This is a genomic window from Cupriavidus sp. HE11, assembly GCF_056097175.1.
In genome coordinates this window covers 2,612,110-2,726,823 of record NZ_CP184464.1, presented here as the reverse complement: position 1 = coordinate 2,726,823, position 114,714 = coordinate 2,612,110, and the positions used below count along the sequence as shown (strand labels likewise).

Here is a 114,714-nt window from a genome sequence, read left to right as displayed (position 1 = left end):
TCTTGGACGAGATGCAAAATTTCTGGCCACATGGTTCCGCTCGCAGCATGGGGCCGGATCAGATCAAGGCGATTGCGGAGCATGGTCATAGGGGCTTGGATATCGTGGGCATGGGGCAGCTGTTGCAGGGTGCTGGCGGTGTGCATCCAAACTGGGTGAACCGCTGCGATCAAAAGATCGTTTTCGAGAAACAGAATGGGCGCGGCAAGGACGATAGCTATCGTTGGACTGCGTACAAGGGCAAGCACGACGGAAAGAAGATTGTCTTTCTGAAGACGAACAGCGGGCTGGAAAAATACGACCGGAAGTACTTTGGCACCTATGCCACGCGGGTCGAAGGGTCGGACAACGCGGAGACGTATCAGGACAGTCGTACGAACATTATGAGCAACCCGGTGTTTCGCAAGTGGTTGCCGCTGTTCGCTGTGGTGTTGATTGGTGCGGTGTCATTTCTTGTGTATCTGTTCAAAGGCGGCGGCCTTGAGAAGGGTCTGACCAAGGGCGTGAAGACTGAACAGCCTGCCCACGTGGTGACGACTACAACGGTGACGCATGCCCCTGCTCAGTCGGTGGCGTCGGTACCGCAGTCGGGTGTTCCGGGTACGGCGGTCGGCGATGGCAAGCCGCAACCTGAGGCGATGGCTGCGGATTATGTGGCGGCGATCTCCGGGAAATGGCGGCCGCGGCTAAGTGGGCTGATCTATGACAAGCGGCGGGCTCGTCTGTACGTCGAGTGGTACGACGATGCGTATCGGCTGAAAGAACGGTTGTCGGCCGCGCAGTTGGAAGAAATGGGATGGGGCGTGCGGCAGTCGGCGTATGGGGAACACGTGATTTTGAGTAAGTCGGGGACGGTGATTGCGGTTACGTCGTGGCCCCTTGAGGCGTTCGGCAAGGTCAGCGAAGAAACGAACAAGGGCTTGGCTGAGGCCGGACGCAGCAGGTCGGACGGCTAGTGCTGCGATCGCGAATGGGGTGCGCAATTTTCTGTCGTCTCGAGATCTAAAAACGGTGCGCCAGGTTGAAGGTTTCGAGATCTCGCGCAGCAGGAAATTGCGTCTAGCGTTAGGAGTGTCTGCGCTAACGTCAAGAACCAAAGAACCAAGATCGTATTTCCCTCGTGGCGGTTGTCGAGCGACTCAGCGAGGCTGGCGGGACCGAGTAGCGGGCTGCGCGATATCGGGTGACGAAGGCAACGCTGCCGCAAGCTGCCCTAGCCTCTACAAGCCGCTTTTGAAGGGCGGTTGATGTCCGGGGTAGTCCGAACTGGAATGCGGGCCGTGTAGGGGCGTTACGCGCGGTTGTAGGGGCGTCGATGGTGAGCCCCCGCCTCGCCCGGAGCGAAGCGAGGACGGACGGGGGCGAGCGGAGCGAGCCCCTAGACTTGAAGTAATAACACTTAACGGAAACGCAGTACTGGCGCGGCTTGCAGGGCGATAACACCTGCAGGCAGCAAAGAAAAAGCCCGGCATCTGTTACCAGCAGATCCGGGCCTACATCGCGACAAGTTTCAGGACACTCGCAATGCGTGATCACATTATAGATAAACACTATCACCTCGTTCAAGGCAATTACAGCGAAGCGGATACTAAGGCTGTTGCCCATCAGGAGCGGGAGCGCTTGAACGAGGCTGAGCGCGGCTTTACTGAAGGGCCGTGGAAAGACACTATCGTCGGCCGCATGCGGTATTTCGAGGATGGCGCGGTCAACTTCTACGCGTTTCCTGTCTCGGTCCGGACTCGCCTGGGCGAACTGCGTGAACGGTGGCTGGCCAAACGCACCAAGCGCGGCGAATCCGAAAATGCCGAACAGTCTCAAGAGTCATCGGCAAGGCGTGCCAAGAAAAACGTTCGCCTGCGCTGCCAAACCATTGCAGCGGATCGTTTGCTGACCCTCACATACCGTGGTGCCATGACTGACATGGATCGGCTCAAAAGCGATTTTGATGCGTTCCGCAGGGCCATGCGCAAGGCTGGCGAGTGGCATTACGTCGCGGTCCCTGAACCGCACAAGAGCGGCGGCTGGCATATCCATGTCGCGGTGCATGGTCGTATGGCCTATAACCTCGTGCGCGGCATTTGGCGTCGCATCGTCGGCAAGGATGAGCAAGGGCGGCCGGGCGGCAACATCGATGTGCGCAATCCGAAAGACGGCGTGAAGTACGGCAAGTGGAAACGGCACATGCTGGCTGCTTACATCGCGAAGTACATCGCCAAGGGTGGCGGCGATCACGACCTAAACAAAAAGCGTTACTGGTCTTCCAAGGGCATCCCAGTGCCTGAGCCTGTGACGTACATGTCGGTCGATGGCACCGATATGCATAGCGTGATCGTGGACGCAATGCACGCTGCAATGCAGGTGTGCCCTGCTGACGAGATTCAGGCGTACGTATCCGATGGTGGGCGTTACTTCTTTGTCGGGGCGTCACCATCAGCGTGATAGTGCTTGCAATTATCGTAACGTGTGACGATAATTAATCCACACACTATGGGGTCAAACATGTCCGCTTTCATTTCTGCTGTGGGGCTCGGGGTCGCGATTTTCGTTGTGATCTATTTCGCGGTCTTCCTTACTGACGTTCTCGAATTCTTCTTCGGTCGATCTCCTGTTCGCAAGCCAAAGAAGGTTCGCTACAAACGACTTTCTACCCTCCTGGACAAAGATGGCAATCGAATCGTGGTCGAGGATGAGAAGTGGCGATGAAAGACTCACACGACAACAAAACGGGCGAACTGGTGCCCGTTAAGCGCAAGCGGGGTCGCCCGGCATCGGGCAATGCGATGACGGCTGCTGAACGGCAGGCTGCGTACCGAGCGCGTAACGGGCTTACCTCGGTCACTGTCGAGTTACCGACTGAGTTGGTGGACGCGCTGAGTGACTATCTGCGGTTCAAGGACACGACACGGAATGCGGTTTTCGAAAAGCTGTTGCGTTCGCAATTGTTGAGAAAGCGGTGACGTAGCGGTGTGGTATCGTCGTGGCGACTAAAGAACTAAAAAATGGTGGTCGCTATGCTTCGGTACCTCACTTGCATTCTGTTTGCGGCGCCGCTCGTTGCTGGCGCGCAGTCGTACACCGTGACGACGACAACGACTACCACGACGACACGTCAGTCCGACGGCACTGTGAAAGTTGAGACAACGCAAACGCGGAGTGTTCCGTACTCGGAAGCGCGCTGTCAGCGTTTGCGTGTCGATGAAAGTATGTTGATAGATCAGATTCGGCGCACGGGCTGGCGACTGGAGCAAGCAGGTGCTAGCGCGGAACTAGCGCGCGTGCAAGAGGAGATCAACAATCGAGGCTGCTAGGCTGCGTCTAGCAGGCTGAGTTGCGTTCTTTCGTGGTGGCGCTTAATTGCGCGTTTGATGCTTGATATATGGGTGCCGTACTGGCGGGCAAGTTCGGACTTGGTATGGTTGCCTGTGAACCATAGCCGCAATGCTTCTGCTTCGTCCTCGGCGCTCATGGCGGTAGGCCGTCCCATCTTCACGCCGCGTCTTGCTGCGGCCGCCATGCCTACTCTTGTTCTTTCGCGTATGAGCTCTCGCTCAAATTCGGCGAATGCTCCAACGATTTGAAAGATCATCCGACCTGCTGGTGAGCGTGTGTCGATGTGTTCAGTCAAGCTGCGGAATTGCGCGCCTGCTGCTTCGATCCGTTCGATGATGATTAGCAGGTCTTTTAGTGATCGTGCGATGCGGTCTAGCTTGTAGACGACTACCGTGTCACCCTGGCCGATGGTGGCTAGCATTTGCTCTAGCACTGGTCTTTTCGATGCGCTTCCGCCCGAGCGTTTCTCGGAAAAAACAAAACCGACGCCTGCTTCTCGCAATGCGTCGGTTTGAGCGTGAGTCTCTTGTTCTTGCGTGCTAACTCTTGCGTACCCTACTAGCATGACCCTTCAGCGAAGTTGTTTCGCGTCAGTGTAGCTGTTCGAGTGCTGAGTTAAGCAGTCTCTTATAAATGGCGGAGAGGGTGGGATTCGAACCCACGGTACCGTTGCCGGTACGCCTGATTTCGAGTCAGGTACATTCGACCACTCTGCCACCTCTCCGGTAACTTGGTCGTTGCGTTAGCAGCGAAACCAAGATTATAGGGACATTGCCATCTGCTGCGCAAGCCCCTTTTGCAGAATTTTTTATGCTTCCGGTTCCAGGCGCTCGATGCCGCCCATGTAGGGCTGCAGTGCCTTGGGCACGGTGACCGAGCCGTCGGCGTTCTGGTAGTTCTCCAGAATGGCCACCAGCGTGCGGCCCACGGCCAGGCCGGAGCCGTTCAGCGTATGCACCAGTTCCGGCTTGCCCTGGCCGGCGCGCGCACGCGCCTGCATGCGGCGGGCCTGGAAATCGCCCATGCTGGAGCACGAGCTGATCTCGCGGTAGGTGTTTTGCGCGGGGATCCACACCTCGATGTCATAGGTCTTGGTGCTGCCAAAGCCCATGTCGCCGGTGCACAGCACCACGGTGCGGAACGGCAGTTCCAGCTTCTTCAGGATCGTTTCGGCGTGGCCGGTCATCTGCTCGAGCGCGTCCATCGACTGCTCGGCCGGCACCACCTGCACCATCTCGACCTTGTCGAACTGGTGCTGGCGGATCATGCCGCGCGTGTCCTTGCCGTACGAACCGGCTTCCGAGCGGAAGCACGGCGTATGGGCCACGAAGCGCATCGGCAGCTTCTCGGCGGCGACGATCGCATCGCGCACGATGTTGGTCAGCGGCACTTCGGCGGTCGGGATCAGGTAGAAGTTCTCGATCGTGTCCTGGCCGTCCTCGCCGCCAACCTTGCGCGGCACCTTGAACAGGTCGTCCTCGAACTTCGGCAGCTGGCCGGTGCCACGCATCGACGCGGCATTGACGATGTACGGCACGTACATCTCGGTGTAGCCGTGTTCCAGCGTGTGGGTATCCACCATCAGCTGCACCAGCGCACGATGCATGCGCGCCACGCCGCCGCGCAGGAACGAGAAGCGGGATCCGGTCACCTTCGAGGCGGTCTCGAAGTCCAGGCCCAGGCGGGCGCCCACGTCGACGTGGTCCTTCACCTCGAAGTCGAACGTGCGCGGCGTGCCGACGCGGCGCACTTCCACGTTCTGGGTCTCGTCCTTGCCCAGCGGCACGCTGTCGTGCGGCAGGTTCGGGATCGACATCATCGCGTCGTTGAGCTGGCTCTGGATCTGGGCCAGGCGCTCGGCCGACGCCTTCAGCGTGTCGCCAATGCCCGCCACTTCGGCCATCGGGGCCGAGGCGTCCTCGCCCTTGCCCTTGAGCATGCCGATCTGCTTGGACAGCGTGTTGCGGCGGGCCTGCAGGTCCTCGGTCTGGGTCTGCAGTTGCTTGCGTTCGGCCTCCAGGGCCTGGAACGTGGCCACGTCAAGTTGGTAGCCGCGCGTGGCCAGGCGCTGGGCCACGGCGTCAATGTCTTTGCGGAAAAGCTGGATGTCGAGCATGTTGCAATCGGTGTGCAGTGCCGGCGACATGCCGGCGAACGCGACATTTTACTGCACCGGCAAGACCGCACAGCAGCGAATCTGGCCCGATTTCCCATGCTTTTCGGGCATTCGGCGCCGCATCCTGCCCGTGGCGGCGTGCGCGGCTACGCTGCCGCCGGGCTTCCGGGCCTACTTTCCGTCCTTGCCGCCGACTTCCGGCCCGCCCCGGCTGTCCCGATGCCAGGCGGCGTCCAGGTCGCGCAGATGGCGCAGCTTGTCGCCAATCTTGCCCTCCAGGCCGCGCGGCGTGGGCTGGTACCAGTCCTGGCGCCGCAGGTCGTCGGGCAGGTAGTGCTCGCCGGCCGCATAGGCTTCCGGCTCATCGTGCGCATAGCGGTAGGCGTGGCCGTAGCCCAGTTCCTTCATCAGCCTGGTCGGCGCGTTGCGCAGATGGACCGGCACCGGGCGCGACTTGTCCTTCGAAACAAAGGCACGGGCCGCGTTGTAGGCGTTGTAGCCCGCATTCGACTTGGGCGCCACGGCCAGATAGATCAACGCCTGGGCCAGCGCCAGCTCGCCCTCCGGCGAGCCCAGCCGCTCGTAGGTTTCCGAGGCGTCCAGCGTGATGCGGGCCGCGCGCGGATCGGCCAGGCCAATGTCTTCCCACGCCATCCGCACGATGCGGCGCGCCAGGTAGCGCGCATCGGCGCCGCCATCGATCATGCGGCAAAACCAGTACAGCGCGCCATCCGGGTCGGAGCCGCGCACCGACTTGTGCAACGCGCTGATCTGGTCGTAGAACGCGTCCCCGCCTTTGTCGAAGCGGCGCAGGTTGTCGGACAGCGCGCTGCCCAGCAGGGCAGTGTCGATGATCTGGACGCCGGCATTGCGCGCGGCGCGCACCACGATTTCCACGTTATTGAGCAGCTTGCGCCCGTCGCCATCGGCCGACCCGACGATCAGGCCCATGGCCTCGTCGTCCCACTGCACGCCGCCCAGCTCGCCGCTGGCGCGCATCACCAGCTGCTTCAAATCTGCCTCGTCCAGGCTCTTGAGCACATAGACCGCCGCCCGCGACAGCAACGCGCCATTGACCTCGAACGACGGGTTCTCGGTGGTGGCGCCGATGAACACGAACAGCCCGCTTTCCACATGCGGCAGGAAGGCGTCCTGCTGGCTCTTGTTGAAGCGATGCACCTCGTCCACGAACACCAGTGTGCGGCGCCCATGGGCGCGGTACTGCTCGGCGCGCTCCACCGCCTCGCGGATGTCCTTGACGCCCGACAGCACGGCCGATAGCGCGATGAATTCCGCGTCGAACGCGTCGGCCATCAGCCGTGCCAGCGTGGTCTTGCCAACGCCGGGCGGCCCCCACAGGATCATCGAATGCGGTTCGCCCGATGCAAAGGCCACGCGCAATGGGCGGCCGGCACCCAGCAGGTGCTGCTGGCCGATGACCTCGTCGATATTGCGCGGGCGCAGCCGCTCGGCCAGCGGTTGTCGGGAACGTTCAGGAGGGTCGGAGAACAGCGAATCCGCCACGGTACTGGAGCCTTTGTCGTGTGGTAGCGCCGCCACAGGCGGCACGGAACGCCACAGTGTAGACGATCGGGGCCAGCCGGATATTTTTGCGTCGCCCCCTAAAGTCGGCTCCGATTCCGCCGATAACGTCCAATGGCCCGCGTTTCATGCACGCGGGAAGGTCGACGCCGGCACAACGACCGGCGGCTCACTTCAGAACCACTCACTGTTGGCGAATTTCGGGGATTTGTATGCTGCGATACCGCATGCTGATGTTCAAGCTGAACCGGCTGGCGAGCAAGAACAAGCTCAATGGCGTGGAAGAAATCTCGCTGGCCGGGCAGTTTGCCGAACTGATTGAATCGCAGGAAGAGGCCGACCAGGTCATCACCGACCTGTTCGAGCATGAAAATCCGCACGTGCGCCGCATCGGCCTTGCCGCCATCCGCCGCACCCGCCGCTACGGCGGCCGCCTGCTGCAGCCGGCGCTGTTGCGCCGCATGATCGACACGGAAGGCTGGATCCGCCACGACGCAGTCTGGATCGTCCAGGAAGCCGATATGGACGGCGCCGAAGTACGCGCCTCGCTGCGCCGCATCGCCGCCAATGTGAAGCTGCCGCAGGACGCCGTGCGCGCCAAGCAGGCCCCCACCGACGGCATGCTGCACGCTGCCGTGCGCGCCCGTCAGTATCTGGACGTGCTGATTGCGCGGTCAGCGGCCGCTCACAACGAGGCGCTGGCCGCCGGCGGCGGCCTGGCCGGTGCCACCGACGGCAAGCCGTATGCCCAGGACTCGGTCGGCCATATCCGCGCCGTTCACCGCCAGTTGCAGCGCAAGCTCGCCGGCCGCAAGCTCAAGAGCAGTACCAAGCTCAAATTCCGGAAGGTGGAGCCGCGCTACGACGAAAACGACAACCGGCGCTTCTTGCTCTGAATCTTGTTCCGATGGCTCGGCGGCGTCGCCATTGCGCGGCGCAGCAATGAGCATGCTCGGGGGGCGATCTGAATTCTTTTGAATTCCGGCATGACCAGGGCGGCCCGGCCGTACCATGGCTGGCAACCGGCGCGACCGCGCTGGCTCGTCAGGACGCCAGGATCAGGAGGACACCACTGCCATGGCCATCACCACCCGCATGCGCAAGAAGAAGCAGTACAAGAAGGCAGTGCTGAAGCTGCGCGCCGCCATCAAGCGTGGCAATTCGGAAGCGATCCGCATCCGGCGCGAGCAATTGCAGGCGCTGCCCAAGCCGCGCCAGCGCTACGCCCGCGAGTCACTGGCGGCATAGGCAGTCGCCAGTCCCCTCGCACGCCGTGCCGCAGGGCCGGCGCTGCGGGGCGCGACTCAGCCCTTGGCCCGCTCGGTCAGGGTCTTCATGGCGTCCGCGGGCAACGGGCCGTGGCAGCTGCGCTCGCCATTGGCCTGCCCGACAATCAGCCAGACCTTGTCAGTGGTACCGGCAGGATGCAGCAGCCATGCCGGCCCGCGCGTGGTGTTGCTGGCGGGCAGGTCTTCCAGCACGCCGTTGTGCGGCGACTGCAGCAGCGCGGCGCACTCGTTCTGCGCGATGCGCGTGGCTTTCAGGAAATCGGTATTGCCCAGCACCTCGGGCAGCGCCGTGTCCGAGCCGCGCAGGAAGGCATCGACATCGAACTTGCTGGCCTGGCTGTGCGCGCAGGCGGACAGGACCAGCGCGGCGGCCAGCGCGCCGCCAGGGGCGGCCAGGCGGGATACCGCGCGCAGGCTCGGCAGTCGGGGGAAGGCGGGGGCGTCTTTCATGTCTGTCCTATGGCGTCTGTCTGGCTCTGTCTGGCGGTCTGGCTTCTCGGGCTCGCGCCTTATTGCTTCATCACGTCGGCACCCTTCGGCACCGTGAAGCGGAAGGTATCCGCCGGCAGCGACGGGTTCTTCTGCATGCCCGTGAACGTCAGCATCGTGGTATTGCCAAACGCGTCGCGCAGCTCCATCGCTTCGAGATTGCCGCTCTTGAAGCCGATACCGATGCGCTCGAACTGCGTGTCCTTCGACTTCGGCGTCAACTCCAGCCACTCCACGCCATCGCGCGTGGCGCCGTTCTTCACGTCGAAGTTCTTCGACAGGTCATTGCTGCCGAACAGGATGGCGGCCGGGCTGGAACCCAACGCGTTGTCGAGCTTGCGCTCGGTGACCTGGTTCAGGTCCTTGTCGTAGATATAGAGCGTCTGGCCGTCGGCCTGCAGCAGCTGGTCATAGGGCTTGGTATAGCGCCAGGTGAACTTGCCGGGACGCGAGAACGCGAAGGTCCCGCTCGACGTGCCGGCCACCTTGGCATCGGCGCCCTGCCCCTTGATCTGCTTCTGCGTGAATTCGCCCCGGGCGGTCTTCACGCTGGTCACGAAAGTCTGCAGCTGGTCGGTGGCGGCGGCATGTGCGGCGGGCACGGCGGCCAGCAGCGCCAGCGTCGCGCACAGCGGCGCGAGAATGCGATGTCGCATGGAATCGTTCCTTACGATTTGGCTGATGTCCGATTAGAGCACGCCGCGTATCGCCAATTCCGCGACAGGCTGTGACGGGCGTAACGGTATATTACCCGTCACTTCAGCCTGTGCGGAGACGCGCGACGTCAGTCTTCGGCAGTGGCGCTGCTGCCGGCCGGGACCAGGATGTCCCGATTGCCGTTGCCGGACATGGCCGAGACCAGGCCGGCCTTTTCCATGTCTTCCAGCAGCCGCGCCGCGCGGTTGTAGCCGATGCGCAGGTGCCGCTGCACCAGCGAAATCGACGCCCGGCGGTTCTTGATCACCACTTCCACGGCCTGGTCGTAGAGCGGATCGGCCTCGCCGCCGCCGCTGCCAATGCCGGCGCCGCCGCCAAGGCTGTCGCCGGCGCCATCGCCATCGACCAGCCCGCCTTCGAGGATGCCCTCGATATAGTTGGCCTCGCCGCCCTCCTTGAGCTTGTCGACCACGCGGTGGACTTCATCATCGGACACGAACGCGCCGTGAACCCGGATCGGCATACCGGTGCCCGGCGCCAGGTAGAGCATGTCGCCCATGCCCAGCAGCGCTTCGGCGCCCTGCTGGTCAAGAATGGTGCGCGAATCGATCTTGCTGCTGACCTGGAACGCGATACGCGTCGGCACGTTGGCCTTGATCAGACCGGTGATCACGTCCACCGACGGCCGCTGCGTCGCCAGCACCAGGTGCAGGCCCGCGGCACGGGCCTTCTGCGCGATGCGGGCAATCAGCTCCTCGACCTTCTTGCCCACCACCATCATCAGGTCGGCCAGTTCGTCGATGACGATGACGATCGTCGGCAGCTTGTCCAGCGGTTCCGGGGCGTCCGGCGTCAGGCTGAACGGATTCGGGATCTTTTCTTCCTTCGCCGCGGCCTCGTCGATCTTCTTGTTGTAGCCGGCCAGGTTGCGCACGCCCAGCTTGCTCATGAGCTTGTAGCGGCGTTCCATCTCGCCCACCGCCCAGTTCAGCGCATTGCCGGCCTGGCGCATGTCGGTCACCACCGGGCACAGCAGGTGCGGAATGCCTTCGTAGACGCTCATTTCGAGCATCTTCGGGTCGATCAGGATCAGGCGCACCTGGTCGGCGCGGGCCTTGTAGAGCAGCGACAGGATCATCGCGTTGATGCCCACCGACTTGCCCGAGCCCGTGGTACCGGCCACCATGCAATGCGGCATCTTGGCCAGGTCGGCCACCATCGGCTTGCCGGCGATGTCCTTGCCCAGCGCCATGGTCAGGCTGGACGCGCTCTCGTTGTAGACCTGCGAGCCCAGGATCTCGCCCAGCCGTACGGTCTGGCGCTTCGGATTCGGCAGTTCCAGGCCCATGTAGTTCTTGCCCGGGATCGTCTCGACCACGCGGATCGACACCAGCGACAGGCTGCGCGCCAGGTCACGCGCCAGGTTCACCACCTGGCTGCCCTTCACGCCCGTGGCAGGCTCGATCTCGTAGCGGGTGATCACCGGGCCCGGATAGGCGGCCACCACCTTGACCTCGACACCAAAGTCCTTGAGCTTCTTCTCGATCAGGCGGGACGTGTACTCCAGCGTCTCGGCGCTGACTGTCTCCTGGTGGGCCGGCACGGCGTCCAGCAGCGACAGCGGCGGCAGGTCCGTATCCTGGATATCGGCAAACAGCGGCTGCTGCTTCTCGCGCTCCACGCGCTCGTGCTTGGGCACGGCCTGCGGACGCACGATCTGCACCGGGGCGGCCTCTTCCTGCTTCACGCGCTGCACTTCCACGGTTTCGGTGCGTTCCACCTTGGCAGCCGCGCCGATGATGCGGTCCTGCTTCTTCTCGCGGCGGGCCTTGAAGCCCATGAACAGCGTCTCGACAAAGCCGCCCACGTGCTCGGCCACCGACAGCCACGAGAAATGGAAGAACAGCGACAGGCCGATGGCAAACATCAGCAGCAGCAGCAGCGTGGCGCCCGAGAAACCCAGCGCCAGTTGCAGCCAGCCGCCGAGCAGGTCGCCCAGCACGCCGCCCGGCGCGCGCGGCAGGGCCGAACGCAGCGGGTACATGCGGATGGCCTCCAGGCCCATGCTGGACACCAGCGTCAGCGCAAAGCCGATCCAGCTGATGGCCGTGCTGTGCTGCGGATCGGGCACGCGCTCGGGCAGTTCGGCGGTCAGCACGCGCCAGCCGCGCCAGCAGCGGCGGATCAGCAGCACGCTCCACCAGTAGGCCGAGAAGCCGAAGATGAAAAAGAGGATGTCGGCCACCCAGGCGCCCACACGGCCGCCGAGGTTGCGGATATCGGCCACTTGGCTGGCATGCGACCAGCCGGGATCGGCCTTGCTGTAGCTGGCCAGCACGCACAGGAAGCCAAGCGTCACGGCAAGCAGCAGGAACCAGCGCACCTCGCCAAGCAGCTTGCCGATGCGCGATGGAAGTGCCGACGGGTCGGTCCGGGTAGTCGTGGTAGCGCGAGCCATGCGTCAGGGTCTGTTCGATCGTGCGAAGTGGACGATGGCGGCCATTTTAACCTCGCCTGACCCTATCGCCTTCATTGGAATTTGCAACAGTCGGCAAACGCCGCGCCACATATAATGGCGGTTTCGAGTGACACCGGGGCGAATGCCGCACCGGCTCACTTGCTGTCTACAGGAACGCATCATGTCCGCAAAACACGCAAAAGTGCTGATTCTCGGGTCCGGACCGGCTGGCTACACCGCCGCCGTCTACGCAGCCCGCGCCAACCTGAACCCCGTGCTGATCACCGGTCTGGCCCAGGGCGGCCAGCTGATGACCACCACCGACGTGGAAAACTGGCCCGCTGACGCTAACGGCGTCCAGGGCCCGGACTTGATGCAGCGTTTCCTGGCGCATGCCGAGCGTTTCAACACCGAAATCATTTTCGATCACATCCACACGGCCAACCTGACCGAAAAGCCGATCCGCCTGATCGGCGACGCTGGCGAGTACACCTGCGACGCGCTGATCATCGCCACGGGCGCCTCGGCACAGTACCTGGGCCTGCCGTCGGAAGAAAGCTTCATGGGCCGCGGCGTGTCCGCCTGCGCCACCTGCGACGGCTTCTTCTACAAGAACCAGGAAGTGGCCGTGATCGGCGGCGGCAATACGGCCGTGGAAGAAGCGCTCTACCTGTCGCATATCGCCAGCAAGGTTACCGTGATCCACCGCCGCGACAAGTTCCGCGCCGAGCCGATCCTGGTGGACCGCCTGCTCCAGCGCGTCAAGGAAGGCCGTGTCGAACTGCGCTACGACCATACGCTGGACGAAGTGCTGGGCGACCAGTCCGGCGTGACCGGCCTGCGCATCCGCGGCACGAAGGACACGACGAAGACCGAGGATCTCAAGCTTTCGGGCCTGTTCGTGGCAATCGGCCACAAGCCGAACACCGACCTGTTCGTCGGCCAGCTGGAGATGAACAACGGCTATATCGTCACCAAGAGCGGCCTGTCGGGCGACGCCACGGCAACCAGCATCCCGGGCGTGTTCGCGGCCGGTGACGTGCAGGATCACGTCTACCGCCAGGCCATCACCAGCGCCGGCACGGGCTGCATGGCCGCGCTGGATGCCCAGCGCTACGTCGAAGCCCTGAAGTAATTTCCCGCCGGGCGGCCGCCGGCCGGCCCTGGCGCGAACCCCACGGGGACGCCCGCCTTGCAGCGGCCGTCCCCGTTTTCCTTATAATCGGTGCCGAGCTTTCAGAAATTTCTGCTATGTCGCAAGGCGCCAAAACCCCTCCCAAGCGATTCGGCCTGCACGATCTGGCCGCGGTACGTGACGATCTCAAGGCCGATGCCGAGCGCCGCGAAGCCGAGCGCAAGGCTGCCGAAGCCGCTGCCAGGCGTGCCGAGGAAGAGGCCAATGTCTTCCGGTCCAGTATCGGCTCGGTCAGTTCCCTGCGCGACCGCAATCGCGTGCAGCACGCCGCCAAGGCTCCCGCCCCCATTCCGGTACAGACCCAGCTCAACGACAAGGCGGTGCTTGAAGCGTCGCTGTCCGATGAATTCGATGTCGAGAACCTGCTCGATATCGACGAGACCATGTCGTTCCGCCGCCCCGGCATTGGCGAGGATGTGATCAAGAAACTGCGCCGCGGCGAGTGGGTGCCGCAGGACAAGGTGGACCTGCACGGCCTGCGCAGCGACGAAGCCCGCGAGGCGCTGGCCAATTTCCTGCGCCGTTCGGTGCGCAATGGCGTGCGCTGCGTGCGGGTGATCCACGGCAAGGGCATCGGCTCGCCGGACAAGCTGCCCGTGCTCAAGGGCAAGGTCCGCAGCTGGCTGGTGCAGAAGGAAGAAGTGATCGCTTTCGTCCAGGCCCGCGAGTCGCAAGGCGGTGCGGGCGCCCTGATGGTCCTGCTGCGCCAGCCCAAACCCTGACGCCACCTATGCACCTGCACCTGCCGTTCGATCTGCTGATGGGGCGGCTGCCCCTGATCCTCCATGTCATGGAGATCACCGGGGTACTGGCATTCGCCGTATCGGGCGTGGTGGATGCCCGCAAGCAACGGCTGGACGCCGTGGGCACGTTCATCGTCGCCTTTGCCACGGCCTTCGGCGGCGGCACCGTGCGCGACGTGCTGCTGGACCGCCGGCCGTTCTACTGGGTCGAGCACGAATACTACGTGCTGCTGATCTTTGCGATGTCGATCGGCGCGGCGATGGTGTTCCGGATGGTCAGCACCGTGGCGTCGGACCGCGCGATGCTGGTGGCCGATGCCATCGGCCTTGGGTTGTTCTCGGTCACGGGCACGTCGCTGGCGCTGGTGGCGCAGATGACCCCGACCGTGGCAGTCATGATGGGCATCATCTCCGCCGTCTTTGGCGGCGTGCTGCGCGACGTGCTGTGCAACGAAGTGCCGATGATCCTGCGCGACCGCTCGCCCTATGCCACCTGTTCGTTCGTGGGCTGCTGGGTCTACGTGGGGCTCACGTGGTTGCGCGCGGACCAGGAAGTGGCCCTGCTGTCCGGCGCGCTGGTGACGATCGGCATGCGGCTGCTGTCCGTCCGGTTCGCGTGGAAGCTGCCAAGTTGAAGACTCCCCCCTCTCCCGCGCTCTCCCCCTGAGGGGAGAGCGGGCCAAGACCCTGCAGCGTGGCCTCGCCCGGGCGCGGTTCGCGGCGTTGGCCGCCAGACAATCCCCGGCATCTTCAACGTTTTCAACGCAGCGAACAGCCAAAACGGAAAGGCCGGCGTCGCCGCCGGCCTTTCCGTTCAATACAAGCGCTTGCTCAGACCGCCGCTTCGTCCTGCTCGCCGGTACGAATGCGGATCACGCGCTCGATTTCGGTCACGAAGATCTTGCCGTCGCCGATCTTGCCCGTGTGGGCGGCCTTGACGATGGCGTCGAGCACGGTGTCCAGCTGGTTCTCGGCCACCACCACCTCGATCTTGATCTTCGGCAGGAAGTCGACCACATACTCGGCGCCGCGGTACAGCTCGGTATGACCTTTCTGGCGGCCAAACCCCTTTACCTCGGTCACCGTCAGACCGGTCACGCCCACGTCGGCCAGTGCTTCACGCACTTCGTCGAGCTTGAACGGTTTGATGATGGCGGTAATCTGCTTCATGGCTGGCCTCTGTCTCTAAAGGTGTCGGAAGATGTCAGATTCTAGCCCGAAACACCACACGCCGATTGCGGGCGTACCCACATTGCCCGCAATCGGCATGCCAGACGGCATGACAATCAGCCCGCCTGGTCCGGAATCCGGGCCAGATCGCGCACCCAGACGGCCGATTCACCGTCGCTCGGCGCCCGCCAGTCGCCACGCGGCGACAGCGACCCGCCCGAGCCCACCTTGGGCGCGTTCGGGATGCACGACCGCTTGAACTGGCTGGTCCGGAAGAATCGGTCGACAAAAATCCCGAGGATGCGCTTGATTTCCGGCAGTTGATAGCTGTTGCGGGCTACATGCGGGCCGTTTGGCCAGTTGCCGCGCGCCACGTCGCCCCAGGCATGCAGCGCCAGGAACGCGACCTTGGACGGCGAATACCCATAGCGTAGCGTGTAGTACAGGTTGAAATCCTGAAGCTCGTAGGGCCCGATGATCTGCTCGGTCTTCTGGCCGGGCGCCTCGTCCTGCCCGTTGGCGGCGGGAACGCTCGGCACCAGTTCGGGGCTGATATCGGTATCCAGCACCGCCAGCAGCACGTCTTCGCCGCCCTTGCCGATCTGGCTGGTTTCTGCCACCCAGCGCACCAGGTGGCTGATCAGCGTCTTGGGCACGCTGGCGTTGACGTTGTAGTGGGACATATGGTCGCCCACGCCGTAGGTACACCACCCCAGCGCCAGTTCGCTGAGATCGCCGGTGCCGATCACGATGGCGCCGTTGTGATTTGCCAGCCGGAACAGGTGGTTGGTGCGCTCGCCGGCCTGCACGTTCTCGAACGTGACGTCATAGACCGGCTCGCCACGCGAATACGGATGATCCAGGTCCTTCAGCATGGCCAGGCAGCTCGGCCGGATATCGATCTCGCGCGCCGTGCAGCCCACGGCCTGCATCAGTTCGCGCGCCTGCTTCAGCGTGCGGTCGCTGGTGGCGAAGCCCGGCATCGTATAGGCCAGGATATTGGCGCGCGGCAGGCCCAGGCGGTCCATGGCCTTGGCGCAGACCAGCAGCGCATGGGTGGAATCGAGCCCGCCCGACACCCCGATCACCACCTTCTGGATCCGGCTCGACGACAGCCGCTGCACCAGCGCCTGCACCTGGATGTTGTAGACCTCCATGCAGCGCTCGTCGCGGCGGCGCGGATCGGCCGGCACGTACGGGAAGCGCTCGACCTTGCGCTCCAGCGGCAGCGCCTGCGCGGTGGGCAAATCCATCTGGAAGGCCACCACATCGAACTTCTCGACCTCGTCCTTGTGCCGGCGCACCGATTGCCCGAACGACGTCTGGTGCATGCGCTCGCGCGACAGGCGCTCCAGGTCGATATCGGCGAAGAGCAGGTGCGACGTATCGGCAAAACGCTCCGATTCGCCCAGCAGTTCGCCGTTCTCGTAGATCAGCGCCTGACCGTCCCAGGCCAGGTCGGTGGTCGACTCGCCCTTGCCGGCCGACGTGTAGAGGTAGGCCGCCAGGCAGCGCGCCGACTGCTGCGACACCAGCTGATGGCGATAGCCCGACTTGCCGACCACGATATTCGACGCCGACAGGTTCACCAGCACGGTGGCGCCAGCCAGCGCCGCGAACGACGACGGCGGGATCGGCACCCAGACGTCTTCGCAGATTTCGGCGTGGAAACGGAAGAACGGGATGTTCTCGATCTCGAACAGCAGGTTCGCCCCGAACGGCACTTCGGCGCCCAGCAGCGACACCGTGTCGACGGCGGCGCAATCGGCGCTGCTGAACTGGCGGGCCTCGTAGAACTCCCAGTAGTTCGGCAGGTAGGTCTTGGGCACCACGCCCTGCACCACGCCGTTGGCCACCACCACGGCGCAATTGAACAGCTGGTGCTCCACCAGCACCGGCATGCCGACGATCATGGCGGCACGAATGCCGGCCGAGGCCTCGACGATCGACTGCAGCGCCAGTTCGCATTCGCGCAGCAGCGCGCGCTGATGGAACAGGTCGTCGCAGGTGTAGGCCGGCAGGCCAAGCTCGGGAAATGCCACCAGCACCGCGCCGCCGTCGGCGGCCTGGCGGGCCAGGGCGATGGTCTGTTCGGCGTTGTACGCGGGATCGGCCACGCGGCACTCGGGCACGCCAACGGCCACGCGCGCAAAGCCGTGGGAATAGAGGTTGTAGAAAGGGTGCGTCATGTCTGGACCCGTACCGGGAAGGAATGTCGGGGGAGTGGACATCGGAAAACGGATATGCGCATTCTACGACGCCCTGCGGCGGGCCGGCGTTTGCATCACGCTGACGGCGCCTGCAGCACAATTTCAATTCCGGTAGACTCGCCCGGCACCAACGCCAACCCGTCCATGAGTGATTCGCGCCCCAACTACCGCACGGAAATCGTGCCGGACCTTGCCGAGATCGACGCCGCCGACTGGGACGCGCTGCTGGCCGCACAGGCCGAACCCACGCCGTTCCTGCGCCACGCCTTCCTGCACGCCATGCACGCCAGCGGCAGCGCCACCGACGACACCGGCTGGTCGCCGCGCTTCCTGACGCTCTGGGTACCAGACGGCAAGGGCCCGGGCCGCGACCGGCTGGCGGCGGCCATGCCGCTCTATGCCAAGTCGCACTCGTATGGCGAATACGTGTTCGACTGGGCCTGGGCCGACGCCTATCGGCAGCACGGCCTCGACTACTACCCCAAGTGGCTGGCGGCAGTGCCGTTCACGCCGGTGCGCGGCGCGCGGCTGCTGGCCGAGGACGATCTTGCGCGCATGGTGCTGCTGCGGTTCGCGCTGGCGCTGGCCGAGGAAAGCCAGCTGTCGTCGCTGCATGTCCTGTTTCCGTCGGACCATGAGGCCGACCTGATGCAGGAGGCCGGCATGATGATGCGCCACGGCGTGCAGTTCCACTGGACCAATCCCGGCTACGCCGACTTCGACGCCTTCCTGGCAACGTTGTCGCAAAAGAAGCGCAAGAACATCCGCGCCGAACGCCGCCGGGTGGCCGAGGCCGGCATCACGTTCCGCCAGTTGCGTGGCGCGGACATCGACGACGCGGCGTGGAAGTTCTTCAACCGCTGCTACCGCCAGACCTACCGCGAGCATCATTCCACGCCCTACCTGAACCTGGACTTCTTCCGGCGCATCGGCGACGCGATGCCGGAAAACCTGCTGCTCGTGATTGCCACGCGCGACGGCACCGACATCGCCAGTTCGCTGCTGGTCTACGATGCCGACCCGGCGGTAAGCACGCTGTACGGGCGCTACTGGGGTGCGCTGGAGCACCACCCGTGCCTGCATTTCGAAACGGCCTATTACCAGCCGCTGGAGTTCTGCATCGCCGAGGGCATCGGCACGTTCGAAGGTGGCGCGCAGGGCGAGCACAAGATGGCGCGCGGCTTCCTGCCCGTGGCAACCCGTTCGGCGCACTGGCTGGCCCATCCGTCCTTTGCCGATGCCGTGGAGCGCTTCCTGGAGCGCGAACGCCAGGGCATGGACGCCTATCTGGACGAGCTGAACGACCGCAACCCGTTCGCACGGCCGGCTGGCGGCGGCGACTGAAGCGCAGCCGCGTACGCCCTGCCCGCCTGGCGGGCTACCGGGCTACCGGGCTACCGGGCTACCGGGCTACCGGGCTACCGGCGCGGCAGCATCCGCCGCAGCGTGTTGTCGCTCAGCATGTAGTGGTGGAACAGTGCGGCCATCGCGTGCAGGCCGATCACCAGGTAAAAGGCATTGCCGAGCGTCTCGTGAATCTCGCCCAGCACGTCCTTGAGCGCCGCATCGGGCGCGATCAGCGGCGGCAGGCCGATGCCGAGGCCCGGCGCCGTCAGTTCCCGGCCGCCGGCATTCAGCATCAGGATGCCAAGAATGGGCTGCGCCAGCAGGAACAGGTACAGCAGGACATGCATGGCCGCGCTGGCCAGCCGGGCCAGCCGCGGATAAGGCTCGGACGCCGGCGCTCCGCGCACCGCCCGCCAGAGCAGGCGCGGCACGGTCAGCGCCAGGACCAGCGCGCCCGACCACTTGTGCACTTCCATGGCAACCATGCGTGCGGTGGTGCCCTTGTCGGTAAAGCCGCGCAACTCGATCGCGGCGTACGCCACGGCCACCAGCACGAACATCAGCCAGTGGAACGCGATAGCCACCGCGTCATAGCGGGCGAATGCGGCCGCGTCAGGCGCGGTCGCCATGCCTTGCTGAACAGGCATCGGTACTCCATTTGCTTGTGGGGAATGGCCGAAAGCTTAGCGCCAGCGCCCGCCCCCCGGCCTTGCCGCCGATCACACCGCCAACAAAAAACCCCGCCGGCCGGCGGGGTTTTCGTTGCCCAAGGCAGCGGTGCGATTACTTCTTGAAGTTCGCCACGCCGTCGGTGATTTCCTTGTGGGCTTCCTCGATGCCAGCCCAGCCTTCGACCTTGACCCACTTGCCTGCTTCGAGTGCCTTGTAGTTCTCAAAGAAGTGCTTGATCTGGTCGAGCGTATTTTGCGCCACGTCCGACAGGCCCTTGATGTGGGCGGTGGCGGGGCTCAGCTTGTCCACCGGCACGGCCACGAGCTTGGCGTCCACGCCCGACTCGTCGGTCATCTTCAGCATGCCCAGGGCGCGGCAGCGCACGACGGCGCCGGCCAGGATCGGGAACGGCGTCAGCACCAGCACGTCCACCGGGTCGCCGTCGCCCGACAGCGTTTGCGGGATGAAGCCGTAGTTGGCCGGGTAGCGCATGCCCGTGCCGATGAAACGGTCCACGAACAGCAGGCCGGTTTCCTTGTCGGCCTCGTACTTCACCGGATCGCTCTGCGCGGAGATCTCGATGATGACGTTGAAATCGTTGGGAAGGTCCTTGCCCGGGGAGACGAGGTTGAAGCTCATGCGAGTTCTCCGAATACCTGTGGAATGGGATGGGCGGCATTATAGCGGGTCGGCCCTGACCGCAGCCTGACAACCACCGCCGCGTCATGTGGCGGTTAGTGCCTTGCGCGCCCGGCGCGGTGCGCGATAATGCGGCATTCCCGATTTCAGCATTTGCTCCATAACCGGAGCCGTGGAGACCTGCATGCATGCCCAGCATTTCGTCGCCAATCGCCTGATCGCCCCCGATTCCGGCCTGCGCATCAAGGTGTTCGACCCGTCCAATGGCGAGCCGTTCGCCGAGATCGCGCGCGGCAATGCCACCGATATCAGCGTGGCCGTCCGCGCCGCCCGCCAGGCGTTCGAAGGCGAATGGGGCGCGATGAACCCGGCCGATCGCGTGCGCCTGCTGAACCGCCTGGCGCTCAAGCTGATCGAGCACGAAGACGAACTGGCCGCGCTGGAAGCGCGCGACACCGGCAAGCCGCTGCGCCAGGCCCGCGCCGACGCCCGCGCCGTGGCCCGCTATTTCGAGTTCTATGCCGGCGCGGCCGACAAGCTGCACGGCGAAACCATCCCCTATACCACCGGGTACACGGTACTCACCGTGCGTGAACCGCATGGCGTGACCGGCCATATCATCCCGTGGAACTACCCGCTGCAGATCTTCGGGCGCAGCGTGGGTGCGGCGCTTGCCACCGGCAACGCCTGCGTGGTCAAGCCCGCGGAGGACGCCTGCCTGTCGATCCTGCGCGTGGCCGAACTGGCCGCCGAAGCGGGGCTGCCCGAAGGCGCGCTGAATATCATCACCGGCTACGGCCATGAAGCCGGTGCGGCGCTGGCCCGCCATCCGGGCATCAACCACATCTCGTTCACGGGGTCGCCGCAGACCGGCAAGCTCGTGTCGCAGTTGGCGTCCGAGAATCACGTGCCTGTAACACTGGAACTGGGCGGCAAGTCGCCGCAGGTGGTGTTTGCCGATGCCGATCTCGATGCGCTGCTGCCCGTGGTGGTCAACGGCATCGTGCAGAATGCGGGCCAGACTTGCTCGGCCGGCAGCCGCCTGCTGGTGGAGCGGCCCGTCTACGAAGCCCTGCTCGACCGCCTGTCAGGCGTGTTCGAGGCGCTGCGCGTGGGCCCGTCGGAACTCGATCTGGAATGCGGCCCGCTGATCAGCCGCAAGCAGCAGCAGCGCGTGTGGGACTTTGTGTCCGACGCGCAGCACGCCGGCATCGCCGTGATGGCCCAGGGCCAGATCGTGGGCGAGGCGCCGGAGTCCGGCTACTACCAGGTGCCGATGCTGTTCCGCGACGTGCCCGCCACGCACCGGCTGGCCCAGGAGGAAGTATTCGGGCCGCTGCTGGCCGCCATGCCGTTCGACACCGAGGACGAGGCCATCCGCCTTGCCAACGGTACCGCGTACGGCCTGGTGGCCGGTGTCTGGACGCGCGACGGCGGGCGCCAGATGCGGCTGGCGCGCAAGCTGCGGGCCGGTCAGGTCTTTATCAACAACTATGGCGCCGGCGGCGGCGTCGAGCTGCCGTTCGGCGGCACCGGCCAGTCGGGCTATGGCCGCGAGAAGGGCTTCGAAGCCCTGTACGGATTCACCACTCTGAAAACCATCGCCATTCAACATGGGTAGCATCAACTTTCTTTCGGTCGCCTTCGCCATCTTCTTTTTCTGGATGTCCTGGCACGTGCGGCACAAGCGCGCCACCAATCCGTCCGGCATGCCCCGCCTGCAGGTGTTCAAGCGCAAATGGGGCGACACCGTGGGCGACCGCGTCCACTGGTGCATGTACGTGGCCCTGCCTTTCCTGCTGGGCATCATGATGGTGGCGAATGCCTTGCAGAACAAAGGCCCCTTCCACTGATTCAGACGATTCCGATGTTCCGCCCGTAGCGCGGCAACAGACCGCGCCGGGCTTCACCAATGGAGACAGGCAATGACCAGACTGGCTGGCAAGGTAGCGGTAGTGACGGGCGGCGGCTCGGGCTTTGGCGAAGGCATCGCGCATACGTTCGCGCGGGAAGGCGCCAGCGTAATGGTGGCCGACCTGAACCTCGATGCCGCCAATCGCGTGGCCGCGGCCATTCGTGATGCGGGCGGCAAGGCGGACGCGGTACGCGCCGACGTCTCGCAGGGCCACGACGTGGCCGCAATGCGCGATGCCACGCTGGCTGCCTTCGGCGACGTCCACTGCGTGGTCAACAACGCCGGCACCACCCATCGCAACAAGCCGATCCTCGAAGTCACCGAGGAAGAGTTCGACCGCGTCTATGCGGTCAACGTGAAGAGCATCTACTGGTCGGCGCACCACTTCATCCCGCACTTCCGCCAGCGTGGCGGCGGCAACTTCGTCAACGTGGCCTCGACGGCCGGCATCCGGCCACGCCCCGGGCTGGTCTGGTACAACGGCAGCAAGGGCGCGGTCATCGTCGCCAGCAAGGCCATGGCCGCCGAACTGGGCCCCGACAATATCCGCGTGAACTGCGTGAACCCGGTGATCGGCGCCACGGGCCTGCTGGAGCAGTTCATGGGCGTGCCCGATACCCCCGAGAACCGCGCCCGGTTCCTGGCGACCATCCCCATGGGGCGCATGTCCACGCCGCAGGACGTGGCCAACGCCTGCCTGTACCTGGCATCGGACGAGGCCAACTTCATCACCGGCACCTGCATCGAGGTGGATGGCGGCCGCTGCGTCTGAGCCGTCCGGATACCCACCGATCCGTTTTTCCAACCCCGCGGTAACGTCGTACGACTACAAGACCCAATGAGGAGACACCGATGACAACCACCGCAGTCAACGCCGGCGCGCGCGACGCCGGCTTCGAAGACGCCACCTACCGCAAGGTCACGTGGCGCCTGGTGCCGTTCCTGCTGCTCTGCTACGTCGTGGCCTACCTGGACCGCGTCAATGTGGGCTTTGCCAAGCTGCAGATGCTCAACGACCTGCAGTTCAGCGAGACCATCTACGGGCTGGGCGCCGGCATCTTCTTCATCGGCTATTTCCTGTTCGAGGTGCCGAGCAACGTGATCCTGCACAAGGTGGGCGCGCGGATCTGGATCGCCCGGATCATGATCACGTGGGGCCTGATCTCGGCGGCCATGATGTTCGTCACCACCCCGACGATGTTCTACGTGCTGCGCTTCCTGCTGGGTATTGCCGAAGCGGGCTTCTTCCCGGGCATCATCCTGTACCTGACCTACTGGTATCCGGCCAGCCGGCGCGGGCGCACCACCACGTTCTTCATGACCGCCATCGCGCTGTCAGGGGTGATCGGCGGCCCGCTGTCGGGCTGGATCATGCAGTCGTTCGACGGCCACAACGGCTGGGCCGGCTGGCAGTGGATGTTCCTGGTCGAAGGCATCCCGTCAATCCTGGTAGGTATCTGGGTGCTGCTGTACCTGGACGACCGCATCGTCCACGCCAAGTGGCTCAGCGCCGACGAAAAGGCGCTGCTTGAACGCAATATCGCGGCCGAGGACCAGCACAAGGAAGATCCGCCGGTCAGCCAGGTGCTGTCCAGCCCGCGCGTCTGGCTGATGAGCGCGATCTACTTCAGCTTCGTGATGGGCCTGTACGGCGTGAGCTTCTGGCTGCCGACGATCATCAAGCAGACCGGTGTGAAGGGCGCGCTCGACGTGGGCCTGCTCACCGCCATTCCGTATGGCTGCGCCGTGATCGGCATGATCCTGTTCGCCCATAGCGCCGACCGCCGGGGCGAGCGCCGCTGGCATATCGCCATACCGGCGCTGCTCGGCGCGCTGGGCCTGGTGCTGTCGGTGCAATGGCATGGCGATACCACGATGGCAATGGTGGCGCTGACGCTGGCCACCATCGGCATCCTGACCACGCTGCCGCTGTTCTGGAGCCTGCCGACGGCCTTCCTGGCCGGCACGGGCGCCGCCGCCGGCATTGCGCTGATCAATTCGCTGGGCAACCTGGCGGGCTTTATCAGCCCCTATGCGGTGGGCTGGCTAAAGGACATGACCCAGAGTACGGACTCGGGCATGTACCTGCTGGCTGCCTGCATGGTGGCGGGCGCGGCACTGACGCTGTCGGTGCCGGCAAGGATGATCGGCCGGAAGGCGGATTGATTGAAGGTTTGCTGGCCTGCGCGTGTTTGCTCCCCTCTCCCGCCGTGCGGGGGAGGGGCACAACCAGAGACCAACCGGCTTACGCCTCGCCCAGCATCTGCGCCACTGACGATGCCGTGGCGGCGGCCTTCTCGCCAATCAGCTGCTGCAGCGTGCGCAGCAGTTCGTCCTCGTTGAACGGCTTGCCCAGGTACACGTTCACACCGATTTCCGCCGCGTAGCGGCGATGCTTCTCGGCCGTACGCGACGTGATCATGACCAGCGGCATGTGGTTGGTGCGGGCATCTGCACGCACGTTGCGCGTCAGGTCGAAGCCGTCCATGTTCGGCATCTCGATGTCGACGAGCATCGCGTCGGGCATCACTTCCTGCAACTGACGCAGCGCGTCCACGCCGTCACGGGCCAGCACCACCTGGTAGCCGGCACGCGTCAGCAGGCGCTGGCTGGCCTTGCGCACGGTCAGCGAATCGTCCACCACCATCACGGTCGGCTGCGTCATCAGCCCCGGCACTGGCACTGCCGCGCCCGCGTCGACGAACTCGGCCACCGCACCGGTCTGCGCGGCATGCAGCGGCGCGGCCAGCATCGGCGTGGCCGGCATCCTGGCGCCACGCTCGCGCTCCCAGCGCTGGGCCAGCACCACCGGGTTATAGATCAGCACGATCTCGCCATCGCCCAGCGTGGTGGCGCCGGCAATGCCTTCCAGGCGGGCCAGGTGCGGGCCAATGTGCTTCACCACCACTTCGCGGTTGCCCAGCACATCGTCCACATGCACGGCCACGCGCTCGGCGCCGGAGCGCACCACCACCACCGGCGAATACTTGCGGCCCGACGCCATCGCGGCGGTTTCCTCAAGCAGCGCGCCGAAGTAGAAGAATGGCACCTCGATGCCGGCAGCCGTGAAGCGGCCGGCATTGTAGGCCTCCAGCAGCGGCTTCTCGCGCAACTGGTGAACCTGGTCGATCATGCCGCTCGGCATGGCGAACAGGCGCCCGCCCAGCGAGACCAGCAGCACCTGCGTGATGGCCGTGGTCAGCGGCAGGTGCACCGTGAAGCTGGTGCCACGGCCGGCCTCGGTCGACAGCGTGATACGGCCGCCCAGCGCCACCGTTTCGGCACGCACCACGTCCATGCCCACGCCACGCCCTGCCAGTTCGGACACCGCATCGGCGGTCGAGAACCCCGGCGCGAAGATCATTTCGGTCAGTCGGGCTTCGTTGGCATCCTCGTCGGGAGCCATCAGCTGGCGCGCCACGGCACGCTCGCGAATGCGCTGCAGGTTCAGGCCGCCGCCGTCGTCGAAGAACGTCAGCACCACCTCGTTGCCTTCCTGCTGCACTTCCAGCGTCAGCGCGCCGGTGGCCGACTTGCCCGCCGCACGGCGCGCGTCGGCCGGTTCGATGCCATGCACCACGGCATTGCGGATCAAATGCTCGATCGGGCCGGCCATGCGGTCCAGCACCGATCGATCGATTTCCACGGTACCGCCCTTGATCAGCAGGCGCACTTCCTTGCCGGTCTCGGTGGCCGACTGGCGTGCCACGCGATACAGACGTTCGGCCAGCGCATCGAACTGCACCATGCGCGCCTGCATCAGGCCGCGCTGCAGGCCCCGCGTCAGCCGCGCCTGCTGCGCCAGGTCACCCGACGCGCGGTCGAAGCCGCGCTGCAGGTTCTGCTCCACGGTAGCCACGTCGTTCACCGACTCGGCCATCATGCGCGTCAGTTCCTGGAAGCGCGTGAAGCGGTCGAATTCCAGCGGATCGAATTCCTGGTTGTGCTGCTGGTCGGCGATCCGCGACGCCATCTGCGTTTCGGCCTGGATTTCGATCTCGCGCAACTGCATGCGCAGACGCGCGACGTTGTCGTTCAGTTCGCCAAGGTAGCTGCGCAGCGCCTCCAGCTCGCTGTCCAGGCGGGCGCGCGTGGCGCTGACTTCGCCGGCGTCGTTGATCAGCGTGTCCAGCGCACGGGCCTGCACGCGCACCAGCGCGCGCTGCCGCTCGGCGTCGGTCGGCAAGGCGGCCGGCGCGGCCGGCATCAGCGGCGCCGCCGGCACGATAGCGTGCTGCGGTGCGCTTTGCGCAGTTGCCTGGGCGGATGCATCCAGCACCGTCACCGAAGCGGCGGGGCCAGCAGGCGCTGCCACCAGGCCGTTGACCACATCGGCATCGTCCACCGGCAGCAGGCGGCCGTTCTGCAGCGCGTCCACGTGCGCCAGGATGCGGTCGTACCACGCATACAGCTTGCCGAACAGGTCCGGCGTCACGCGCTGGCCGCGCACGCTGGCTTCCAGCAGCGTTTCCATTTCATGGGCCGCCTGCCCCAGCGCCATGGCGCCGGCCATGCGCGCACTGCCTTTAAGCGTATGCAGGCCGCGCAGGATCAGGCCGCCGTGCTGCGCATCGTCCGGCGCGGCTTCCCACGTGCGCACCAGCTTGCCGAGATCGGGCAGCGCGCCATGGGCTTCTTCCAGGAAAATCTCGACCAGCGCCGGGTCCAGCGCCGACGCATCGGTCGAGGTGTCCTCGGGCGGCATATCGGGCGACGCCGGCGTGACGTGCGCCACGGCTATGGAGTCATGGCGCGGCGCCGTCGGCATCGAGATCACCACGGCGTCCTGCACCGGGGTCACCGGCGTCAGCGCCGGGCCAGCCGGCGCCGAAACCGGCGGCAGCGACGTGATCGGCGTCAGCTTCACGGGCGGCAGTTCCGCCTGCGGGGCCTGCGCGTCAGCGTCGATCTCGGGCAGCGGTTGCGACACGGCCTGGTTCTGGCCGAACAGTTGCGACACCGATCCTTCCTGCCCGGTGGACTGGGCGGCCGGCAGCGCCGCGCGCGGACGCACCAGCGCGCGTTCGCCAAAATCGTTCAGGTCGCGGCACAGCGAGGCATCGGCATCGGGCCAGATGCCGGCGGCAAACTGGTGCAGCATCGCGCGCAGCCGGTCGACGGCCAAATCCAGCAGGCGGAAATCGGCCGGATGCATGACCACCGGATGGCGGCCCAGCAGCAACAGCAGATGCTCAAGCGCCTCGGCAATCTCGCGCACCGGCTCCAGGCCCACCGTCGACGCGCTGCCCTGCAGCGTGTGCGCCACGCGCAGTGCCAGTTCGCTCGGGCACGGATGATTCTCGTGCCGCCATTCGGACAGATCCGTCGCGAACTGCCGCAGCAGATCGTCGGCTTCCTGCAGATAGACGTTGTAGAGCGCCAGGCCGATGCGAACCGGGCCGATGACCTTGTAGCTCTCGTCCACGTCCGCCAGCCCGCCCGACAGGCGGAACGGCAGCACGTTGTGTTCGACCGGCGCAGGGTCTGCCAGGTCGGTCTGACCGGCGCCGTCAGCCGTTCCCGCCGGCTCGGTGATATCGATGCCACCCGGCACGTCCACAGGCTCGGCGGACGACAACCGCATGTCCACCGATGCCAGCGGCGCGGATGCCTGGGCCAGCAGCGCGTCCAGCGAATCGAACGGCGCGGCCCGGGCCGCGCCCGTCGCCATGCCGCCCGGCTCGCGCAGCGCGTGCGCGGCGTCCACCAGCGGCGCGATCTCGCGCAGCGTCGACGGGTCTTCCAGCAGGGCCAGCGCCCATTCGCGCAGCAGGTCATGCGCCTGTTGCAGCAGCGCCGGCAGTTCGGGCACCGGCTCGCGCGCCTCGGCAATCCACAGGTTCATCACCTGCTCGACGGCCCAGGCGGCTTCGCCGTAACGGTTCAGGCCGACCATCCGGCTCGACCCCTTGAGCGTGTGGAACGCGCGGCGCATGCGGCTCAGCACGTCGGTATCGCCCAGGGCTTGCAGGCCGCCGGCCAGGTCCGTGGCGATATTGCCCAGCACCTCTTCGGCCTCGGCCAGGAAAATCTCCAGCAGTTCGGCGTCGATTGCGGCGGCATCGGCCGGCATCGGCGCCGCAGTGGGCGCTGCCGCCACCGGCGCCACGGCTGCCGGCAACGGGTCAGCCAGCGCTACCACCATGCGTTCGGCCGCCGATTCGCTACCGGCCAGCCAGGCGTGGAGCTGCGTGGTGGCCTCGGCGGCCTGCCGGCGCAGCGCGGCGTCGTCGTCGATGGCGGCATGGTCGGCCACCGCCTGCAGCGCGGCCCGCAGCCGCTGGATCTCGGGGGAATCGGCAGTGGCGGCCACACGGATGGCGTCCATCGCGGCACTGCGCGCCGTGCCTAGCGCGCCTTGCGGCATCGCATCCTGGCGTTGCGTGCGCAGCGCGAGCGGATCGTCGCCAGCGGCATCGTTCTGCTTGCGGCCAAATTCGAGCAGGTCGGCGAAGGCGTGCACGGCGCCCAGTTCGGCGGCGATATCCGACAACTGGTCGATACGCGCGGCGTGGTCGGTCGTTTCGCGCAGCACACCCAGCCGCGCCAGTACGGCACGCACCGACGCCAGCGCGGCGTCGGTCTCGTCGTCGATGCCCTCGGGCAACGCGGCGCTGCCATGGACAAGTTCGATCGAGGCCAGCAGCGCGCCGAAGGCTTGCGCGGCGTCGTCGAGCGCGTTGCCGGCATCGGCCCGTGCCGCATTGCGGTCATAGGTATCGAGCCACGATTCGCCGCTGTCCAGCTGGGCACGCACCTGCGCCACGGCTTCGGTGCGCTGCGCCTGGGCGCCGGCGGACTGAACCAGTTCGGCCAGCCAGGCAGGCGCCGCCGCATCGAGATTGGCCAGGCAGGCCGCCAGCGTCTCGCATCGCACGGCAAACTCGGCCGCCGATGCATGTCCGGATTTGCCGTGGACGCGCCACGGCATGGCCAGCGCCCGCGCCAGGAACAGCGCCACGCCGCCCCGGCCCAGCGCATCGGCCGCCGGCCGCTGACCCGCGTAGGCCGCCGCTGCGGTCAGGCACTGCTGCAGCGCCGGCTGCGCCAGCGGCATGGCAGCCTCGGCCAGCGATGCCAGCGCAAGCTCCCAGCCCGACTGGTCGTCGGCGGCGGCCCGCTCGATGGCGGTGGCGGCATGCTGCAGGTTGCGCGTATCGATCGGATCGAGCCAGCCGTAGTAGCGCTGCCGGTAGTCGGCCCGCGCCACCACGTGCGCCGGGTCCACGCGGTACGCCTGCAGGCTGCGCGCGATGTCCACGCGCAGCACCTGTACGGCGGCCTGCACCACGGGCGGGGTGGAATCTTCGGGGCCGTCCGGCGTCAGGCCGGTGCTGACCAGCAGGAAGATGGCGTCGTTGAGCAGCGCCTGCGGCACGCGCACCTGGCCCTGCAGGTACTGGCGTACCAGCAGGTGGGTTCGGGCGGCAAAGCGCTTGGCAAGCAGGTCGGACGGCAACAGGCCATGCGCCAGCGCGCGGAATACCATCGCCAGCGTGTGCCAGATGCCGCGGTCGGGGGTGTCGGTGGTGCGGCGCGCGTCCTGCTCGTGGTTGCGCACGTCGTCGAGCGCCGACTGCAGCGGCAGCCAGGCTTCGCGCAACAGCGACGTCTCGGTACACGGCGTGGGCAGGCGCAGCGCCTTCAGCAAGGCAGCCTCGAAGCGCTGGCGCGCACGCGTGACGGCCGATGCCGAGCGTGTGGGCAGCACGATGCCGGGTAGCGCCTGCAGGTCTTCCAGCCACAGGTCGGCCGGATGCACGCGTTCTTCCTTCATCAGCCCCAGCGCGGTGGCATAGGGCTGGAACAGGCGCAGCGGGTCCTCCGCGTCGCCCGCCATCAGGTCGTCGACGTATTCGGCCAATGCCTGCACGCCGGTACGGAACACCGCCAGCATGGCGGCATCGGCGGCCACGGTGCCCGCGTCGACGGCTTCCAGCAGCCGGCGCAGCGCCTGGCAATAGGCATCCACCCCGCGCAGGCCCACGATATGCACGGCACCCGCAGCCTGGTGCAGATGCTGGCCGGCCAGGCGCAGCGACGTGGTGTCGCGGGCGCCCAGCGCTTCGGGCGTTTGCCGGATCTCGTCGACATAGTGGCCCAGCTCGGTCGCGGCGTCGTCCAGCGCGGTGCGCAGGCTTGGCGCCAGCCAGGCAAGCACCGAGAGGTCGCGCTGCGGCGCAGCCGGAACCCCGGCTGCAGCCGTATCCGGCGTGGCATGTGTTTGCGGCGCGGCCGTGGCGGCCTCGTCGCTGGTGAGGATGGAATTCAGGGACATGACCAGTTCCGGTGCGGCCGTCAACGTACGGGCAGGCGTCAGGCGATCTTGAATCGCGACACCGAGTTACGCAGTTCTTCGGTCAGCGCGGTCAGCTGGCGCACCGACGTGGCCGTGTGGCGCGTGCCGGCCGTCGTTTGCGCGGTGACTTGCAGGATGCCTTCGATGTGATGGGCCACGTTGGTAGCCAGGCCCGCCTCGTGCGACGTGGTCTGCGCGATCTGTTCGATCAGCTCGGCCAGCTGGCGCGACACGCGGCCGATCTCCACCAGTGCGGCACCGGCGTTGTCCGACAGCCGCGCACCTTCCACCACACCCGCCGTGCTCTGCTCCATGGCGTGCACGGCGTCCTGGGTATCGGTCTGAATCGTGCGGATCAGCGCACCAATCTGCTTGGTTGCCTCGCCCGAGCGTTCGGCCAGGCGCTGCACTTCTTCCGCCACCACCGAGAAGCCGCGACCCGCTTCGCCTGCCGAAGCCGCCTGGATGGCGGCGTTCAGTGCCAGCACGTTGGTCTGTTCGGTAATGTCCGAGATCAGCTCGACGATTTCACCGATCTCCTGCGACGATTCGCCCAGGCGCTTGATGCGCTTCGAGGTTTCCTGAATCTGGTCGCGAATGTCGTTCATGCCCGCGATGGCGTTCTGCACGGCCTGCTGGCCCTGCTCGGCGGCGGACAGCGAGGCACGCGCCACGTTGGCCGACTCGGCCGCGCCGCGCGATACCTGCGTGATGCGGTCCGCCATCTCCACCACCGACTCGCCGGTCTGGCGGATCTGGCGCGACTGCTCTTCGGTCGTGGCCGCGAGCTGCACCGAGGTGTCCTGCACCTGCGACGAAGCGTGCTGCACCTGCCCGGCGGTCTGCTGCACGCGGCCCACCAGTTCCTTCAGTTCTTCCACCGTGTAGTTCACCGAGTCGGCAATGGCGCCGGTGATGTCCTCGGTCACCGTGGCCTGGCGCGTCAGGTCGCCGTCAGCGATGTCCTGCAGCTCGTTCATCAGCTGCAGAATGGCCTTCTGGGTGGCGTCGTTGTTGCGCTTTTCCTCCAGGCGGCGCGCTTCGGCTTCACGCTCGCGCGCTTCCGCTTCCAGCGCACGCACGCGCGAGTCGCGCAGGTACAGCGCGGCCAGCCCGGCCAGGCACAGCAGCGTGGCGATGGCCGACACCACCATCGCGCCAAAAGTCCACGGGCGGAACCGTGCGCCCTCGGCGTAGGCGGTCTGCAGTTCGGACAGCTCTCCGCGCAGCGCCTCGTTGTCGTTGAAGATCTGCTGCTGGGCGCGCTTGGCGGCGATCAGGCCGGGAAGGTTCTGCAGGATGGTCTGCGTGGTCTTCTGCACCGCCTCGAAACGCTGCGACAGCTGCTGCAGGTAGTTGCGCGTCTCGGCATCGCTGGCGGGCGTCAGGCGCAGCGCTTCGGAGCCGTTGGTCAGGCCGTCCAGCGTTTCGCGGAAGGTGTTGGTGTCCTTGCCCAGCAGGAACGCGGTTTCAGGGTTGACGCCTTCGCCCGAGAGGAACTCGTTCAGGTTTTTACCCAGACGCTGCGTCAGCATCACCAGTTGCGCGGAAGCGGCCACCTCGCGGGTGTTCGAGCCAGCCTGCAGCTTGATGGCGGCCACCTGTTCGGCGGCTTCGAGCAGTTCGGGGTTCGACGCGTTGAAGATCTGCAGCGTCTGGCCGATCGTCGTCAGGATAGGCTGCTGGGCCAGCACGTCGGCCGCGCTCTTTTCCGAGCGCTTCCACGAGCCGAACGCCTTTTCGAGCAACGGCTCGGCCGGGCCCGACGTGGCGCGCACGTGCTTTTCGTCGCTGCCGTTCTGCAGCGCCAGCAGGTCGGCGGTCAGCTGTTCCTTGGACTGGCGCAGCTGCGTGAACGCCTGCGCGTTGCCGAGCAGCGCCACCGGCACCGCCTTGCCCAGACGCTGCGAGTGCATCAGCATGTTACCGGCGATCTCGATCTGCGCCGCGCCGTTGTTGGCCTGGCGGTTATCAAGATAGACCGATGCCAGCAGCGCCAGCAGCGACGCCACCACGCCGCCGGTCAGCAACCGTTGCTGGGAAGAGAACGGCATGCGCGTCAGCCAGCCCGACATCATCTCCACCGGCGTCTGGCCCGCGCCACCCTTGCCTGCGCCGGCCTTGGCAAATACCGATGCGCGCGGCGCCGCCGCTTCGGCAGTGGCACCGGCGGTAGCGGTGCGACGGCCCAGGCTGATCTTCTTGATTCCCATGGCAACCCTCTGTTCGTTCGTTTTCTGTTTGGTTCTTGTGATCAGGCCCTGGGCCTCAGGTCGCATCGCGACCGGCCTGCAGGAATGCCGGCGCATCCAGCAACTGACGGATATCCAGCACCTGCCAGTCGCGTCCCTCCCGGTCCGCGAAGGCGGCACCGCGCCAGGCCTCGGGTTCGGCGCCACCGGCCGGCGTCAGGTCCACCGCGTGCCGCAGGCCCACCACGCGCGTGGCGATGATGCCGCAGGCACGTTCCACATGGCGCGACAGCACCACGATCTTGCTGCCCGGCTGCACCGGGGTCGGGCCGTCGCCGCAGAACATGCCGAAATCGATCACGCCCAGCAGGTTGCCCCGGGCGTTGACCAGCCCACGATACCACGGCTGCGTCAGCGGCACGGCCGCCGGCGCGCGCATTTCCAGCACCTCGCCGGTGTCCATCAGCGGCAGCAGCCAGTTGCGCTGGCCCACCAGCACGCCCAGGTAGCTGTCGACGGCGGGCAGGTTGCGCGCCTCGCGAAGGCGCCGGGCCAGCATGGCCTGGTAGTCATGCAGGCGGGTCTGGCGAGTCTGGCGGGTTCGGATGTCTTGGCGCGGCGCGTTCATGATCGGATACCAGTGAAACCTGGAAACCAGTGGTGAGACCAGTTGTCATGGCCGTGCGCGGGCGCCGCCGGCGTCCCCGACGGGACACCCGCGCCCACTCCGGCCGCTAGGCTGCCGCGGCGCTCAGTGCGCCAGCGCGGCGATCTTCGAAAGCAGTTCCTCGCTGTCCACCGGCTTGACGATGTAGTCGGACGCGCCCTGGCGAATGCCCCAGATGCGGTCCGTCTCCAGGCCCTTGCTGGTGCACATGATCACGGGGATGTCCTTGAAGCGGTCGTCGCGCTTGATCGCGCGGGTGGCCTGGTAGCCGTTCTGGCCCGGCATCACCACGTCCATCAGGATCAGGTCGAAGGTTTCCGCCTCCAGGCGCGTCATGGCCTGTTCGCTGTTGCCGGCCACGGAGACCTTGAAGCCCTTCTTGCCAAGCAGGTCGGACATGAACAGGGCTTCGGTGGGCGAATCGTCGACGATAAGGATTTTGCTGATGGTCATTGTTTCATTCCTGGATGCTTCGGGCGGCATGCGTCATGCCGCCACGGCCGCGCCCTCTTCCGGCACGCAGCCCGCCAGGCAGGTCTGGACCGCCTGCAGCAGGGCTTCGCGGGAAAACGGCTTGGCCAGATGGTTGTGCGCGCCGACGAGCTTGCCGCGCGAGCGGTCGAACACGCCGTCGCGGGACGACAGCATGATCACGGGGATGGCGTGGAAGCGCGGGCTTTTCTTGATCAGGGAGCAGGTCTGGTAGCCATCGAGCCGCGGCATGAGGATGTCGCAGAAGATGACGTCCGGATGCAGGTCGCCCACCTTGGCGAGCGCCTCGAAGCCGTCCTCGGCCAGCATGACCTGGAAGCCTGCCTGCGTCAGGAAGATTTCCGCCGTCCGGCGGATGGTGCTGGAGTCGTCGATCACGAGCACCTTCGCAGCGGCCTTGCGCGCTGTGGATGCCTCGCTGGCACCGGCGGTGCCGCCGGCGTTGACCCCATCGACAGACGTGTCTTGTTCTGTTTGAGTGACCCGCATCTTGTTCCCGCGACCCGCGTCCTGCGTGACACAACAGGCGTAGGCATTCACTTGAGAACTTCCGCACGGCGCCACGCATGGCGGACCGGCGGCCCCCGATTTTCCAATTCCCAGTCAAAAAATACCCGGCAACCCGGCCGGTGGCGGCGCGCTTCTAGTCCGCGCCTGCCCGTTACTGCAATATTCTTGTGCCGCGGCACCCCGTCTTCAGCCTGCCAATGGCGGCGCGGCCGGACGGATGTTCAGTTTTGCCGCAGAGTGTGACAACTCGTGGGGGGGCCGTCAATCCGGACACCCCGGCGTCACCGGCCGTTCTGTCGCTTTGGCGCGACGCACGGCCATTTCCGGACGATGGCCTCAGATGGCCACCATCTCGAAATCTTCCTTGCGTGCCCCGCATTCCGGGCAGGTCCAGTTGATGGGCACGTCCTCCCATTTGGTACCCGGGGCGATGCCGTCTTCCGGCGCGCCGGTGGCCTCGTCATAGATCCAGCCACAAATCAGGCACATCCAAGTCTTGTATTCCATATGCAGGCTCTTGCCAGTCTCTATTAAAATCCAGCGCATGATGGTACCCAATCGGCGCCGATGACGCCACCCATGGGCCTGCGCAAATGGCCCTATATCGCCGCGTTCGTGCAATTTGACGTGCAGATGCCGCCTGAACGGCACCCTTTCGGCCAGGATTGCCCGTATTTCGGGCACACCGCCGCCAGGCACGCGACAAGCCGCCCCCGGCCGGACGCCTGTCTTTCCCGAATCTTCTCTTTGGCCAGATTTCCATGTCCCGTAACCAGCAGCTTTTCGACCGCGCCCAGCAAACCATTCCCGGTGGCGTCAACTCGCCCGTGCGCGCCTTCCGTTCCGTTGGCGGCACGCCGCGCTTCATCACCCGGGCCGATGGCGCGTACATGTGGGACGCCGACGGCCAGCAGTACATCGACTACATCGGCTCCTGGGGGCCGATGATCGTCGGCCACGCGCACCCGGACGTGGTGCGCGCCGTGCAGGAAACCGCCGCCCAGAGCTTCTCGTTCGGCGCCCCCACCGAGGCCGAAATCGTCATGGCCGAGGAAATCTGCAAGCTCGTGCCGTCGATCGAGCAGGTGCGGCTGGTGTCGTCGGGCACCGAGGCCACCATGAGCGCGCTGCGCCTGGCGCGCGGGTTCACGGGCCGCGACCTGATCATCAAGTTCGAGGGCTGCTACCACGGCCACGCCGACAGCCTGCTGGTCAAGGCCGGGTCGGGCCTGCTGACGTTCGCGGACACCACGCAGAACGCCCCGTCGTCGGCCGGCGTGCCCGCCGACGTGACGCGCCATACGATGGTGCTCGAGTACAACAACGTGACCCAGCTCGAAGAAGCGTTCGCGCGCCACAAGGGCGAGATCGCGGCGGTCATCGTCGAGCCCGTGTCCGGCAACATGAACCTGGTACGCGCCAGCGAGGCCTTCCTGGCGTCGATGCGCAACCTGTGCAGCGAGCATGGCAGCGTGCTGATCTTCGACGAAGTGATGACTGGCTTCCGCGTGGCGCTGGGCGGTGCGCAGTCGCACTACGGCATCACCCCCGACATGACCTGCCTGGGCAAGGTGATCGGCGGCGGCATGCCGGCCGCGGCCTTTGGCGGCCGGCGCGACATCATGGCGAAGCTGGCGCCGCTGGGCGGGGTCTACCAGGCCGGCACGCTGTCTGGCAACCCGCTGGCCGTGGCCGCGGGCCTGACCACACTGAAGCTGATCCAGGCGCCGGGCTTCTACGACCGCCTGGCCACGCAGACGCGCAAGCTGGCTGACGGCCTGACCGCCGCCGCTCGCGCGGCCGGCGTGCCGTTCTCGGCAGATGCCATCGGCGGCATGTTCGGCCTCTATTTCACCAACGCCGTGCCGGCCAGCTTTGCCGAGGTCACCCAGGCCGACGTGGGCCGCTTCAACCGCTTCTTCCACGCCATGCTGGCCGAAGGCGTCTACCTGGCGCCGTCGGCCTTCGAGGCCGGCTTTGTCTCGGCAAAGCACGACGACGCCATCATCAAGACGACCATCGAGGCAGCGGAAAAGGCGTTCAAGGCGGGCTGACACCCCCGACTTGAAAGAGGCTGCCGGTTGTTCAACGACCAACGCCGCCGGTCACGCCCAGGCGGAAACAGAAGGCAGTGTCTTGGCGCTCTCTCCCCTCATGGGGAGAGAGCAGGAGAGAGGGGTGGTACAGCAAGGCACCACATCAAGCGAAGCTGCCGGTTGGATCCAGCGCGGCGGCGCCTGATAGGCCTGCCCTCTCCCCCAACCCCTCTCCCGCCTTGCGGGAGAGGGGAGCAAACCGGCGGCATCGGCAAGGCACCACATCGAGCGAAGCTGCCGGTTGAATCCAGCGCGGCGGCGCCTGATAGGCCTGCCCTCTCCCACAACCCCTCTCCCGCCTTGCGGGAGAGGGGAGCAAACCGGCGGCATTGGCAAGGCACCACATCAAGCGAAGCTGCCCTGTAGCGTCAACAAGAAGCCGCATCGAACAGCTTCGGGAGCTGGTTTGCCAGTTCCGTCGATGCTCTGGTCATCGGCGCGCGCAGTTCATCGCGCAACCAGCCTTGACGCGAAAGCAGCGCCTTGACCGGCCCCGGGTTGGGCTCGGCAAACAGCGCCTGCACCAGCGGCATCAGCGCATGGAACACGCGGCGCGCGTCGGCAAGCCGCCCTTCTCCCACTGCACGCCAGATTTCGACGAACCGTTCGGGCCGGAAATGCGCCGACGCGATGATCGCCCCTCGCCCGCCCAATGCCAGCGTACCAAGCAGTTGGTGATCCTCCCCCGCCAAGACCGCCAGCCTGCCATCCGCGATCAGCGCCTGCGTGGTCTGCGCATTGCCGCCGCAATCCTTGATGGCGACGATATTGTCGTGGTCAGCCAATGCCAGCAGGGTGTCCAGCGTCAGCGTGGCGCCGGTGCGATATGGAATGTCATAGAGCACCAGCGGCGCCCTCGCGGCGTCGGCCAGCCGTGCGAACCAGTCGCGCAAACCCGCCTGTGACGGACGGATGTAGTAAGGCGCCGGCGCCAGCACCCCGGCCAGCGGACGGGTATTGAGCCGTTCCAGCCGCGTCAGGGCATGCCCCAGATGATTGCCGGCCAGGCCCATCACCACCGGCAGCCCGGCTGCCGCCTCCAGCACGGTATCGAGCACGGCCAGCTGCTCGGCTTCGTCGAGCGCGGCGGCCTCGCCGGTGCTGCCGCAGACCACGAACCCGGCCAGGCCGGTGGCACGGTAGTGCATCACCAGGCGGCGCAGCGCGGCATGATCGACGGCGTGGCCGCCGGCATTGTCGGAAAAAGGGGTTACCAGCGGCAGCCAGATGCCCTGGAAGGAAGTTTGCGTGGCTTGCATCCATACACTCCGGATCGACCGGTTCAGGAAACCGCCGATGCGCGACGAGGCAGGACTTGCGGCAGGGAAAGTAAGACCAGGCGGGTCCGCCCTCTCAGCCGGTGGGTGCTGTTCCGTCGCCCATCTGACGGAACAGCGCGCTCCGGTCAGACGAGCGACTGTTTTTTGGCTTTGGCGCGCGCAGCCTGATCCGCCGCGCCCAGGACGGGTACGGACAGGATGAAGAAAAGGCGGATGGCGCACGACATGGGCAGCAATCTACCGGCCGGCATCGTCCATCGTCAAGCGGCATGCACTTTGCCCGGCGGCGTGACAACGCTGCGCTACACTCCAGAATTGCCATTCCGGAGATCGAGGAGTCCCTTGATGCGCACCATCACCACCCACACCCCCGCCCTGTTCCGCTGGCTGCTGCTCGGCCTGCTGGCCAGCCTGCTCTCCGCCTGCGGCTACAACGATTTCCAGAAGAAGGACGAGGCCGTCAAGGCCGCCTGGGGCGAGGTGGTCAACCAGTACCAGCGGCGCGCCGACCTGATTCCTAACCTGGTGGCTACCGTGAAGGGCTACGCCAGCCACGAGCGCGAGACGCTGGAGGCCGTGACCAAGGCGCGCGCGCAGGCCACCAGCATCCAGGTCACCCCGGAAACGCTGAACGATCCCGAGGCGTTTGCCCGCTTCCAGCAGGCGCAGGGCCAGCTGACCAATGCGCTGTCGCGGCTGCTGGCGGTGTCCGAGAACTACCCGAACCTGAAGGCCGACGCGTCGTTCCGCGACCTGCAAAGCCAGCTGGAAGGCACCGAGAACCGCATCACCGTCGCCCGCCAGCGCTACATCGCCGCGGTGCAGGACTACAACGTGCTGGCCCGCAGCTTTCCGACCAACGTGACCGCGATGATCTTCAAGTATCCGGTCAAGCCATCGTTCACCGTGGAGAACGAGAAAGCGATCTCCACCCCGCCGGCCGTCAAGTTCTGAGAGCCGCCGGATCGGACACACGGACGCCATCATGCGCAAACTGGTTAGGCTCTCGTTCCTGGAGTTGATGCTGGCCTTTGTGCTGGCCGTCCCCGGCTGGGCGGCCCAGGCCGCCGACGGCTTCGTCGCCGTGCCGCCGCTGAACGCACGCGTCACCGACCTCACCGGCACGCTCAGCGCCTACCAGCGCAACGCGCTGGAAAACGTGCTGGCCGAGTACGAGCAGCAGCGCGGCAGCCAGATCTTCGTGCTGATGCTGCCCACCACCGATCCCGAGACGATCGATGCCTACAGCATCCGCGTGGCCGACGCCTGGCGCGCTGGCCGCAAGGGTATCGACGACGGCGTGATCGTGATCGTCGCCAAGGACAACCCGCCCGGCCTGCGCAAGATGCGCATCGAGGCGGGACGCGGCGTGCAGGGGTCGCTGACCGACGCCATGTCGGGCCGCATCCTGCGCGATGTGATGGCACCGCATTTCCGCCAGAACGATTTCTACGGCGGCCTGGCCGCCGGCATCTCGGCCATCCAGGCGGCCATCGACAAGGAAGGCCTGGCGGCGCCAGACCGCAAGCAGCAGGGCAATGTCGATATTGGCGACTGGCTGCCGGTGCTGTTCCCGCTGGCGATCATCGTGTTCTTCTTCCTGTCGGCCATGCTGCGGCGCGGTGGCAATCCCCACGTGGTGACGGGCCGACGCGGCTGGCCCACCGGCACGGCCGGCGGGCTCGGCGGCATGACCGGCTACGAGATCGGGCGCCATTGGGGTAGCAGCGGTGGCGGCGGCTTTGGTGGCGGAGGCGGAGGCGGCGGGGGTGGCTTTGGCGGTGGCGGTGGCGGCGGCTTCGATGGCGGCGGCGCGTCCGGCAACTGGTAACGGCGGGTGGCGATGAATAACGAAGGGTACGATGGATAACGGAGATCCGATGCACAAACCGCAGGCTTCGCATCCCTCATCCAGGCGCTCGCTCAAGCGCGTGCTGCGCCACCTCGGCACCGGCCCCGGCACGGCCCGCAAGGCCTTTCCCGACGAAGCGCGCCACCAGCTCCAGGTGGCGGTGCACAAGGGCGAGCAGCATCACCGTGGCGAGGTACGCGTGGTGATCGAAGCCAGCCTGCCGCTGGCGCTGGCCTGGCGCGGCACCTCGGCGCGCGAACGCGCCCGCGCGCTGTTCGGCGCACTGGAGGTCTGGAATACCGAGGACCATACCGGCGTGCTGCTGTATATCAATCTGGCCGATCATGCCGTGGAACTGCTGGCCGATCACGGCATCGACGCCTGCGTCACGTCCCAGCAATGGCAGCAGGTCTGCGCACAGCTGGCGCAAGGACTGGCAGGGGATCTGTCGGTCAAGCCCGTGCTCGACGCCATTGCGAAGATCCACGCGCTGCTGACCACTCATTTTCCAACCCACGGCGGGCGCAACCCCAACGAACTCGACGACCGGCCCATCATCCTGTGACCGGCCGCGCTGTCAGTCGATGCCAGCGCCCTACGGCTGTTTTTCCATCAGGTACCAGATCGCCGCCAGCACCTGGATCGCCACAAGTCCGGCCCAGACCCACAGATGCGCCGCCACCGGATAGTGGCCGCCCGTGGCCGGGAAGAAATCGAGCACGAAGCCGATGCCGACCTGGAATACGAATGTGGCCAGGAACACGGTCAGCGTCATGGCCGTGGTGGCACGCCCGATCAGCGCATCGGGAAAGCGTCGCGCCAGCAGCGCGTAGGTCAGGATGCCGCTGGAGCCGAACACGCCATAGGCAGCCCACAGCACGGCAAGCGGAATAAACGGCAGGCGCGCCATCAGCAGAAGCTGGATCACGATAAAGCCGATCATGCCGAAGCCGGCGAACGCATAGAGGCTGATGCCGCGCCGTTCCAGATGGCGTGCCGCCCAGCCGGCGCCCACGCAGCCCGCCATCATCGCGATACCGATCACCGACACCAGCCGGGCGCCGGCGCCGGCGGTCAGGCCCTGCACATCGCGCATGTACGCGCTGACCCACAACGTCTGCACGGCCAGGAAAATGCCCTGGTTCAGCAGCGTCAGCGGCACCACGCGCCAGAAGCGTTCGCTGCTCAGGATCAACCGCGTGCCGCGCAACTGCTCGGCAAAGCTCTCCTTGCCCACGCGCTTGACGTCGGGCACGCCGAACCACAGCAATACGGCCATGCCGAAAGATACCGCCGCCAGGCCGGCGCTGACCGTGCGCCAGTCCGTCCAGGACAGCAGCCACGACAGCGGAGCGCCAACCACCACCGCGCCCAGGCCGCCGATCGCCATCACCAGCCCGTTCAGCAGCGGCATGCGCGACAGCGGGAACCACATCGACAGCGCCTGGATGGCGGCGCCCAGGCACACCGAGACCCCCACGCCGATCATCGCGCGGCCCACGGCCAGCCCGACCATGCCCGGGGCCCGGGCAAACACCAGCGACCCGGCCACCGCCAGCATCAGCAGCGCGGCCTCGGTGCGGCGCGGGCCAAAGCGGTCCAGCAGGATGCCGGCGGGCAACTGCGCGCAGGCAAAGCCCAGGAAATAAAAGCTGGTCAGCAGCCCCAGGTCGCCGGCGGTCAGCCCCAGTTCGCGCGTCAGGAAGGGCGCGAACCCCAGGTTCACGCCGCGGAAGATATACGAGACCAGAAAGCCGAGCGAAAAGAACGCCAGGACACGCCAGCGCACCGGCGAGGCATGGTTTGGCAGCGCCGTGGCGGCAGCCGCTTGCGTGGGATGAGCGGTGGAAGTGTTCATGTCCTGCATTGTGATCACCAGCGTGGTGCAAGACCAGCGAAAGATACCCGCGGCAATTGTGAGTAGAATTTGACGACATTCCGCCCTGCCATGGTCAACAGTCGCCCCCCTCACCTGCCCCCGCTCCAGGCGCTGCGCGCGCTGGAAGCCGCCGCGCGGCACCGCAGCTTTTCGCGTGCCGCCGAAGAACTGGCCCTGACGCACAGTGCCATCAGCCATCACATCCGCGCCCTGGAGAACAACCTCGGTACCAAGCTGTTCCGCCGTACCGGGCTGACCATGACGCCAACCAGCGCCGGTGCCCGCCTGGCCGAACAGGTGCGCGGCGCGCTGGATCAGCTGGAAGTGGCGCTACGCGAGGCCAGCGACGTGGCGGCTCCGCCCGTGGTGCGGCTGCAGGTCAGCGTCATGGCCGACCTTGCCAACGCCTGGCTGATCCGGCGGCTGCCCAGCCTGCATGCACAGGCGCCGGAGCTGGATCTGCACCTGCGGCTGCATGCGGAGATTTCGCCACCCGATCCGTATTCCGTCGATATCGGTATCTGGCACCAGCGCGTGGACCTGCCCGGCTTCGAATGTCACAACCTGATTGAAGACTATGTGATTGCCGTAGCCAGCCCGGCCTTGCTTGCCAAATACCCCGGCTTTACGGTCGCCGACCTGCCCCGGATGCCGATGTTGCGGTTTGCACTGCGCCCGTGGCGCGACTGGCTGCTACTGGCCGGCCTGCCGCCCGAGGAACCCGAGCGCGGCCCGATCTTCCAGGATGCCGGGCTGATGCTGCAGTCGGCCGTGGCCGGCCTGGGCGTGGCAACGGCGCGCGCGCAGTTGGCGCACGACTATCTGGTCAGCGGTCAGCTGGTGCAGATCGGCACCGCGCGCATCCCGTCGAGCCTGCATTACTGGGTCACCTGGCGCGAAGGGAATCCGCGCGAAAAGGCCATCCATCGGTTCCACACGTGGCTCAAGGAGCAGATTGCCGAGATTGCGCCTGCCAATGAACTACAGCAGTGAAACAAACTGCGCATCGCGTCCGGCCGCCTGTTTCAGAATTGCAACCATTTGGCGCGAAGGTTGGAAGGGGGCCACCTTACCCCGCGAAACTCATCCGTACAGCCGAGGCCAAACGCTGAAAATCGCCCAAATGACGGACGGGAATCGAGATGCCATCTCCTGCGCCAGGGCGATATCGATAATGATTTTCAACCCCTGCGCCATTTCTTTAGGCCGGATTAACGCTACGGAACGCGCGTCGCACGGGGCCGCCCGGTAAAGTATCAGAAGAGAGACATCCTTCCCGGGAAATCAGATGGGCATTTCATCTCCGCAGAAGTGTCTGAGGCATTTCATCCACCCACTTCCGGGGGGATAAACATGCAACGTCGTGCATGTGAATTTGGCACTTATGAGGGGTGGACCCTAGATGAACGCGGCCGGCCACTTGATAGCCGGGCCGGGCTGAGTTTCATAAATGGAACACTTTTGCATGGCAATCCCGGCGAAAAATCGGGGCGCGAAAAAAATACAATAAAAATCAGTCACTTAACAAATGCCGGGGATGGGTGACTATATTGCCATCAAAGGGCTGATTCAAGGGACGGGTCAGTCTTGCGGGGCCGCAGCGTTCCCAGGCGATACGGACCCGCAACAAGTGATGGACTGACGCAGCGATGCTCGGATCCAATCCGCGTAGCGGCATCTGGCGATATGCCGGATTGCCGCCACGACATATATGCCCAGGGTTTTTTCTTCTGTTGTATGCGGCCTATTGGGGTAGGCAGTGTGTCCGGTGGGCCGGCCGGGACAAAGTTTGCGGGAAACGGGAATCGGCGAATTCTATAGCCGGAACCGGGGGATACTCATAATCACGACGCTGCGGCATGGGTCACGCATTACCGCCGCTCCGCTCGGCCAGGCGCAACCGCGCCGGATGGGCTTGCCTCCAGCGATTCAACGTTTCCTTTCTCCCGCAAGCCAGGTGGTGGAGTCTGTATACGACTCGTCGCCACGGGCAGTTGGAAAAACAAGAAATGCTGGGGGAAAAAAAATGAGCTACTACGTCAACCGCCCGTTGCTGTATGTCTCCAGGCATCACGACGCATCGTTGTGCCGCTTCCTGTCTGGACAGGGATGGAAACTGGTGTTCGCCAACAGCCTCGAGGATCTGGCCGCGCTGCCGTTGGACGGCCAGTTCTCGGCGGGGCTGTTCGATTTCCAGAGCGGCTTCAGCGACGCCGAGATCGAGTTGATGGAGCCGTGGCTGGCGTCGCGCCAGATCGGCTGGGTTGGCTCGATCAGCTGCGCCGGCGCGCTGACCGACACCGCACGCAAGCTGCTGGGGCTCTACTTTATCGATTACTACACGGCGCCGTTCAACACTGCCGATCTGAGCCGGGCGCTCGGCCACGCGGTCGGCATGGCCGCCCTGCGTCCGGGCCGCGAGCAGCCGCCGGCGCCCGAGGCACGCCCGCACGGGATCATCGGCGAATGCAATGCCATGCAGGCGCTGTATCGCAGCATTGAAAAGGTTTCCAGGTGGGACACACCGGTGCTGATCTCGGGCGAGTCCGGCACCGGCAAGGAACTGGCCGCGCAGGCCATCCACCGTGCCTCGCGCCGGGCCAACCAGCCCTTTGTCGCGGTCAACTGCGCAGCCATCCCGCCTACGCTGCTGATGTCGGAGCTGTTCGGCTACGAGCGTGGCGCCTTCACTGGCGCCACCAAGCGCAAGCCGGGCCGGATCGAGATTGCGCAAGGCGGTACGTTGTTCCTGGACGAAATCGGCGATATGCCGCTCGAAAGCCAGACCAGCCTGCTGCGCTTCCTGGAAACCGGGCGCATCGAACGGCTGGGCGGCACGGAATCGGTGACGGTGGATGTCCGGGTCATCTCGGCCACGCACGTCGATCTCGAAGCGGCCGTCGCGGCCGAGCGGTTCCGTGGCGACCTCTATCACCGCCTGTGCGTGCTGCGCGTCAAGCAGCCGCCGCTGCGTGAACGCGGCTCCGATGTGCTGCTGCTGGCCGAACACATCCTTGAGGCCGTGCGCAAGGATTCTCCCGAGCATATCCGCGGCTTTTCGCCGCTGGCTCTGCGCGCCATCACCGCCCATTCCTGGCCCGGCAATGTCCGCGAGCTGCTGAACCGTATCCGCCTGGCGGCCGCCATGTGCGAGAACGGCGTGATCCAGCCGTCCGATCTCGAACTTGGCGCGCCCGTGGAGAGCAAGCCGCCCACGCTGGCAGCAATCCGCGAAACGGCCGAACAGAACGCGATTGTCGAGGCCCTGCAACGGCACCACGAACGCCTGATCGATGTGGCCGCCGAGCTTGGCATCTCGCGCGTCACGCTGTTCCGGCTCATGCGCGACTACAAGCTGCAGGTGCGCAAGGGCAACGTGGGGCTGGTCTGCGTCCAGAACTGAACTGAACTGAACTGAACGGATGAACCGGTAGCCGGTGCGGAGTTCGATCATGCAGCACGCCCAGTCCCGCTCCCAGCCCCGCCCGCGCTCGCGGGGCGCACCAGGCCAGGCCACGGCCAGGCCCACGATCTGGCAGCGCCTGCCGTCGCGGGACACGTTCGTGCGACTTGTCCGCTTTGGCGTGTCCGGCGTCATCGCCACCGGCATCCACGTGGCGGTAGCCACGCCGTTGATCTACCTGCTGCATGCATCGCAGGTAGGCGCCAACGGCGTGGCGTTCGTCGTTGCCAATATCGCGTCGTATCTGCTCAACACGCTGTGGAGCTTCGGCGCCACCCCCACGCGCGACAGCTACGTGCGCTTCCTGATCGTATCGCTGCTGGGACTGGGCCTGACGCTTGGCATATCGGCCGGTGCGCAGGCGCTGGGGCTTGGCTACTGGGCCGGCCTGGCGATGATCCTGTCGGTGGTGCCGGTCGTCACCTTCGTATTGCACCGCGCCTGGACGTATCGCTGACGGGGCCTCCCTCATGGCCAGCGGGGCCGGTGCAGCCCATCAAGAGGAGCCCGCATGCCAGCGGCCACCGACCTTTCCAAAACAGCTTCACCCGATACCGCACGTCCTGCCCGCTGGCTCACACCCGGGCGCATCTGCCTCTACGCAGGCACGCTGCTGGTTCTCGAATGCGTGGTGATCGCGGCATGGTGGTACAGCCACACGATCCTTGCCAACCCGACCGTGCCGGGGATGGGATGGGATTTCGTCGTGTACTGGTGCGCCTCGGGACTCGCGCAATTGCACGGCGCGCCCGCGGCCTACGACTGGGAACTGCTGCGCCTTGCCGAGCGGCCGCTGCTGCCCACCACATTCGGCCCATTCGCCTATCCGCCAACGTTCCTGCTGCTGATCTACCCGCTGGCCCTGGTGCCTTTCGGGCTGGCACTGGTACTGTTCTCGTTGGCCGGCATTGCGGTGTATCTGGGCCATATGCGTACCGTGGTGGGCCGGCTGCACCGCTACTGGTTCCTGCCGGCGCTTGCGTTCCCGGGCCTCTGGGCCGCGCTGATCGCCGGCCAGAACTCCCTGTTCACGGCCGTGGCCGCAGGCTGCGCCTTGTGGTGGCTGCGCCGCCATCCGGTTGCTGCCGGGGCGTGCATCGCGCTGCTATGCGTCAAGCCGCAACTCGGCGTGCTGTTTCCGCTGATACTGCTTTGCGAGCGGCGCTGGGTCGCCTTTGCGGCCGCTGCCGGATGCTCCGCGGTCTTTGCCGGCCTGACGACGCTTGTGTTCGGCCTGGACATCTATCCGGCCTTCTTTCGGAGCATGGCAATGTTCCGCGAGGCGGTGGCCGTCAACGGCAGCATCCTGCGGGGCGCGCCGACCATCTTCGGCATGCTGCGCGTGGCTGGCGCCGACGTACCGCTGGCCTACGCGCTGCATGGCACCGTGGCGACGTGCGCGGTGGGCGTGTGCGTGTGGATGTGGTGTGGCCGGGCCCGGCTTGCGCTCGGTGCGTCGGCATTGGCGATCGGCACCCTGCTCGTGCAGCCCTACCTGATCTACTACGACCTGGCCTGGCTGGCGATTCCGCTGGCGCTGCTGTGCATTGACATGGTCCGGCATGGCAGCCGTGCATGGGAGCGCGCATTGCTGATCGTCACGTGGCTGGTGCCCGCACAGGCGATGAGCCCGCTGGTGATCGATGGCATGCCGCAGTTCACCCCGTTTGTCCTGGCCGGCCTGCTTGCCATGATCGCGGCGCGGCACCAAAACAAAACCGCCCGGCCCTGACGGGACCGGGCGGCTCCCCCGGAAAAACTCACTGCCGCTTGCCGCCCGCCGCGATCGAGATCACGCGGCCACCACTGACAAAGCGCCCTTGCGGCCGGCGGTCCTGATAGCGGCGCTTGACCAGGTAGATCGGCCGTGCCTTCGATTCGTCGTAGATGCGGCCGATGTACTCGCCCAGCACACCCAGGCCGATCAGCTGCAGCCCGCCGAAGAACAGCAGCAGCGACAGCACCGACGCATAGCCCGGCACATCGACACCGAGCACAATCGTCCGCGCCACGATAAACGAGCCGTAGCAGAACGCGATCATGGCGACAAACGATCCCACGTAAGTCCAGCTGCGCAGCGGCAGCGTGCTGAAGCTGGTGATGCCTTCCAGCGCCAGGTTCCAGAGCCGCCAGCCGGAGAACTTGGACTCGCCGGCGCTGCGCGGAGCCCGCTCGTACTGGACAATCGCCGTGCTGAAGCCCACCCAGGCGAACAGGCCCTTCATGAACCGGTGACGCTCCGGCAACTGCTTCAGCGCATTGACCACGGCGCGGTCCATCAGCCTGAAGTCGCCGACGTTCTCGGGAATCTTCAGATCCGACATCCAGTTGTGCACGCGGTAGTAGGCGGTGGCCGTCACACGCTTCAGGAACGTGTCGGTGGCGCGGCTGGAACGCTGCGCCAGCACCACCTCGGCACCGTCCCGCCACTTCTCGACCATGGCGGGAATCAGTTCGGGCGGATCCTGCAGATCGGCGTCGATCGGGATCACCGCGTCGCCAAAGGCTTCGTCGATGCCGGCGGTCAGCGCCGCCTCCTTGCCGAAGTTGCGGGTCAGGTCGATCACGCGGACACGTGCATCGCGCCGCGAGACCTCGATCAGCCGCGCGAGCGTGTCGTCGCTGCTGCCGTCGTTGACACAGACAATCTCGAAGCGCGTCCCCGGCACCGATTCCAGCACCGGCACCACCCGTGCAAAGAAAGCCTGCAGCGCGCCGCCCTCGTTGTAGAACGGCACCACCAGCGACAAGAACTGGTTTTCGTCATAGTCAGCCATGATCTCTTTCCTCCCCGGCGCGCCCGGTCGCGCGCCTTGTCTCCCGGCATCAGGCGATGCCTTCGGCCCTTTCCATCCGGATTCGCCACACGCCAAGCCCCAGGGCAAGCATCAGCCCAAGCGGCAGCGGCTGGAATCCAATCTCCGCATCGGTCACGCGGGTCCACAGCGGCATCAGCCACAGCAGCACCAGCAGTTCGCGCTCGCCACGCAGCCAGCCCGTGCGATGACCGTGCACGCCAAGCCAGGCAATCGCCAGCCCGAGGAACACCAGGTCGTAGTCGTACAGGTAGGCGGGCAGCAGCAAGCCGGCCGTGACAAGCACCGCGGCGCGCAGCGCGAAGCTGCAGGCCCCGGTCCATGCGTACATCACCGCTGCCAGTGCGGCCACCGCCACCAGGCCGTGGATGGCATAGGGCAGCAGCAGGCCGCCACTGAGCAGCTTCACCGCGGCGAACACCGTGGGCATGCGTGCCAGCAGCGCGGAGCCCTGCTCTACCGATTCGCGCGCCATGGCGGCGTTGTGCAGGAACGCGGCGAACGGCCCGGTGCCGAACGCCAGCAGCGATAACAAGATCAGCGCCAGCGTCGTGGCGATCATCGCCCCGAGCGCACGCCAGGCACGCGCACAGACCAGCGCCACCGGAAACATCAGCGCCAGTTGCGGCTTCATCGCCACCACGCCCAGCAGCATGCCTGCCAGCACCGGACGCGATCGCAGGCAGGTCAGGGCCAGGCCGGCGCAACCGGCCAGCCACAGCGCGTTCTGGCCGGTCGCCAGCACGACGGCAATGCCGGGAAACGCCACCGCCGCCAGGCGCGCATCGCGCCATGGCAGCGTGCGGTGCATCGCCCACGCGTACCAGACGGCGCCACCAGCCAGAAAGGCCAGCGTCGCCAGCCCGTACGGCAGCAGCCCGAACGGCAGCACGAACCACAGCGACGCGGGCGGATAGAGCCAGGGCAGCACCCCTTGGCCAATGGCAAGCCCGGGCACGGCGGCCAACTCCATCTGCCGCAGCGCGCCCAGGTCATAGGGCGCGGCCGCTCCGCCGGACAGTGCCAGTTTGGCCGCGCTCCAGAACACGACGAAATCGCCACCGGGCGCATACACGCCCGGGCTCTTCAGCACGCAGGCGCGAAGCAGCCAGATGCCGAAGTACAGCGCGTAGCACGCCAGCGCCACGCACGCATAGAGCCGCAGGCGACGCTGGTCGAGCCAATGCGTGGGTGACGCGCCCGCCCCCGTGCCACGCGCGGCAGCCTGCAGGGTGGTCATGTCAGGTCCCCACCGGCGCCGCAACCGGCGCGGACACGGTACGGGCCATCGCCCGGCGCACAGCCACCAGCACCAGCAATGCCGACACCACCGGGCCGATCTGCGGCAGGCCGAGCTTGGGATTCGCGTGCTCGAAAAGCGGCAGCCACCATGCCACCAGCAGCAACGCGCGCTCGCGATTGGCCAGCCCGTGGCGGATGCCGTCGCCGACCAGGCCCGCAGCGGCAATGCCCATCCAGGTCAGCTCGTAGTGGCGCACATACGGCGTTGCCAGCAGCGCGCCGGCGGCCAGCACCGCCACGCACAGCGGCGCCTCTTGCGTGCGTGACCAGACATAGGCCACGGACGCTGCCGCCGCCACGGCTGCGAGCCCCTGCATGGCATAGGCGGCGGCCGGGCCCAGCCCCGCCAGTTGCGCAGCCGCCAGGACGGACGGCATGCCATACCACCCGTCAGGCGTGCCTTCCACCAGGTTTGCGCGGGCCCACGCAACGCTGCGCAGGAACGCCGGAATGGTCTCCCAGCCGCAAATCGCCACGCTGACGGCCGCAAACAGTGCCGCCGTGGCCGCCGCGCTGGCGAGCGTGCGCAGATGGCGTCCCGCGATCAGCGCCACCGGCACCAGCAACGCCAGCTGGGGCTTGATCGCCAGCAGCCCGATCAGCACGCCGGCAAGCACCGGACGCTTGCCGAGCAGGCAGACCGCCCCGCCGACCAGCGCTGCCGTCAGCAGCGAGTTCTGGCCCAGGATGACGGAAATCAGGACGGCCGGCGACGCCAGCACCGGCAGCCACAGGCCGCGCCGCAGCAACGAGCCGGCACCCACCACGCCACCCATCGCGCGCAGGTAGGCGTAGCCGCTTGCCATCACGAACAGCACGTAGCTGAATGCCAGCGGCAGCGTCGCCAGCGGCAGCACGACAAGCAGGAATGTGGGCGGATACAGCCACGGCAGCACGATGGTGCTATCGACCCCAAGTGGCCCGTAGGCCGCCATCACCTCAAGATGCCTGGCAACGTCGTAGGCCTGTACCGCGCCTTCGCTCAGCGCCAGGTACGACGCGCTCCAGAACACGGCGAAGTCGGCGCCTGGCCGGCTGACGCGGCTGTCGGTGAACCCATCGCTGTACCAGGCCCAGGTCACCATCAGGACGATGAACAGGAACAGCACCGCGGCGCTGTAGACGCGTGCCCGGTCCAGATCCAGCCATGCGCGGCCCGCTTGCCCGTCATGCTTTCCCGAGTCTGCCCGGACCGCTTCCTGATTCATGACCTTCCCCGTTCCGTTGTTGTCTTGCAGGCCCCGCGTCGCAGTGTTCAGGACTTCGACAGGGCCTGGCGTTGCCTTAGTCTTGTCACGCGAGGGCGTTTGCGCAAGGCACGCCAGCGGCCCGAAACCAGCCGGAGGCCGCCTGAAGCCCGGTTGACGCCGGCAACGTTTCCGTTCTGAATCACGGGTGGTTTCGCGACGAAAAACGGCGTCACGCAAGCGTTTGCGGACGACACGAAAATCCGGCACGCGAGTCGGCCTGCACACGAGGCAACCGCGAACGTTTCTGTTCGGAAACGTTGCCCCTGCAGCCAGGCGGTTCATCCATCAGTCGGGCCAGGGCTGGCGCCGCACGTGCCCACCCCGCCGGTTGTCATCCAACGGCCTGATCAGCCCCGCCGATGCGCCCCGTCTGTCTCATGCTTTCGGATGAACCAGGCCACCGTGCGTCCCGCTAACGCCGGAAAGCCGGCCTGGCCTGATTCATCCGTCGGCGGCCTCATCCAAAATAAATCGCCGCCCAGCGTTTCCACCCGGCAACGACGAAGGCCCAAAACAGCCCGTTCGGCCCGCATTGGCACGCCTCCCTGACGACACCCCTGCCCGCAAAGCCTTGCGCCACAACGATTTCGCCATGGCTGGCCCACGGATTGCCTTTGTCAGGCATGCGGCACCGGTCTACCGGCCAGCTGCAACTGCCAGCGAAGGCTGTGACAGCCGGCAGACAACAACGATTCGGGGAGCCACACCATGCCAGCTATTGGCCTGCTCGTGAGAGTGCATCGGACACAGGGTTGCATCGTCTCCGCCCGCGGCGGCGGCAGTGTGCCGTTCCGTTGCCTGGCACGCGCCAGCCACGCCCAACATGCGGCACGGTGCATTCATGCCTCCGCCGAACGGCGCCTGCAGGCTCGCAGCCCGCAGGGCCCCAGCACGGGCGCCGGCCGGTGGCCATTCCACTGCTGCGCCATCTGCGCGCCGCCGCGCTGCCGCCGTTTCCGGTTCTGAATCTCCGATTGTCCATTCGTAGTCCCCACAGAAGTGTTTTTCTCCAACAGAAGGAGCTGCCATGCAAACCCTGACCCAAAACCTGAAGCGCTTTGTCCGTGATGAAGACGGCGTCACCGCCATCGAATACGGCCTGATTGCCGCGCTCATCGCGGTGGTGATCATCGCCACGGTGAAGACCGTCGGCACCAACCTGAGCAGCGTGTTCAGCTTCATCGGCGCCGAACTCAACTGATGGACCGCAGCTTCCGCGGCGTGGCGCGTGCGTGCCCCACGCTGCGGAGCCTGCGACGCCCGACGTCACGGCCCCCCAACCAGGAGAGCAACCATGCATAAGCCCATCGCCAGCCTGCAAGCCTTTCTTCGCGACGACGACGGTGTCACCGCCATCGAGTACGGCCTGATCGCCGCACTGATCGCGGTGGTGATCATCGCCACGGTGCAGACCGTCGGCACGAACCTGAGCAGCGTCTTCAGCTTTATTGGCGCGGAGCTCAACTGAACCGGCCCGTCACCGGGCGACGGCCCCACTGAGGAGACCACCATGCACGCCATCCGAACCCTCTGCCGGGCCTTCTGGTGCGATACACGCGGCGTGACGTCGATCGAGTACGCATTGCTGGGTGCCTTGATTGCAATGGTGATCATTGGCGCCGTGAGCGTCCTGGGCAGCGATGTCAAGGCGCTCTACGAATTGATTGCAGCGGAGATGCCCTGAAACGGCAATCCAGAACGAACCGAGACCGCCATGACCACCATTCCGTCGCTCTCGCCCTTCATCGGTCCCATCGTCATCGCGGTGGTACTGACTGCCGCCGCCACTGACCTGCAACGCCGCCGCATTCCGAACTGGTTGACGTTCGGCGCATGGCTGGCTGCGCTGCCTGTCCAGATGATGGTGCACGGGCCGGCTGCGGGAGCTTCCGCGTGGGCACTCGGCTGGCTGACCGGATTCGGCATCTTCCTGCCCGTTTATCTGCTGCGCGGCATGGCTGCGGGCGACGTCAAGCTGATGGCGGCGGTTGGCGCCTGGCTGGGCGCGCATCTTGCCGCGTGGATCGCACTTGTCTGTTTCGTGATCGGTGGCGCCTGGGCGCTGGCGCTGGTGCTCGTGTCCGGCAAGGGCCGCCAGCTGCTGCGCAACCTCGGCGGCATCGCGCTCACGGGCCAGGCTGGCCCATCGGTGGGCTCGCTGCCCTACGGCGTGGCGATTGCGGCCGGCACGCTGACCATGCTGTTCGCCCGGACATGACGGGCCAATCCATACCGCATGGGCGGACAACGCCACGCGGCGACGCTGATACGCAGACCACATTCTCAAGGGGAACGGCAATGCTAGATCACCACGACGACCAGGCGACACGACTCCCCGAGGCAGTGGCCTCGATGGTCCGCCACGTCCAGGTCGACCAGGACCCACCGCCCGCCTGGACCGTAGCGCCGCGCACCATCGCGGATACCGGGCTTGACGTGTCGCTGCTGCTGGGCCTGCTGCTGAAGGCCGCCTACCTGCACCGCAGCGTCTCGCTGACCATCCTGATGGATACGCTCCGGCTGCCGGCTTCCGTGGTGAACGAAATCGCGGCGCTGGGCGTTCGTGAGCGGCTGCTCGAAGTGGCGCATCGCGGCGCCAGCGACATCGACGTGCGGTTCCGCCTGACCGATGCGGGCTATGCCCGCGCCGCCGAGACCATCGCACGATGCAGCTACACGGGCGCCGCGCCGGTCACGCTGCAGGCGTATGTGGATGCCATCGCGCTGCACTCGATCCACCACACCTCGGTGACGCAGGCCAACGTGACCGGTGCGTTCCAGGACCTGGTGGTACCCGGCACGTTGCTCGAAGCCATCGGCATGGCGCTGAACACCGCGCGCGCGCTGATGATCTACGGCCCCCCGGGCAGCGGCAAGACCTATCTGGCGCAGCGCCTTGGCGCGCTGCTGCCGGGTGCCATCCCTGTGCCCCACGCGATCACCGTGGCGGGCGAGATCATCCAGGTGCTGGACCCCCTGGTGCACACCCCGCTTGCGGCCGGCGAGGCATCGGCCATGCCCAGGGCCATGGACCGCCGCTGGGTCGTCTGCCACCGACCCGTGGTGCTGACCGGCGGCGAGCTGACGCTCTCGATGCTGGACCTGCGCTACGACAACGCTTCGGGCTTCTATCAGGCACCGCCGCACATGAAGGCCAACAACGGCATCTACATCGTCGATGACCTGGGACGGCAGATGGTGGGCGTGGACCAGCTGCTGAATCGCTGGATCGTGCCCCTGGATCGCGGCATCGACATGTTCACGCTGCACAGCGGCGTGCGGTTCTCGGTGCCCTTTGACGTATGGCCGGTGTTCTCCACGAACCTCGAGCCCAGCCAGCTGAGCGACGACGCATTCCTGCGCCGGCTCGGCAGCAAGCTCTATGTGGGGCCGCTGTCGGTCGACGACTACCGCGAGGTCTGCCTGCGCACCGCTGCCGACCTCGGCCTGGTCTGCCCGGAACCGGCCTTCGACTTTCTGCTGGAAAGCCTGCACTTCTCCAGCGACACGCCGCTGCTTGCCTGCATCCCGCGCGACCTGCTGCGGCTGGTGGCCTCGCACCTGCGCTACCACGACGACGCGCCGCACGTCACCGAAGAGGGGCTTTGCCGCGCCTGGCAGAGCTACTACGGCTTGCGCGCCAGGCCGGAAGTCTCGTCGCCAGTCACCGAACACCGCTGGCCAGCCGGCCATCGTGCAGCGGGCTGAACCGGCCCAACCAGGAAGCACGTACACACGTAGGGGAGAGTCATCATGAAGAACACGCGAGCAATCCTGATGCTGCTGATTGCGCTGATCGCCGGCGCGGCAGCGGTGGTATCGGCATCCCGGTGGCTGCTGCAGCAGTCGTCGAGTTCGGTCAAGCAGGTGGTGGTGGCTGCCAACGACCTCGACCTCGGGCAGCCGCTCAACGGCAGCCAGCTCAAGCTCGTGAGCTGGCCGGCCACCAGCGTGCCGCCGGGCGCGTTCGAGGACCTCAAGGCGCTGGACGGCCGCGTGGTCCGCACCAGCCTGCAGCGCGGCGAACCCATCCTTGACGCCAAGCTGGCGCCCATCGGCACCAAGGGCGGCCTGTCGGCGGTCATCAACGACGGCAAACGCGCCATCACGGTTCGCGTCAATGACGTGGTGGGCGTGGCCGGCTTTGCGCTGCCGGGCAACTACGTGGACGTCATCGTCAACACGAACGAGGAAGCCAAGAACACGCAGAACGGCAATATCTCGAAGATCGTGCTCGAGAAGATCCTGGTGCTGGCCGTGGCCCAGCAGGTCAGCCGCGACGACACGCAGCCGAAGGTGGTCAACGCCGTGACGCTCGAAGTCACGCCTGACCAGGCCGAGAAGCTCGATGTGGCGCGCAGCGTCGGCACGCTGTCGCTGGTGCTGCGCAACCAGATGGACGTGGCCGACATCAACACCGGCGGCGCCACCAAGCACACGCTGCTGGGCCGTAGCGACCCACCCGCGCCGGCACCGGCCGCCGCACCCGCTGCCGCGCCGCGCACCGTGGTCAAGACCCGCACCATCGTGGCCGCGCCGGCACGCTCCGGCAACTGCGTAGGCGTGCTGGCAGGTGTCCAGGGCAGCCTTGAGTGCTTCTGAACGTGGAAGGTGACACCCGAGACGCATCACGCATCCATCCGCATCATTCTCCGGGGGGAGACCCAAAATGAACGAGAAGACATCCGAAGCAGCACGCGGCACACGCCTTGTCGTGCTGGCCGCCATTCTCTGCACACCGCTTGCCTCCGCGGCCCAGGTCGCCGTCGAGGCCGGCAACGTGGCCAAGGCCACCACGCCGGCGGCAGCCGCGGGCCCTGCGGTCAAGGTACCGGGCACGGGAGGCCCCGTGCAGATGACCATCAGCATGACGCCGGTTCCGGCCGCGCCGTCGGTTGCCGCCGATGCGCGGGGCCCGAACTGCTCCGGCGCGATCCGCAATGAATCGAGCGTGATCGTGCCGGTGGGCAAGTCGCAGCTGATTCCGCTGCCCGAGCCGGTGCGCAACCGTACGCTGGGCAATCCGAATGTCGTGCAGGCGACGATGGTGTCTCCGCAAACGCTCTATGTGCTGGGTCGCACCGTGGGCACCACCAACATGATCGTGCAGGGCCGCAGCGGCGCCTGCAGCATCATCAACGTGGTGGTCAACGCGGACTCGAACGGTCTCCAGACATCGCTGGCGCAACTGCTGCCCGGCGAGTCGGGCATTCGCGTGATGACCGCCGCCGACAACCTCGTGCTGACCGGCAGCGTGTCCAGCTCGCAGGCAGCCCTGCAGGCCATGGACATCGCCCAGGCCTATGCCAATGCGGCCCAGGGCGACGGCGCCAACGCCAGGAAGGGCGGCGTGCTCAACATGATGTCCGTCGACACCCCGCAACAGGTGATGCTGGAAGTGAAGGTTGCCGAAGTCTCCAAGACGCTGCTGAACCAGCTGGGCTCGGCCGTCAATATCCAGGGCGGCTTCGGGTCCTGGACCGGTGGCGTGCTCACGAACCTGCTGACGGGCGCGGCGGCCGGCTTCTTCGGCAGCAAGGCCAACAACAAGCCGTTCAATCTCGCCATCGACGCGCAGAAGAACGACAGCCTAGTGAAGGTGCTGGCCGAACCGAACCTGGTCACCATCAGCGGTCAGGAGGCCAGCTTCCTGGCGGGCGGCAAGATCTACATCCCGGTGGCCCAGAGCAACGCGCTGGGCGGGGCGTCCACCATCACGCTGCAGGAAGAGGAATACGGCGTCGGGTTGAAGTTCACGCCCACGGTGCTGGCGAACGGCCGGATCCACCTGAAGGTGTCGCCGGAAGTGTCGGAACTGTCGCCCACCGGCGCAACGGTCAGCGGCAGCACCCTGACCGGCCAGACCATCCTGCCGCTCATCACCACGCGGCGTGCCTCCACCACCGTGCAGATGCGCGACGGCGAAAGCTTCGCAATCGGCGGGCTGCTGCAGGACAGCGCACGCGGCGCATTGAAGGCCCTGCCTGGCGCGGGCGAAGTGCCGGTGCTCGGCACCCTGTTCCGCAGCACGCAGTTCCAGCAGGACCTGACCGAGCTGGTGTTCATCATCACGCCGCGCCTGGTCAAGCCGATGGCGACGCAGAACTACCCGCTGCCCACCGACGGCTTCACCACGCCTGACCCGCTGTCGCTCTACTTCATGGGCAACATGGAAGGCCGGGGCAAGCAGCCGCAGCAGCCCGCACCGGCACCTTCGCAACCCGCAGCACCGGCAACGGCCCCGGCACCCGCACCTTCGGCACCGCGCACCGAGACCACCCCGGGCACGTCGGTCCCGACGGTTCCGGTCGGCAGGGTCCTTGACGAGCCGGCTCCCGGAGCACCCGCAACCGCGTCGGTACCGGTAGCCGCAGCCGGGCCGCGGCCGCCCCAGGCGCCCCCCGCCTCCGGCCCGGCGCCCACCGCCGCGGCAGAGGACCACACCGCACGCGTCGCGCGCATCGAGGCCACCGCGCAGCGCCTGGCCCAGGCCAGGGCCGCCGCTGCGGTCACCGGCCCCAGCACTGCAGGCAGCAACTGATCCGCCGCGCCACAAGGAGAACGATCATGAACAAGACACGCAAGCTTTCGCGCAGCGCCGCCACACTGGTGCTCGGCACCCTGACCTGCCTCGGGCTGTCGGCCTGCATGACCTCGACGCCGGTGTGGGACCAGCACCGGGGCGAGGCGCTGGCCGCCATCAAGCAGCAGCAGATCATCAACCCCGATGCGCCTGCCGGGCTGCCCACCGTCGAAGGCACCGACGGCAAGACGGCGGTCGCCGCGATGCGGAACTTCGACCGCTCGCTGCTGCGGCTGCAACAAGGCACCGGCAGCTCGCCCAGCGCCTTTGCCATCGACTTCGGCTCGGGCGGCGGCTACGGCGGCGTAGGCATGGGCGGCGGCCAACGCTAGAGCAATCGCAACGCTTTCCGGGGGAGGGTCACACCATGTCCAGAACCAGGCCTCACGGCAAGCCACTGCCGCGCATCCATGCGCGGCAGCGCGGCGCCGTCGCCATCATCGTCGGCATCATGATCGCGGTGCTGGTCGGTTTCATCGGCCTGGCCCTCGATCTCGGCAAGCTGTACGTGAGCAAGAGCGAGTTGCAGAACCGGGCAGACTCGTGCGCGCTGGCCGCGGCGCGCGACCTGACCGGCGCCACCCCGCTGATGGTCTCCGAAGCGGCGGGCATCACGGCCGGTGCCCGCAACCTGGTGCTGTTCCAGGGCAAGCTGGAACAGCAACCAGGCATCACGTCGACCGAGGCCGTGACCTACAGCGATTCGCTGTCGAACCCTTTCCTTGACAAGAACTCGGTCACGTACGCGCTCAACACCATCAAGTACGTCAAGTGCGAGATCTCGCGCGGCGGCATTGCCAACTGGTTCGCACAGGTGCTCAACGCCTTGCCCGGCACCAACATCGGCCCAAGCACGGTAGCCTCCTTCGCGGTGGCGACGACGACGTCGGCGCAGACCACCTGCGCGATTCCGGTGTACGTCTGCAGAGCCGACACCGCCACGCCGGCTGTGCCCGGCGGATACACGATCGGGCAGTGGCTGACAGCCAAGATAGGGACATCGGGCGGCGGGGTCTACGGGGGCGGGAATTTCGGCTGGGCCGACCTGAGCGGCGGCAAAGGCAATACGCCGGACCTGGACAGCCAGCTCCAGGGCGCCGGGCAATGCAACCTTCCCGCCCTGAACACCCAGATTGGCACGACCGGCAACAAGGCTTCGCTCGCCGACGCATGGAACAGCCGCTTCGGCATCACCACGAACAAGACCACCGGCGTAACCGACTTCACGGGTTTTGCCTATACCAGCACGACGTGGACGGCGCAAAACAACGCATACAACGGGACGTCAACCGACAGCAAGGGCGTCTCCCAACCGAACTTCCTGACGGCGCGCAAGGGCTACAAGCCCTACCAGAGTGATTCGGCGACCGGCCTGAGCACGAAAGGCAGCGCCGCGTCGCAGGCCACCTACCAGGCTGGCGCCGACCGGCGCCTGGTGCTGGCACCCGTTGTCGACTGCACTGCGTTCAGCAATCCCGGTACGCACCAGGCCAACGTCACGAGCTGGGCCTGCGTGTTGATGGTCGACCCGATGCAACAAGGCGGCAACATCGACACCGTGCATCTCGAGTATCGCGGCGACTCCAGCTTGCCGGGCAGCCCCTGCGCCACGCAGGGCATGCCGGGCGCCAGTTCCGGCGTCGGCCCGCTCGTTCCCGTGCTGGTGCAATAGGAGTCGACCATGAACCGGCTGACACACTCCCGAGCCCACACCCGCAAGCGCCAGCGCGGCGTGGCGGCGGTCGAGTTCGGCATCCTGCTTGTGCCGATGTTGCTGATGGCGTGCGGCGTAGCCGAATTCGGGCGCGCGATCTACCAGTACGACACGCTGACCAAGGCCACACGCTCGGCAGCCCGTTACCTGTCGCAATTCTCGCCGGACGATGTTGCGTACCCGACGGCGGCCACCAAGTGCCTGGCGACCTATGGAAACACCGGCTGCTCCGGCCAGCCGCTGGCACCGGGGCTGACCACGGCGATGGTCGTCATATGCGACCGCGTGGACGGCAGCGGATGCCCGGGCCAGACGTTCAGCAACGTCGCCACCTACGACAACCCCGGCGGCACCGGTGCGCAGGCAGGCACCGTGAACCTGGTGGCCGTCCGCATCAGCGGCTTTGCCTACTCGCCGCTGCAATCGTTCATCAACGTTTCCGGGCTGAAGTTCGGCGACATCACCACCGTCATGAGGCAAGTGCTATGAAACATCGCGCCCATCCGCCCAGGTTTGCCCGGCAGCGCGGCGTCGCCGCGGTGGAATTCGCGCTGATCGCGGGCATGTTCTTCACGCTGCTGATCGGCATCATCGAGTTCTCGCGGGTGCTGTTCTACTGGAACACCGCCGCCGAAGTCACGCGCCTGGCCGCGCGCTCAGCCGTGGTATGCGACTCCAACGCCGGCATCATCAAGACCAAGATGGAAAACATGCTGCCGGTGCTGAAGGACTCGAACATCAGCGTTGCCTACTCGCCCACCGGCTGCGACAGCGATCCCGCCACGGCACGCGCCAGTTGCCAGACCGTGACCGTCAGCGTGACCAACGTGACGATCGCCACGGTGATTCCGGTGATGCGCCTGCGCATCGGCATGCCGGCCTTCACCACCACCATGACGCGCGAAAGCATGCAGACGTCGACCGGCGGTTCGGTCTGCAGCTGACGCCCAGGCACCCATTCGCTCCATCCGACCCGAACATCGCGAGGACACCATGCTCAAGATCCTGATCGCATCCGATGACGCCGAACGGCTGGCTGAGATCAACCGGCTGACGGCCAACGCCGGCAACTTCCAGACCATGTCGATGCAGGAAGGGCTGGCGCGCCTGCCACTGCAGGCCAGCCGGCTGCGCATGGCCGACCTGCTGATCCTGGAACTGCCCGATATCGGGCCCGCGCAGATGTTTGCGGTGGAAACGCTCCGCCAGCAGCATCCCGACCTGCCCTGCATCCTGATCACGCAGTCGCACGACTCCGCCGTGCTGATCCAGGCGATGCGCGCCGGCGTGCGCGACGTGCTCTCCTGGCCGCTGGACAAGAGCCAGCTCGCCGAAGCGCTCAAGCGCGTCGAGGCCACGCACGTGCCGCGATCACAGGAAGTGGCCCAGGTGGTGTCGCTGATTTCCTGCAAGGGTGGCGCCGGCACCAGCTTCATTGCCGCGAACCTGGGCGACGCGCTGTCCCGCCACTTCGGCAAGCGCGTGCTGGTGGTGGACCTGAACCGGCATTTCGGCGACCTCACCTACATCGTGACCGACCAGCCCCCACCCAGCACGCTGTCGGAAATCTGCAGCCAGATCGACCGCATGGACGCGGCATTCCTGGAGGCCTGCCTTGTGCATGTCGACAACGGCTTCGACATGCTCGCAGGTGCCGCAGACCCGGTGCGCGCCAGTCAGATCCAGAAGGAAAAGCTGGAGTGGATCCTGTCGGTCATGCAGCCCAACTATGACTACGTGATCTTCGACGTGGGGCAGAGCATCGATCCGCTGTCGATCTGCATGCTCGACCACAGCGACCGCATCTGCGTGGTGACCGAGCCCAGCATCGCCTTCGGCCGCCCCAGCAGACGCCTGCTCGATATCCTGCGCGCCCTGCATTACCCCGATGACAAGATCCGGGTGGTACTGAACCGCGTGGGCCGCAAGAACGAAGTGCCGCGCGCCACGATGGAGGAGATCTTCGGCATGAAGGTGGCCTTCGCGCTGCCGGACGATCCGTCCACGGTCGATGAGGCCGTGAGCCACGGCGAGCCGGTGGCCAAGCTGAGCAAGCGCAGCAGCATCGCCCGCGCGCTGCAGTCGATGGCGATGCAGCTGGCGCCCAGCCAGGAGGCCGAACGCCGCAGCCGGCAGGAAAGCGTATCGCCGCTGCGCAAGCTGATGCTGCGCGCGCGCAGCACCTGAAGCCGCCCGCCCCGGTCCAGCCCAGCCCGACCAGCCAGCACCACCAGATCCGCCAGAGCAGCCAGAACCGAATCCGTCTAGCCAGGAGCCCATCATGTCAATCCGCGAACAGCTCGCCAACGCCGGGACCCCCTTCACGGCCAATGGCCACGCCGCGATCCATTTCAACATGGGCGCGAACACGAATTCCCCGGGATACCACGCGCTCAAGCGCGACGTACACGAAACCGTGCTCGACCGCGTGGAACTGGAGCGCCTGGCGCATTTTCCGCAGGAGCAGGTGCGCCAGGAAATTTCCACCCTGGTGAACCTGATCATCGAGGAGCAGAAGGTGCTGCTCAACGACAACGAGCGCCGCCAGCTCACCGTGGAGATCTATGACGAGATGTTCGGCTTCGGCCCGCTGGAGCCGCTGCTGAACGACCCCACCGTCTCCGACATCCTGGTCAATACCGCGCGCCAGACCTACGTGGAACGGCGCGGCAAGCTGGAACTGACGAACGTGGTGTTCTACGACGACGCCCATCTGATGAAGGTGATCGAGAAGATCGTGTCGCGCGTGGGCCGCCGCATCGATGAAACCAGCCCCATGGTGGACGCCCGGCTGCCTGACGGCTCGCGCGTCAATGCCATCATTCCGCCCTCCGCCATCGATGGCCCGCTGTTGTCGATTCGCCGCTTCTCGGTCAATCCACTGCAGGTTTCCGACCTGGTGGCGCTGAAAAGCCTGACCCAGCCGATGGCCCAGCTGCTGCAGGCGCTGGCGCATGCAAAGGTGAACGTACTGGTCTCGGGCGGTACCGGCAGCGGCAAGACCACGCTGCTGAACATCCTGTCAGGCTTCATCCCCGAAGACGAACGCGTGGTGACCATCGAGGATGCCGCGGAACTGCAACTGCGTCAGCCCCATGTGCTGCGCCTGGAAACCCGGCCGCCCAACATCGAGGGCAAGGGCGAGATCACGCAGCGCGCCCTGGTGCGCAACGCCCTGCGGATGCGCCCCGACCGCATCATCCTTGGCGAAATCCGCGGCGGCGAGGCGCTGGACATGCTCAACGCCATGAACACCGGCCACGAAGGCTCGCTCACCACCATCCACGCCAACACGCCGCGCGACGCGCTGACCCGGCTTGAAAACATGGTCAGCATGGCCGGCCTGACCATGCCCGCGAAGGCCATGCGGCAGCAGATCGCCTCGGCGATCACCGTGGTGGTCCAGGCGGCACGCCTGACGGACGGCCGGCGCAAGATCATCAGCATTCAGGAGATCACGGGCATGGAAGGCGACATCATCAACACGCAGGAGATCTTCACCTTCCAGCGTACCGGCGTGGCCGAGGATGGCACCGTCCGGGGCCACTTCAAGGCCACCGGCGTGTATCCGAAGTTTGCCGAACGGCTGCGCGTGTTCGGCGTGGGCCTGCCCGACGAAATCTACGATCCCGCGCGGCGCTACGAAGTCTGAGCCCGCGCACGCACCAACGACAACATTCCCCGGGGGGTAACACATGAGCACGATCTTCTATGCCTTCGGCATTCTGCTGTTCGTCGCCGTGGTGCTCGGTGTCGAAGCCATCTATCTGTGGTGGAACAGCGCCCACGGCCCTGCGGCCAAGCGCATCGAGGCACGCCTGCGGGCGCTGTCGGCCGGCGGACAGGTCAGTGCCGAACGCCTGTCCATTCTCAAGAAACGGCTGCTCAGCGATTCGCCGCGCATGCAGCGCTGGCTGATGGCCGTGCCGCGCGTCAGCGCCCTGGACCGCTGGCTCGAACAATCGGGCAGCTCCTGGTCGGTGGCGCAGTTGCTGGGCTACTGCGGGCTGGTGGTGCTGTGCACCGTGGCGCTGATTCCGCTGGTGCCGGTGCCGATGCCGGTCATGCTGGGCGGCGCGGCGTTCGTCTGGGTCCTGCCGTTCCTGCATGTCATGCGGCAACGCGCCAAGCGGCTCAAGCATATGGAGGTGCAACTGCCCGACGCCGTGGACATGATCAGCCGCGCGCTGCGTGCCGGCCACTCGTTCTCTGGTGCGCTGGGCATGGTCGGCCAGGAAATCAAGGCGCCGCTCGGCCCCGAGTTTCGCACCACGTTCGAGGAAATCAACTACGGCGTGGCGCTCGACGAGGCCATGACGAACCTGGCCATCCGGGTGCCGGTGGGCGACCTTCGCTACTTCGTCATCGCCGTGCTGATCCAGCGCGAGAGCGGCGGCAACCTGGCGGAGATCCTCGACACCATCGCAACGATGGTGCGCGAGCGGCTCAAGCTCTTCGACAAGATTCGCGTGCTGTCGGCCGAAGGACGGCTCTCCGCGTGGATCCTCGGGCTGCTGCCGTTCGGCACGGCCGCCCTGATCCTGGTCGTCAACCCCGACTTCATGAAGGTGCTGTGGGAAGACCCGCTTGGATGGCGAATGATTGGCGGCGCCCTCACGTCGATGTGCTTCGGTGTGCTGTGGATGCGCAAGATCATCCGCATCCGGGTATGAGTCGGATAACAACAGGCAGGCTTCAACGGTCAACCTGAGGGGGAGTGGGATCATGCAAGACATCATGCAGGGGTTTCGGCTGGACCAGTTGATCGTGCTGGCACTGGTCTTTGTCGCCGCGTTCGGTGCCGTATTCGGCGTGCTCTACGCGTTCTCGCCCAACCGGATGCGCGGCCGGATGGAGCAGATTGCCAGCGAGACGGGCGGCTTCACCGGCGATACCGGGCAGCGCCAGGCCCTGATCGAGACGCTCGTGCGATGGGCGCAGCCCGTCTCGCGACTGTCGCTGCCCAAGGAGGGCTGGGAAAATTCGCAGCTGCGCGTACGCTTCATGAATGCCGGCTGGCGCAACGCCAGTGCCGCGCCGCTGTACTTTGCCGCCAAGACGCTGCTGGCGGTCGCGCTGCCGATGCTGGGCCTGGTGGCAACGGCCAGCACCCCGGCATTCCAGCAAGAGAGTGCGATGTTCGCGATGCTGGCGGTGCTGGCCGCCATCGGCTACTACGTCCCGAACGTGGTGCTGTCGCGCAAGGTGGCCACGCGCCAGAGGACGGTGTTCGAGGAATTCCCCGACGTCATCGACCTGCTGACCGTCTGCGTGGAAGCCGGCCTCGGGCTCGACGCCGCGCTGATGCGCGTGGCCGACGAGCTGGCGCTGCGTTGCCCGGTGCTGGCCGATGAGCTGCAACTGATGCTGCTGGAACTGCGCTCGGGGTTTTCGAAGGAGAAGGCACTCAGCAATCTTTCGCTGCGCACGGGCGTCGAGGACGTCGACAAGTTCGCATCGATGCTGATCCAGGCCGATCGCTTCGGTACCAGCCTGGGCGAGTCCTTGCGCGTGCTGTCGGACATGCTCCGGACCAAGCGCCGCATGCGCGCGGAGGAACAGGCCGCCAAGATCGCGCTCAAGCTGCTGTTCCCGCTGATATTCACAATCTTCCCCACGCTGCTGCTGGTCCTGCTTGGGCCCGCGTTCATCCAGATCTACCGGGTCCTGCTACCCACCATGACGGGCGGCAACTAACGCCATCCCGACAGGCGCATTGTCATAGCGGTTCCCCCGGCTGTCCCGTCCTGGTGCAATACCAGGAAGACAGTCTTGCCCGGACATGGTCCGGGCTTTTCTGCTTGGCGCGACGGCGTTGCGCCACATATCGCCGTGCGGCTTGACCGGGGCGCAGGTCTTCTTTAAGAATGCTTGCAGATCAATCCTCGCCCGTATGCCGATACGGGGGGCCGCCACATGAAAATCCGCATCCTGAGCGATCTCCACATCGAACACCACATGCCGGAAGATGTCCCCGGCTGCAGCGCCGATCTGACGATCCTGGCCGGCGACATCGCCAACGGCCGCGACGGCATCGACTGGGCGGCCCGTACATTCGATAGCCCCGTGCTCTACATCCCCGGCAATCACGAATACTACGAAAGCGCATTCGACCCCGTGGACCAGCAAATGGCCGAAGGCGCCGCCGCATCCGGCAATGTGACGCTGCTCAATGGCACGGTGGCGGCGTTTGCCGACGCACCGGGCGGCCCGGTGCGCGTGATCGGCACCACCTGGTGGACCGACTACGCGCTGTACGGCGAGAACCGTATCGACGAAGCCATGGCCGCCTGCGCCAAGGTGATGCTCGACCATCGCCTGATCGCCACCTCAGGCGACGACGGCCAGCCGCGCCCGTACACGCCGGCCGACGCGCTGGCGCGCCATCGCGCCGCCACCGCCTGGCTGGCCGACACGTTGGCCCAGCCGTTCGACGGCACGACCGTGGTCGTCACCCATCACGGGCCCGACCTCGGCAGCCTCGACGCGCGCTACGCCCACGACATCGTCTCCGCCGGCTTTATTTCGCGGCGCCCCGATCTCGTGGCCCAGGCCGATCTCTGGATCCACGGCCATACGCACACCAGCTTCGACTACTGGATCGACGACACGCGCGTGGTCTGCAATCCGCGCGGCTATATCTCGCGCCGCACCGGCGTGCCCGAGAACCCCGTGTTCGACTGGGGCAAGGTCGTGGAAGTCTGAGACGGCCGATCCGCAGCGCCCTCGCCGCCCTGCCCTGCGCCAGCCCCACAAACAAAAACCCCCGAGGGCGCGAGCCCTCGGGGGTTTCTTGACAGTCAGGCCGTCTGGCCCGGCAGTCCGGCGTGATTTACATCATGCCGTCCATGCCGCCCATGCCGCCCATGCCGCCCGGCATTGCCGGAGCCGACTCTTCCTTCGGCGTTTCGGCAACGGCGCAGTCGGTCGTCAGCATCAGCGAAGCCACCGAAGCAGCGTTCTGCAGCGCGGTGCGGGTCACCTTGGTCGGGTCCAGCACGCCCATTTCCACCAGGTCGCCGTACTCGCCCGAGGCAGCGTTGTAACCGTAGTTACCCTTGCCTTCGATGACCTTGGCCACCACGACCGAAGCTTCTTCACCAGCGTTCAGCACGATCTGGCGCAGCGGCTCTTCCATGGCGCGCAGCACGATCTTGATACCGGCGTTCTGGTCCGGGTTTTCACCTTGCAGACCCGAGATGGCAGCGCGGGCGCGCAGCAGGGCCACACCGCCGCCGGGGACGATACCTTCTTCCACGGCAGCGCGGGTGGCGTGCAGTGCATCTTCCACGCGGGCCTTCTTTTCCTTCATTTCGACTTCGGTGGCAGCGCCAACCTTGATCACGGCAACACCGCCGGCCAGCTTGGCCACGCGCTCTTGCAGCTTTTCACGGTCGTAGTCCGAAGTGGCTTCTTCGATCTGGGCACGGATCTGCTTCACGCGGCCTTCGATCGCCGATGCGTCACCAGCGCCGTCGATGATGATGGTGTTTTCCTTGCCGATCTCGATGCGCTTGGCCTGGCCCAGGTCCTGCAGCGTGGCCTTTTCCAGCGTCAGGCCGATTTCCTCGGCGATCACCGTGCCGCCCGTCAGGATGGCGATGTCTTCCAGCATGGCCTTGCGGCGGTCGCCGAAGCCCGGAGCCTTCACGGCGGCGGTCTTCAGGATGCCACGGATGTTGTTCACCACCAGCGTGGCCAGGGCTTCGCCTTCCACGTCTTCGGCGATGATCAGCAGCGGGCGGCCAGCCTTGGCCACTTGCTCCAGCACCGGCAGCAGGTCACGAATGTTCGAGACCTTCTTGTCGAACAGCAGAACGAACGGGCTGTCCAGCTGAACAACCTGCTTTTCCGGGTTGTTGATGAAGTACGGCGACAGGTAGCCGCGGTCGAACTGCATGCCTTCCACGACTTCCAGCTCGTCGGCCAGCGACTTGCCGTCTTCAACCGTGATCACGCCTTCCTTGCCGACCTTGTCCATGGCTTCGGCGATGCGCTCGCCGATCGAGGCGTCGCTGTTTGCCGAGATCGCGCCAACCTGGGCGATTTCCTTGCTGGTCGTGGTCGGCTTGCTCAGCTTCTTCAGCTCTTCCACGGCCGAACCGACAGCCTTGTCGATACCGCGCTTCAGGTCCATCGGGTTCATGCCGGCGGCCACGAACTTCATGCCTTCGCGGACGATCGACTGGGCCAGAACGGTAGCGGTGGTGGTACCGTCACCGGCGTTGTCGCTGGTCTTGGAAGCCACTTCCTTGACCATCTGGGCGCCCATGTTCTGCAGCTTGTCCTTCAGCTCGATTTCCTTGGCCACGGACACACCGTCCTTGGTCACGGTCGGGCCGCCGAAGCTGCGCTCCAGCACCACGTTGCGACCCTTCGGGCCCAGCGTCACCTTCACTGCGTTGGCGAGAATGTTCACGCCTTCAACCATCTTGGCACGTGCGGCGTCGCCGAACACTACGTCTTTTGCTGCCATGTCTTGAATCTCCGAATCTGGATAGATCGCCCCGCGCGCATGGCGGGACGTTCAGGAATCTGGGGTTTTGTCTGGTGAGACAGGCGTCGATTACTTGTTGACGACAGCCATGATGTCTTCTTCGCGCATGACCAGCAGTTCCTGGCCATCCACCTTCACGCCCTGGCCGGCATACTTGCCGAACAGCACGCGGTCACCCACCTTCACGTCGAGGGCAATGTTGTTGCCCTTGTCATCCTTCTTGCCCGGGCCAATGGCGAGCACTTCGCCTTGATCCGGCTTCTCGGCTGCATTGTCGGGAATCACGATGCCGGACGCGGTCTTGGTTTCATTGTCCAGACGCTTCACGATCACACGGTCGTGCAGAGGACGCAGGTTCATACGGACTCCTAAATACAAAAAAGTGAGTTTTGATTCACAAAATGGCCGATTGTCGAGGCGATCAACGCCAGCCGGCAACGGCCATCAGGTTTTCGGGTATACCGCAGGGGCGGGGCGCCAACTGACTGTTAGCACTCTCCCCCAGCGAGTGCTAATTATAGGGACGGGGTATTGCGTTTTCAAGACGCGGGCTGAATGGGGGTTTTCCCGTATGCAGCGATTTTTTTCTCGCCGGCCGGCCAGATCGCCACTTCTGCGCCCTTCCCCCTGACAATGTCCACGAAAAGTCCCGCTGCCACGTTGGCAGACGGGTTCGCCACCGCCGTCCGCCTTTTCCGAAGTCACCGTCATGTTTCGCCAACCCAATGCGCCGCGCCGTGCCCCGCCAGGGTGGGCGGTCCTGTTCGGTCTGTTCCTGATCGGCCTGTTGTCCTGGCAGCACGCCCTCGCGGCCTGCGGCGCCGAAGCGGCCAATGGTGCCCCCGGCACCCCGGCTGCCCGGCCGCGCATCGGCCTGGTGCTGTCCGGCGGTGGCGCGCGGGGCTACGCCCATATTGGCGTGCTCAAGGCCCTGGAACAGATGCACGTGCCCGTGGACTGCATCGCCGCGACCAGCATGGGGGCGGTGGTCGGCGGGCTGTACGCGAGCGGCATCGGGGCCGACGAGCTTGAGACCCGGCTGTCCCGGGTCAATCTCAGCGACATCGTGTTCGACCGCAACGAACGCGCGCAACTGCCACAGACGCTGCGGGAAGACAGTTTCCAGTATCCGATCGGCATCTCGGCCGGGGTGGGCAAGGACGGCGTCAAGCTGCCGATCGGGCTGGTACAGGGCAACAAGCTGCTGACCCTGCTGCAGGACTGGACGTCGGCATGGCCCGGCGATGTCGACTTCAACACGCTGCCGGTGCCTTTCCGGACGATCGCCACCGACCTTGGCACCGGTGCGCCCGTGGTGCTGGACCACGGCTCGCTGCCCCGCGCCATCCGCGCCAGCGCCGCCGTGCCCGGTCTGTTCGCGCCGTTCGCGGTGAACGGGCGCACGCTGATCGATGGCGGCCTGGTCAGCAACCTGCCGGTGCAGATGGCGCGCGACATGGGCGCCGACATCGTGATCGCCGTCAATGTGGCCACCCCGCTCGACGATCCGGCCACGCTCGACTCCCCCGCCGCGGTCACGCAGCAGATGGTGACGATCCTGACCAACCAGAACGTGGCAACGCAAAAGTCGCTGCTGGGGCCGCGCGACGTGCTGCTGGAGCCCGACCTGGGCAAGCTGTCCTTCGCCGATTTCTCGCACGCCGGCGACGGCATCGGGCTCGGCTACGCGTCCGCCACCGCCATCGCGCCCCGGCTGGCCGCGCTGGCCCTGCCGCGCGAGGCATGGGACCAGTACATCGCGGCGCGCGCCACGCACGTGGCCGCCATGGAGCCGCACCGCGTCGATGCCATCGAGGTCCATACCTCGGGCCGTATCCCGGCATCGTACGTGCGGAAGTACCTGCGCGTGCGCGAAGGCGACCGCTATGACACGGCCGCCGTCAACCACGACCTGACGCAGTTGTCGACCAGCGGCGACTTCGAAAGCGTGACGCAGGAACTGGTGACCGAGAACGGCCGTTCGGTGCTCAAGGTGGAGGCGCAGGAAAAATCATGGGGCCCGCAGTTCCTGCTGTTCGGCTTTGGCCTGTCCACCACGTTCGACGGCAAGGGCGCCTTCAACCTGCAGCTTGGCCACCGCTACCCGTGGCTGACGCAGGGCGGGCTCGAATGGCGCAACGACATCGTGCTGGGCAGCAACCAGGCGAAATGGCACACCGAACTGCGCCAGCCCGTATTCGACCGCCTGGGCTTCTATATCGCGCCCTATCTGGAATACGCCCGCAAGCATGTCGATATCTACCCGGACAACGGCGACAAACGCAATGCCACGCCGCTGACGGCCGTGCGCGTGGAAACGGCCCAGGCCGGTGTCGACTTCGGGCTGCCGATCGGCCGCCTGGGCGAGTTCCGGGTCGGCGCGAACTACCAGCAGGTGCGCTACGACTCCGACTACCTGCTGGCCGGCACGCCCAACGGCCGGTTCAGCGCCCGGGTGCGCCAGCCGGTGGTACGCGCCCAGCTGACCATCGACCAGCTCGACGACCCGCTCTTCCCGCGCAAGGGCTATTACCTGTATGCGGTGAACCAGCTGTCGTTCGGCGGCGTCGACAACAGCTTCGACGACGCGCACGCCAAGGCGCTGTGGGCCGGCAGCTACGGCCGCCACACGCTGAACCTGGCCGCCGAAGGTGCCATGACCTACAACGACCACCGCTCGAACAACAGCGTCAGCGGTGGCCTGGGCTTCACGCTGGGCGGATTCCAGCGGCTGTCCGCCTATGCGCCGGACCAGTTCTCGGGCAACTACCTGCTGTACGGCCGCGTGACCTACCTGAACGAACTGCGTGAATTCACGCTGCCCGGGCTGCGCACCACGGTCTTCGGCACCAGCCTGGAAGTGGGCGATGTCTGGCTCAGGCGGCGCAATTTCGGCAGCGGCCCGTACAAGTCCAGCGCCAGTGCGTTCATCGGCGGGAACAGCTTGATCGGGCCGCTCTACTTCGGCTTTGCGGCAGCCCCGGCGGGCGTCTGGAATATCTACCTGCAGCTGGGCCGCGTGTTCTGACCGGCGCCGGGCACCGGGTCAGGTGCTCAGACCGCCTGGCCGGCCAGCGCCGCCGGGCTGGCGGCCGCCATCGCCGAGCGGTATTCGACAGCGGCGATGCGGCCATTGCGCAGCTGCAGCGTCTGGGTGCCATGGCCCTGCATCGGCGTGCCGTCGAACAGATAGGACACGCTGATATCGACCTCGACGATCTGGCCGTCGACACGCGGTGCGCCCACCACTTCGATCCGGATCGTGTCGCCGGTCAGTTGCTCCAGGCGCTGGAACAGCGCGATGACGGCCTCGCGGTCGCCATATTCGCCCGCCAGCGGGTGATCGCCCACGTGGCGCCAGACGATAGCCGGATCGAGCTGCGGATAGATGGCCTCGAAATGGCGCCTGGTCAGCGCGGCCAGGTAATCGTGCACCAGCGCCTGCACGGCCTCGGCCGGCATGGGCGCCTCCACGGCGCGGCGCGTGCGCACGCGCCCGGCGGCCGCATCGAGCCCGAGGAACCCGGCCACGCTGGCCATCACCTGTTCGCGGTCGTTGTCCACGCAGATCATGTGGTAGCTGTTCTCGACCACCACGCCCTGGGCCTGCGGCACGTTCGCCAGCAGGAAGTCGGCCGACCGCACCGATGTCAGTTCGTCCTCGCGCGCATGCACCACCAGCGTCGGGCAGGCCACGCGCCGCGCGCCGTCCAGCACCCAGCGTCGCAGGCGGTCCACCTGGCGGATGCAGGTCAGCGGCACCCAGCGGTAGTGGAAGTTGTCGCCGCGCTCGAACTTGGCCTTGACGATGGCGCGCACCAGGTCGTTCTTGATGCCGAACGGCTCGTTCTCTTCGACCTTGATGCGGGTCGGCAGTATCGGCAGGTGGTAGACCACGTGGCGCAGCCAGCGGTAAGGCGGCGTCGACCAGCCATCGATAAAGACCGGTGCGGACAGCGCCACGAGCTTGCCCTTGCGGTGCTGGCGCCGCTCGGCCAGCGCCACTGCCAGCAGCGCGCCCATGCACATGCCGATCACGTGGAACGTGTCGTACTGGTCCACCAACGCGTCGTAGGCCTGCGTGACCGAGTCGATCCACTGTTCGGCCCGCACGTGGTGCAGGTCTTCGGGCGTACCGCCGTGGCCGGGCAGCGTCACGGCGTGGGTTTCCACGCCGCCGCGCCGCAGCACCTTGTGCATCGGCCCGAGGTCGTACTGGGTGCCGCCCAGGCCGTGGATCAGCAAGGCCCCGACGCGCGGCGCCTGTTCGGTGGTCATGCCGCGCGCCGCCCCTCGGTGTCGTGGCTGGCGACGATGCGCCAGGCCCCGGCGATCAGCGCCACGGAGTCGTCGCCGTCCAGCAGCGGACCGCTCATGTCCACCACCGTGGTGGTGGACCCCACCGGCAGCATCAGCCGGAACGTCAGGTCGCCGCGTACCTCGCCGTCGCTTTCGCGCAACCAGCGCCGGCGCACCTCGGCGCGGTCGTCCGGATGCACGCAGGCCAGCACGTCGTCGAGCGTGGCAAAGGCCGGCTCGACCACGCCAAATGCCTGTTCGACGCTGCCGCTCCAGCGCAGCCGGCCGCTATGCGGATCGAGGTTGTAGACCAGTTGCCCGCTGGCGGCCAGGGCAAGCTCCACGTCGTTCTGGCGGGTCGCCGCCGCCTCGTGCAGCTGCTCGCGGGCCGTCCGCAGCGTGCTGATCAGCAGCGTGAGCAAGGCAGCCACGGCCAGGTAAAGCTGCGCAACCAGCAGCGAATTGCCGTGGTAGACCGCCGTATCGGCGAACGGGCCATCGCCCTGCGCGGTATTGAGCAGCACCAGCCCCGTCAGCAGCGCCACCGCCACCGAGCCGCCGCGCCCGCCCAGCAGCAGCGCCGCGATAGCAACGAAGAACAGCGGGATATAGGTCAGCGCGTAGGCCACGTCCAGCGACAACTGCACGATGCGGGTGCCGTCGAACACGACAGCGGCGGTCACCAGCACGGCCAGCAACGCGGCAATCCCGGCCATGAACTCGCCCCGGCGCCGGCCACCCGAGCGGGCCGCGCTGAAGCGCGCCCAGCCCGCAAACACCGGCGTGACGATCAGGACACCCACGAAGTCGGCGGCGGCCCACACCTTGGCCGTGGCCCAGAACGGCACGTCCAGGAACAGCCAGAACCAGCCGGCGCCGAACACCGCTCCGCCCACGCTGCCAACCACGGCAGCCAGCAGCAGGCCGCGCAGGAAGGCCAGGCCTTCGAGCGAAAACCGCATCATGTGGACCAGGGCCACGGCCAGGGCCGCAAAGCCGATCTCGTCCAGCGAGAACAGCACCATGCGGAAGGCGTCGCGCCCTTCCACCATGCCCAGCAGCATCTGCGCGGCCAGGAAGGCCAGCCCCAGTTCCACCCAGCGGCGGGCCGGCGCCAGCATGAAGGCGGCCACGGTCACCCCGGCCGGCAGCCAGATATAACCGGTGGCGGCAAATGGCCCGTTGATCTTGTGCGATGCGTAGCCGAGGACGAAATACAGGACCGCCCACAGCGCAAGCGTAGCGATCCGGTTCGAAAGTTTCACGTTGGATTCCTGATGCAAGGCGCGCCGCCACAAAGGCCGGCCGCCCTGAATGAACGGCGAACCACGCCGGCCAGTTGACCGGCGCCCTCAAAAAAGCGCCTGAAGCAGCACAGTCAGTTCAGGCCGCTGCGGTCCACGAATTCCAGCGCCTCGCGCACCGCGCGGCGCGCCTTGAGCATGTAGCAGACCTGATGGTCGCGGATGACCAGCGCCAGCACCTCGGCCTGGACCATCTCCTGGAAATAATGGGCGGCGCGGCGCAGCGTCACGCCAGACGCTTCGGCCAGCGCAATGGCGGGCAAGCAATCTTCGCCGGCCTCCAGCAGCGCGCGGCAGATCGCCGCACGGGCCGGCACCGTCAGCAATGCGAGGGTCAGGGTGCTTTCCTGGGTTTCCATGGTGGTCTGCCTGAGAGAAGTTGGCCACAAGCCTGATGATGCACGACTGCGTTGGCATCGTACGCTGAAATAAACAGTAATACGCCCGTCGTATCCCCGCATGTCGCCGGTAAGGTGCGCGACCTATCCTTGTCGAGTCAAGCGATGGATGTCGAACCCATGTCCGCAATTGTCCCGTCCCGCCACCGCCCGCTGGCCGTGGCGCTGGCCATCGTCGTCGTGCTGCTGGCCGGCTGGGGGCTGTACCGGCTCCTGCGCCCGCGCCCCGCCACCCCGCCGGTGCCGCCGGTGGTGGTCAGCACGGCCATGGCGCGCACCCAGGAGGTAGACATCGGCCTGACCGGCGTGGGCACCGTGCAGGCCATCGCGACCGTGACGGTCAAGGCACGTGTGGACGGGCAGCTGGACAGCGTGGGGTTCGTCGAGGGCCAGGATGTGAAGGCGGGGCAGGTGCTGGCGCGCATCGATCCGCGCACCTTCCAGGCCACGCTGCAGCAGGCCCAGGCCACCAAGGCGCGCGACGAAGCCCTGCTGGCCAACGCCCGGCTGGACCTGCAGCGCTTCGAGGACCTGATCCGCACCGATTCCACCACCCGGCAGACGCTGGACACCCAGCGCGCGCTGGTCAACCAGCTGGCCGCAACGGTCAGGAACGACGAGGCGCAGATCGCGCTGGCCCGCGTGCAGCTTGACTTCACGACGATCACCGCGCCGCTGTCGGGCCGCGTCGGGGCGCGACTGGTAGACCCCGGCAACATCATCCACGCCACCGACACCACTGGCCTGGTCGTGATCCGCCAGATCGATCCCATCGACGTGGTCTTCACGCTGCCCGACGATGCCTTCGGCCGCATCCAGCGCGCGATGGCGGCCAGTGCCACGCCGCTGGCCGTGTTTGCCAACGAGCGCGGCACCGATATCGCGCTGGGCCAGGGCCGGCTGATCCTGCTGAACAATACGATCGACACCACCAGCGGCACCATCCAGCTCAAGGCGCGTTTCCCGAACCCGCACCAGGCGCTGTGGCCCGGACAGTACGTCAACGCCCGGCTGGTGCTGGGGCAGCGCGACAACGCCGTGGTCATCCCGGCCTCGGCAATCCAGCGCAACGAGGCCGGCACCTATGTCTATGCCGTGCTGGCAGACCAGTCCGTCAAGCTGCAGCCGGTGCAGGTGGCGGAACTGCAGGGCCCGCGTGCCGTGATCTCCAGCGGCGTCAACCCGGGCGACCGCGTGGTGGCCGACGGCCAGTACAAGCTCAAGCCCGGCGCGCGGATTGCCGAGACCCCGCCGCAGTCCGGGCAGGCCGCCGCCCCGGACACCCCCGGCAGCGCACCGGCCGTGGCCGCCAACATGCCAGCCAACACGCCGGCCACCGCCCCGCCCGGCGCGCGCCCATGAGCGTATCGGCAAACTTCATCAAGCGGCCGATCGGCACCTCGCTGCTGGCACTCGCGCTGTTCCTGGTCGGCCTTGCCGCCTGGCCGCTGCTGCCCATCGCGCCATTGCCGCAGGTGGATTTCCCGACCATCCAGGTCACCGTCAACCTGCCCGGCGCCAACCCCGAGACGATGGCATCCAACGTGGCGCAGCCGCTGGAGCGGCAGTTCTCGCTGATCGCCGGGCTCACGCAGATGACGTCGGCCAGCGCCCAGGGCACCACGCAGATCACGCTGCAGTTCGACCTGAACCGCAGCATCGACGCCGCTGCCGTGGACGTGCAGGCGGCCATCAACGCCGCCGGCGGCCAGCTACCGACCAACCTGCCCAGCCCGCCGACGTTCCGCAAGATCAATCCGGCCGACGCGCCGATCCTGGTGCTGGCGGTGCAGTCCGATGCATTGCCGCTGACCACCGTGAACGACTATGCCGACAACATCCTGGCCCAGCAGATCTCGCAGATCGAGGGGGTGGGGCTGGTCAATATCGGCGGACAGCAGAAACCGGCCGTGCGCATCCAGGTGGACCCGGGCAAGCTTGCCGCGATGGGCATGAGCCTGGAAGACATCCGCGCGGTGGTGGCCTCCAGCACGGTCAACCAGCCCACCGGCGCCACCGACGGCGCCACCAAGGCGTTCAACGTCTACACCAACGACCAGATCACGAAGGCGAGCACCTGGAACGACATCGTGCTGGCCTACCGCAACGGCGCGCCGGTGCGCGTGCGCGACATCGGCCAGGCCGTGGACGGCCCCGAGAACGCCAGGCTGGCCGGCTGGGCCTTTGCCGGAGCCGCCGCACCCGCCGACAACACCTTCCACAACGGGCGCGGCATCATCCTGGCCGTGACCAAGCAGCCCGGCGCCAATGTGATCGCCACGGTGGACCGCATCAAGGCCGCCCTGCCCCGCCTGCAACTGTCGATCCCGGCTTCGGTCAACGTCAATGTGCTGGCCGACCGCACGCAGAACATCCGCGCGTCCGAGGCCGATGTCGAATTCACGCTGGTGCTGACCATCGTGCTGGTGGTCGGCATCATCTTCGTGTTCCTGCGCAACGTGCCGGCCACGCTGATCCCCAGCGTGACGGTGCCGCTGGCACTGCTGGGCACTGCCGGCGGCATGTACCTGCTGGGCTACAGCCGCGACAACCTGTCGCTGATGGCGTTGACCATCGCCGTGGGCTTCGTGGTCGACGACGCCATCGTGATGCTGGAGAACATCTACCGGCACGTGGAAGCGGGCATGTCGCCGATGGAGGCCGCGCTGCAGGGTGCCGGGGAGATCGCGTTCACCATCGTGTCGATCTCGGTGTCGCTGGTGGCTGTCTTCATTCCGCTGCTGCTGATGGGCGGCATCGTGGGCCGGCTGTTCCGCGAGTTCGCGGTGACGGTCACGCTGACCATTGCCGTGTCGGTGGTGGTGTCGCTGACGCTGACGCCGATGCTTTGCTCGCGCTTTCTCAAGCCGCACGATCCGGCCCACGCCGAGCAGCATGGCCGGCTCTACCAGCTGTTCGAACGCGGCTTCGACGCCATGCTGGGGGCCTACCGGCGCGGCCTGGACCACGTGCTCGACCACCAGTTCCTGACACTGTGCGTGTTCCTGCTGACCGTGGCGACTACCGTGGTGCTGTTTGTCATCATCCCCAAGGGCTTCTTCCCGCAGCAGGACACGGGCTTCCTGTTCGGCACTGCGGAGTCGGCGCAGGATGCATCGTTCAAGTCGATGAATGCACGCATGGTGGCGTTGGCCGACATCGTGCGCAGCGACCCCGACGTGGCCGCCGTGGGCATGACCGGCGGCCAGAACACGGTCAACACCGGCAACTTCTTTATCAGCCTGCGCCCCAAGGAAGACGGCCGCACGGCGTCGGCCGACCAGGTCATCGCGCGCCTGCGGCCGAAGCTGCAGCAGGTGCAGGGCGCCAACCTGTTCCTGCAGGCGGGGCAGGACATCAACGTGGGCGGCCGCCTGTCGCGCACGCAATACCAGTTCACGCTGACCGACGCCAACCTGGACGAACTGAACAGCTGGGCGCCGCGCATCGTCGAGCGGTTTCGCCAGCTGCCGCAACTGCGCGACGTGGCGTCCGACCAGCAGAACGCCGCCGCGGCCGCCGTGCTGACCATCGACCGCGCCCGCGCATCGAGCTTCGGCATCACGCCGGCGCTGATCGACGCCACGCTCTACGACGCCATCGGCCAGCGCCAGGTGGCGCAGTACTTCACGCAGATCAACAGCTACCACGTGATCCTGGAAATCACGCCCGCCATGCAGCAGGACCCGCAACTGTTCGACAAGCTCTACCTGACCTCGCCCATCACGGGCCAGCAGGTGCCGCTGTCGTCGTTCGTGAAGATCGACACCAACCGCACGGCCTACCTGTCGATCGGCCACCAGGGGCAGTTTCCGGCCGTGACGATCTCGTTCAACCTGGCGCAGGGTGCGTCGCTGGGAGAGGCGGTGGACGCGATCAACAAGGCGCTGCACGAGATGGGCCGCCCGCGCACGCTGACCGGCGCGTTCCAGGGTACGGCACAGGCTTTCGGCGCTTCGCTGGCCTCGCAGCCATACCTGATCGCGGCGGCGCTGATTGCCGTGTATATCGTGCTGGGACTGCTCTATGAAAGCTATATCCACCCGCTGACGATCCTGTCGACGTTGCCGTCTGCCGGCGTGGGCGCGCTGGCAGTGCTGATGCTGGGCGGCTACGACTTCACCGTGATCGCGCTGATCGGCATCATCCTGCTGATCGGCATCGTCAAGAAGAACGGCATCATGATGGTGGACTTCGCGCTGGTGGCCGAGCGCGAACGCGGCATGGCCCCGCGCGACGCCATCTACGAAGCCTGCCTGCTGCGCTTCCGGCCGATCATGATGACCACCATGTGCGCGCTGCTGGCCGGCCTGCCGCTGATGCTGGGCCACGGCGCGGGCTCGGAACTGCGCCGTCCGCTGGGCTGGGCGATGGTGGGCGGGCTGGTCGTGTCGCAGATGCTGACGCTGTTCAGCACGCCCGTGGTCTACCTGTACCTGGATCGCGCGCATCACTGGTACGTGCGGCGCCGTGCGGCACGCACGGGCCAGCCGCCCGCGCATGCCGACGCGCGCACCACCGAGTACGACGACGCCTGAGCGTCGCCGCCCCGGACGGCTCCCCCTTCCCCTTTCCCCGTTCTCGTCCGCTACGCCACGCTGATCGTGCCGCTCATGCTCTCGTGGCCCGAGCCGCAAAAGATGTCGCACAGGAAGGTGTAGGTGCCGCGCTTCTTCGGCGCGGTCAGCCTCACCTCCACCGCCTTGCCCGGCGGCAGGTCGGCACGGACCGAGAAGTCCGGTGCCGAGAAGCCCATGATGACGTCCTCGGCGGTGATTGCCAGCATCACTGTCTCACCAGGCTTGAGCGCCAGCTTGTCAGGGATGAACACGAAGCGCCGCGCGCGCATCGGGATCACGCGCGGCGCGGCGGCTCCACCCATCACGGGCACGACGGCGGCCGCCAGCATCAGGCCCATGACCTGCGCCAGCATCCGGCGCCGGCCAACGGCGGCCAGGCCATCATGCGGAACAGCCGGATCGCTCGGATCGGTCGTCCTCGGATCGCGCGTCATCATGCCCTCCCGACCACCGGCTGCTCGGCCAGCTTGAACGCGTCCTTGCCCGGCGACGCCGTGGCGTTCACCTCGCGCCAGCCAAGGCCCTGGTACGGATGCGCGGCATCCCACGGCACCGGCAGCCGGCGCGCCTGAGACCCCGCTGCCGGCAGCGGAAACATCAGCGAGCGTGCCGCGTGGTGCGCGATATGCCCGGTCATGCGGTGATGTTCCTGATGGATATGCCCGTAGAACACCGTCACGTTCCGATATGGCATGAGCTGGTCGATCACCTTGGCGCCGTCGCGCGTGGCCCAGTCCCACTGGGGATAGAGGTCGAACAGCGGCCGGTGGGTAAAGACCACGATGCGCGCGTCGCGCGGCTGTTTCGCCAGGTCGGCGGCCAGCCACGCCAGCTGTGCCTCGCCCACCTGGCCGGCCGGGTCCGACACGTTGTCCAGCACGATGGCGTGCAGCCCCTTGTGATCGAACGTGTAGTGCGTGGGCCCGAACAGCTCCTGGTAGGCCGCGCCGTTATCCAGGCTGGCGTCATGTTCGCCCGGCATCAGGTGGACGGCCCCGGCGCGCAGCGGGGCGATGATGTCGCGGAATTCGCGCATGCGGCGGCGGCGCTCGGCCGGATCGTCGGTGCTGTGGGTCAGGTCGCCCGTGAACATCACGAAATCGGGCGGCTGCGGCAACGCATTGACCGCCGCCACGGCCTTGGGCAGCGTGCCGCGCGCATCGGGATTGGGCGGCCCCTCGAAGCCCCAGTGCGCATCGGACAGCTGGACGAACACAAAATCGTCGTCGCGGGCGGCTGCCCAGCCCGGCAAGGCCGATGCGAACACGGCGCCGCCGGCCGCACCTGCCAGGCGCAGGATGTCGCGCCGGCTCCAGTTTCCATTCATGACCGTCTCCAGTGGGTGGGTGGTGACTGTCATACCGGGATCGGACGGGATTTATTCCCCAGGGCCTCGCTCCTCTCCCACAAGTAGTAGAGGGGAGATCACCATTGGCGAATTGGAAAGCCGGGAATAGAATCGGCCCAGCGCCGGTAATACACGGGAGACGCCCCATGCCGCAGTGCCCTGCCGATCCGCCCCTGAAGGACTGACTTGGACGCCGCCAATACGCGCCGCCGATTCGACATCCTGGTGCTGCCCCACCTGGATGCCGCGTACAACCTTGCCCGCTGGCTATGCGGCAATCCGGGCGATGCCGACGACGTGGTGCAGGAGGCCTTTCTGCGCGCGTTCCGGCTGTTCGGCAGTTTTCGCGGCGACCAGGCCCGGCCATGGCTGCTGACCATCGTGCGCAACACGTGGTTCACCACCTGGCAGAAGCGCCGCGCGGCCGCCGAGACCGGCTATGACGAATCGCTGCTCGATGCCGACCTGCCGGACTGGCACGGCGCGGCCGGCGATCCGGAGCAATGGTTGCTGCGCGAGGAAGACGTGCGGCTGGTACACGCGGCGCTGGAGCGGCTGCCGGTGGCGTTTCGGGAGGTGCTGGTGTTGCGTGAGCTGGAGGAACTGCACTACCGCGATATCGCGCGCATTGCCGACATTCCGGTGGGCACCGTGATGTCGCGGCTGGCGCGCGGCCGCCGCATGCTGGCCGCCGCCGTGGTGGCGCTGCGCGATGGCGCACCGCAGCAGGCCGCCAGCGGCATGCCGGCAGCCGACCTCGACCCCGACGAATCCATCCCCCCCGCAGGAGACCGGCGCCATGGATTGCAATGAAGCCCGCCCCCTGCTGCAAGCCACCGCCGACGGCGAGGTAGGTGCGGCCGACAGCGTGCGGCTGGAACGCCATCTCGAAGACTGCGACGGCTGCGTGGATGCGCTGAGCAACCTGCAGGCCATGCGCCGTGTCACGCGACATGGCGCCACCTACCATCGCGCCCCGGCCGAACTGCGCGCCCGCATTCTCGACGCCCTGCCCGCCCCCACCGACGGCGCCCTGGCCGATCCATCGGCCGATGCACCGGCCGGCTGGCGCCGCTGGTTCGCGTGGTCGCCCCCGGTCAATGCCGCGCTGGCCGCCGTCACGGTGGCTGCGGTGGGCCTGAGCGTGTTCCAGTACCAGACCGAGCCGTCACCCGATGACCTGCTCGCCAGCAGCATCGTCGCCAGCCATGTGCGCGGGCTGATCTCGAACCGGGCCAGCGATGTGGTTTCGACCGACCAGCACACCGTCAAGCCGTGGTTCAACGGTCGCATCGACTACGCGCCCGACGTGCGCGACCTGGCTTCGGCCGGCTTTCCGCTGGTTGGCGGCCGGGTCGACTTTGTCGACGGGCAGCGCGTGGCTGTGCTGGTCTACCAGCGCCGCCAGCATCCAGTGGACGTCTTCGTGATACCGGGATCAGGCGCAGGAGTGGGGGAACGGGTCCGGCAGGGATACCAGCTCGAAAGCTGGAACGCCGGCGGCATGCGCTACGTGGCGATCACCGACGCGTCCGCCGGCGACCTGCGCAAGTTCGTGCAGGCGTGGCGCAATGCGGAGGACGGGGAGCGGCGGTAGGGGGTGAGATCCCGATTTTTGGAGGGGGGAAACTCCCCTCTCCCTTACTTGTGGGAGAGGGGATCACACAAGAGCAGGAGGAGCCCGCTCAGGCCATCACGAACGGCAATTGCCGCTGGCGCTTGCCCGTGAGGCGGAACAGCGCGTTGGCCACGGCCGGTGCAATGCCGGGCGTGCCCGGTTCGCCCAGGCCGGTCGGGTTGTCGTTCGACGGCACGAAGAACACGTCCACCACCGGGGCGTCAGGCATGCGCGGCGGCGGATAGTCGGGGAAGTTGCTGTTCTTGACCATGCCGTTTTCCATCTCGATGGCAAAGCCCGGCTTGATCATCGACAGCCCGAACACGCAACCGCCCTGGACCTGCGCCTCGGCGCTCAGCGGATTGACCACACGATTGGCATGCACGCCGGCCGTCACATGATGCACGCGCGGCTCGCCCTTCACCACCGACACGTCGACGATATAGGCCACCACCGAGCCGAACGACTCGTGCACGGCCACGCCCCAGGCATGGCCCTTCGGCAGCTTCTTCTTGCCGTAGCCCGACTTGTCCACGGCCAGCTGCAGCGCGGCGCGATGGCGTGCGTGCTTCTTTTCGTCCAGGCGCGCCAGGCGCCAGGCCACCGGGTCCTGCCTGGCGGCCGTGGCCATTTCGTCGGCCAGCGTTTCCTTGACGAACGCCGTATGCGTGTTGCCCACCGAGCGCCACCACAGCACCGGCACATCCACCTTCGGGTGATGCACGTGCACCTGCAGCGGCAGGTCGTAGTCGTTCTCGACGATGCCTTCGGTCATCGTGGCGTCCACGCCGTTCTTGACCATCATCGGCTCGAACGGCGTGCCGGTGATGATCGACTGGCCGACGATCGTGTGCTGCCAGCCCACGACCTTGCCCTGCGCGTCCACGCCGATACGGGCGCGGTGCACGTGCAGCGGACGGTAGTAGCCACCCTTGATGTCGTCCTCGCGGCTCCACATCACCTTGACCGGCTCGGTATGGCCGTTTGCCACCCAGGCGCGCAGCACATTGGCCGATTCCACGAGGTAGTCCGATGTGGGCACGGCGCGGCGGCCGAAGCCACCACCGGCCATCATCGTGTTCAGCGTGACCTTCTCGGGCGTCAGCTGCAACGTGCGGGCGATGGCGCCCTGGTCGATGGTCTGGAACTGCGAGCCCACCCACACCTTGACGGCGGTCACCTTGTTGCCGGCTACCTCGGGTTCCAGCGTGCAGTTCAGCGGCTCCATCGGCGCGTGGGCCAGGTACGGCACGCGATACTCGGCGTCGATGACCCTGGCCGCGCCCGACAGCGCGGTGTCGATGCTGCCGCCTTCGAGCGGCTTCGCCACGATGCCCGGCTGCGTAGCCAGCTTGCTGAACTGGTCGAACAGCGCGGCCGTGCTGACCGTGGAGCCCGTGTCTTCCCAGACGATCTCCAGCGCGTCGCGCGCGGTCTTGGCCGGCCAGTAGCCGTCGGCCACCACCGCCACGCCCGAACCGCCACGGTCGGTGTTCACCAGCATCACATCGGCCACGCCCTTGATCTTGCGCGCCTTGTCGGCGTTGAACGACTTGACCTTGCCACCGAAGCGCGGCGGGTGGGCCACCACGGCCACCATCATGTCCTTGAGCCGGACGTCCATGCCGAACACCGCGTCGCCGTGCAGCTTCGAAGCGGCGTCCAGGCGCGGCGTGGGCTTGCCGACGATGCGGAACTGGGCGGGGTCCTTGAGCTTGACCTGGGCCGGCACCTGCAGGCCCATGGCCGCCTGCGCCAGTTCGCCATAGGTGGCGCGGTTGTTGCCCGACGTGACCACGCCCATCGACGCGGTGCAGCTGGCCGGATCCACCTCCCACTTCTGCGCGGCAGCGCCAATCAGCATGGCCCGCGCCCGCGCGCCCAGCTCGCGGTACTGCTCGAACGAATGGTTCAGCGCCGTCGACCCGCCGGTCATCTGGATGCCGAACATCGGGTCCTTGTACGCGTCGCCGGCCGGCGCCAGGATGGCGCGCACGTTCTTCCAGTCGACATCGAGCTCCTCGGCCAGCGCCATCGGCAGCGCCGTATGCACGCCCTGGCCGAATTCGAGCCGGTTCACGGCGATGGTCACCGTGTTGTCCGGCGCGATCGTCAGGAACGCCTGCGGCGGTGCCACCGCCTTGGCCGGCGCCTGCTGGGCCAGCGCGGCGTCCATGCCGACGATGCCCAGTGCAAACCCGCCGCCCGCCAGACCCGACAGTTTCAGGAAACTGCGCCGCGACAGCGTGCCTGCGGCTACCCCTTGCGCAGCGGGCGCACCGCTGCCGCCGGCCAGGGCTTCAATACCTCGAATACGCATGGCGGCCCCTTATGCCTTGACAGCGATGGCGCGCGAGGCGTCCTTGATCGCCGCACGAATCCGTTGATAGGTGCCGCAGCGGCAGACGTTGCCGGCCATGGCCTGGTCGATGTCGGCATCGGTGGGCCGCGGCTTGCTGCGCAGCAGGCCCACGGCGCTCATCACCTGGCCGTTCTGGCAGTAGCCGCACTGGGCCACGTCGTGCTTGAGCCATGCCGCCAGCACGGCCTTGCCGACCGGGTCGTCGCCCATGCTTTCAATCGTGTTGATCTTGCTGCCGGCCGTGGCCGAGATCGGCATCACGCAGCTGCGCGTGGCCTGCCCGTTGATATGGACCGTACAGGCGCCGCACGCGGCCATGCCACAACCGAACTTGGTGCCGGTCATGCCGAGGTTGTCGCGCAGGGCCCACAACAGTGGCGTGGACGGATCGGCGTCCACCTCCACGGTCTTGCCGTTGAGGGTGAGGGTCGTCATTTGGGGGGTGCTCCTTGGGTGCTTGGCCCAGTCGGTTATTCGCGTGTCACGCCGGGCCAATGGCAAAAAGAACCCTGGCCACCCGGCGAACCCGTGGAGCATAGTAGAAATATGAAAAGCTTGCGCAGCCCCGCTCACATCATGCTGTGCGCACCATAACCGGGATTATTTCTGGCTGAGGAACAGATATAGCGCCTGCAGGTCGGTGTCGTTCATTTTCTCGAAGGCGGTGAACGGCATCACCCGGCTGACGTCGGTGCCGTCGGGCCGTTTGCCGGTGCGCATCATGGTCACGAACTGGCTGGCCTCGGGGTAGGCCTTCATCGCCCCGCCCGGCTGCAGGTTGGCGGCGGACGGCCAGTCCGGTGGCGCCCCGGGGATATGGCCGCCGCGCAGTTCGGCCCCGTGGCAACCCTTGCACGAATTTGCCACGTAGGCGCCGTACTGCACGTTCACGGCGGCCGCCACCGGCGCGGCTGGCGGCAGGCTGTGATCGATCTTCTCGGCGGCGTCCTTGATCACGCCGGCACCGTACATCCCCTGGACAAACCACGGCAGATGCACCTCGCCAGGCCGGCCCGGGCCGGGTGGCAGGCTCCGGACATAGGCCACCAGCGCGCCGAAGTCGTCGTCCGACAGCCGGTTGTAGTCCTCGCTCGGCATTACCAGCAGCGGCCGGCCCGACGGCGCCACGCCATGCCGGATGGCGCGGTCCCAGTCCTGGGGCTGGTACTTGTCGATATCGGGATTGGCACGGGTCAGGTCGGGCGCAAACACCCGGAACCCGTTGGACTCGTCGAACACCTGGCGACCGGAGCCCCTGGCGCCGTGGCAGTCCGCGCAGCCGCGCGACTCATAGAGATATCTGCCATGGGCGATGGCCGTGGCGTCGGCCGGAATCGCCACGGGCTGGACGGCCACGTCGATCCTGCGCTGAAGCTTGCGGCCGCCCCACCAGTAAGTGCTGCCCACGGCCAGCACCACGAACACCACGAAGGCGACCAGCGCGGAGCTGGCGATGCGGAAGAATCGCTTGACGTCCATGGGTATCCCCCGTGAGCGGCCATCGAGAAAGCGCAGATTGCGCCACCCGATTGAACCGGGCGCGCGCCTCGTGTTCCGTGCGGGATCGTACAGAAGCTACGCAGGCGCCGCCAGTGCGGGAGATACGACCGCGTTCAGCCCGCCAGCCCGGCCGGGGCGCGGTCGATAAAGCCGGTCATGCCGGCCAGGCGGCCATCGGCCGAAACCGTGGCGAAGTCAGTGCCCACCACCAGCGCAGCCTCGCCCGCAGGACCCAGTTCCCAGGTAAAGCGCAGGTTGTCGCCATGGGCATCCACCGGGGACACCCGGCGGAACACAAAGCCGGGAAAGCGGGCCTGCACGCCGGCAATCATCGCGTCGATGCCGGCATGTCCGTCCCCGCGCATCAGCGGGTCCACGTACACGGCCGATTCGGCCCAGGTCCGGCCGATCAGCGCGCGGCGGCGGTCGGCGTCGGTTTCGTTCCAGGCCGCCAGGTAGCGGTCGGCCAGTTCTGCCAGGTCGGTCGAGGCGGCGCCGGCGGTCGGGACGATGGTTGCGGTCATGGCTTGCTCCTTGTGGTCAGGGATATGCAGGGGGTTGGCTACGTCATGGCTTCATCATGGATGCCCGCCGGCCGCGCCGCGATTACGCATCAGGTAATCGCCACGATTCCCACCGGCCAGGCGCCGCGGACGCCGGCCGCCATACCAGCTTTCAGCCTGCGGCGCCAGCCCCAACAAAGCCATGCAGTTGCCCCTATCCCGGCCGTCAGATTCCGCCAGGCGCGACTACAGTGCCACCTACGCTGGGCAGGGTGCGACCATTGCATCCCCGCCCGCATGGCTTTCGGCGCGCCAGGCGCGCCCAAGGAAACCCGAATCTGATGACGCCTGACAGGGCCGCGCCCCCTTCGAACCTTCTGCCCATGGCACGCCTTGGCAACTGGCGCCCGCTACTGCTGGCGGCAGCGGGCTACTTCGCCCTGGCGCTGGCCGGGCTGTGGCTGGCGCGCATTCCGGGCCACGCGGCGGCCGTGTGGCTGGCCAACGCCTTCGGCCTGGGCATGCTGCTGCACCGCCCTACCCGCGAGGCGCCGGCGCTGCTGGCAACCATGCTGGTATCCAATATCGTTGCCGACGTGCTTGGCGCCGGTCATCCGGTGGGGGCCGCCCTGCTGCTTTCGGTGGCCAACCTGGTAGAACTGGCCGGGTCGGCCGTGCTGCTGCAGGTGATGGTCGGCCGCCAGGCGCTGGCCCGCACCGGACAACTGGGTACCTTCGCGCTGACCCTGGGCATTGCCTCGACGGTGGGGCCGGCCCTGAGCGGCCTGCTGGGCGCCTCGGTCATCGCGGCGCGCTATGACACGCCATTCCCCAAGGTCTGGTGGAACTGGTGGAATGCCGGCGCCATCGGCATGGTGATCCTGCTGCCGCTGATGGTGTCGCTGTCGCGCGAAAGGGTGCGCGCCACCTGCCAGCGCCCCATGCTGCTGCGGCTGGCCGGGCTGCTTGCGCTGTGCGTGGCGATTGGCGCAGGCGCCATCCGCGCCGGCCACGACCCGTTCGTGGTGATGTCGCTGCCGCTGGTCATCGTCGCGCTGGCCAGCAATCCGTTTGCCACCGCGCTGCTGACGCTGCTGTCGGCGGTGGCCGCCGAGTGCATCGGGCTGGCATCGGGCACCGAATTCCTGGCCTCGCGCACGATGCCGCTGTCCGGGGCGCTGGTCATGGTGTTCCCGGTCTGCATCGCCTTCATGACCGAGCAGAATCGCAAGGGCCGGCTGGAACTGCGCAGCAGCGAACGACGCTTCCGCCAGGCGCTGGAGCATTCGGCCATCGGCATGGCACTGGTGGGCATCGACGGGCGCTGGCAGATGGTCAACCGCGCCATGGTCGACCTGCTCGGCTACAGCGCCGACGAACTGCGCGACCTGCCGTTCCAGCTGATGACCCACCCCGATGACCTCGCCGCCGACCTCCGGCTGGTAGAACGGCTGCTTGCCGGCGAGATCGACTCGTATCGACTGGAAAAGCGCTACCGCCACAAGGACGGCCACTATCTTTGGACGCTGCTGGCGGTGTCGCTGGTGCGCGACGACAACACCGGGCGGCCCGACCATTTCATCTCGCAGGTGGAAGACATCCACGTGCGCAAGCTGGCGCAGGAACAGCTGGAACAGCTCACGCGCCGCACCCAGCTGGCCGTGGAAGCGGGCGGCGTGGGCATCTGGGAATGGGATTTCACGCAGGCGTCGATCACCTGGGACACCCGCATGCACGCGCTGCACGGCACCCCCCCGGAGCTTGGCCCGCCCACGCTGGCGCAGTGGATCGCGATGCTCCACCCCGAGGACGTGAGCCGCGTCAGCACCGAAATGCGCCAGGCCATCCGGGGCGTGCGCCGCTTCGACACCGAATACCGCGTGGTGCGGCCCACCGGCGAGATCCGCCACGTGCGTGCCATGGCAACCATCTCGCGCCACGAGGACGACACCACGCGGGCGCTGGTGGGCACCAACTGGGACATCACCGAGCAGCGCAACCTGAATCGCGCGCTGTTCGAGGAAAAGGAGCGCCTGCACATCACGCTGCGCTCGATTGGCGACGCCGTGATCTGCACCGATCGCGTCATGCGCGTGACCTTCATGAATCCGATTGCCGAGCAGCTCACCGGCTGGAGCATGGACGCCGCCATGGGCCAGCCACTGGAACAGGTGTTCCGCATCGTCGACGAGGACACCGACCTGGTCATCCCGAGCCCCGTCGAGCAATGCCTGGAAACGCTGCGCCCGGCCTACCTGCAGGAAGGCGCCGTGCTGCAGAGCCTGACCGGCGAGCGCCATGACGTGCAGGATTCGGCCGCGCCCGTGCTGGCCAACGACGGTAGCGTGCTGGGCGCGGTGCTGGTGTTCCAGGACATCACCACGTCGCGCGCGCTGCAGCGCGAACTGGCCCACTCGGCCACGCACGACGCGCTGACCGGCCTGCCCAACCGGGCCTGGTTCGAAAAACGGCTACGCGAGGCCTGCGAGAGCGCCCGCCTGCACGGTCATCGGGCCGCGCTCTGCTTTATCGACCTGGACCGCTTCAAGATCGTCAACGACACGGCCGGTCACGGCGCCGGCGACGTGCTGCTGCGCGAACTGGGCTACGTGATCCGCCACCAGGTGCGGCCCGACGACCTGCTGGCACGCCTGGGCGGCGACGAATTCGCGCTGCTGCTCCAGGACTGCAGCATCGAACACGCCGAGCAGGTCTGCATGAAGGTGATCGACGCCGTGCGCGAGCGGCGCTTTCCGTGGAACGGACGTGTCTACGACGTGGGCGCCAGCATCGGCATTGCCGCCATCGACAACGACGTGCCGCCGGTCAGCGAACTGATGAGCCGCGCCGACGTGGCCTGCTACGCGGCCAAGGCGGCCGGGCGCAACCGCGTGTCGGTCTATCGTCGTGACGAAAGCGACGCACGGCGCCATCACCGCGAACTGGAGGTGGCCGCCGGCATCCATTCGGCGCTGGAAGCCAACCGCTTCCGGCTTTACGCGCAGGAGATCCGCTCGCTGCGTCCCGCCGAGGACGATTCGCGCCACGTGGAAATCCTGGTGCGCATGGTGGACGAACAGGGCACGCTGATCATGCCGGGCGCGTTTATCCCGGCCGCCGAGCGCTACGACCTGATGGGCCATATCGACCGCTGGGTGATCCGCAACGTGCTGCAGCAATACGGCGACCGGCTGGCGGGCGTGCCGGGGCTGTCGGTGTCGATCAACCTGTCGGCCAACTCTCTGGGCGAGCCGTTCCTGCTGCCGTTCCTGCACGCCGCGCTGGAAGACTCGGCCCTGCCGGCCGACCGCATCCGGCTGGAAATCACCGAAACCGCGCTGATCAACAACATGACCGCCGCCAGCCGCGTGGTGGCCGACATGCGCAGCGCCGGCTGCACCGTGGCGCTCGACGACTTCGGCGCGGGCCTGTCGTCGTTCGCCTACCTGAAGCAGTTCCCGGTGGACTATCTCAAGATCGACGGCAGCTTTATCCGCAACCTGGCCCGCAACGCCGTGGATCGCGAGATCGTCAGCTCGATCAACGACATCGGCCACAGGCTGGGCGTGCGTACCGTGGCCGAGTGGGTCGAGGACGAGGGCACGCTCCATACGCTGCGTGCGATCGGGGTGGACTATGCGCAGGGTTATGCCATCGGCAAGCCGATGCCGCTGGAGGCCTTTCTCGACACTTGCGAGGGCCTGCCGGCCTGATCTGCCCCGATCCCGCTTCAGCCGGCGCGGGATTTTCCGCAATGCAGCATGCGCCGGACCACACATTTACCGCTCGCGCCGTTCGGAAATCCGGACGGCGTTTTGCATGCCACGTTCGGATTTCCGAACCGCGCGTCTGCGCCACTCCAAAAATCCCTTTGTATTCATCGTTTTACATCTGTATCCAGGTGCAACTGCGCTGGCACGGCTCGTGCAATCTAGCCGCCGCCGTATGACATCCGGCCCCGGCCGCGCAGCCCTCCCCCAGGCAACGCCGCGCGCCCGGTCCGGCACAAAGGAGGATGTACCCACGATGACAAAACGACTGCCAACCCTGATTTTCATTGCGATGCTGCTCGGCGTGATCGTCGGCAGTGCCGCGCACAACATGGCGCCTGACGCCGCCACGGCCAAGTCGATCGCCGATCACCTGTCGATCCTGACCGACGTGTTCCTGCGGATGATCAAGATGATCATCGGCCCGCTGGTGTTCGCCACGCTGGTGTCGGGCATTGCCAGCATGGGCGACGGCAAGACCGTCGGCCGCATCGGCCTGAAGGCCATGGCCTGGTTCATGGCCGCGTCGATCACGTCGCTGCTGCTGGGCCTGCTGATGGCCAACGTGCTGGCCCCGGGCCATGGCATGAACCTGCCGCTGCCGGCCGCCGACGCCGCATCGAACCTGAAGACCGGCTCGCTGAACCTGCGCGACTTCGTGGCCCACATGTTCCCGAAGAGCTTTGTCGAGGCCATGGCGACCAACGAGGTGCTGCAGATCGTGGTGTTCTCGCTGTTCTTCGGCTTCGCGCTGGGCACGCTCAAGGACGGCGTGGGCAAGCCCGTGCTGGCCGCCATCGACGGCCTGGGCCACATCATGCTGAAGGTCACCAACTACGTGATGGCGTTTGCGCCGCTGGGCGTGTTCGGCGCCGTGGCGGCCGTGATCACCTCGCAGGGCCTGGGCGTGCTGGTGGTGTACGCCAAGCTGCTGGGCAGCGTGTACCTGTCGCTGGCGCTGCTGTGGATCGCACTGATCGCCGGGGGCTACTACTTCCTGGGCCGCGACATCTTCAAGCTGATCCGCCAGCTGCGCGCGCCGCTGATGATCGGCTTTGCCACGGCCAGCAGCGAATCGGCCTATCCGAAGGTCATCGACCAGCTGAACCGTTTTGGCGTGAAGAGCCGCATCACCAACTTCGTGCTGCCGCTGGGCTATTCGTTCAACCTGGACGGCTCGATCATGTACACGTCGTTCGCCGCGCTGTTCGTGGCGCAGGTGTACGGCATCCATCTGTCGCTGTCGCAGCAGATCACGATGCTGCTGGTGCTGCTGGTGACCAGCAAGGGCATCGCCGGCGTGCCGCGTGCATCGCTGGTGGTGGTGGCCGCCGTGCTGCCGATGTTCGGACTGCCCGAGGCCGGCATCCTGCTGGTGCTGGGCATCGACCATGTCCTGGACATGGGCCGCACCGTAACCAATGTGCTTGGCAACGCCATTGCCACAACCGTTGTCGCCAAAAGCGAGAACGCGATTGGCGCGCCGGAATTGTCTGACGAGGCAGATACCTCGACTGACGACGCCGGCCTGACACCCGTTCAGGCCCTGGCCAGCAAGTAAGCTGGCTCAGGCGTGCCAGGGCCCGGCTGCCGATCAGGCTGCCGGGCCTTTTTGCGTTTACGCCCCCCCCTGCGGGAACCCTGCGCGGTGGCCCGCAACATGACCCGAACGGGTGAGGTCCGGGGCGGCACTTCGGACGGCCGCAGCGCCGGCTGTGGTAAAACGTCGCCTTGCCGAAAAGCGCCGCGCAACCCCCGAGTGGCATTCCGACCACATCAACTGCCCGATACGCCATACGGCAGCGTCCGCATTCCAGAAACCGCATGATCGTGTCCCCCTCCGACGGCGGCCAGGCATCGTTCTCGCCCTGGCGCCGGATTGCCCCCTTCGTCGCCTTGCTCGCGCTGGCCGTGCTGGTCACCGGTGCGGGCTGGCTGGGCTATCGCTATACCTATGACGCCGCCCTGACCCGCCAGGCCGAACGCGGCCAGGTGCAGATGCGGCTGTACGCCCAGGCGCTGGAAAGCGAACTGGCCCGCTACGACTACGTGCCGAGCCTGCTTTCGCTGGACGCGCGCATCGACGCCCTGCTGCGCCAGCCCGCCTCGCCCGAGCGCGTGTCGCAGGCCAATGCCTACCTGGCGGCCCTGAACGGCCGCGCCGGCACGCGCGTCATCTACCTGCTGGACGCCCACGGCAAGGTGCTGGCTACCAGCAACTACCAGCGGCCGGACAGCTACCTGGGCGAAGACCTGAGCTTCCGCCCGTATTTCCGCGCCGCCATCGAAGGCCAGCTGGGACGCTTCTACGGCGTGGGCACCACGCGCAGCGAATCGGGCTACTACCTGTCGGCCCCGCTGGGCGACCGCGACCGCCCGGTTGGCGTGGCCGTGGTCAAGATCGGCCTGGAACCGCTGGAAAACCGCTGGCAGGGCAACGACAGCCAGATGCTGCTGGCCGACGAGAACGGCGTGGTGATCCTGGCTTCGGACCCGTCGTGGAAGCTCGCCGCGCTGCGTCCGCTGTCGGACGACCAGCGCGCCCGGCTGGACCGCAGCCTGCAATACAACCGCGCCCCGCTGCCCCAGCTCGCACTGAGCACCGTGCGGCCGCTGGCCAACGGGCCGTCGCAGGGCGGCGACGCGCTGGTACGGCTGCGCCAGGGCCCGCCGATGCTGGCCCAGCACCTGGCGCTGCCCGGCACCGACTGGGACCTGACGCTGCTGACCAATACGTCGCAGGCGCGCGTGGCCGCGCTCAACAGCGCCGCGCTGGCCGGTGTGCTGGCCGCCTTCGTGCTGCTGCTGGGCGCCGCGTGGAATGTGCGGCGGCGCATCGTAGGCGAACGGCTGGCCGCGCGCGCCGCGCTGGAGGCCGCCAACAGCGAGCTGGAACGCAAGGTGGCCGAGCGTACCGCCGACCTGTCCAGCACCAACCAGCAGTTGCAGGCCGAGGTCAGCGAGCGGATCCGGACGGAAAACTATCTGCGCCAGGCGCAGGACGGCCTGATGCAGGCCGGCAAGCTGGCCGCCGTGGGACAGATGTCCGCCGGCATCGCCCACGAACTGAACCAGCCTCTTGCGGCCCTGCGCACGCTGTCCGGCAATACGGGCAAGTTCATCGCCCACGGCGACTACGACACCGCGCAAGGCAACCTGGACCGCATGATCGGCCTGGTGGAACGCATGGGCCGGATCACCGGCGCGCTGAAGTCGTTCGCGCGCAATCCGGCCGCCGGCCAGCGCCATAGCGCCCGGCTGGCCGATGCGGTGGACAACGCGCTGTTCCTGCTGGAAACGCGCGTGGCCGACGTGGCCCCGCGCATCGACCGTGACATCGACACGCACCTGGCCGTGCGCTGCGACCCGAACCGGCTGGAACAGGTGCTGGTCAACCTGATCGGCAATGCGCTGGACGCGCTGAAAGGCCGCCCCCAACCGCACCTGTCGCTGCACGCATACGAGTCGGGCGGCATGGTCCACCTGACCGTGCGCGACAACGGCACGGGGCTGTCCGAATCCGCGTTTGCGCGACTGTTCGAACCGTTTTTCACGACCAAGCCCGCCGGCGAAGGGCTGGGGCTGGGCCTGACGCTGTCGGCCGGCATCCTGAGCGAAAACGGCGGGAACCTGACCGCGATCAATCATCCCGACGGCGGCGCCTGCTTCACGGTGGCGCTGCCGCGAGTTACCGAGGAACTGCGCCATGTCGGCTGAACCTGTCGAAGCCGTCGACGCCGCCGGCACGCCCGCCGCGCTGACGGTGATGGTCGTCGAGGACGATGCCGATGTGCGGCTGGGCTGCGAACAGGCGCTGAAGCTCGAAGGCATCGCCACGCGCGCCGTGGGCAGCGCGGAAGCGGCGCTGCGCGAGGTGGAGGCCGGCTTTGCCGGCATCGTCGTCAGCGACATCCATTTGCCCGGCGCCGATGGCATGGCCCTGCTGCGCGAACTCGGCACGCGCGACCCGGCATTGCCCGTGATCATGATCACCGGCCATGGCGATGTCTCGCTGGCGGTGCAGGCAATGAAACAAGGCGCCTACGATTTTCTTGAGAAGCCGTTCTCGCCGGAACGGCTCGTGGCCACCTGTCGCCGTGCGCTGGACAAGCGCCGGCTGGCCCTGGAAGTGGCCGACCTGCGGGCACGCCTGGCGGGCCGCGAGGGCCTGGCCGCACGGCTGATCGGTCATTCGCCGGCCATCGAGCGGCTGCGCCAGATGATCGCCGGCATCGGCGACACGTCGGCCAACGTGCTGATCCACGGAGAAACCGGCACCGGCAAGGAGCTGGTGGCACGCTGCCTGCACGAAGCCAGCGGCCGTCGTGCGAAGCATTTCGTGCCGATCAACTGTGGCGGCCTGCCCGAACAGCTGTTCGAGTCGGAAATCTTCGGACACGAGGCCGGCGCGTTCACGGGTGCGGCCAAGCGCCGGATCGGCAAGATCGAGCACGCGGAAGGCGGCACGCTGTTTCTCGACGAAATCGAGAGCATGCCGATGCCAATGCAGATCAAACTGCTGCGCGTGCTGCAGGAACGCGTGGTGGAGCGGCTTGGGTCCAACCAGCCGGTGCCCGTCAACACGCGCGTGGTGGCGGCCACCAAGGCCGACCTGCGCGCGCTGGCCGACGCCAGCCAGTTCCGCGCCGATCTCTACTATCGCCTTAACGTGGTCACGCTCGAACTGCCGCCGCTGCGCGAACGGCGCGAGGACGTGCCGTTGCTGTTCGAACACTTTCTGGCACAGGCCGCATTGCGTTTCGAGCGCGAGGCCGTGCCGCCCACGCCCGCCGAACTGTCGGCACTGGTGGCCTACCCGTGGCCCGGCAATGTGCGTGAACTGCGCAACCTGGCCGAACGCCATGCCCTTGGGCTGGGCTGCGATCCGGCGCAGGGCGGCGCCGCGCCCGAGGCACTGCCGCTGCCGCAGGCCGTGGAGCAGTTCGAGCGTGCGCTGATTGCCGATGCATTGCGACGCCACGCCGGCAACCTCACGCGTGCCGGCGAAGCCCTGGGCGTGGCAAAGACCACGCTGTTCGACAAGGTGCGCAAGTACGGCCTGTCGACGGGCACTTCAAACTAAACGCAACGCCCAAGGCCCAAATGTGTCAAATGTATATAACCTGGGAACCAGCATGCCGCGTACGGAGTCTCTGACCCTGTACGCGACGCCTGCGGCATAAATGTTGAGCGTCATACTGTTTGTCCATCGCTGTCTACCGAATTGCAACGATGTTCGTTAAACAACAAAAGTGTGACGCCAATCATTGCTTTCCCTGTAGCAACGAATCATCTTGAAGCCATACTATTGGCATCCGGCAAGCGGGCAACGCCACAAGCGTCGCCGCGGCTCGCGGACAGGCGGCAGCAGATCGCCATTGCAGCAAACGTGCACGGCCCCCTGAAGCCGTTGCTACGTCAACAGGAACAAAGCAACAAAGACCGGCCGGGGAGCGGGTCGAAAGCATCAGGGTCAGTAAAAACAGCAGCCCGGTCATTTGACCGACGTGGCGTGTCCGAGGACGCCCGTGCAGTACGCCTGTCGTGCTGTGCTGCTGATCGACACTACGGGTGATTGGATGAAACTGGATCCAGAACTGGCTGAAAAGCCGTACTACAGCACGCGAACCGCTGCAAAACTTCTCAACGTATCGCTGGGCACCGTCCAGAAAATGGTGGAACGCGGTGAACTTGGCGCCTGGAAAACCAATGGCGGCCACAGGCGCATCCACAAGGAAACCGTGCACCGGCTGCTGGCAAACCGCGCCATGCCGGATGTCGGCGTCGAGCACAATCTCGATCTCGTGGTGTTCCACCCTAACCATACCGAAGCGCAACGCATCAGCGCCCAGCTGGGTAAATGGTCGCTGCCGCTGAAGACCCAGGTGCTGGAGGACGTGGTGGACACGGTCATTACTTCCGTCGATTCGCGCCCTCGCGTGGTGCTCTACTACGTGGAAGAACTCAACGACGCGGAATCGGCCACGATCGAGAAATTGCAGAATTTCTTCTCGCGGCAGCGCGTGATCTTTGCGGTCATCACGAATCGCCAGGCCTACGACGGCGTGGCTGACGCCCTGCAGCAATGGGGCATCATGGTGTTCCTCAAGACACCGTCACTCGAGGAAATCAAGGGCTTCCTGCGTGCCCAGCTGATGATGGGACGCGCAGGCGCTTAAGGTTTCGTTAAGGTTCGACGTGCAACGGCCCGGACACACAGTGCCCGGGCCGTTTTTTTATCGTGGCGGCCTTCAGACGGATTCCACGGCCTCGCGTGCCGGCTCGGCCACAACCTTCGCATCGGGCTGCATCATCCAGCCATAGAGATCGCGCGGGTCCGGGGGCATGGCAACGAGCGCCACGAAGCGGCCGGCATCGCGCGCACCGGCGGCCGCATGCAACCAGCGCAGCGCCGAATAATCCTCCAGCGCGAAGCCGACCGAATCGAACACGGTCACCTCGTCGGCGCGGGTGCGGCCAGGTGTCGCGCCGGACAGCACTTGCCACAACTCGCTGACGGGCGCCTCCGGCCATTGCTGGATCTCGCCTTCGATGCGCGACTGGGGCGCATACTCCACCACGATCCGCGCGTTGCGCAGGATGTCGACGTGCAATTCGGTCTTGCCGGGACAGTCGCCACCCACGGCATTCACGTGCATGCCCGGTTGCACCATGTCAGGCGTGAGAATGGTCGCGCGCGTCTTGTCGGCGGTGACCGTGGTCACGATATCGGCGCCAGCCAGCGCATCGCGTACCGATCGCACCGGCACGATCTCCAGACCTGGCACTTTCGCCAGATTGCGCGCCAGCCGCGCCGTGGCCGACGCATCGATATCAAAGGCCCGTACGGTGCCGATGCCCGCTATCGCATGAAATGCCAGCGACTGGAATTCGGCCTGCGCGCCGTTGCCGATCAGCGCCATCGTACGGGCACCGGGACGGGCCATGGCCTGCGCAGCCAGGGCGGAAGTGGCGGCGGTGCGCAGCGCCGTGGCGAGGGTCAGATCGGCCAGCAGCAGCGGAAAGCCAGTCTGTACATCGGCCAGCATGCCGCACGCCATGACAGTGGGCAGCGCGAACTTCGCGTTGCCCGGATGCCCGTTGACGTACTTGTAGGCGAACCGTTTGCCGTCGCTGACTGGCATCAGTTCGATCACACCCACCGTCGAATGGCTCGCCAACCTCGCAGATTTCTCAAATTCTTGCCAGCGCAGGAAGTCTTCGCGCACGCACCCGGCTACCTGCACGATGGCCTGCTGCACGCCCAAGCTGCGCACCAGCGCGGCGACATCGCCCGCATCGAGAAAGCGCGTCAGCAGGCCCCCCTGCTGTTTCGTTTCCAGTTTCGCGTTCGTTTTCATGGCGCATCTCCGGTCATGCCGCAGCGGCACGCCGCATGGGCGTGCTGGCGCGGTCGAGCCGCAGCGTCATGCAATATGCGCCGCCGCCCGACAGCATGTACGGTGTCAGGTCCACCTCGTGCAGCCGATACCCACGACGGCCCAGTTCATGGCGCAAATGCGTTGTGGTACGCGTCATCACCACGTGATCGTCGAGGTTGACGGCATTCACGCTGAAGTGGCGCAGATCGTCCTCGGTGGCCTCGATGCGCTGGGCCACCGGCACGCGCGCCCGCAGCGTGCGCAGTGCGGTATCGGTAAAGGCCGGGGGGTAGTACAGCACTTCGCCGCCCGAGAGCGGACAGAAGCACACGTCGAGGTGATAGCTCTGCTCGGTGGCCAGTTCCAGCGCCACCACTTCCTGGTCGAACTCGCGGGCCATGGCATCGGCGGCCTCGCGCGACGAGCGCGGCCCGAAGCCCGCCCAGAAATGGCCACGCCGCGCGTCCCAGATACAGTCGCCCGCGCCTTCCTGAAAGCAGCCGTCGGGCAGCAGCGCCACGCTGTCGATCAGGCCCCGCGCACGCAGATCGTCGAAGATGGCCGCGAACGGTTGTTCCTCGCCGCGCCGTTGCGGGTAGCGAAAGCGCGCCAGCACCGCCTTGCCATCGAGCACCACGGCCGCGTTGGCCGGAAACACCATGTCGGGCTGGCCTGCCACGCCCTGCACCACTTCCACGGCAAACCCGGAACGGCTTAGCGCATCGTGCAGCGCATCGAACGACGCCAGCGCGCGGCGATGCATGCCGCCCGGGTCGCGGGCCCACGCGGCGGGGTCCATCCACGGATTGATGCTGTACGACACGTCGTAGAACGTGGGGGCAACCAGCAGGATGGTCGGGCGAACGGGTGGACGGATAGTCGGGTGATTGGCCGGGCGATCGGTCACGGGGCTCTCCTCTGTTTTCGAATGGCGATGTCGTGAGTGCATTCTCCTGCCCGCCAGTGCCAGCGAATAGTTAGCAAACTGGACAAATTGCTATAGCCACCTGACAATTTGTCGGAATTGGCTGGCAATTTGCCAGATTCTGCCGGAGAGAACGCGATGGATGCGACCGATCGACAACTGCTGGGCCTGCTGCGCGACAATGCGCGCACGCCGGTGACGGCACTTGCAAAGGCGCTGCGCGTCTCGCGCGCCACGGTGCAGAACCGGATCGAGAAACTGGAGAAGGAAGGCCAGATCGTCGGCTATACGGTGCGGCTCAAGCCGGAGGCCGAACCGCACCGCATCCGCGCCTGGATGACGGTGGCCGTGGAAGGCAACAAGGCGCGCCAGGTGCTGCAGGCGCTGCGTGGCGATCCCAACGTGCAGACGCTGCATACGACCAACGGCCGCTGGGACATCATTGCCGAACTGCGTGCCGATACGCTGGAGCAGTTCGATCGCACGCTCGACCGCATCCGGCTGGTCGATGGCATTTCGGCCACCGAGACCAGCATCCTGCTGTCGAGCTACAAGCTGTAGGCGCGGATCAGGAGCCCTGACGCACCGGTGCCTGTGCGGTGCCGCGCAGGCGTTCGCGGTGCGTTTCCTCGTGCAGTGCATGCTCGCTGGGCGCCAGCAGGTCTCGTAGCGATACGATGCCGACCAGCCGCATGGTGGCCAGGCTGTCTACCACGGGCATGCGTGCCACGCTCAGTGCCGCCATCTGCCCCGCCGCGGCGCGGCCCGTCTGCGATGGCAGCAGCATGGTGGGCGTGCCCTTTTCGAGGTCCTTGACGGCGCCGTTGCCCTGCCCGGCGGCAATCAGGTCGCCGCAGGTCAGGCCGGCATCGTCGCCGGCATGGGCAGCCGTGATAGCCGCGCGATGGAGCATGCCCAGCACCCGCCCTTCGGCCACCACCGGATAGGCGCGATGCGCGGCATGGCTGCCAAAGTGGCGCTCCAGGGCCACGGCCACCGGCACGCCAGCGTCGATCGTCACCACGTCGCGCGTCATCAGGTCTTCCACGTGCGAACGCTCCAGCGGGTCGACCCCGTATTCCCGGTAGATGTGCAGGCCGCGGCGCGCAATCTTCTCGGTCATGATGCCGCGCTTCATCGTCAGCACCGAGAAGCCATAGGCCACGGCCGTGGTCAGCAGCAGCGGCAGCAGGGCCTCGCTGTCATGCGTCAGGCCAAACGCGAACACGATGGCGGTCAGCGGTGCGCCCAGCACGCTGCCCAGCACGCCGGCCATGCAGACCAGCGCCCATAGCCCCGGCGAGCCGCCCGGCAGGAACGGGCCCAGCACCACGCCCAGGCCGGCGCCAAGCATCAGCAACGGCGCCAGCACCCCGCCCGATGTGCCCGAGCCCAGCGCGGCGATCCAGATCACGGCCTTGACCGCCAGCAGCGCCACCGCCACCTCGATGGCAAGCCGGTTGTTGAGCAGGTCGCCAATGACGTCGTAGCCCACCCCCAGCGCGCGCGGCTCGAAGTAACCGCCGATGCCCACCACCAGACCGCCAATGGCCGGCCACCACATCCAGTGCAGGCGCAGCTTGCTGAAGGCATCCTCCGTGCGATACAGCGCCAGCGTCAGGGCCGCGCCCAGCACGCCGCACAGCAGCCCCGCCAGCACGCACGAGCCCAGGGCCACGGTGCCGGCTGCCGCCGTCTGCAGCGGGAACAGCGGGCCCGCCTCGAACACGAAGGGCCGCAGGAAGCCGGCCACGGCGCACGCCAGCGCCACCGGCAGCAGGCTGCGCGGACGCAGTTCGAACAGCAGCAGTTCGATCGCCAGCAGCACCGCTGCCACGGGCGTGCCGAAGATCGCCGTCATGCCTGCGCAGGCACCGGCCACCAGCAGCGTCTTGCGTTCGGCGGCGGTCAGGTGCAGGTATTGGGCCAGCAGCGACGCAATCGAGCCGCCCGTCATGATGATCGGCCCCTCGGCACCGAACGGGCCGCCACTGCCGATCACGATGCCCGACGACAGCGGCTTGAGCACCGCCACCTTCGGCGACATCTTGCTCTTGCCGAACAGCACGGCCTCGATGGCCTCGGGAATGCCATGGCCGCGAATCTTGTCGCTGCCGTAGCGCGCCATCAGGCCCACGATCAGCCCGCCCAGCGCCGGTATGGCGATGACCCAGGGCCCCAGTGCATGGTGCGCCGGAGAGCGCTCGGCGAACGACAGGGTCTGGAAAAAGAAAAGATTGGTGAAAAAGCGGATCAGGTTGACCAGCACAAATGCTGCGCCAGTACTGATGCCGCCGATGACCAGCGCGATGCCTGCCAGCATGGGCAGACGGCCGTTGACAGCGTAGTCGCGCTTGTCGGAATGGTGCAATGCGGAATGTTTTGACATGGACGAAAGCCGGGGGCGGCTGGGATGATACGGAGTACAGCCTGCGCAATATATCATGCTGTGATACATTGCCGGGCTCGGGCCAATGCGCCACGACGCCTGCCCGGCCAATGCGCCGTGCCGCCCCCAACCCTCAAAAGCCGCCCCCGCTTTCGATGCCTGCTGCATTCGACCCGACCTCATCCGTCGCCGAGGCCCGTGCCTGGCTGCGCACATTTGTCCCCATGCCGATCGCCGCCAGCTGGCGCGAGCGGCTAAAGAGTTGCCTGGGAGCCCTGATCGGCCTGGCGCTGACCGAATGGATCTGCCGTCAGTTCCTGCTGGGATTCAACCCGTGGTTTATCGCGCCGATGGGCGCTTCGGCCGTATTGCTGTTCGGCGTGCCGTCCAGCCCACTTGCGCAGCCATGGTCGATCATCGGCGGCAACCTGGTGGCCGCCACCGTGGGCGTGGCCTGCGCGAAATGGATTCCGGACCCTGGCCTGGCCGCCGGCGTGGCGGTGGCCGGCGCCATTGCGTTGATGTTCCAGCTGCGCTGCGTACACCCGCCCAGCGGCGCGGTGGCCGTGACCGCCGTGTTTGGCGGGCCGGCCGTGCACGCGCTGGGCTTCGGCTTTGTGGTGATCCCGGTGGCCATCAATTCGATGTTGCTGCTGCTGACCGCGCTGGCCTTCAACAACGTCGCCCGGCGCCGTTACCCGCACCGTCCGCCCGAGCCGGCTGCGCAGCATCACACGAAGGACTTGCCGCCCAGCAAGCGCGTGGGCTTTACCCGGGCCGACCTTGATGCGGTGCTGGCGGCGCGCGGCGAATTCCTGGACATCGAGGAAGACGATCTCGAGGCCATCCTGGTGGCCGCCGAACTGCGCGCCCATTCGCGCCGGTTTGGCGAAGTGCTCTGCGGCGACATCATGTCGCGCGACGTGGTGTCGGTGCGTCCGGGCCAGCTGGCCGCCGATGCCTCGGCGTTGATGACGCGCCATCACATCAAGGCCCTGCCCGTGGTGGATCGCCAGCGCCGCCTGCTTGGCATCCTTACGCAAAGTGATTTCTTCCGCGCATATCGCGTGAACTCCCGCCGCGTCAATGGCGCGGTGCGCGACCTGATGACCCGTGCCGTGGTCACCGCGCGTGCCGAGCACCCCATCGTCAGCCTCGCCCAGGCGTTCTCGGACGGCGGGCTGCACCACGTGCCGGTGCTGGACGAACGCAACCGCGTGGTAGGCATGGTCACGCAGTCCGACCTCGTCGCCGCACTGCTGCGCCAGAGCGACCAGGCCATGGATGCAGCAGAAGCCGCCAGGCCGGCCGGCTGATCCGCGTCGCCGGGCACTGCCCGGCGATCGTTGACTTGGCAAGGGATTACCCGGAGCCCTCATCGAATTCCGCTATGCTTACGGCGTTCTCGCAACATGGGCGCCGGACGGGCGTGCAACGATGAGTTCCGGACAACTGATTGAAAAGCTTGCCGCTGTCTTTGCGCTGATCGTCCTGATCGGCGGTTCACTGCTGGTACTGGCCCCGTTTGCCACCGCGCTGGTCTGGGGGGCGATCCTGGCCTACAGCTCGTGGTACCCCTATACCGTGCTTACGCGCTGGCTGGGCAACCGGCGCGGGCTGGCCGCGCTGATCTGCGTGCTGATCGCCACGATCATCGTGCTGGGCCCGTTTGTCTACGCCGGCGCCAGCTTCTCGGCCCATATCGACGAACTGACCGGCCTGGTCAACCGCTACGCCGAACGCGGCATCCCGCAACTGCCCGAATGGCTCAGCAGCCTGCCCTACGTGGGTCCGCAGCTGCAGTCGAGCTACGACCAGCTCATCCACGCCGACTCCGAAATGGTGGCCAACCTGCGCAAGCTGATCGCACCGATCGGCCACGCGGTGCTGGGCGCGGGGTTGTCCATCGGCGGCGGCCTGGGCCAGCTGGCGCTGTCGATCATCCTGGCGTTCTTCTTCTACACCGGCGGTGAACTGGCCGTGGACTGGCTGCGCGGCGGCATGCGCCGGGTGGCCGGCGAGCGCGCAGACCACCTGATGGCGCTGGCCGGCGGCACCATCAAGGGCGTGGTCTACGGCGTGCTGGGTACCGCGTTCGTGCAGGCCGTGCTGGCCGCCATCGGTTTCTGGATCGCGGGCGTGCCGGGCGCGGCCATCCTGGGCCTGATCACGTTCTTCCTGTCGGTGGTGCCGATGGGCCCGCCGCTGGTGTGGATTCCGGCCGCGCTGTGGCTCTATCACAGCGGCGAAACGGGCTGGGCCATCTTCATGGTGGTTTGGGGTGCTGTCATCGTGGGCATGGCCGACAACGTCATCAAACCCCTGCTGATCAGCAAGGGCACGGGCCTGCCCCTGATCTGGATCATGATGGGCGTGCTGGGCGGCGCGCTGGCCTTTGGCTTCCTGGGCGTCTTCCTGGGCCCGACGGTGCTGGCCGTGGCCTACGCGCTGCTGCGCGACTGGACCATCGGCTCGCAGGAACGGCCCGGCGTGACCGAAGTGACCCCGGCGCCGCCCTCGCAACTGACACCGGACGCATGACCGGCCATTCGCACGCTTCGCCGCAAGACCCGGCGCAGGACCTGCACCGGCTTGTGGCCTGCGAGTATTGCGACGCGCTCTACGAGCGCACCGCGCTGGCGCCGGGTGAACGCGCCATGTGCCTGCGCTGCGGCGGCGTGCTGTATCGCGAGAGCAGCCGTGCCTACCGGCGCCTGCTGCCGCTGGTGGTCACCGCGCTGATCCTGTTCCTGGTATCGAACACGTACCCGATCGTCGAGATGGACCTCAAGGGCGTGCGCACCGAGACCACGCTCTGGGGCGCCGTGCAGGCGCTGCATAGCGACCACATGACGCTGGTGGCGCTGCTGGTGTTCGGCACCACGATCCTGTTCCCGCTCTCCGAGATGCTGATGATGTGCTACCTGCTGGTGCCGATGGCGCGCCATCGCATGCCGGCAGGTTTCGACCGCATCGTGCGCGGCATCCGCCAGACGCGGCCGTGGGGCATGATCGAGGTCTTCATGATCGGCGTGCTGGTGACCGTGGTGAAGCTGTCGACCATGGCCCAGGTGATTCCCGGCGTGGCGCTGTGGTCGTTCGGCGCGCTGGTGGTGGTGCTGGCCGCGATGCTGTCGTTCGATCCGCGCGATCTGTGGCACTACCTGGAACCGTCCGGTGCCGACGAGGCCCCGCCCCGGGAGGACGCCCGATGACCGCGCCACGTCCGTCACGCACCGCGCAGGCGCGCGAGCAGCTGGCGCGTTCGCGCCGCATGGCCGCCGACGTGGTGGCCGAACTGACCGACGACGACGAACGCACGCCGCTGGCACAGGTGCCCACGGCAACATCGCGCGGCCTGCTGTCGTGCCACGCCTGCGACCTGGTCAGCCCGATCACGCTCGACGGCGAGCCCTGCCCGCGCTGCGGCGCCACGCTCCATCGGCGCAAGCCGGCCAGCCTGACCCGTACCTGGGCCTTCCTGCTGTCTGCATTCATCCTGTACATCCCGGCCAACCTGCTGCCGGTGATGGTGACCGAATCGATCCTGGGCACGCAGCGCGACACCATCATGTCCGGCGTGATCTACCTGTGGCTGTCCGGCTCGCACATGCTGGCCGGCGTGGTGCTGATCGCCAGCATCATCGTGCCGCTGCTGAAGATGCTGATCCTGACGCTGCTGTTGTCGTCGGTGTATTTCAAGTCGACGTGGCGCATCCGGCAGCAGACCCGGCTCTACGCCCTGGTCGAAATCATCGGCCGGTGGTCGATGCTCGATATCTTCGTGGTGGCACTGCTGGCCGCGCTGGTTCGTGCCGGCGCGCTCGCCACCATCATTCCCGGGGGCGGGGCGCTGGCCTTTGCCTCCGTCGTCGTCCTGACCATGCTGGCGTCGCTATCCTTCGACCCGCGCCTGCTGTGGGATTCGTTCGACACGGACGCCCCCTCGAAATTGCCGGAATCCGACAATGCCCGATCCTGATACCCCCAACCCATCGCCCGGCGTACCCCAGCCCGCGCGCAAACGCCGCGCCCGCTGGCTGCCATCCCTGGTCTGGCTGATCCCGATCGTGGCCGCCGCGGTGGGCATCTCGCTGCTGGTCAACACACTGACCTCGCGCGGCCCCGACATCACGGTCACGTTCCGCACGGCCGAGGGCCTCACGCCGGGCAAGACCGCCGTGCGCTACAAGGACGTGGACATCGGGCTGGTCAAGTCGGTGCGGCTGGCGTCCGACCGGTCCCATGTGCTGGCCTCGATCGAGCTGACCAAGGACGCCGAGAACTTTGCCGTCAAGGACACCCGCTTCTGGGTGGTACGGCCGCGTTTTGCCACCAGCGGCGTGTCGGGGCTGGAGACACTGTTGTCGGGCGCCTATATCGGCGTGGATGCCGGCAAGTCCACCGAGGGCAGGCGCAGCTTCACCGGCCTGGAAGTGCCGCCGGTGGTCACCGCCGATGCCTCGGGCCGGCAGTTCGTGCTGCGTGCGCAGGATCTGGGGTCGCTGGACATCGGCTCGCCGGTCTACTACCGGCGCGTGCCGGTTGGCCAGGTGGTGGCCTACCAGCTGGAGCCGAACGGGCGCGACATCACGCTGCGCGTGTTCGTCAACAAGCCCTACGACAAGCTCGTGACCGCCGATTCGCGCTTCTGGCACGCCAGCGGCGTGGACCTGAAGCTCGATGCCGGCGGCCTGAAGCTGTCCACGCAGTCGCTGGTCACGGTGCTGCTGGGTGGCGTGGCGTTCCAGGCGCCCGAGAACACCAGCGCCCACGAGGCCGCCGCCGAGAACACCCAGTACCTGCTGGCCTCGGATCAGGCCGAGGCGATGAAGGAGCCCGAGGAACTGGCGCCCACGCTGGCCGTGCTGAACTTCGACCAGTCCGTGCGCGGGTTGTCGCCGGGCGCACCGGTGGACTTCCGCGGCGTGATCGTGGGCCAGGTGCGGTCCATCGGCATCGAATACCAGCGCGACAAGAAGGCGTTCCGCATGCCGGTGGTGGTGGAGCTCTATCCGTCGCGCATGGGCTTCCGCGAACGCGACGTGGCAGACGAGGCCCGCAAGCGCACCATCGTGCAGGCGCTGGTCAAGCGTGGCATGCGTGCGCAGCTGCGTACCAGCAACCTGCTGACGGGCCAGCTCTACGTGGCGCTCGACTTCTTCCCGAAGGCGCCGCCGGCCAGGGACATCGACCTGGACGCCCCGATGCCGGAGTTCCCGACCACGCCGGGCACGTTCGACGAACTGCAGGCCAAGCTGGGCGACATCGTCAACAAGATCGACAAGGTGCCGTTCGAGCAGATCGGACAGGATGCGCGCACGGCCATCGTGTCGATGAACAAGATGCTGGAGACGGCCGACAAGCTCGTGGCCCAGCTCAATGGCGACGTGGCGCCGCAAGTGGTGGCCGCGCTGCAGGATGCACGCCGGACGCTGACGGCCGCCAATGGCACGCTGGCGTCGGATGCGCCGCTGCAGCAGGACACCCGGCGCATGATGCAGGAACTGACGCGCACGGCGGTGTCGCTGCGCGCGCTGACCGACTATCTGGAACGCCACCCCGAGGCGCTGCTGCGCGGCAAGACGGAGGACAAATGATGAAACGTTCGCTGACACTCTGCGCGACGCTGCTGGGCATGGCGTGGCTGGGCGGCTGCGCGTCGCCCGAGCCGCGCTACTACACGCTGGCGACCGGCGCCACGGCAACGGCCGCCACCGCCGCGCCGGGTACCGTACCCTCCACGCAGCCGCTCTGGATCGAGGTCTCGCCGGTGCGGGTGCCCGAGCGCCTGAATCGCGCCCAGCTGGTGGTGATCGATGGCAAGACCGGCAATGTGAAGCTGCTCGACCAGTCGCGCTGGTCGTCGCCGTTGCCCGACGAGCTGCGCGATGCGCTGTCGCAGCAGTTGCAGGGCAACCTTGGCGCCGTGGACACCTACCAGCAAGGGATCTCGGACGTAGCGCCGGTGTTTCGCATCACCACCGAAGTGGTACGGCTCGATGCCGATCCGGGCCAGCGCGCGGGCGCTTCGATCGCGTGGACGGTGCGCCGCCTGCCCGACGGCCGCGTGCTGAGCGGCCGCACCGAGGCCGACCTGCCCGCACCGGGCCAGGTTGACGGCGTGGTCGGCGCCTATCGCCAGATCGTGGCCACCACGGCATCGGATATCGCGGCCGGCGTTCAATCGCTGCGCGTGCAGGGCGGCGCGGCCGCTTCGTCCGCCTCCCCCACGTCACCCACCCGCTAGGCGGAGGACCTTCAGTCCTCGGGGCCGCCGTCGGCCTGTGCCTGCGCCCGGCGTGCGGCACGGCGCCGGTCGGCCTCGGCCATCTCTGCCAGGCACGCCCCGGCATCGCCCTTCACCAGCCGCACGCTGCAGGCCAGCATCAGGTTCATTGGCAGGCCGAAGTTCTCGACCACATAGTCGTTGGCATCGCGCGCATCGCCATCGTCGTCGGTGGTGACGCGCACGCGGTCCAGCAGCGTTCCCGCATCGGCCGCATAGCCCCACACCGGTTTCTGCAGCGCCACGGCGAAGCCGACCTCGAATGCCGTGCCGCTGTCGGGCTCGCCGGGACCGCGAAAATCGTCGAGATTGGCCATCACGAGATCGGCACGCCGGATCAGCGCGATATTGGCTTCATAGATCCACTGCGCCGTGTCCGGCCCAGACAACCCCTTCGGCGCCGCCTTGTCGAGCGGATAGCAGCCCTCGAAGCCATGCCGGGCGCAAAGCGCCTTCAGATGCTCGCCCCAGGCGAGCGCATCCTTGCGAAATACGTCGAAACCGGCGAGGTAGATGGTCTTCATGGCATGTCCTGGGTGGGGGCACGGCGCAAGGATACCTCAGGCGACCCATCGCATCGCTCGGGCTACTGCCGGGACAGAAGGCGCATGCCATACGGCCCAAATAATATTCGATAGGAAATATCCGAAACAAAATTAAATGCATTTCAGCGTTATTTCGGCCCTATTCATCAACCTGCGCATACCTGTTACACGATAGACCAAAAAATAACATGGGAATATTCCCAAACAGCACCAACCAATCTCAAATATTTCGTAAATCAACGATTTAATAAAAAAAACCGAGTAAATAGTATCTGCCCCTGTCAGGAACGGTCGATGCGCATCGTCGCGCGTCCGCATGCAGGGGCCAGGCACGCTCGCTGTTGCCCCTCATCGTCGCGTATGCATGCGCGCATCGTCCGGAGTGCCTGATTCAGGCCGGATGACCTGATCTGTTCTGACAATCATCAACCCAGAACCATGACATGAGGCTAACAGTGAAACACATTCGAACCACAATCCTTGCCGCGTCCCTGGCATTTGCTGCAGCAAGCCAGACGGCATTCGCGGCGGATGGCACCATTACCTTCACGGGCCGGCTAACCACGCAGACCTGCACCATCTCCGGCAACGGCGGCAACAACAACTTCACGGTGGCGCTACCGACAATCTCCACGTCGGCGCTGGCAACGGCGGGCAACGTCGCGGGCCGCACGCCGTTCACCTTCCGGCTCACCGGCTGTGCGCCCAACACCGGCAACGTCTCGATCTACTTCGAGCCGGGCGCCACCATCGATACGGCGACCGGTCGCCTGAGGAACACGGTAACCGCCGTGACCGGCTCCGGTAACAGACCCGCCGTCGTACCCGCCGGGAACGTGCAGATCGGCGTGCTGAACGCCAATATGACCGACGTCGCACTGGGCTCGGCGTTCGCGTCGCAGAACTCACAGCAGGTCGCCCTTGCCGCCGGCAGCGCCACGCTGCAGTACTACGCCCAGTACGTTGCCACAGGCGGTGCGGCCACCGCCGGCACATTCTCCACGACGGCAACGTACTCGGTCGTGTACCCGTAAGTCCGGACGTATCCGGCATGTCCGCCGGCATGTCCGCATGCCGGCGCTTCCCTCCCATCCGGTCCCGAACCGTCGTCCACGCCAACCGTCCATATGTTCAAGACTCCTCGCAGCCGCGCAGCCGTGGCCGCCCTACTCCTGGCAATGGTCGCGCCCGGTACCTTTGCCTCCGTCGTGCTGACTGGCACCCGGGTGATCTATCCCGAACCGGAACGGGAAGTCACCCTCAAGCTGACCAACGAAGGCGAGTCACCGACGCTGGTGCAAGCCTGGATCGACGACGGCAATCCCGATGCCACGCCCGAGGAAGCGAAGGCGCCGTTTACGCTGACCCCACCGCTGTTCAGGCTGGACCCGGCCAAGGGACAGACCCTGCGCATCATTCATCTGCCATCGCCGCTGCCCCGTGACCGCGAATCGTTGTTCTGGCTCAACGTCCTGGAAGTGCCACCAATCGCATCCGGCGACGCCGACCGGCCAAACTCACTTCAATTTGCGTTCCGCACGCGCATCAAGCTGTTCTTCCGCCCCACCGGGCTGGCTGGCGATGCGGATAGCGCGCCCCTGAAGGTCACCTGGCGCCTGGGGCGCACGAGCAATGGCCAGCAGGTACTCACCGCATCGAACCCGACGCCGTACCACATCACCTACATCAAGGTCGACGCCACGGTGCGCGGAAACGTCTACGGCAATGACGCTGGCGCGATGGTCGGCCCCGGCGCGACGGTCGACTTCCCCATTGCCGATACGCCGGTCGACGCCGGAGAGCCCGACCGGGTGCGCTACCGCACCCTCAACGACTTTGGCGCCAGCGCCGACGGCGTCCACGAATCCAGGCCAGCGGGGACGGCGCAAGACCGATGAAGACGCGGAACCGGAAACCGCGCGCATCGCGCGTACTCACGGCACATTGGGTGCTGGCCACGACATTGCCGGCCGCCGCGTTTGCGGAAGAAGCCGGCAAGGCCGCGACTGTGGCAACAGTCGAATTCAACGCGCTGTTCCTGCAGCGTCCGGATGGCACCAGTGTCGACGTCAGCCGTTCCGCAACGGGCAATCCCGTCACGCCGGGCAACTACCCGGTAGACATCTATCTGAACGGTGCCTGGATCGGGCGCGACACGATACGCTTCCAGTTGCAGAACGAGATCGTGGCACCGTGCCTCGATCCGTCGCTGATCGCCAGGCTGAACCTTGACGACCGGGCCTTGCCGCCCACCAGCCGCAGCGCGATAGCACGGGCGGTCAGCGGAGAATGCACCCATCCTTCCGCCATTTCGGAAGATATCGGCTGGTCATTCGACCTGAACGATCTGCGGGTGGATTTCAGCGTGGCGCAGGCATTGCTGCGCCGGACGCCGCGCGGAAGCGTCAGCCCTGAACTGCTGGATGATGGCGTCCCTTCGGCGACGCTTTCCTACAACCTCAATACGTTTCACTCGACCGGTGCTGGCGCAGGCACCTCCACTTTCCTGGGCCTCGACACCGGCGTGAATGCCGGGCCGTGGCATTTCCGGCAGCGGTCGTCGATGAGCTGGCAATCGGTCGGCACGACGCAGTACGACTACCAGAACATCGCCACCTATGTGCAGCGCGACATTTTCTCGTGGCGCAGCCAGCTCACTTTTGGCGACGCCTATACGGACGGCGCCGTGTTCGACAGCTACTCCGTACGTGGAGTGAACCTGGCCAGCGACGATCGCATGCGGCCAGACTCCTCACGCGGCTACGCGCCGCTGGTGCGCGGTGTCGCGCGTTCGAACGCGCGCGTGACGGTCACGCAGAACGGCAACAAACTCTACGAAACGACGGTAGCGCCCGGTCCGTTCGAGATCAACGATCTCTATGCCACAGGCTACGGCGGCAACCTGCTGGTGACCGTGACGGAGGCCGACGGCAGTCAAAGCAGCTTTACCGTGCCCTACGCGTCCGTGGTGCAATTGCTGCGGCCTGGCACCACCCGCTATTCGGCCACGGCAGGCGAGTACCGCAATGGCGCAAAGTTGGCCTCGAACCGGGAAAAGCTTGTTCAGGGGACGGTGCAGCACGGCTTCAGCAACCTGGTCACGGGCTATGCCGGCCTGGTGGTCTCCGAAGGCTATCAGGCGGCGCTGGTTGGCGCGGCATTCAACCTGCCCATCGGCGCATTTGCGCTGGACGCCACCCATGCCCGTGCATCGATACCGAACGCTGACAAAAGCAGCGGCCAGAGCGTACGCCTCAGCTACAGCAAGTTCGTGCCTTCCACCACCACCAACATGACCATCGCGGCCTACCGCTACGCCACACGCGGCTATTGGTCGATGCGAGACGCGTTCGCGGCACGTTCCAGCAGCGGCAACGCCGCCGCGGTCGACCGGCAGCGCAGCCAGCTGCAGCTGACCGTGAATCAGAGTCTGGGCGAGCGCTGGGGCAACGTCTACCTGACCGGCACGTCGGCCGAGTACTGGAACCGTAGCGGGACGGCGCTGATGTACCAGCTCGGCTACAGCAACACGATGCGGGCGCTGGGCTTGCCGATGACCTACAACATTGCGGCGTCGCGCCAGCGCGAGGCGCATACCGGGCGCTTCAGCACGCAGGTGTCCGCATACCTGGCGGTGCCGTTGGGCAAGGGCACGCAAGCGCCATTGCTGTCGCTTGGCGCGACTCGCGACAACACCGACAACTTCTCGGAACAACTACGGCTGGCTGGTACCGCGCTGCAAGACAATGCCGTCACGTACGGCCTGAACGTCGACCGTACGCCGCACGCCACAACGGGCGGAGGCAACGTCCAGTACCGCATGCCATTTACCACGGTATCGGCTTCAGCAAGCGGGGGCAGCGGCTACACCCAGTATTCGGCTGGACTGCAGGGCGCGCTGGTGGCCCACCCGGGCGGACTCACGCTGGCGAACTTCCTGGGCGACACCATCGGCATCGTGGAGGCCAAAGGCGCCACCGGGGCGCACGTCGTCAACGCGCCGGGGGTCAGAATCGACCCGTTCGGTTACGCCATCGTGCCGTACCTGCAGCCGTACCACATGAACACGGTCGAACTGGATCCCAAGGGGCTGCCACTGGACGTGTCGCTGAACACGACAAGTACACAGGTGGCACCGCGCGCGAATGCGGCCGTCAAGATCAAGTTTGCCGCCATCACGGGCCGCTCCGCCATCGTCTCCGCCGCCAGGCCCGGTGACCGGGCACTGCCATTTGGCGCCACGGTCTCGGACGACAGGAACGGCGAGATCGGCATCGTCGGCCAGAGCGGCATCATCTTCGCCCGGGGCATCGAGCAAGCCGGGCGCCTGACGGTGACCTGGGGCAAGCGCGACGACCAGCGCTGCGTCATCGACTATCGCTTGCCGCAACGGTCAGGCGATGAAACGTCCTATCCGCAAATCCGATCGGTGTGCCAGCCTGGCGAAAAGGAGAGGTCATGAACGTGCTGTCGTCCGTCACCTGTGCATCCCGTGCGCCCATCGAGCGATGCAAGCGAGAGATCATCGCCACATTCCTTTCAACCGGCCTCTCGTATGGAAAACCTGGCGCAAGGACACTGCTGGTCTGGCTCGTGTCCAGCCTGCTGCTCTGGATTTCGCCGGGCGCCCGGGCCCAGCAGTTTTGTTCCATCCAGAGCCAGCCGTCGGTACTTTCGTTCGGCCAGATCGATACAGCGCGCGACGCTCCCATTGGCACGGTGATCAGCAATTCACGGACGGTTACCGTGACGGTCAGGTGTCCGCCCAGCAATGGGCGCGGATTTCGCGCCGTAGCCTACCCCAACCGGACTGTGTCGAGGGCTGTACGAGGCGTTTGGGAGACCAACATTCCAGGCATTGGCATACGCGCGAGAAATTCCGCAGACGGCATTACCTTGTCGCAAGTTTCCCCTGGCACTCCACCCGACGACATCAGCCGGGCCATTGGACCCACCATCCGACCCGCCAGGTACACCAATTCCCGGACGTATTCGATCACGCACCAACTCGTCAAGACAGGGCCAATAGACGTGAGCGGTCAAATCAATATCGGCACCCTGTACACGCTGCGCATTTACAACCTTACGCGCCGCGTCACAAGTGAGGCGCGAGGCTCCGTAAGCATCGGCCGCAACACTATCATTGCATCGCGATCCTGCAGAGTCACCACCCCCGGCGTCACCGTGGCCCTGACAGATGCGCTGGCCTCCGCATTGCAGGCCAATGGGGCAAGTATCGGCAGCTCGGGTTTTGCCATCGGGTTGCAGTGCGACACGAACACCAATGTGTTTATCACGCTGACGGACGCCACGACCCCGGCCAACCGTTCGGACCTGCTGACGCTCGCAAACGGCTCCACGGCACGGAACGTCCGGCTTCGGGTTCGCAAACAGGATGGCACGGCCGTCAACTTCGGGCCGGACTCGGCCGCATCGGGAAATGCCAACCAATGGCGGGTGGGCCAGGTCAGTGGGGCCACGCTCATTCCGATGAGCGTCGAGTATGTCTCCAGTGGCAGGGCCACCGCTGGCACCGTGCGCGCGGTGGCAACGTTCACGATGAGCTACCAGTAGCGGCGCGGCGCACCAATCAAGGATTGATCGCCGGATGCTTGAGTGCGTGGGCGGCCTCGGCCATATGCTGGCGGTAGTTGCGGTCGTCCTGCGCGAGCCCCAGTTCGCCGCTGCGATAGGCCATGGCCAGCGTCTGGATCGACGCCGGATGCTCGCGCTCGGCCGCCGCCTCGTACCACGCCACCGCGCGGGCATCGTCCTGCGCCACGCCTTCGCCTTCGCGATAGGCATTGCCCAGCATGAACATGGCCTGCGCCACGCCGCCGTCGGCCGCCACCTTTAACCAGCGCGCCGCGCTGGCCGGGTCAGGCGTACGGCCATGGCCGCCGCGATACATCAGGCCCAGGTAGTAGGCCGCGCCGATATCGCCGCCGTTCGCAGCCGCGTCAAGCTGGCGCCAGGCCAACGGCAGGTCTGCCCGGCCCGATGCCAGCGTGCCCAGCATGGCCGCCTTGCCGAGCAGGAACTGTGCGCGCACATGGCCGCTGTCTGCCGCCATGCGCATCCAGCGTTCGCCTTCGGCGCGCGTGGCCGCATCGGCGCGCGACATCAGCGTTTCGCCAAGTGCGGCCCGCGCGGCGGTCTCGCCGGCGCTGGCGGCCTGTTGCAGTTGATCCAGCGCCGAAGCATCGCCGGCCGAGGTCGCCAGCAACTGCCACTGCGACAGCTCGGCGTGGCGCGTGTCGAACTGATGCCGCCACACCGCAGCGCCGGCCACGCCGGCGGCCGCCACGGTCACGGCCAGTGTTGCCGCCACGAACAGCGGATGAATACGCGGCAGGCGTCGTGACGCGGTGCGCGCAGGAGCAATAGTGGCGGCAGCAGTAGCAGTGACTTGCATCGTTTTTGGATTACTGGTTCAGGTCGATCTTGTACTTCGACAGGTTCTTGCCCGAGCCGTCGTCGGCCGCAACCAGCGACACGCCGGCCACGCCGCCCGCCGCTGCCTGGGCAAGCATCCCCACCCCCGAGCTGAACACCACGTCGCCGGCGGTCACCACCTTCGTGAAGTGCCAGCTGCGAGCGCTGCCGTTGGCAACACGGGTCACGTTGGTGATGTCCTTCACGTACTGGATCAGCACGTCGCGGTTGGCATCGGGCGACGCATAGACCGTCTTCGTGCCATCCAGGCCCGGGAAGTTGCCGCCGCCGCTGGCGCGATAGTTGTTGGTCGCCACGATGAAGTCCATGGCCGCCGTCACCGGCAAGCCCTTGTAGGTCAGGTTCTTGATGCGGCTGCCCACGGCCTGCGTGACATCGATCTCGTACTGCATGTCCGTGTCGGTGAACATGTCGAAGTTGTAGCCCGGGAACGTGCTGATCAGTTGCTGCTCGGCGGTCACCGCCGGGTCGATCCGGTTGAAGCGCTTGGCCGCCGTTTCCAGCCACGCCTTCAGTTCGTCGCCATTGACCTTCACCGCGTAGACCGTATTCGGGTACAGGTACAAGTCGGCGGCGTTGTTGATGGCGAGGCTGCCCATCGCCACGTCGGTGTAGTCATTGCCACCACCGAAGCCGCTCTTGAACGGTGCCGACACCGACAGCACCGGCAGCGAGGCCAGCGCCGGCAGGTTGGCCGTGATGTAGTCCTTCACATACTTGGCCTGCGCCTGGTTCACGATCTCGATCGCGCCCGGATCGCCCACATCGGCGAAGTAGCTCGTCATGCTGTAGTTCGTGCTGCCGATCGGCGTCTTCACGTACTGGATGGTGGCCTGGTGCTCGGTGTCGATGGCGGGCGCCACGCTGGCGTCGGCGGCTACGTAGGTCTTGTCGGCGTTCTGGGTCGAGCGGGCCTCCACCTTGGTGTTGGCGCGGTCGACGCTCCACTTCTTGCCGTCGTAGTTCAGCGCCAGGTTGACCACGCCCAGGTGCTTGCCCCAGTAGTTCGCCATCACGGTCGGCACGCCGTTGACCGTGCCCTTGACCTTGTCGACGCCCGGCAGGTTGAACTGGCTCACCGTGCTGTTGGCGTCGGGGAAAATCTGGTGCGAGTGGCCGATCAGCATCGCATCCACGCCATCCACCGTCGACAGGTGGTAGCTGCCGTTCTCCATCGTCGGCGAGTACGTGGAGTTATCCAGGCCGCCGTGCGAGATCACGACCACGAGGTCGGCGCCCTTGGCACGCATTTCGGGGATGTACTTCTTCGCGGTCTCGACCACGCCTTCGGTGTAGACCTTGCCGTCAAGCCAGCGCTTGTCCCAGCTCAGGATGGCCGGCGGCGCAAAGCCGATGATGCCGACCTTGATCGGCGCCGAGACGGTCTTGCCGTCGGGGCCGGTGGCCGTGATCGTCTTGTTCAGGATGGCATACGGCTGGAACAGCGGCTGGCGCGTCTTAACGCTGTAGACGTTAGCCAGCACCTGCGGAAACTTCGGACCGGCGCAGGTCTGCTGCGCGGACGGATCGGGCAGGCCATCGACATTGAAGCGGTTGCCCGTGACCTGGCTCAGATACTGCAGGCCGTAGTTGAATTCGTGGTTGCCGATGCCGCCGCCGTCGAAGCCGGCCGCGTTCATCACCTTGTACATCGCCAGCGTCTCGCTGCAGCCGATCGGCTTGACCAGCGCCTGGTAGTCGGACAGCGCGGTGCCCTGGATGGTGTCGCCGTTGTCCAGCAGCATGCTGTTCGGGAATTCGGCGCGGGCTGCCTTGATCAGCGTGGCGACGCGCTCGAAACCGATCGACTTGTCCTCGGCGAGCTTGAAATAGTCATAGCTCAGCACATTGGTGTGCAGGTCGGTGGTTTCCAGCAGTGCCAGCATGGACTTGGTGCCAGCCGGGATCGACGTATTGCCGTTGTTGCTGTTGTCGCCGTTGCTGCCGCTGCCCGCGTTGCTGTTGTTGTCGTCGGAGCCGCAGGCGGCCAGCGCGGTGGCGGCCATGGCCGCCAGCAAGGCGGCCCGGATGCGATGGAGTTGCATGGTCTCGGATTTCCCTGTTGTTTTCTGTATTAGGTGCAGCCCGGGGATTGTCGGAAGCCGGGATGGCAGGGAAGTGGCGAAACCGCGTCATTACTGTGACAATCCGTACACATATGACAAAAACGTCATATTTGTGCTCGATCGGGCCGGGCAGGACTATTCCGATTGGCTGAAGACCGTTATCCGATTGCGCAATTGACGCTTCGTTATATAGACGCTTATATTGCGAATGCAAACCATCGAGCACTCCATCACTCTTTCCTGACGCATCTGCCATGAGCCTCTATCCCTTTGCGCGCCGTGCCGCTGCCGGCGCCGCCCTGGTTGCCCTGACCCT

98 protein-coding genes and 1 tRNA gene (2 of these 99 cut by a window edge) are annotated in these 114,714 nt (G+C 66.4%); 60 read left to right on the top strand and 39 right to left on the bottom strand.

The window, feature by feature from the left end; all coding sequences use genetic code 11:
* The 4 genes from ACOABP_RS12600 to ACOABP_RS12585 form a co-directional block, all read left to right on the top strand.
* A protein-coding gene (locus ACOABP_RS12600; protein ID WP_474225370.1) for a zonular occludens toxin domain-containing protein crosses the window boundary here: on the top strand, positions 1-956 show its 3' portion. Its footprint begins 241 nt before the window's first position; 956 of the gene's 1,197 nt are visible here — the last part of the coding sequence; its start codon lies off the left edge, out of view; the stop codon is at positions 954-956.
* Positions 957-1,524: 568 nt separating this feature from the next.
* On the top strand, positions 1,525-2,439 hold the full coding sequence (locus ACOABP_RS12595; protein ID WP_474225368.1) for a rolling circle replication-associated protein: 915 nt from the start codon (positions 1,525-1,527) through the stop codon (positions 2,437-2,439).
* A gap of 60 nt (positions 2,440-2,499) precedes the next feature.
* Complete coding sequence (locus tag ACOABP_RS12590) at positions 2,500-2,703, top strand: hypothetical protein (protein ID WP_474225367.1); 204 nt, start codon at positions 2,500-2,502, stop codon at positions 2,701-2,703.
* Positions 2,700-2,957, top strand: coding sequence for a hypothetical protein (locus tag ACOABP_RS12585; protein ID WP_474225365.1), 258 nt, complete (start codon positions 2,700-2,702; stop codon positions 2,955-2,957). The genes ACOABP_RS12590 and ACOABP_RS12585 overlap by 4 nt, the downstream gene beginning before the upstream one ends.
* A 347-nt stretch (positions 2,958-3,304) precedes the next feature.
* On the opposite strand, the gene ACOABP_RS12580 is transcribed toward ACOABP_RS12585, so the two are convergent.
* The 4 genes from ACOABP_RS12580 to ACOABP_RS12565 all read right to left on the bottom strand — a co-directional run bounded on the left by ACOABP_RS12580 (position 3,305) and on the right by ACOABP_RS12565 (position 6,970).
* Positions 3,305-3,895 carry a recombinase family protein gene (locus ACOABP_RS12580; RefSeq protein WP_474225363.1) on the bottom strand — a complete coding sequence of 197 codons (591 nt, stop codon included), beginning with the start codon at positions 3,893-3,895 and terminating at the stop codon, positions 3,305-3,307.
* 69 nt (positions 3,896-3,964) lie between these two features.
* Positions 3,965-4,054: transfer RNA gene (locus tag ACOABP_RS12575), tRNA-Ser, on the bottom strand.
* A gap of 84 nt (positions 4,055-4,138) precedes the next feature.
* Positions 4,139-5,446: a serine--tRNA ligase gene (gene serS / locus ACOABP_RS12570; RefSeq protein ID WP_474227827.1), complete on the bottom strand. Its 1,308-nt coding sequence runs from the start codon at positions 5,444-5,446 to the stop codon at positions 4,139-4,141.
* Between the two features lie 171 nt (positions 5,447-5,617).
* On the bottom strand, positions 5,618-6,970 hold the full coding sequence (locus ACOABP_RS12565; RefSeq protein WP_474225362.1) for a replication-associated recombination protein A: 1,353 nt from the start codon (positions 6,968-6,970) through the stop codon (positions 5,618-5,620).
* 230 nt (positions 6,971-7,200) lie between these two features.
* Here ACOABP_RS12565 and ACOABP_RS12560 point away from each other — a divergent pair, with 230 nt between their 5' ends.
* On the top strand, positions 7,201-7,884 hold the full coding sequence (locus ACOABP_RS12560) for a hypothetical protein (protein ID WP_474225360.1): 684 nt from the start codon (positions 7,201-7,203) through the stop codon (positions 7,882-7,884).
* Positions 7,885-8,065: 181 nt separating this feature from the next.
* A complete protein-coding gene (locus ACOABP_RS12555; protein WP_474225359.1) occupies positions 8,066-8,236 on the top strand; it encodes a hypothetical protein in 171 nt (56 codons plus the stop codon).
* Positions 8,237-8,292: 56 nt separating this feature from the next.
* Here ACOABP_RS12555 and ACOABP_RS12550 read toward each other — a convergent pair whose 3' ends face one another.
* The 3 genes from ACOABP_RS12550 to ACOABP_RS12540 all read right to left on the bottom strand — a co-directional run bounded on the left by ACOABP_RS12550 (position 8,293) and on the right by ACOABP_RS12540 (position 11,881).
* Positions 8,293-8,727, bottom strand: coding sequence for a hypothetical protein (locus tag ACOABP_RS12550; protein WP_474225357.1), 435 nt, complete (start codon positions 8,725-8,727; stop codon positions 8,293-8,295).
* 59 nt (positions 8,728-8,786) lie between these two features.
* Positions 8,787-9,422: an outer membrane lipoprotein chaperone LolA gene (lolA, locus tag ACOABP_RS12545; protein ID WP_474225355.1), complete on the bottom strand. Its 636-nt coding sequence runs from the start codon at positions 9,420-9,422 to the stop codon at positions 8,787-8,789.
* 128 nt (positions 9,423-9,550) lie between these two features.
* On the bottom strand, positions 9,551-11,881 hold the full coding sequence (locus ACOABP_RS12540; RefSeq protein WP_474225354.1) for a DNA translocase FtsK: 2,331 nt from the start codon (positions 11,879-11,881) through the stop codon (positions 9,551-9,553).
* Positions 11,882-12,062: 181 nt separating this feature from the next.
* Between ACOABP_RS12540 and trxB the strand changes: the two genes are divergently transcribed.
* The 3 genes from trxB (at position 12,063) to ACOABP_RS12525 (ending at position 14,454) form a co-directional block, all read left to right on the top strand.
* Positions 12,063-13,016, top strand: a complete 954-nt coding sequence (gene trxB / locus ACOABP_RS12535) for a thioredoxin-disulfide reductase (RefSeq protein ID WP_474225353.1) — start codon at positions 12,063-12,065, stop codon at positions 13,014-13,016.
* 116 nt (positions 13,017-13,132) lie between these two features.
* On the top strand, positions 13,133-13,798 hold the full coding sequence (locus ACOABP_RS12530) for a Smr/MutS family protein (RefSeq protein ID WP_066739257.1): 666 nt from the start codon (positions 13,133-13,135) through the stop codon (positions 13,796-13,798).
* A gap of 8 nt (positions 13,799-13,806) precedes the next feature.
* Positions 13,807-14,454 carry a trimeric intracellular cation channel family protein gene (locus ACOABP_RS12525; RefSeq protein WP_474225352.1) on the top strand — a complete coding sequence of 216 codons (648 nt, stop codon included), beginning with the start codon at positions 13,807-13,809 and terminating at the stop codon, positions 14,452-14,454.
* 196 nt (positions 14,455-14,650) lie between these two features.
* Here ACOABP_RS12525 and glnK read toward each other — a convergent pair whose 3' ends face one another.
* Together glnK and ACOABP_RS12515 are read right to left on the bottom strand one after the other, a co-directional pair.
* The gene (glnK, locus tag ACOABP_RS12520) at positions 14,651-14,989 is read right to left on the bottom strand and encodes a P-II family nitrogen regulator (protein ID WP_006162803.1); all 339 of its coding nucleotides are present in this window, start codon (positions 14,987-14,989) and stop codon (positions 14,651-14,653) included.
* A 116-nt stretch (positions 14,990-15,105) separates the two neighbouring features.
* Positions 15,106-17,178 carry an NAD(+) synthase gene (locus ACOABP_RS12515; protein WP_474225350.1) on the bottom strand — a complete coding sequence of 691 codons (2,073 nt, stop codon included), beginning with the start codon at positions 17,176-17,178 and terminating at the stop codon, positions 15,106-15,108.
* A gap of 165 nt (positions 17,179-17,343) precedes the next feature.
* On the opposite strand from ACOABP_RS12515, the gene ACOABP_RS12510 reads away from it, so the two are divergent.
* Positions 17,344-18,543 carry a GNAT family N-acetyltransferase gene (locus tag ACOABP_RS12510; protein WP_474225349.1) on the top strand — a complete coding sequence of 400 codons (1,200 nt, stop codon included), beginning with the start codon at positions 17,344-17,346 and terminating at the stop codon, positions 18,541-18,543.
* 74 nt (positions 18,544-18,617) lie between these two features.
* On the opposite strand, the gene ACOABP_RS12505 is transcribed toward ACOABP_RS12510, so the two are convergent.
* Positions 18,618-19,193, bottom strand: coding sequence for a cytochrome b (locus tag ACOABP_RS12505; protein ID WP_474225347.1), 576 nt, complete (start codon positions 19,191-19,193; stop codon positions 18,618-18,620).
* Positions 19,194-19,329: 136 nt separating this feature from the next.
* On the bottom strand, positions 19,330-19,857 hold the full coding sequence (ppa, locus tag ACOABP_RS12500; protein WP_066739261.1) for an inorganic diphosphatase: 528 nt from the start codon (positions 19,855-19,857) through the stop codon (positions 19,330-19,332).
* A 184-nt stretch (positions 19,858-20,041) separates the two neighbouring features.
* On the opposite strand from ppa, the gene ACOABP_RS12495 reads away from it, so the two are divergent.
* The 4 genes from ACOABP_RS12495 (at position 20,042) to ACOABP_RS12480 (ending at position 23,938) form a co-directional block, all read left to right on the top strand.
* The gene (locus ACOABP_RS12495; protein ID WP_474225346.1) at positions 20,042-21,478 is read left to right on the top strand and encodes an aldehyde dehydrogenase family protein; all 1,437 of its coding nucleotides are present in this window, start codon (positions 20,042-20,044) and stop codon (positions 21,476-21,478) included.
* Positions 21,471-21,710: a hypothetical protein gene (locus ACOABP_RS12490; RefSeq protein ID WP_066739263.1), complete on the top strand. Its 240-nt coding sequence runs from the start codon at positions 21,471-21,473 to the stop codon at positions 21,708-21,710. Before ACOABP_RS12495 ends, ACOABP_RS12490 begins: the two co-directional genes overlap by 8 nt.
* Before the next feature lie 72 nt (positions 21,711-21,782).
* A complete protein-coding gene (locus ACOABP_RS12485) occupies positions 21,783-22,544 on the top strand; it encodes an SDR family oxidoreductase (RefSeq protein WP_474225345.1) in 762 nt (253 codons plus the stop codon).
* 80 nt (positions 22,545-22,624) lie between these two features.
* The gene (locus tag ACOABP_RS12480) at positions 22,625-23,938 is read left to right on the top strand and encodes an MFS transporter (RefSeq protein WP_474225344.1); all 1,314 of its coding nucleotides are present in this window, start codon (positions 22,625-22,627) and stop codon (positions 23,936-23,938) included.
* A gap of 79 nt (positions 23,939-24,017) precedes the next feature.
* On the opposite strand, the gene ACOABP_RS12475 is transcribed toward ACOABP_RS12480, so the two are convergent.
* The 6 genes from ACOABP_RS12475 to ACOABP_RS12450 all read right to left on the bottom strand — a co-directional run bounded on the left by ACOABP_RS12475 (position 24,018) and on the right by ACOABP_RS12450 (position 34,439).
* Positions 24,018-30,050, bottom strand: a complete 6,033-nt coding sequence (locus ACOABP_RS12475; RefSeq protein WP_474225343.1) for an Hpt domain-containing protein — start codon at positions 30,048-30,050, stop codon at positions 24,018-24,020.
* A 38-nt stretch (positions 30,051-30,088) separates the two neighbouring features.
* Positions 30,089-32,149 (bottom strand): methyl-accepting chemotaxis protein, encoded by a 2,061-nt coding sequence (locus tag ACOABP_RS12470; protein ID WP_474227826.1) that lies wholly within the window; start codon positions 32,147-32,149, stop codon positions 30,089-30,091.
* Between the two features lie 190 nt (positions 32,150-32,339).
* Positions 32,340-32,891, bottom strand: coding sequence for a chemotaxis protein CheW (locus tag ACOABP_RS12465; RefSeq protein WP_066739267.1), 552 nt, complete (start codon positions 32,889-32,891; stop codon positions 32,340-32,342).
* Positions 32,892-33,014: 123 nt separating this feature from the next.
* Positions 33,015-33,383 (bottom strand): response regulator, encoded by a 369-nt coding sequence (locus ACOABP_RS12460; RefSeq protein WP_066739268.1) that lies wholly within the window; start codon positions 33,381-33,383, stop codon positions 33,015-33,017.
* A gap of 33 nt (positions 33,384-33,416) precedes the next feature.
* Positions 33,417-33,911, bottom strand: coding sequence for a response regulator (locus ACOABP_RS12455; RefSeq protein ID WP_474225342.1), 495 nt, complete (start codon positions 33,909-33,911; stop codon positions 33,417-33,419).
* A 357-nt stretch (positions 33,912-34,268) separates the two neighbouring features.
* Positions 34,269-34,439, bottom strand: a complete 171-nt coding sequence (locus ACOABP_RS12450) for a rubredoxin (RefSeq protein ID WP_011298773.1) — start codon at positions 34,437-34,439, stop codon at positions 34,269-34,271.
* A 254-nt stretch (positions 34,440-34,693) separates the two neighbouring features.
* On the opposite strand from ACOABP_RS12450, the gene hemL reads away from it, so the two are divergent.
* Positions 34,694-35,986: a glutamate-1-semialdehyde 2,1-aminomutase gene (gene hemL / locus ACOABP_RS12445; protein ID WP_474225340.1), complete on the top strand. Its 1,293-nt coding sequence runs from the start codon at positions 34,694-34,696 to the stop codon at positions 35,984-35,986.
* A 410-nt stretch (positions 35,987-36,396) separates the two neighbouring features.
* Here the strand turns inward: hemL and dapA are convergent, their stop codons facing one another.
* Positions 36,397-37,287, bottom strand: a complete 891-nt coding sequence (gene dapA, locus ACOABP_RS12440) for a 4-hydroxy-tetrahydrodipicolinate synthase (protein ID WP_474225339.1) — start codon at positions 37,285-37,287, stop codon at positions 36,397-36,399.
* A gap of 366 nt (positions 37,288-37,653) precedes the next feature.
* Here dapA and ACOABP_RS12435 point away from each other — a divergent pair, with 366 nt between their 5' ends.
* The 3 genes from ACOABP_RS12435 to ACOABP_RS12425 are packed head-to-tail and all read left to right on the top strand — an operon-like array spanning position 37,654 to position 39,725.
* Positions 37,654-38,262: a LemA family protein gene (locus ACOABP_RS12435; RefSeq protein WP_474225338.1), complete on the top strand. Its 609-nt coding sequence runs from the start codon at positions 37,654-37,656 to the stop codon at positions 38,260-38,262.
* A 31-nt stretch (positions 38,263-38,293) separates the two neighbouring features.
* Positions 38,294-39,139 carry a TPM domain-containing protein gene (locus ACOABP_RS12430; protein WP_474225337.1) on the top strand — a complete coding sequence of 282 codons (846 nt, stop codon included), beginning with the start codon at positions 38,294-38,296 and terminating at the stop codon, positions 39,137-39,139.
* 49 nt (positions 39,140-39,188) lie between these two features.
* A complete protein-coding gene (locus tag ACOABP_RS12425) occupies positions 39,189-39,725 on the top strand; it encodes a TPM domain-containing protein (RefSeq protein ID WP_474225336.1) in 537 nt (178 codons plus the stop codon).
* Positions 39,726-39,755: 30 nt separating this feature from the next.
* Here the strand turns inward: ACOABP_RS12425 and ACOABP_RS12420 are convergent, their stop codons facing one another.
* Entirely contained in the window at positions 39,756-41,018 is a 1,263-nt protein-coding gene (locus ACOABP_RS12420; RefSeq protein ID WP_474225335.1) for an MFS transporter, read from the bottom strand.
* Positions 41,019-41,108: 90 nt separating this feature from the next.
* Here ACOABP_RS12420 and ACOABP_RS12415 point away from each other — a divergent pair, with 90 nt between their 5' ends.
* The 4 genes from ACOABP_RS12415 to ACOABP_RS12400 all read left to right on the top strand — a co-directional run bounded on the left by ACOABP_RS12415 (position 41,109) and on the right by ACOABP_RS12400 (position 46,234).
* Positions 41,109-42,032 carry a LysR substrate-binding domain-containing protein gene (locus ACOABP_RS12415; protein ID WP_474225334.1) on the top strand — a complete coding sequence of 308 codons (924 nt, stop codon included), beginning with the start codon at positions 41,109-41,111 and terminating at the stop codon, positions 42,030-42,032.
* 1,033 nt (positions 42,033-43,065) lie between these two features.
* The gene (locus ACOABP_RS12410) at positions 43,066-44,442 is read left to right on the top strand and encodes a sigma-54 dependent transcriptional regulator (RefSeq protein WP_474225333.1); all 1,377 of its coding nucleotides are present in this window, start codon (positions 43,066-43,068) and stop codon (positions 44,440-44,442) included.
* A 49-nt stretch (positions 44,443-44,491) separates the two neighbouring features.
* Positions 44,492-44,959, top strand: a complete 468-nt coding sequence (locus ACOABP_RS12405) for a GtrA family protein (protein ID WP_474225331.1) — start codon at positions 44,492-44,494, stop codon at positions 44,957-44,959.
* Positions 44,960-45,013: 54 nt separating this feature from the next.
* A complete protein-coding gene (locus ACOABP_RS12400; protein WP_474225330.1) occupies positions 45,014-46,234 on the top strand; it encodes a glycosyltransferase family 87 protein in 1,221 nt (406 codons plus the stop codon).
* 28 nt (positions 46,235-46,262) lie between these two features.
* Here ACOABP_RS12400 and ACOABP_RS12395 read toward each other — a convergent pair whose 3' ends face one another.
* Genes ACOABP_RS12395 through ACOABP_RS12385 form a run of 3 tightly spaced genes read right to left on the bottom strand, consistent with a single transcriptional unit; the run spans position 46,263 to position 49,828 of the window.
* A complete protein-coding gene (locus ACOABP_RS12395; protein ID WP_474225329.1) occupies positions 46,263-47,279 on the bottom strand; it encodes a glycosyltransferase family 2 protein in 1,017 nt (338 codons plus the stop codon).
* A 49-nt stretch (positions 47,280-47,328) separates the two neighbouring features.
* On the bottom strand, positions 47,329-48,558 hold the full coding sequence (locus ACOABP_RS12390) for a glycosyltransferase family 87 protein (protein ID WP_474225328.1): 1,230 nt from the start codon (positions 48,556-48,558) through the stop codon (positions 47,329-47,331).
* A gap of 1 nt (position 48,559) precedes the next feature.
* Complete coding sequence (locus ACOABP_RS12385) at positions 48,560-49,828, bottom strand: glycosyltransferase family 87 protein (RefSeq protein ID WP_474225327.1); 1,269 nt, start codon at positions 49,826-49,828, stop codon at positions 48,560-48,562.
* Positions 49,829-50,897: 1,069 nt separating this feature from the next.
* Between ACOABP_RS12385 and ACOABP_RS12380 the strand changes: the two genes are divergently transcribed.
* The 16 genes from ACOABP_RS12380 to ACOABP_RS12305 all read left to right on the top strand — a co-directional run bounded on the left by ACOABP_RS12380 (position 50,898) and on the right by ACOABP_RS12305 (position 64,872).
* Positions 50,898-51,071 carry a Flp family type IVb pilin gene (locus ACOABP_RS12380; protein ID WP_474225326.1) on the top strand — a complete coding sequence of 58 codons (174 nt, stop codon included), beginning with the start codon at positions 50,898-50,900 and terminating at the stop codon, positions 51,069-51,071.
* Between the two features lie 93 nt (positions 51,072-51,164).
* Positions 51,165-51,338: a Flp family type IVb pilin gene (locus ACOABP_RS12375; RefSeq protein WP_066739283.1), complete on the top strand. Its 174-nt coding sequence runs from the start codon at positions 51,165-51,167 to the stop codon at positions 51,336-51,338.
* Positions 51,339-51,380: 42 nt separating this feature from the next.
* A complete protein-coding gene (locus tag ACOABP_RS12370; RefSeq protein ID WP_474225325.1) occupies positions 51,381-51,554 on the top strand; it encodes a Flp family type IVb pilin in 174 nt (57 codons plus the stop codon).
* A 30-nt stretch (positions 51,555-51,584) separates the two neighbouring features.
* Positions 51,585-52,088 carry an A24 family peptidase gene (locus ACOABP_RS12365; protein ID WP_474225324.1) on the top strand — a complete coding sequence of 168 codons (504 nt, stop codon included), beginning with the start codon at positions 51,585-51,587 and terminating at the stop codon, positions 52,086-52,088.
* A gap of 80 nt (positions 52,089-52,168) precedes the next feature.
* Positions 52,169-53,578 (top strand): ATP-binding protein, encoded by a 1,410-nt coding sequence (locus ACOABP_RS12360; RefSeq protein WP_474225323.1) that lies wholly within the window; start codon positions 52,169-52,171, stop codon positions 53,576-53,578.
* 45 nt (positions 53,579-53,623) lie between these two features.
* Positions 53,624-54,472, top strand: coding sequence for a Flp pilus assembly protein CpaB (gene cpaB / locus ACOABP_RS12355; protein ID WP_474225322.1), 849 nt, complete (start codon positions 53,624-53,626; stop codon positions 54,470-54,472).
* Between the two features lie 67 nt (positions 54,473-54,539).
* Complete coding sequence (locus tag ACOABP_RS12350; RefSeq protein ID WP_474225321.1) at positions 54,540-56,411, top strand: type II and III secretion system protein family protein; 1,872 nt, start codon at positions 54,540-54,542, stop codon at positions 56,409-56,411.
* A 26-nt stretch (positions 56,412-56,437) separates the two neighbouring features.
* A complete protein-coding gene (locus tag ACOABP_RS12345) occupies positions 56,438-56,785 on the top strand; it encodes a hypothetical protein (protein ID WP_474225319.1) in 348 nt (115 codons plus the stop codon).
* Positions 56,786-56,820: 35 nt separating this feature from the next.
* On the top strand, positions 56,821-58,125 hold the full coding sequence (locus ACOABP_RS12340) for a pilus assembly protein TadG-related protein (protein ID WP_474225318.1): 1,305 nt from the start codon (positions 56,821-56,823) through the stop codon (positions 58,123-58,125).
* Between the two features lie 9 nt (positions 58,126-58,134).
* The gene (locus tag ACOABP_RS12335) at positions 58,135-58,656 is read left to right on the top strand and encodes a TadE/TadG family type IV pilus assembly protein (RefSeq protein ID WP_474225317.1); all 522 of its coding nucleotides are present in this window, start codon (positions 58,135-58,137) and stop codon (positions 58,654-58,656) included.
* Positions 58,653-59,111, top strand: a complete 459-nt coding sequence (locus ACOABP_RS12330; protein WP_474225315.1) for a TadE/TadG family type IV pilus assembly protein — start codon at positions 58,653-58,655, stop codon at positions 59,109-59,111. The genes ACOABP_RS12335 and ACOABP_RS12330 overlap by 4 nt, the downstream gene beginning before the upstream one ends.
* 49 nt (positions 59,112-59,160) lie before the next feature.
* Positions 59,161-60,354: a CpaE/TadZ family protein gene (locus tag ACOABP_RS12325; RefSeq protein WP_474225314.1), complete on the top strand. Its 1,194-nt coding sequence runs from the start codon at positions 59,161-59,163 to the stop codon at positions 60,352-60,354.
* A 94-nt stretch (positions 60,355-60,448) separates the two neighbouring features.
* Complete coding sequence (locus ACOABP_RS12320) at positions 60,449-61,819, top strand: TadA family conjugal transfer-associated ATPase (RefSeq protein WP_066739294.1); 1,371 nt, start codon at positions 60,449-60,451, stop codon at positions 61,817-61,819.
* Between the two features lie 43 nt (positions 61,820-61,862).
* The gene (locus ACOABP_RS12315; protein WP_474225313.1) at positions 61,863-62,840 is read left to right on the top strand and encodes a type II secretion system F family protein; all 978 of its coding nucleotides are present in this window, start codon (positions 61,863-61,865) and stop codon (positions 62,838-62,840) included.
* A 52-nt stretch (positions 62,841-62,892) separates the two neighbouring features.
* Positions 62,893-63,864, top strand: coding sequence for a type II secretion system F family protein (locus tag ACOABP_RS12310; protein WP_474225311.1), 972 nt, complete (start codon positions 62,893-62,895; stop codon positions 63,862-63,864).
* 219 nt (positions 63,865-64,083) lie between these two features.
* Positions 64,084-64,872 (top strand): metallophosphoesterase, encoded by a 789-nt coding sequence (locus tag ACOABP_RS12305; protein WP_474225309.1) that lies wholly within the window; start codon positions 64,084-64,086, stop codon positions 64,870-64,872.
* Between the two features lie 127 nt (positions 64,873-64,999).
* Here ACOABP_RS12305 and groL read toward each other — a convergent pair whose 3' ends face one another.
* A complete protein-coding gene (gene groL, locus ACOABP_RS12300; protein WP_066739298.1) occupies positions 65,000-66,643 on the bottom strand; it encodes a chaperonin GroEL in 1,644 nt (547 codons plus the stop codon).
* A 90-nt stretch (positions 66,644-66,733) separates the two neighbouring features.
* Positions 66,734-67,024, bottom strand: a complete 291-nt coding sequence (gene groES, locus ACOABP_RS12295; protein WP_008644494.1) for a co-chaperone GroES — start codon at positions 67,022-67,024, stop codon at positions 66,734-66,736.
* A 349-nt stretch (positions 67,025-67,373) separates the two neighbouring features.
* On the opposite strand from groES, the gene ACOABP_RS12290 reads away from it, so the two are divergent.
* A complete protein-coding gene (locus ACOABP_RS12290) occupies positions 67,374-69,692 on the top strand; it encodes a patatin-like phospholipase family protein (protein ID WP_474225307.1) in 2,319 nt (772 codons plus the stop codon).
* Between the two features lie 26 nt (positions 69,693-69,718).
* On the opposite strand, the gene ACOABP_RS12285 is transcribed toward ACOABP_RS12290, so the two are convergent.
* The 3 genes from ACOABP_RS12285 to ACOABP_RS12275 all read right to left on the bottom strand — a co-directional run bounded on the left by ACOABP_RS12285 (position 69,719) and on the right by ACOABP_RS12275 (position 72,626).
* On the bottom strand, positions 69,719-70,942 hold the full coding sequence (locus tag ACOABP_RS12285; protein WP_474225305.1) for an alpha/beta fold hydrolase: 1,224 nt from the start codon (positions 70,940-70,942) through the stop codon (positions 69,719-69,721).
* Complete coding sequence (locus tag ACOABP_RS12280; RefSeq protein WP_474225304.1) at positions 70,939-72,228, bottom strand: MASE1 domain-containing protein; 1,290 nt, start codon at positions 72,226-72,228, stop codon at positions 70,939-70,941. The genes ACOABP_RS12285 and ACOABP_RS12280 overlap by 4 nt, the downstream gene beginning before the upstream one ends.
* Before the next feature lie 113 nt (positions 72,229-72,341).
* The gene (locus tag ACOABP_RS12275; RefSeq protein ID WP_066739301.1) at positions 72,342-72,626 is read right to left on the bottom strand and encodes a hypothetical protein; all 285 of its coding nucleotides are present in this window, start codon (positions 72,624-72,626) and stop codon (positions 72,342-72,344) included.
* A gap of 159 nt (positions 72,627-72,785) precedes the next feature.
* Between ACOABP_RS12275 and ACOABP_RS12270 the strand changes: the two genes are divergently transcribed.
* On the top strand, positions 72,786-74,027 hold the full coding sequence (locus tag ACOABP_RS12270; protein ID WP_474225303.1) for an efflux RND transporter periplasmic adaptor subunit: 1,242 nt from the start codon (positions 72,786-72,788) through the stop codon (positions 74,025-74,027).
* Positions 74,024-77,203 (top strand): efflux RND transporter permease subunit, encoded by a 3,180-nt coding sequence (locus ACOABP_RS12265; RefSeq protein ID WP_474225302.1) that lies wholly within the window; start codon positions 74,024-74,026, stop codon positions 77,201-77,203. The genes ACOABP_RS12270 and ACOABP_RS12265 overlap by 4 nt, the downstream gene beginning before the upstream one ends.
* A gap of 50 nt (positions 77,204-77,253) precedes the next feature.
* Here ACOABP_RS12265 and ACOABP_RS12260 read toward each other — a convergent pair whose 3' ends face one another.
* Complete coding sequence (locus tag ACOABP_RS12260) at positions 77,254-77,598, bottom strand: cupredoxin domain-containing protein (protein ID WP_474227825.1); 345 nt, start codon at positions 77,596-77,598, stop codon at positions 77,254-77,256.
* An 80-nt stretch (positions 77,599-77,678) separates the two neighbouring features.
* The gene (locus ACOABP_RS12255; RefSeq protein ID WP_474225300.1) at positions 77,679-78,572 is read right to left on the bottom strand and encodes a metallophosphoesterase family protein; all 894 of its coding nucleotides are present in this window, start codon (positions 78,570-78,572) and stop codon (positions 77,679-77,681) included.
* Between the two features lie 207 nt (positions 78,573-78,779).
* On the opposite strand from ACOABP_RS12255, the gene ACOABP_RS12250 reads away from it, so the two are divergent.
* Both ACOABP_RS12250 and ACOABP_RS12245 read left to right on the top strand, forming a co-directional pair.
* Entirely contained in the window at positions 78,780-79,406 is a 627-nt protein-coding gene (locus ACOABP_RS12250) for an RNA polymerase sigma factor (protein ID WP_474225299.1), read from the top strand.
* Complete coding sequence (locus ACOABP_RS12245; RefSeq protein ID WP_474225297.1) at positions 79,393-80,190, top strand: anti-sigma factor family protein; 798 nt, start codon at positions 79,393-79,395, stop codon at positions 80,188-80,190. Before ACOABP_RS12250 ends, ACOABP_RS12245 begins: the two co-directional genes overlap by 14 nt.
* Positions 80,191-80,278: 88 nt before the next feature.
* Here the strand turns inward: ACOABP_RS12245 and ACOABP_RS12240 are convergent, their stop codons facing one another.
* From ACOABP_RS12240 to ACOABP_RS12225, 4 genes are all read right to left on the bottom strand, one after another.
* Positions 80,279-82,531, bottom strand: coding sequence for a xanthine dehydrogenase family protein molybdopterin-binding subunit (locus ACOABP_RS12240; RefSeq protein ID WP_474225296.1), 2,253 nt, complete (start codon positions 82,529-82,531; stop codon positions 80,279-80,281).
* 9 nt (positions 82,532-82,540) lie between these two features.
* Entirely contained in the window at positions 82,541-83,008 is a 468-nt protein-coding gene (locus ACOABP_RS12235; protein WP_066739323.1) for a (2Fe-2S)-binding protein, read from the bottom strand.
* A 165-nt stretch (positions 83,009-83,173) separates the two neighbouring features.
* The gene (locus ACOABP_RS12230; protein ID WP_474225294.1) at positions 83,174-84,052 is read right to left on the bottom strand and encodes a c-type cytochrome; all 879 of its coding nucleotides are present in this window, start codon (positions 84,050-84,052) and stop codon (positions 83,174-83,176) included.
* A gap of 134 nt (positions 84,053-84,186) precedes the next feature.
* The gene (locus ACOABP_RS12225) at positions 84,187-84,597 is read right to left on the bottom strand and encodes a nuclear transport factor 2 family protein (RefSeq protein ID WP_474225292.1); all 411 of its coding nucleotides are present in this window, start codon (positions 84,595-84,597) and stop codon (positions 84,187-84,189) included.
* Positions 84,598-84,917: 320 nt separating this feature from the next.
* Here ACOABP_RS12225 and ACOABP_RS12220 point away from each other — a divergent pair, with 320 nt between their 5' ends.
* From ACOABP_RS12220 to ACOABP_RS12200, 5 genes are all read left to right on the top strand, one after another.
* Complete coding sequence (locus tag ACOABP_RS12220; protein ID WP_474225290.1) at positions 84,918-88,289, top strand: diguanylate cyclase; 3,372 nt, start codon at positions 84,918-84,920, stop codon at positions 88,287-88,289.
* 313 nt (positions 88,290-88,602) lie between these two features.
* Positions 88,603-89,907: a dicarboxylate/amino acid:cation symporter gene (locus ACOABP_RS12215; RefSeq protein ID WP_474225288.1), complete on the top strand. Its 1,305-nt coding sequence runs from the start codon at positions 88,603-88,605 to the stop codon at positions 89,905-89,907.
* Between the two features lie 263 nt (positions 89,908-90,170).
* The gene (locus ACOABP_RS12210) at positions 90,171-92,063 is read left to right on the top strand and encodes a sensor histidine kinase (RefSeq protein ID WP_474225287.1); all 1,893 of its coding nucleotides are present in this window, start codon (positions 90,171-90,173) and stop codon (positions 92,061-92,063) included.
* Positions 92,053-93,429 (top strand): sigma-54-dependent transcriptional regulator, encoded by a 1,377-nt coding sequence (locus ACOABP_RS12205; protein ID WP_474225286.1) that lies wholly within the window; start codon positions 92,053-92,055, stop codon positions 93,427-93,429. Before ACOABP_RS12210 ends, ACOABP_RS12205 begins: the two co-directional genes overlap by 11 nt.
* A 496-nt stretch (positions 93,430-93,925) precedes the next feature.
* The gene (locus ACOABP_RS12200; protein ID WP_474225285.1) at positions 93,926-94,525 is read left to right on the top strand and encodes a helix-turn-helix domain-containing protein; all 600 of its coding nucleotides are present in this window, start codon (positions 93,926-93,928) and stop codon (positions 94,523-94,525) included.
* 72 nt (positions 94,526-94,597) lie between these two features.
* Here the strand turns inward: ACOABP_RS12200 and ACOABP_RS12195 are convergent, their stop codons facing one another.
* Together ACOABP_RS12195 and ACOABP_RS12190 are read right to left on the bottom strand one after the other, a co-directional pair.
* Positions 94,598-95,707, bottom strand: a complete 1,110-nt coding sequence (locus ACOABP_RS12195; RefSeq protein WP_474225283.1) for an ornithine cyclodeaminase — start codon at positions 95,705-95,707, stop codon at positions 94,598-94,600.
* Between the two features lie 13 nt (positions 95,708-95,720).
* Positions 95,721-96,635, bottom strand: coding sequence for a dimethylarginine dimethylaminohydrolase family protein (locus ACOABP_RS12190; protein WP_474225281.1), 915 nt, complete (start codon positions 96,633-96,635; stop codon positions 95,721-95,723).
* Between the two features lie 156 nt (positions 96,636-96,791).
* Between ACOABP_RS12190 and ACOABP_RS12185 the strand changes: the two genes are divergently transcribed.
* Positions 96,792-97,214 carry an Lrp/AsnC family transcriptional regulator gene (locus tag ACOABP_RS12185; RefSeq protein WP_124682268.1) on the top strand — a complete coding sequence of 141 codons (423 nt, stop codon included), beginning with the start codon at positions 96,792-96,794 and terminating at the stop codon, positions 97,212-97,214.
* A 7-nt stretch (positions 97,215-97,221) separates the two neighbouring features.
* On the opposite strand, the gene ACOABP_RS12180 is transcribed toward ACOABP_RS12185, so the two are convergent.
* The gene (locus ACOABP_RS12180; RefSeq protein WP_474225279.1) at positions 97,222-99,042 is read right to left on the bottom strand and encodes a chloride channel protein; all 1,821 of its coding nucleotides are present in this window, start codon (positions 99,040-99,042) and stop codon (positions 97,222-97,224) included.
* 155 nt (positions 99,043-99,197) lie between these two features.
* Between ACOABP_RS12180 and ACOABP_RS12175 the strand changes: the two genes are divergently transcribed.
* The 6 genes from ACOABP_RS12175 to ACOABP_RS12150 all read left to right on the top strand — a co-directional run bounded on the left by ACOABP_RS12175 (position 99,198) and on the right by ACOABP_RS12150 (position 105,292).
* Positions 99,198-100,358, top strand: a complete 1,161-nt coding sequence (locus tag ACOABP_RS12175) for an HPP family protein (protein ID WP_474225278.1) — start codon at positions 99,198-99,200, stop codon at positions 100,356-100,358.
* 121 nt (positions 100,359-100,479) lie between these two features.
* Positions 100,480-101,583 (top strand): AI-2E family transporter, encoded by a 1,104-nt coding sequence (locus ACOABP_RS12170; RefSeq protein WP_474225276.1) that lies wholly within the window; start codon positions 100,480-100,482, stop codon positions 101,581-101,583.
* Entirely contained in the window at positions 101,580-102,257 is a 678-nt protein-coding gene (locus ACOABP_RS12165) for a paraquat-inducible protein A (RefSeq protein WP_474225274.1), read from the top strand. Before ACOABP_RS12170 ends, ACOABP_RS12165 begins: the two co-directional genes overlap by 4 nt.
* A complete protein-coding gene (locus ACOABP_RS12160) occupies positions 102,254-103,024 on the top strand; it encodes a paraquat-inducible protein A (RefSeq protein ID WP_474225272.1) in 771 nt (256 codons plus the stop codon). Before ACOABP_RS12165 ends, ACOABP_RS12160 begins: the two co-directional genes overlap by 4 nt.
* Positions 103,011-104,642 carry a PqiB family protein gene (locus ACOABP_RS12155; RefSeq protein WP_474225270.1) on the top strand — a complete coding sequence of 544 codons (1,632 nt, stop codon included), beginning with the start codon at positions 103,011-103,013 and terminating at the stop codon, positions 104,640-104,642. Before ACOABP_RS12160 ends, ACOABP_RS12155 begins: the two co-directional genes overlap by 14 nt.
* Positions 104,639-105,292: a PqiC family protein gene (locus ACOABP_RS12150; protein WP_474225268.1), complete on the top strand. Its 654-nt coding sequence runs from the start codon at positions 104,639-104,641 to the stop codon at positions 105,290-105,292. The genes ACOABP_RS12155 and ACOABP_RS12150 overlap by 4 nt, the downstream gene beginning before the upstream one ends.
* 11 nt (positions 105,293-105,303) lie before the next feature.
* Here ACOABP_RS12150 and ACOABP_RS12145 read toward each other — a convergent pair whose 3' ends face one another.
* Positions 105,304-105,855: a nucleoside 2-deoxyribosyltransferase gene (locus ACOABP_RS12145; RefSeq protein ID WP_474225266.1), complete on the bottom strand. Its 552-nt coding sequence runs from the start codon at positions 105,853-105,855 to the stop codon at positions 105,304-105,306.
* Between the two features lie 476 nt (positions 105,856-106,331).
* Here ACOABP_RS12145 and ACOABP_RS12140 point away from each other — a divergent pair, with 476 nt between their 5' ends.
* The 4 genes from ACOABP_RS12140 to ACOABP_RS12125 all read left to right on the top strand — a co-directional run bounded on the left by ACOABP_RS12140 (position 106,332) and on the right by ACOABP_RS12125 (position 111,450).
* Complete coding sequence (locus ACOABP_RS12140; RefSeq protein WP_474225264.1) at positions 106,332-106,910, top strand: fimbrial protein; 579 nt, start codon at positions 106,332-106,334, stop codon at positions 106,908-106,910.
* Between the two features lie 123 nt (positions 106,911-107,033).
* Positions 107,034-107,774, top strand: coding sequence for a fimbrial biogenesis chaperone (locus ACOABP_RS12135; RefSeq protein WP_474225262.1), 741 nt, complete (start codon positions 107,034-107,036; stop codon positions 107,772-107,774).
* Positions 107,771-110,338, top strand: a complete 2,568-nt coding sequence (locus ACOABP_RS12130; RefSeq protein ID WP_474225260.1) for a fimbria/pilus outer membrane usher protein — start codon at positions 107,771-107,773, stop codon at positions 110,336-110,338. The genes ACOABP_RS12135 and ACOABP_RS12130 overlap by 4 nt, the downstream gene beginning before the upstream one ends.
* On the top strand, positions 110,335-111,450 hold the full coding sequence (locus ACOABP_RS12125; RefSeq protein WP_474225258.1) for a fimbrial protein: 1,116 nt from the start codon (positions 110,335-110,337) through the stop codon (positions 111,448-111,450). Before ACOABP_RS12130 ends, ACOABP_RS12125 begins: the two co-directional genes overlap by 4 nt.
* Before the next feature lie 16 nt (positions 111,451-111,466).
* Here the strand turns inward: ACOABP_RS12125 and ACOABP_RS12120 are convergent, their stop codons facing one another.
* Entirely contained in the window at positions 111,467-112,291 is an 825-nt protein-coding gene (locus ACOABP_RS12120) for a tetratricopeptide repeat protein (RefSeq protein WP_474225256.1), read from the bottom strand.
* Between the two features lie 10 nt (positions 112,292-112,301).
* Positions 112,302-114,377 carry a bifunctional 2',3'-cyclic-nucleotide 2'-phosphodiesterase/3'-nucleotidase gene (locus ACOABP_RS12115; RefSeq protein ID WP_474225254.1) on the bottom strand — a complete coding sequence of 692 codons (2,076 nt, stop codon included), beginning with the start codon at positions 114,375-114,377 and terminating at the stop codon, positions 112,302-112,304.
* 275 nt (positions 114,378-114,652) lie between these two features.
* Between ACOABP_RS12115 and modA the strand changes: the two genes are divergently transcribed.
* Positions 114,653-114,714: the 5' end (the start) of a molybdate ABC transporter substrate-binding protein gene (gene modA, locus ACOABP_RS12110; RefSeq protein WP_474225252.1), read on the top strand. The gene runs 709 nt beyond the window's last position; the window shows 62 of its 771 coding nt (coding positions 1-62); it begins with the start codon at positions 114,653-114,655; its stop codon lies beyond the right edge, outside the window.

Excerpts from the sequence above, each read along its gene's own strand:
- ACOABP_RS12595 (WP_474225368.1), top strand. The coding sequence starts at position 1,525 with ATGCGTGATCACATTATAGATAAACACTATCACCTCGTTCAAGGCAAT.
- ACOABP_RS12590 (WP_474225367.1), top strand. The coding sequence starts at position 2,500 with ATGTCCGCTTTCATTTCTGCTGTGGGGCTCGGGGTCGCGATTTTCGTT.
- ACOABP_RS12585 (WP_474225365.1), top strand. The coding sequence starts at position 2,700 with ATGAAAGACTCACACGACAACAAAACGGGCGAACTGGTGCCCGTTAAG.
- ACOABP_RS12580 (WP_474225363.1), bottom strand. The coding sequence starts at position 3,895 with ATGCTAGTAGGGTACGCAAGAGTTAGCACGCAAGAACAAGAGACTCAC.
- serS (WP_474227827.1), bottom strand. The coding sequence starts at position 5,446 with ATGCTCGACATCCAGCTTTTCCGCAAAGACATTGACGCCGTGGCCCAG.
- ACOABP_RS12560 (WP_474225360.1), top strand. The coding sequence starts at position 7,201 with ATGCTGCGATACCGCATGCTGATGTTCAAGCTGAACCGGCTGGCGAGC.
- ACOABP_RS12555 (WP_474225359.1), top strand. The coding sequence starts at position 8,066 with ATGGCCATCACCACCCGCATGCGCAAGAAGAAGCAGTACAAGAAGGCA.
- ACOABP_RS12550 (WP_474225357.1), bottom strand. The coding sequence starts at position 8,727 with ATGAAAGACGCCCCCGCCTTCCCCCGACTGCCGAGCCTGCGCGCGGTA.
- lolA (WP_474225355.1), bottom strand. The coding sequence starts at position 9,422 with ATGCGACATCGCATTCTCGCGCCGCTGTGCGCGACGCTGGCGCTGCTG.
- ACOABP_RS12540 (WP_474225354.1), bottom strand. The coding sequence starts at position 11,881 with ATGGCTCGCGCTACCACGACTACCCGGACCGACCCGTCGGCACTTCCA.
- trxB (WP_474225353.1), top strand. The coding sequence starts at position 12,063 with ATGTCCGCAAAACACGCAAAAGTGCTGATTCTCGGGTCCGGACCGGCT.
- ACOABP_RS12530 (WP_066739257.1), top strand. The coding sequence starts at position 13,133 with ATGTCGCAAGGCGCCAAAACCCCTCCCAAGCGATTCGGCCTGCACGAT.
- ACOABP_RS12525 (WP_474225352.1), top strand. The coding sequence starts at position 13,807 with ATGCACCTGCACCTGCCGTTCGATCTGCTGATGGGGCGGCTGCCCCTG.
- glnK (WP_006162803.1), bottom strand. The coding sequence starts at position 14,989 with ATGAAGCAGATTACCGCCATCATCAAACCGTTCAAGCTCGACGAAGTG.
- ACOABP_RS12515 (WP_474225350.1), bottom strand. The coding sequence starts at position 17,178 with ATGACGCACCCTTTCTACAACCTCTATTCCCACGGCTTTGCGCGCGTG.
- ACOABP_RS12510 (WP_474225349.1), top strand. The coding sequence starts at position 17,344 with ATGAGTGATTCGCGCCCCAACTACCGCACGGAAATCGTGCCGGACCTT.
- ACOABP_RS12505 (WP_474225347.1), bottom strand. The coding sequence starts at position 19,193 with ATGCCTGTTCAGCAAGGCATGGCGACCGCGCCTGACGCGGCCGCATTC.
- ppa (WP_066739261.1), bottom strand. The coding sequence starts at position 19,857 with ATGAGCTTCAACCTCGTCTCCCCGGGCAAGGACCTTCCCAACGATTTC.
- ACOABP_RS12495 (WP_474225346.1), top strand. The coding sequence starts at position 20,042 with ATGCATGCCCAGCATTTCGTCGCCAATCGCCTGATCGCCCCCGATTCC.
- ACOABP_RS12490 (WP_066739263.1), top strand. The coding sequence starts at position 21,471 with ATGGGTAGCATCAACTTTCTTTCGGTCGCCTTCGCCATCTTCTTTTTC.
- ACOABP_RS12485 (WP_474225345.1), top strand. The coding sequence starts at position 21,783 with ATGACCAGACTGGCTGGCAAGGTAGCGGTAGTGACGGGCGGCGGCTCG.
- ACOABP_RS12480 (WP_474225344.1), top strand. The coding sequence starts at position 22,625 with ATGACAACCACCGCAGTCAACGCCGGCGCGCGCGACGCCGGCTTCGAA.
- ACOABP_RS12475 (WP_474225343.1), bottom strand. The coding sequence starts at position 30,050 with ATGTCCCTGAATTCCATCCTCACCAGCGACGAGGCCGCCACGGCCGCG.
- ACOABP_RS12470 (WP_474227826.1), bottom strand. The coding sequence starts at position 32,149 with ATGATGTCGGGCTGGCTGACGCGCATGCCGTTCTCTTCCCAGCAACGG.
- ACOABP_RS12465 (WP_066739267.1), bottom strand. The coding sequence starts at position 32,891 with ATGAACGCGCCGCGCCAAGACATCCGAACCCGCCAGACTCGCCAGACC.
- ACOABP_RS12460 (WP_066739268.1), bottom strand. The coding sequence starts at position 33,383 with ATGACCATCAGCAAAATCCTTATCGTCGACGATTCGCCCACCGAAGCC.
- ACOABP_RS12455 (WP_474225342.1), bottom strand. The coding sequence starts at position 33,911 with ATGCGGGTCACTCAAACAGAACAAGACACGTCTGTCGATGGGGTCAAC.
- ACOABP_RS12450 (WP_011298773.1), bottom strand. The coding sequence starts at position 34,439 with ATGGAATACAAGACTTGGATGTGCCTGATTTGTGGCTGGATCTATGAC.
- hemL (WP_474225340.1), top strand. The coding sequence starts at position 34,694 with ATGTCCCGTAACCAGCAGCTTTTCGACCGCGCCCAGCAAACCATTCCC.
- dapA (WP_474225339.1), bottom strand. The coding sequence starts at position 37,287 with ATGCAAGCCACGCAAACTTCCTTCCAGGGCATCTGGCTGCCGCTGGTA.
- ACOABP_RS12435 (WP_474225338.1), top strand. The coding sequence starts at position 37,654 with ATGCGCACCATCACCACCCACACCCCCGCCCTGTTCCGCTGGCTGCTG.
- ACOABP_RS12430 (WP_474225337.1), top strand. The coding sequence starts at position 38,294 with ATGCGCAAACTGGTTAGGCTCTCGTTCCTGGAGTTGATGCTGGCCTTT.
- ACOABP_RS12425 (WP_474225336.1), top strand. The coding sequence starts at position 39,189 with ATGCACAAACCGCAGGCTTCGCATCCCTCATCCAGGCGCTCGCTCAAG.
- ACOABP_RS12420 (WP_474225335.1), bottom strand. The coding sequence starts at position 41,018 with ATGAACACTTCCACCGCTCATCCCACGCAAGCGGCTGCCGCCACGGCG.
- ACOABP_RS12415 (WP_474225334.1), top strand. The coding sequence starts at position 41,109 with ATGGTCAACAGTCGCCCCCCTCACCTGCCCCCGCTCCAGGCGCTGCGC.
- ACOABP_RS12410 (WP_474225333.1), top strand. The coding sequence starts at position 43,066 with ATGAGCTACTACGTCAACCGCCCGTTGCTGTATGTCTCCAGGCATCAC.
- ACOABP_RS12405 (WP_474225331.1), top strand. The coding sequence starts at position 44,492 with ATGCAGCACGCCCAGTCCCGCTCCCAGCCCCGCCCGCGCTCGCGGGGC.
- ACOABP_RS12400 (WP_474225330.1), top strand. The coding sequence starts at position 45,014 with ATGCCAGCGGCCACCGACCTTTCCAAAACAGCTTCACCCGATACCGCA.
- ACOABP_RS12395 (WP_474225329.1), bottom strand. The coding sequence starts at position 47,279 with ATGGCTGACTATGACGAAAACCAGTTCTTGTCGCTGGTGGTGCCGTTC.
- ACOABP_RS12390 (WP_474225328.1), bottom strand. The coding sequence starts at position 48,558 with ATGACCACCCTGCAGGCTGCCGCGCGTGGCACGGGGGCGGGCGCGTCA.
- ACOABP_RS12385 (WP_474225327.1), bottom strand. The coding sequence starts at position 49,828 with ATGAATCAGGAAGCGGTCCGGGCAGACTCGGGAAAGCATGACGGGCAA.
- ACOABP_RS12380 (WP_474225326.1), top strand. The coding sequence starts at position 50,898 with ATGCAAACCCTGACCCAAAACCTGAAGCGCTTTGTCCGTGATGAAGAC.
- ACOABP_RS12375 (WP_066739283.1), top strand. The coding sequence starts at position 51,165 with ATGCATAAGCCCATCGCCAGCCTGCAAGCCTTTCTTCGCGACGACGAC.
- ACOABP_RS12370 (WP_474225325.1), top strand. The coding sequence starts at position 51,381 with ATGCACGCCATCCGAACCCTCTGCCGGGCCTTCTGGTGCGATACACGC.
- ACOABP_RS12365 (WP_474225324.1), top strand. The coding sequence starts at position 51,585 with ATGACCACCATTCCGTCGCTCTCGCCCTTCATCGGTCCCATCGTCATC.
- ACOABP_RS12360 (WP_474225323.1), top strand. The coding sequence starts at position 52,169 with ATGCTAGATCACCACGACGACCAGGCGACACGACTCCCCGAGGCAGTG.
- cpaB (WP_474225322.1), top strand. The coding sequence starts at position 53,624 with ATGAAGAACACGCGAGCAATCCTGATGCTGCTGATTGCGCTGATCGCC.
- ACOABP_RS12350 (WP_474225321.1), top strand. The coding sequence starts at position 54,540 with ATGAACGAGAAGACATCCGAAGCAGCACGCGGCACACGCCTTGTCGTG.
- ACOABP_RS12345 (WP_474225319.1), top strand. The coding sequence starts at position 56,438 with ATGAACAAGACACGCAAGCTTTCGCGCAGCGCCGCCACACTGGTGCTC.
- ACOABP_RS12340 (WP_474225318.1), top strand. The coding sequence starts at position 56,821 with ATGTCCAGAACCAGGCCTCACGGCAAGCCACTGCCGCGCATCCATGCG.
- ACOABP_RS12335 (WP_474225317.1), top strand. The coding sequence starts at position 58,135 with ATGAACCGGCTGACACACTCCCGAGCCCACACCCGCAAGCGCCAGCGC.
- ACOABP_RS12330 (WP_474225315.1), top strand. The coding sequence starts at position 58,653 with ATGAAACATCGCGCCCATCCGCCCAGGTTTGCCCGGCAGCGCGGCGTC.
- ACOABP_RS12325 (WP_474225314.1), top strand. The coding sequence starts at position 59,161 with ATGCTCAAGATCCTGATCGCATCCGATGACGCCGAACGGCTGGCTGAG.
- ACOABP_RS12320 (WP_066739294.1), top strand. The coding sequence starts at position 60,449 with ATGTCAATCCGCGAACAGCTCGCCAACGCCGGGACCCCCTTCACGGCC.
- ACOABP_RS12315 (WP_474225313.1), top strand. The coding sequence starts at position 61,863 with ATGAGCACGATCTTCTATGCCTTCGGCATTCTGCTGTTCGTCGCCGTG.
- ACOABP_RS12310 (WP_474225311.1), top strand. The coding sequence starts at position 62,893 with ATGCAAGACATCATGCAGGGGTTTCGGCTGGACCAGTTGATCGTGCTG.
- ACOABP_RS12305 (WP_474225309.1), top strand. The coding sequence starts at position 64,084 with ATGAAAATCCGCATCCTGAGCGATCTCCACATCGAACACCACATGCCG.
- groL (WP_066739298.1), bottom strand. The coding sequence starts at position 66,643 with ATGGCAGCAAAAGACGTAGTGTTCGGCGACGCCGCACGTGCCAAGATG.
- groES (WP_008644494.1), bottom strand. The coding sequence starts at position 67,024 with ATGAACCTGCGTCCTCTGCACGACCGTGTGATCGTGAAGCGTCTGGAC.
- ACOABP_RS12290 (WP_474225307.1), top strand. The coding sequence starts at position 67,374 with ATGTTTCGCCAACCCAATGCGCCGCGCCGTGCCCCGCCAGGGTGGGCG.
- ACOABP_RS12285 (WP_474225305.1), bottom strand. The coding sequence starts at position 70,942 with ATGACCACCGAACAGGCGCCGCGCGTCGGGGCCTTGCTGATCCACGGC.
- ACOABP_RS12275 (WP_066739301.1), bottom strand. The coding sequence starts at position 72,626 with ATGGAAACCCAGGAAAGCACCCTGACCCTCGCATTGCTGACGGTGCCG.
- ACOABP_RS12270 (WP_474225303.1), top strand. The coding sequence starts at position 72,786 with ATGTCCGCAATTGTCCCGTCCCGCCACCGCCCGCTGGCCGTGGCGCTG.
- ACOABP_RS12265 (WP_474225302.1), top strand. The coding sequence starts at position 74,024 with ATGAGCGTATCGGCAAACTTCATCAAGCGGCCGATCGGCACCTCGCTG.
- ACOABP_RS12260 (WP_474227825.1), bottom strand. The coding sequence starts at position 77,598 with ATGCTGGCGCAGGTCATGGGCCTGATGCTGGCGGCCGCCGTCGTGCCC.
- ACOABP_RS12255 (WP_474225300.1), bottom strand. The coding sequence starts at position 78,572 with ATGAATGGAAACTGGAGCCGGCGCGACATCCTGCGCCTGGCAGGTGCG.
- ACOABP_RS12245 (WP_474225297.1), top strand. The coding sequence starts at position 79,393 with ATGGATTGCAATGAAGCCCGCCCCCTGCTGCAAGCCACCGCCGACGGC.
- ACOABP_RS12240 (WP_474225296.1), bottom strand. The coding sequence starts at position 82,531 with ATGCGTATTCGAGGTATTGAAGCCCTGGCCGGCGGCAGCGGTGCGCCC.
- ACOABP_RS12235 (WP_066739323.1), bottom strand. The coding sequence starts at position 83,008 with ATGACGACCCTCACCCTCAACGGCAAGACCGTGGAGGTGGACGCCGAT.
- ACOABP_RS12230 (WP_474225294.1), bottom strand. The coding sequence starts at position 84,052 with ATGGACGTCAAGCGATTCTTCCGCATCGCCAGCTCCGCGCTGGTCGCC.
- ACOABP_RS12225 (WP_474225292.1), bottom strand. The coding sequence starts at position 84,597 with ATGACCGCAACCATCGTCCCGACCGCCGGCGCCGCCTCGACCGACCTG.
- ACOABP_RS12220 (WP_474225290.1), top strand. The coding sequence starts at position 84,918 with ATGACGCCTGACAGGGCCGCGCCCCCTTCGAACCTTCTGCCCATGGCA.
- ACOABP_RS12215 (WP_474225288.1), top strand. The coding sequence starts at position 88,603 with ATGACAAAACGACTGCCAACCCTGATTTTCATTGCGATGCTGCTCGGC.
- ACOABP_RS12210 (WP_474225287.1), top strand. The coding sequence starts at position 90,171 with ATGATCGTGTCCCCCTCCGACGGCGGCCAGGCATCGTTCTCGCCCTGG.
- ACOABP_RS12205 (WP_474225286.1), top strand. The coding sequence starts at position 92,053 with ATGTCGGCTGAACCTGTCGAAGCCGTCGACGCCGCCGGCACGCCCGCC.
- ACOABP_RS12200 (WP_474225285.1), top strand. The coding sequence starts at position 93,926 with ATGAAACTGGATCCAGAACTGGCTGAAAAGCCGTACTACAGCACGCGA.
- ACOABP_RS12195 (WP_474225283.1), bottom strand. The coding sequence starts at position 95,707 with ATGAAAACGAACGCGAAACTGGAAACGAAACAGCAGGGGGGCCTGCTG.
- ACOABP_RS12185 (WP_124682268.1), top strand. The coding sequence starts at position 96,792 with ATGGATGCGACCGATCGACAACTGCTGGGCCTGCTGCGCGACAATGCG.
- ACOABP_RS12180 (WP_474225279.1), bottom strand. The coding sequence starts at position 99,042 with ATGTCAAAACATTCCGCATTGCACCATTCCGACAAGCGCGACTACGCT.
- ACOABP_RS12175 (WP_474225278.1), top strand. The coding sequence starts at position 99,198 with ATGCCTGCTGCATTCGACCCGACCTCATCCGTCGCCGAGGCCCGTGCC.
- ACOABP_RS12170 (WP_474225276.1), top strand. The coding sequence starts at position 100,480 with ATGAGTTCCGGACAACTGATTGAAAAGCTTGCCGCTGTCTTTGCGCTG.
- ACOABP_RS12165 (WP_474225274.1), top strand. The coding sequence starts at position 101,580 with ATGACCGGCCATTCGCACGCTTCGCCGCAAGACCCGGCGCAGGACCTG.
- ACOABP_RS12160 (WP_474225272.1), top strand. The coding sequence starts at position 102,254 with ATGACCGCGCCACGTCCGTCACGCACCGCGCAGGCGCGCGAGCAGCTG.
- ACOABP_RS12155 (WP_474225270.1), top strand. The coding sequence starts at position 103,011 with ATGCCCGATCCTGATACCCCCAACCCATCGCCCGGCGTACCCCAGCCC.
- ACOABP_RS12150 (WP_474225268.1), top strand. The coding sequence starts at position 104,639 with ATGATGAAACGTTCGCTGACACTCTGCGCGACGCTGCTGGGCATGGCG.
- ACOABP_RS12145 (WP_474225266.1), bottom strand. The coding sequence starts at position 105,855 with ATGAAGACCATCTACCTCGCCGGTTTCGACGTATTTCGCAAGGATGCG.
- ACOABP_RS12130 (WP_474225260.1), top strand. The coding sequence starts at position 107,771 with ATGAAGACGCGGAACCGGAAACCGCGCGCATCGCGCGTACTCACGGCA.
- ACOABP_RS12125 (WP_474225258.1), top strand. The coding sequence starts at position 110,335 with ATGAACGTGCTGTCGTCCGTCACCTGTGCATCCCGTGCGCCCATCGAG.
- ACOABP_RS12120 (WP_474225256.1), bottom strand. The coding sequence starts at position 112,291 with ATGCAAGTCACTGCTACTGCTGCCGCCACTATTGCTCCTGCGCGCACC.
- ACOABP_RS12115 (WP_474225254.1), bottom strand. The coding sequence starts at position 114,377 with ATGCAACTCCATCGCATCCGGGCCGCCTTGCTGGCGGCCATGGCCGCC.